The following is a 113977-nucleotide window of genomic DNA, read 5'->3' as shown; positions in this document are numbered from 1 at the left end:
GGGGACGCCTTCGCGGTGACAAGGCGCAGGCCCGGGCGAGCGGACATTCTGGCAGCAATCTACCTGCAGGCGGCCCTTCCGGCCTTGCATTTTCTGCATAGCAGGCATGCAGGAAGAGGCGAGCGGCAGCGGCCGGCCAAAGGCAACAATCGGCGCCGTGCCTTCCCCGAACCCTGATGCACGCCATGCCTGCCGATTCCTCCTTGCCTGATGCCCGAAAGACCGATACCGCCAGGACTGCCGCGCCAAAGCGCCGCACCGGCGGCCGCGCGCTGGTCGACGCCCTGCGCCTGCACGGCGCGGACCGCGTCTTCTGCGTGCCAGGCGAAAGCTTCCTCGACGTGCTGGACGCGCTGCACGACCAGCCCGCCATCGAGCTGGTGGTTTGCAAGCATGAGGGTGCCGCCGCCAACATGGCCGAGGCCGACGGCAAGCTGACCGGCCGCCCGGGCATCTGCTTCGTGACGCGCGGGCCGGGTGCCACCCATGCCAGCATCGGCGTGCATATCGCGGCGCAGGATTCGACGCCGATGATCCTGTTCATCGGCCAGATCGCGCGCGCGCACATGGGGCGCGAGGCATTCCAGGAAGTGGACTACACCGCGATGTTCGGCGGCATGGCCAAGTGGGTGGCGCAGATCGACGATCCCGAGCGTATCCCCGAACTGGTCGCGCGGGCGTTCCAGTGCGCGACCTCGGGCCGGCCCGGACCGGTGGTGCTGGCGTTGCCTGAAGACGTGCTCGACGGCCTGTGCGAATGCGCCGATGCCGCGCCGTACCGGCCGGTCGTGGCGGCGCCGTCCCGGGACGATGCCCAGGCGCTGCGCGCCGCGCTGGCCGCCGCCGAGCGCCCGCTGGTGATCGCTGGCGGCGCCAACTGGAGCGCCGCGGCCGCAGCCGACTTCGCCGCCTTCATCAAGGCCTGGGACCTGCCGGTGGCCTGCGCCTTCCGCCGCCAGGACGTCTTTGACAACCGCGACGCGCACTACGCCGGCCACCTGAGCCTGGGCATGAACCCGCGGCTGGCGCAGCGCGTGCGCGACGCCGACCTGGTCCTGGCGTTCGGCACCCGCCTGGGCGATATCGCCACTGACGGCTACCAGCTGTTGATACCGCCGCGGCCGCGTCAGCAGCTGGTGCACGTGCATGCCGACAGCGCCGAGCTGGGACGCGTCTACCAGGCGGAACTGGCGATCCAGGCAGGTATCGGGCAGGGGGCACGTATGCTGGCCGCGCTGGACGTGCCTTCGTCCCTGCGCTGGGCGGAATGGACCCGCGCCGCGCGTGCCGACCATATCGCCTTCTCGGCCCCGGTGGCGCCCAACGCGCAGGCGCGCGGCGTCGACCTGTGCCAGGTGATGCAGCACCTCGACCAGGCGCTGCCGGACGACGCCATCCTGAGCAACGGCGCCGGCAACTACACGATCTGGCTGCACCGCTTCTTTGCCTACCGTAAACCGCGCACAGAGCTGGCTCCCACCTGCGGCGCCATGGGCTACGGCCTGCCGGCGGCCATCGCGGCCAAGCTGCGTGCGCCGCAGCGGACCGTGGTCTGCTTTGCCGGCGACGGCTGCTTCCAGATGTATCCGCAGGAGCTGGCGACCGCGGCGGAGGCGGGCGCCAACGTGATCGTGGTGCTGGTCAACAACGGCATGTACGGGACCATCCGCATGCACCAGGCCAGGCGCTACCCGGGGCGCGTCAGCGGCACCGGCATCCGCAACCCTGACTTTGTCGCCATGGCGCGCGCCTGTGGCGCGTGGGCCGAGCGGATAGAGCACGCCGACGGGTTTGCCGATGCCTTCGAGCGCGCCCGCGCCGCCGGCACGCCGGCCGTGATCGAACTGATGACCGATCCGCGCCAGCTCACGCCGGCCATGTGGGTGGAGGAGTGAGGTGCTGGCGAAACAGATGCGGCGAGGTGTGGTGCCTTCAGCGGTGCCGTCAGCGGAAATAATCGGTGAAGCGCCCGCGGATTTCGTCGATATTGGCCAGCGTGCCCGAGAGGTGCGCGCGCAGTGCGCTCTCGGCACGCGCCGGATCCCCGGCCGCGATCGCATCGACGATGGCGTCATGGTCGCGCAGCACCGCCGTCGCCTTGCCGGGAATCGGCAGGTGCAGGCGGCGCAGCCGGTCGAGGTGGCCGCTTTGCCGGCGCACCAGGGTCCACAGGTCGGGCACCCGGGCCGCTTCGTAGAGTTCGCGGTGGAAGGCCTGGTCGTTGACGTTGAATTCGTCGAGGTCTTGCAGCTCGAGCATCATGCGCTGCCGCGCGACCGTGGCGCGCAGGCGCTCGACCAGTACCGGGTCGGCCTGCAGCGCCAGCGTGCGCACGATCTCCAGCTCGACCGAACGGCGCAGGAAATGCGCCTGCGTGGCCAATGCGACGTCGATCGGGCTGACCACGGTGGCATGCTGCGGAAAGATGTCGACCAGGCCTTCTTCGCCCAGCCGGATCAATGCGTCGCGCACCGGCGTCTGGCTGATGCCGTACTGGTCGGCCAGCTCGGGGCGCGACAGCACGGTGCCCGGGGGCAGGGCCATCGAGATGATCTGGTCGCGCATGTGCTCGAACACCTGCGGGGCCGCGTGGCGCGTGCGGTCGAACTGGAACTTGGCGGCGGTAGGAACGGTTGCGGATGGCATGAGAAAGCTCGGCGCATGCCTGGATCGCCACACCGGTGGCGCCGAGGCGTTGCTGATGCGCTGGATTCTAAGGGATTTGACCCGCATTCTCTTACATTGACGTACTAATATATTAGTGCTTTAATGTTTTCGAAGGGTGGCTGGCGGCGTGATCGCCAGGCATAAGACAACAAGGTGGAAGAGACACATGACGGCTCGCAAGAAAACGCCGGACGCACTGCGCAGCGCGCGCTGGTTCGCACCCGATGACCTGCGTTCGTCGGGGCATCGGTCCCGGATCATGCAGATGGGCTACTCGCCGGGTGAGTGGATGGGCAAGCCGGTCATCGCCATCATCAATACGTGGTCGGACATCAATCCCTGCCACGCCCACTTCAAGCAGCGCGTCGACGACGTCAAGCGCGGCATCCTCCAGGCCGGCGGCTTTCCGATCGAACTGCCAGCGATCTCGCTGTCGGAAAGCTCGGTCAAGCCGACCACCATGCTCTATCGCAATTTCCTCGCGATGGAGGCGGAAGAGCTGATCCGCTCGCACCCGATCGACGGCGCCGTGCTGATGGGCGGCTGCGACAAGACCACGCCGGGCCTGCTGATGGGCGCCACCAGCGCCGGCGTGCCGGCCATCTTTGTTCCCGCCGGGCCGATGCTGCGCGGCAACTACAAGGGCAACGTGCTGGGTTCCGGCTCGGACGCGTGGAAATACTGGGACGAGCGCCGCGCCGGCAATATCACCGACGCGCAGTGGACCGGCATCGAGGCTGGCATTGCCCGTAGCCATGGCACCTGCATGACCATGGGCACGGCCAGCACGATGACGGCCATTGCCGAAGCCATCGGCATGACGCTGCCCGGCGCTTCGTCGATCCCGGCGGCCGACGCCAACCATATCCGCATGTGCTCCGAGGCTGGCCGCCGCATCGTCGATATGGTGTGGGAAGACCTGACGCCGCAGCGCATCCAGACGCGCCAGGCGTATGAAAACGCGATTGCCGTGGCGATGGCGATGGGTTGCTCCACCAACGCGATCATCCACGTCATCGCCATGGGCCGGCGTGCCGGCCATGACATCGGCCTGGAAGACTTCGACGCGGCCAGCCGGCGCGTGCCGGTGATCGCCAATATCCGGCCCAGCGGCGACAAGTACCTGATGGAGGACTTCTTCTACGCGGGCGGGCTGCCTGCGCTGATGCAGCGCATCAGCGATCGCCTGCACCTGGACGCGCTCACCATTACCGGGCGCCCGCTGGGCGAAACCATTGCCCATGCCGAGGTCTACAACGACGACGTGATCCGCACGCCGGAGAATGCGCTGTACCAGGAAGGCGCGCTGGCGGTGCTGAAGGGCAACATCGCGCCGGACGGCTGCGTGATCAAGCCCAGCGCGTGCGAGAAACGGTTCTTCCGCCATACCGGCCCGGCGCTGGTGTTCGACGACTACCCGTCGATGAAGGAAGCAGTGGAGCGCGACGACCTCGACGTCACCGCCGACCACGTGCTGATCCTGCGCAACGCCGGTCCGCAGGGCGGCCCCGGCATGCCGGAGTGGGGCATGCTGCCGATCCCGAAGAAACTGGTGAAGCAGGGCGTGCGCGACATGCTGCGCATGTCCGACGCGCGCATGAGCGGCACCAGCTACGGCGCCTGCATCCTTCATGTCTCGCCCGAATCGTACGTGGGCGGACCGTTCGCCCTGGTGCGCACCGGCGACCTGATCTCGGTCGACATCGAACGGCGCAGCATCCACCTGGAAGTCTCCGACGAAGAACTGGCGCGCCGTCGTGCGCAATGGACGCCGCCGCCGCCGCGCTTCGGGCGCGGCTATGGCTGGATGTTCTCCCAGCATATCCGCCAGGCCAACGAAGGCTGCGATTTCGATTTCCTGCAAACCGACTTCGGCGCGCCCACCGGCGAACCGAGCATCTACTGACGCCACCAGACCGGCAAGGACCACCATGACCCGACTTAGCCCCGCGGTACGGGACCAGCTCAAGACCGTCAGCACCGCCACGCTGTGCACCGCGCTGTTCAAGCGCGGCCTGCGCTACCAGTTCATTCAGGACGTACGCCCGCTCAATCCGGAGGGCGGCGCCATGGTGGGCGAGGCCTTCACGCTGCGCTATATCCCGGCGCGCGAAGACCTCAACCCCATCACCGTGTTCCAGGATCCCGCGCACCCGCAGCGGCAGGCGATCGAGCAGTGCCCGCCGGGCGCCGTGCTGGTGATCGACAGCCGCAAGGATGCGCGCGCGGCCTCGGCGGGCTCGATCCTGGTCACGCGGCTGATGCAGCGCGGCGGCGCCGGCATCGTCACCGACGGCGGCTTTCGCGATTCGCCCGAGATCGCGCGGCTGGCCATGCCGGCGTACCACCAGCGGCCTTCGGCGCCGACCAACCTGACGCTGCACCAGGCGCTGGAATTCAACGTGCCGATCGGCTGCGGTGATGTTGCGGTGTTTCCCGGCGACGTGGTGGTCGGTGACGGCGAGGGCGTGATCGTGATCCCGGCGCACCTGGCCGAAGAGATCGCCGCCGAGGCCGTGGAGATGACGGCGTTCGAGGACTTTGTCACCGAGGAAGTGAGCAAGGGCCGCTCGATCATCGGACTCTACCCGCCGACCAGCGAGCAGGCGCGCGAGGATTTCGTGGCCTGGCGCAAGGCCAACGGGCGCTAGCCGCTTCGCCCCGCCTAACACGCCAACGACAACAACACAGGCCGGCGCGACCGGCCATGGCAGGAGACATCATGAAGCAAGGGATTGCAGCCGCAAGGCGCAGCGCCCGCACGCTGGCCGCGTGCGTGGCTTTCGGCCTCGGCGCGCTGGGCGCGCCGGCGCAGGCGCAGGACAAATGGCCGTCGCGGCCGATCACCTGGGTAGTGCCGTTTGCGGCGGGCGGCTCGACCGATATCGTCGCGCGTACCATCGGCCAGGAAGTCTCGCGCGCCCTCGGCCAGCCGGTGGTGGTGGAGAACCGGCCCGGCGCTGCAGGGGCGGTGGGGGCAGGCTACGTGGCGCGTGCCAAGGCGGACGGCTACACGCTGTTCGGCGGCACCATCAGCACCCACGCCATCAACGCGAGCCTGTACAAGAACCTGTCGTACGACCCGGTCAAGGACTTCGAGCCGGTCAGCCTGGTCGGCTATGTGCCGAACGTGCTGATGGTGAATGCGGAGCTGCCGGTCAGCAACGTGCAGGAACTGATCGCCTACGCGAAAAAGAAGAACGGCCTCAGCTTTGCGTCGTCCGGCGCGGGCACGTCGACCCATCTCGCCGGCGAGCTGTTCGCCGACCTGGTCCATGTGCCGATGACCCACGTGCCCTACAAGGGCAGCCCGCAAGCCGTGCAGGACGTGGCGGCCGGGCTGGTGCCGTTCCTGTTCGACCAGCTCACCGCGGGCGAGGCCATGATCAAGGCCGGCAAGCTGCGCGCGCTGGCCGTGACCTCGCCGAAGCGCTCGGCGCTGCTGCCCAAAGTGCCGACCATGGCCGAGGCCGGCGTCAGCGGCTTCGAGATGGTGTCGTGGCAGGCGCTGTATGCCCCGCATGGCACGCCAAAGGAAATCGTCCAGCGCCTGAACGCTGAAGTCGTCCGTGCACTGAAGCAACCCGCGGTGCAGCAGCGGTTGAGCCAGCAGCTTGGCATGGAAATCGTGGGCAGCACGCCCGCGGAGCTGGCTGGGCTGATGGACAAGGAGATTCCGCGTTGGGCTGCGTTGGTGAAGAAGTCGGGGGCGAAGGCGGAGTAAGCGGCCGTCGCCACGTCGGACACTGAATCCCGGCGCGAGCCGTCGCGCAAGCTCCCCTCTCCCCCGGCCCCTCTCCCGCGCGCGGGAGAGGGGAGCAAACCGCCGGCTCCGATTCATGAACAATCAGGCAGGAGACACCATGACAATCAACTTCCGATCCTCCCGGCTGGCCGCGGCGCTCGCCGCGGCAGCCCTCAGCATCGCCTTCACCCCCACCGCCGCCCACGCCCAGGGCTATCCCACCAAGCCCATCACCATCGTCGTGCCGGCTTCCCCCGGCGGCGCCATCGACCTCGTTGCACGCCTGGTCGGCCAGAAGCTGACCGAGGCCTGGGGACAGTCCGTCGTGGTCGACAACCGCAGCGGCGCCACCGGCATCGTCGGCACCGACCTGGTGGCAAAGGCGGCCCCGGACGGCTACACGCTGGCGCTGGTGGCAAGCAGCCACGCCATTAACCCCAACATGGTGCGCAAGCTGCCGTTCGACACCGTCAAGAGCTTCGAGCCGGTCGCGCTGACACATTTGGTGCCGCTGATGCTGGTGGTTTCGCCCTCGGTGCCGGCGAAGTCGGTCAAGGAACTGATCGCCTACGGCAAGGCGCATCCCGGCCAGCTGTCGTTCGCATCGAGCGGCTCGGGCGGTGCTCCACATTTCTCCGGCGAACTGTTCAAGAGCATGGCCGGCCTCGACATGGTCCACATTCCGTACAAGGGCAGCACGCTGGCGCATCCCGACCTGACCAGCGGGCGCGTCTCGCTGATGTTCGACACCGTGGCCGCGATCAACCCGCAGGTCAAGGCCGGCAAGGTGAGGGCGCTGGCAGTCACCACCACCAAGCACGCGGCCATCGCGCCGCAGTTGCCCACCATGGCCGAAGCCGGTCTGCCGGGCTACGACACCAGCACCTGGGGCGGCGTGCTCGCGCCCGCCGGCACGCCCAAGGCTGTGATCGACAAGCTCAATGCCGGCATCAACCAGGCGCTGGCCGCGCCGGACGTGCGCGAACGCCTGCTGGCGGCAGGCATCGAACCCGCCGGCGGCAGCCCCGCGCAGTTCTCGGGCTTTATCCAGACCGAGATGGTCAAGTGGGCCAAGGTGGCAAAAAACGCCGGCATCCAGCCGGAATGACCCGACGCACACGACGCTCATCCCGACAACGCCAATCGAACCTCTCCTCAAAGGAATCCTTGCGCATGAAACCCCGCCTGTTGCAGCACGGCCGCCTGCCCGAAGCCACCGAAGTGCGCCTCGCCCAGCACTACGACGTTCACCCGTTCTGGGCCGAAACCGATCCCGCCGGCTTCCTGGCCCGCCACGGCAGCGAGTTCGTCGCGCTGACGACGCGTGCCGCCATCGGCGCCGATGCCGCGCTGCTGGCCGCGTTACCGTTGCTGCGCGTGATCTCCAGCTTCGGCGTCGGCCTGGACAAGCTTGATCTCGACACCGCGCGTCAGCGCGGCATCGCCGTGGGCTATACGCCAGACGTGCTCAACGACTGCGTCGCCGATACCGCGTTCGCGCTGCTGCTGGATGTCTCGCGCAAGGTCAGCGCCGCCGACCGCTTCGTGCGCCGCGGTGAATGGCCGCAGGGGCAGCCGTTCCCGCTGGCGACGCGCGTCAGCGGCAAGCGGCTCGGCATCATCGGCATGGGCCGCATCGGCCGCGTCATCGCGCATCGCTCGGTGGGGTTCGACATGGAAGTGCGTTATCACAGCCGCAACCCGGCCGACGACGCGCCTTATCCCCATGAGCCGTCGCTGGAAGCGCTGGCGCGATGGGCTGACTACCTTGTTGTGGCCACCGCCGGCGGTCCCGCCACGCGTCACCTGGTGTCCGCCGCCGTCCTCGATGCGCTGGGCCCGCGCGGCTTCCTGATCAATATCGCCCGCGGCACGGTGGTAGACGAGGCGGCGCTCGTCGACGCGCTGTCGCAGCAGCGTATCGCCGGCGCCGGCCTGGACGTATTCGAGGACGAACCGAACGTGCCCGAGGCGCTGTTCGGACTGGACAACGTCGTGTTGCTGCCGCATATCGCCAGCGCCACGCATGAAACGCGGCAGGCGATGGCGGAATTGGTGTTCGAGAACCTTCAGCAGTTCTTTGCCACCGGCGCGGTGAAGAAGTCGGCGATCTGATACTGGTTTGAACGCGGCGGCAGGGGGATCAAACCGAGGTATTGCGGGCGCTTTCAGGAGTCCCCGGTGGTTCGGCTGGCAGCACCGGTTTGTCGACATGTGCAACCGGCGGCACAACGTCAGTGGACGGTATGGCACGGGAGCAATCGATACGCTGGATGATGTCGCCGGTCTTGTCGTGCACATAGAGCATCGCCTGTCGCTCCACGGCGAGCGACGTGGCGAGGGCGATGGCGCTGGTCATGTCGAGGCCGACCTGGAGGCGTCCTTCCCCCTCAGCCGCGATTGCCCAGTGCCCATCGAAAACAACATGCACATTGCAGTTCTGAACAGGCATTGGCTACTTCCTCCGTGGCGGGGCCAAAGGAACCCCTCAAACATTGTAGACACAAGCTGGCATGGGACTGCCCCGAACGGGTGCGCCTGGAACTCGCGAGTTACATACAGCCAGACTCAGCCGATTCTAGCGTCCCCGCGCCCGGATTATTTGCTCGCAAGTCCCGTACCTTGGGAAGTGCGGTCGACCGCATCACGCCATGAAGCTTGCCCAGCCCCGTCGCAACATTAGAAGCAGCAGATCCGTTTGAAAAAAATGCGTGATCTGTCCGGGCACGTGTAGAGATTTCGCTCCGGGCGACCCGTGTCCTGCGCGGGAGTATCCGCAGCGCGTGCTGCAGGCAGCATACGCAAGCCACCGTCGGCACCACTTCATCGCCACACCCAGCATGCACTTTGCCGTTCCGCCGTTGCCGTCCTACAACTGAAGGCACCGGGCCGCACTTGTCGAGGAGACATATCATGTGCCGCTGGCTGGCATACTCGGGCAGATCCGTTCCGCTGGAAGCGGTGCTGTTCCAGCCGGAACATTCATTGATCGACCAGAGCCTGAATTCCAGGCTCGGCCATACCACCACCAATGGCGACGGCTTTGGCGTCGGCTGGTATGGAAGGCATTCCGAGGTGCCGTTCCGCTATCGCTGCCTGCATCCGGCATGGAGCGACACTAACCTGCGCGAGACCGCGCGCGCGGTGCGGGCACCGCTGTTCCTGGCCCATGTCCGCGCGGCCACCGGCACGCCTACGCAGGAGACCAACTGCCATCCGTTCCGCTTCGGCCGCTGGCTGTTCGTGCATAACGGGCTGGTCCGCGAATATCCGCTGCTGCGGCGCGACCTGATGATGGCCGTGGCGCCGCACCTGTTCCGCTGGATCGAGGGATCGACCGACTCGGAGGTGATGTTTTTCCTCGCGCTGACCTTCGGCCTGGAGCGCGACCCCCGTGGCGCGCTGGAGCAGATGGCGGGGCTGATCGAGGAGGTTGGCCATCGCAACGACGTGCAGTTCCCGCTCAACATGACGGTGTGCGTGACCGATGGCCAGCAGGTCGTTGCGGCGCGCTATTCCAGCGAGACGGCATCGCGCTCGCTGTTCCACAGCACCTCGTTCCGGCAGCTTCGCGCGCTTTATCCGGACGACCCGCGCATCATCGCCGCTGGCGACGATGCGTTCCTGGTGTTGTCGGAGCCGCTGATCGACGTGCAGGGGGTTTGGGAGGAGATCCCGGAAGCGACCATCCTGGTTGCCCGGAATGGCCAGATCGAGCACCAGCGCTTCGTGCCGCGGCTGCCGGAGCCGTCGGCCTAGGCGCTTGCGTGCCTGCTGGCAATCAGGCGGGGTTTTCGGGCGTCGACGGCTCTGCGGATTGCGCCGGCAGTGCTTGCTGTGCCGGTTCTGCCGATTGCGTCGGTTGTGCCGATTGTGCGGATTGTGCCGGTTGCTTGGGTTGCGGCTTGCCAGTGGCGGGGCGGCTGCGCTGCAGGTGCCGCGCGCGCCGGGCATCGGCTTCGGTAACCTGTCCGGCGGCCTCGCCGGCAAGGTCCACGCGCGCCGCGCCTTCCACCATGCAGTTCCAGTAGCGTGCGCCGCGGCACCAGGTCCGGATCGCGTCGCGCAGTTCGGCCTCGGTCAGCTTGAGTTCCGGCGCGTGCTGGACCAGGTCCTGGAAGATGCCGACCTTGAGCGGCACCTTTGGTGCGGGGCTCTTGGGGAAGACGGTGGGGAAACGCTTTTGCAGCCTGGCGATAGCGAGGACCACCGGATCGACGGGTTTTTCCGGTGTGGCCGGCGCGGCATTGCGTGCGCGCGGCGGCTTGTTGCCCTTGTTGCCCTTGGCGTCCTTGGTGTCGTGAGTACCCTTGGTGCCGTTGGTGCTCTTGGTTCGCTTTGCAGACTCGGCCGCCTTTTCGGCCTTTGCCTGTTCCACGAGTTTTGCCTTCAGCGCCGCCAGTTGTTCGAAGCCCATTATGTCAACACATGTAAACGTCGCGGCATTGTATCAGGGTGCCGTCTTGCACACCGGATCAGCGCTCGCGCGACAGGTTTTCAAGCCACAGGCTCATCAACCCGGCCCGGCCCCTCACGCCGAATTTGCGGAAGATCGTGGTGATGTAGGAATGGGTGGTGGAGACGGCAAGGCCGAGGCGCTGGGCGATCTGCTTCTCCGAAGCATCGGTCAGCAGCAACTGCAGGACCTTCTGCTCATGGGGCGCCAGCGGCACCGGGGAAAACGAGAGACCCAGCTCGACCACGCTCTTCTTCCGCAATGCCGTGACATCGCGCGCAACCCCGACGCGCATCCGCTCCGATTGCAGCCATCCGGCCGACCACATGATATGGACCTCATTGCCGTCCTTGTGCCGGTAGCGGTTCTCGAAGCCGATCCGCTTCTTGCCGGCCATGACTTCCTTGGCCTCGATCAGGGTCCGGTCGCGGTCGTCCGGCGTCACCAGGTCGATGATGGACTGGCCGGTGATTTCCTTTGGCGTGTAGCCGAGGATGCCTTCGCAGGCCGCGCTGACGTACTGGATGCGGCCGCTGGTATCGACCAGGAACATGGCATCCAGCATATGATCCGCGAATTCCGTGCGGTCCTTCCCGATCTCGTTCCCCATGGCAGTCTGGAAAATTACCGAAGCTGCTGCGCTGCGCCGACCCGCGTGCCGCCGGGTTCCCATGCAGGTGAAGACTAGACGACGCTTTCGCACCTGTAAATAACGCCAACGGGGTGCGCCAGATCCCCTCACATCACTTCACAGCGCTTCAGCGCCCCTTGAACACCGGATGGCGCGCGCATACCGACAGCACGATGCGCTCGGATTGTGTCAGGTAGTCGTTCAGCGCCGCCGCGCATTCGGCCAGCTTGCCGGCCTCGAACAGCTGCAGGATGTGCTGGTTCATCTCGACGTAAGGGCCGTGCAGGAATTCCGGGTCGTGCAGCATGCCGAACGCCAGGCGCAGTTCCGCGAGCAGGTGGGAGAACATCACGTTCAGGCGCTCGCTGTCGGCCAACTCCACGATCGCCATGTGGAATTCCATATTGGCGGTGCCCGCGCCCTGCCAGTCGCCGCTGTCGCGGCAACGCAGCCCCGTCTCCACCGCTTCGCGCAGGTGCTTGCGGGCCGGATGGCTAGGATAGGCCTGGGCAATGGCCTGGCATTCGATCATCCGGCGCACCCGATAGATGTCGATGATCGACGCAATGCTGGGAATCGCCACCGACACGCCGCGGTTGGGCTCGTGCTTGAGCAGGCCCTCCTTGGTCAGCACGCGGAAGGTCTCGCGCAGGGTGTTGCGGGAAATCTGCAGGCTTTCGCTCAGCGCCGCTTCCGACAGGCGCTGCCCCGGCTCGAACTCGCCATGCACGATGCGCTGGCGGATCTGTTCCGTGACCCGCTCGGCCAAATTCTTGACGTCAGGACTGGAGGACATTGGTGGCTGGATCGGGCACCGGCTCATTCCGGTGGGACCGTGACCGGATGTTAGCGCACTAAGGCACATTGTTGAACAATGTGCACAGCAATGGTGCTGACGATGGCCCGTAACGGTGCCTTAGGTGTATACCATGATCGATCAACACCAAAGATTGTTCAACAATAACAGTGCGGTGGTTGAGTGATACGTGCCGATAGATCAACATGGCATGCGATTTGCTAAACAACGCCGATGAAAACGAACATCGTCGTGAGTCAATGCGACGAGCTTTTTCCCACGCTTTGTCCATCTCTCAGTGAGCGCAACCATGTGGCTTAAAGAAACTAACGGAGAAGAGCGCAAGACGCTCTTTGCCGCCTTCGTCGGCTATGGCGTCGATGCCTTCGACTACATGATCTACACCTTCATGATCCCCACGTTCATTCTCGTGTGGGGCATGACCAAGGCCGAAGCCGGCTATATCGCGACCGGCGCGCTGATCAGCTCGGCCGTCGGCGGCTGGCTGGCCGGCATCCTGGCCGACAAGTACGGCCGCGTGCGGATCCTGCAGCTGACCGTGCTCTGGTTCAGCTTCTTCACTTTCCTGAGCGGGTTCACCACTTCTCCCGAGCAGCTGTTCGTCACGCGCATGCTGCAGGGCCTGGGCTTCGGCGGCGAATGGTCGGTCGGCTCGCTGCTGATCGCCGAGATGATCCGCGCCCGCCACCGCGGCAAGGCCGTCGGCCTGGTGCAGAGCAGCTGGGCGGTTGGCTGGGGGCTCTCGGCGATTGCGTTCTGGGCGGTCTATGCCCTGGTCGAGCAGCAATACGCGTGGCGCGTGCTGTTCTGGATCGGCGTGCTGCCGGCGGGCTTCATCCTCTACATCCGCCGCAATATCAGCGAACCGAAGGTGTACCGCGAAACCCGGGCCAAGCTGGCCCGCACCGGCGAAAGCAGCAACTTCATGCTGATCTTCAAGCCCGGCGTGCTGCGCGTCACCGTGCTGGCCAGCCTGCTCGCGACCGGCATGCAGGGTGCCTACTATTCGGTGACCACCTGGCTGCCCACCTACCTGAAGATGGAGCGCAACCTGTCGGTGCTCAACACCAGCGGCTACCTGATGGTGCTGATCGCGGGCTCGTTCGCCGGCTACCTGACCAGCGCCTGGCTGTCCGACCACCTGGGTCGCCGCCGTTGCTTCATGCTGTTCGCGGTGAGCGCGGCCGTCCTGGTGATCTGCTACACGCAGCTGCCCATCACCGACTCGACGATGCTGCTGCTGGGCTTCCCGTTCGGATTCTTCCTGTCGGGCATTTTCTCGGGCATGGGGGCTTACCTGACCGAGCTGTACCCCAGCCATATCCGCGGTTCGGGGCAGGGCTTCTGCTACAACTTCGGCCGCGCGGTCGGTTCGATCTTCCCGGCCATGATCGGGCACATGAGCGCATCGATGTCGCTGGGCGTGGCGATCGGCTACCTGGCGGCCGGGGCCTATGCCCTGGTGGTCATTGCCTGCCTGATGCTGCCGGAAACCCAGGGGCGCGAACTGCTCGGCGAGGCCGAGGCGGCGCACTGAAACATTGAAGCACCGAAGCCCTGAAGCACCAAAACCACATCATGCATATCGATCTCAACAGCGACCTCGGCGAGAGCTTCGGCGCCTGGAGCATGGGCAACGATGCCGCCATGCTGGATATCGTCAGCAGCGCCAACGTGGCCTGCGGCTTTCATGCCGGCGATCCGGCGGGCATCCTGCAGACGCTGAAGGCCGCGGCGGAGCGCGGCGTCGCCGTGGGCGCGCACGTTTCGTATCCTGACCTGCAGGGCTTCGGCCGCCGCAACATGGACGTGGCCAGTGCCGACCTGGTCGCCGACGTGATCTACCAGATCAGCGCGCTGTCGGGTATGGCCGCCACCGTCGGCACCACCGTGCGCTATGTCAAGCCGCATGGCGCGCTCTACAACACCATCGCCAGCGACGAACGCCAGGCGCGCGACGTGATCGCCGCGATCCGCGCGGTGAACCCGGAACTGGCGCTGGTGGCGCTGGCGGGCTCGCCGCTGGTGGGCTGGGCGCGCGAGGCCGGCCTGCGCGTGATTGCCGAAGCGTTCGCCGACCGCGCCTACACGCCGCAGGGCACGCTGGTGTCCCGCCGCGAAAAGGGCGCGGTCCTGCACGATGCCGCCGACGTGGCGCAGCGCATGCTGCGCCTGGTGCGCGAAGGCACGGTTCAGGCCATCGACGGCAGCGCGGCGCGCGTGGAAGCGCAATCGATCTGCGTGCATGGCGACAGCGATGGCGCGCTCGAGATGGCGCGCGCCGTGCGCGCCGCGCTGGAGCGCGACGGCATCACGGTTCGCGCCTTTGCGTGAGTCGGCGGTTCTGAACACACTGGAGGAACACACATGCAAGCATCCGCACTGGAACGCGCCCACGCCGCGGTGAACGCCGCCCGCGAAGCGCGCGCGAGCTATCGCGCCGGCACCGTGCAGCCAACCGCCGGCATTGCGCCGGGCATGACGCAGGCCAACATGATCGCCTTGCCGCGCGACTGGGCCTGGGATTTCCTGCTGTACGCGCAGCGCAATCCCAAGGCCTGTCCCGTGCTCGACGTGATCGAGGCGGGCGCGCACCAGACCCTGCTGGCCGAAGGCGCGGACGTGCGCACCGACATCCCGCTGTACCGCGTCTGGCGCGACGGCAAGCTGGTGGAAGAGGTGGCCGATGCCACGCCGCTGTGGGCCGAGCATCCGGACCTGGTCACCTTCCTGATCGGCTGCAGCTTCACCTTCGAGACGCCGCTGCAGGAGGCCGGCATCGAGGTGCGCCATATCGTCGACGGCTCCAACGTGCCGATGTACCGCACCAGCCGCCAGTGCCGTCCCGCCGGCCGCCTGCATGGCGAGCTGGTGGTGTCGATGCGGCCCATCCCCGCGCATCGCGTTGCCGATGCCGTCTCCATCAGCGGGCGTTTCCCCTCGGTGCATGGCGCGCCGGTCCACGTGGGCGACCCGGCCGCGCTGGGCATCGCCGACATCGGCAAGCCTGACTTCGGCGACGCCGTGCGCATCGAGCCGGGCGAGATTCCCGTGTTCTGGGCCTGCGGCGTGACACCCCAGGCGGCAGTGATGGCGTCAGGCGTGCCGTTTGCCGTGACCCACGCGCCGGGCCATATGTTCATCACCGACGTGCCGGACAGCACGTACCACGTCTGAGACCGCCGGGTCTCTTGCGGAGCTAGTCTTGCGTTTCCTGCCCGTCACCTCGAATGCCCTGCTGGTAGAGCTGGCCGACCTCGGCCAGACGCTGGCCCTGCTGGCCTCGCTGCAGCGCGATCCGCTGCACGGCGTGGTCGAGCTGGTCCCCGCCGCGCGCACCATCCTCGTTCACTTCCGCCCGTCGGCCACCAGCGCCGCCGCGCTGGTGCGGGCCATCGCCGCGCGCGACCTGTCGCAGCGCGTCGGGCGCAGCGACACCCTGGTCGAGATCCCGGTGCGCTATGACGGCGAGGACCTGGCCGAAGTCGCGCAACTGCTGGGCATCACGCCCGGGGAAGTGGTGCGCCGCCACACCGGCAGCGAATACACCGTGGCCTTTACCGGGTTTGCCCCGGGCTTTGCCTACCTGAGCGGCGGCCATCCCAGCTTCGACGTGCCGCGCCGCAGTACGCCGCGCACGCGCATTCCCGCCGGCGCCGTCGGCCTGGCGGGCACCTTCAGCGGCGTGTATCCGCAGGCCAGCCCCGGCGGCTGGCAGATCATCGGCGTGACGCCGGTGGCGATGTGGGACCTGGATCGCGATCAGCCCGCGCTGCTGCAGCCCGGCTATCGCGTGCGCTTTGTCGATATCGCGAGGCTCAATTGCGTGGCGGATCCCACCGGCGCCATTGCCTCCGTCGCGCCGGTGTGCGCGGCATTGCCGGCCGACAAGGAGCCTGCTGCCGCGGCGCTGAAGGTGAAGGGCACCGGCCTGCAGACCGTGTTCCAGGACCTGGGCCGGCACGGCCAGGCGGGGCAGGGCGTGTCCGCCTCGGGCGCGATGGACCAGGCGGCGCTCAAGGCCGCCAACCGGCTGGTGGGCAACGGCAGCGATGCCGCGGCGCTCGAAACCATCGGCGGCGGCCTGCAGCTGCAGAGCGTCGGCGAGAGCGTGCTGGCAGTCACCGGCGCCGATGCGCCGCTGACGGTGCGCACCGCCGATGGCCGGCAGTGGGAGATCCCGAACCACCAGGCCGTGGCGCTCGCCGATGGCGACACGCTGGCCATTGGCCAGCCGCTGGCCGGCGCGCGCTGCTACGTCGCCGCGCGCGGCGGGTTTGCGGTCGCGCCGGTGCTGGGCAGCTGCGCCACCGACACGCTGGCCAGGGTCGGCCCCGCGCCGCTGGCCGTGGGCGATGTGATCGACCTGCGCCAGGCCCCGGCCGGTGCCATCGTGGGCGCACCCGAGATGCCCGCCGAGAACCTGCCCACGGTGGCGCAGGAGGTCGTGCTGGATGTGGTGCTCGGCCCCCGCACCGACTGGTTCACCCCTGAATCCGTAGCAGGGCTGGCCGCGCAGCGCTGGCAGGTCACGCCGCAATCCAACCGCGTGGGCCTGCGCCTGGCCGGCGAAGTGCCGCTGGAACGCGCCATTGCCGGCGAGCTGCCCAGCGAAGGCACCGCGCTCGGGGCGCTGCAGGTGCCGCCGAGCGGCCAGCCCGTATTGTTCCTGGCCGACCATCCGCTGACCGGCGGCTATCCCGTGATCGGCGCCGTGGCGCCATATCACCTCGACCGCGCCGGACAAATTCCGGTCGGTGCCTGGCTGCGCTTCAATCCCGTCGGCGCCTTCGAAGAACTGCAACCGTAATTGCCATGAAGAAAGTCCTGATTGCCAACCGTGGCGAGATCGCCGTTCGCATCATCCGCGCCTGCGCCGACTATGGCGTGGCCTCCGTCGCCGTCTATGCCAACGCCGATATCGACGCCATCCACGCACGCCTGGCCGACGAGGCCTATGGACTGGACGGCGACCGCCCGGCGGACACCTACCTGAATATCCCCAAGCTGCTCGAGATCGCGCGCCGCAGCGGTGCCGACGCCGTGCACCCGGGCTATGGCTTCCTGTCGGAAAGCGAAGCCTTTGCCCGCGCGGTGATCGATGCCGGCCTGACCTGGATCGGCCCGTCGCCGGAAACGATCGCCCGGCTGGGCGACAAGGTGGAGGCCCGCAAGATCGCGCTGCAGGTCGGCGCGCCGCTGGTGGCCGGCACGCCCGACCCGGTGACCGATGCCAACGAAGCGCTGGCCTTTGCCGAGCGCCATGGCCTGCCCATCATCATCAAGGCGGCGTTCGGCGGCGGGGGCCGCGGCATGAAGATCGCCTGGCGCATGGATGAAGTCGAGGAGCTGTACGCGTCGGCCGTGCGCGAGGCGGTCACCGCCTTTGGCCGTGGCGAATGCTTCGTCGAGCAGTTCCTGGACAAGCCGCGCCATATCGAAGCCCAGGTGCTGGCCGACCGGCATGGCAACGTGGTGGTGCTCGGCACGCGCGACTGCTCGCTGCAGCGGCGCAACCAGAAGCTGGTGGAAGAGGCCCCGGCGCCGTTCCTGAGCGACGAACAGCGCGCCCGCATCCACGCCGCCGCGCGCGACATCTGCGCCGCCGCGGGCTACACCAGCGCCGGCACCGTCGAATTCCTGCTCAGCACCGGCGGCGCGATCTCGTTCCTGGAGGTCAACACCCGCCTGCAGGTCGAGCACCCGGTGACCGAGCAGACCACCGGCGTCGACCTGGTGGTCGAGCAGCTGCGCGTGGCCGACGGCCTGCCGCTGTCGATCACCGAAACGCCGGCGCCGTTGGGCCATTCGATCGAATTCCGCATCAACGCCGAAGACGTCGGCCGCGGCTTCCTGCCCACGCCCGGCCCGGTGCAGTGCTTCGAGGCCCCGTCGGGCCCGGGTGTGCGCGTCGATTCGGGCGTGCAGACCGGTTCGGTGGTGCCCGGCACCTTCGACTCGCTGATGGCCAAGCTGATCGTGACCGGCGCCACGCGCGAGCAGGCGCTGGCGCGGGCGCGCCGCGCGCTGCGCGAGTTCCGGATCGAAGGCGTGGCCTCGGTGCTGCCGTTCCATCGCGCCGTGATCGATCATGCCGATTTCCTCGGCGCCGACGGCTTCAAGGTCCATACGCGCTGGATCGAGTCCGACTTCACCGAGCCGCTGGCCGCCGCCGTGCGCGCCGAGCCGCAGCCGGATGGCAGCCTGCTGCGCACCGCGATCGAGATCGACGGCCGCCGCATGGTGCTGGGCCTGCCGGCGCAGCTGCTGCGCGGCCTGGCCGACGCACCGGTGCAGGGCAGTGCTGTTGCTCCCGCGCCGGCTGCCACCACTAATGCCGCCGACCTCCCTTCGCCGATCGCCGGCACGGTACAGGCCTGGAAGGTCAACGTGGGCGACGAGGTCAAGGAAGGCGACCTGATCGCCGTGATGGAAGCGATGAAGATGGAGATGCAGGTTCACGCCCATCGCAGCGGCCGTGTCGCATGGCAGGCTGAAACGGGCGTGTTCCTGGCCGCTGGCACACGGCTGGCCAGCGTGGAGTGAGTGCAGCCGGGCGCCGGCTTATTCGTCGGCGCCGCCCATCTCGCGCAGGCCCTTGAATACAAAGGGTGCCAACAGCGCCGCGGCGGCCAGCGCCAGCAGCGCCGCCGAGCCGGGATGCGACACGAACACCAGCGGGTCGCCCAGGCTCATCTGCATTGCGCGGCGGAACTGGCTTTCGGCCATCGGCCCCAGGATCAGCCCGACGATCATCGGCGCGACCGGGTAGTCCAGGCGGCGCATGGCAAAGCCGACCAGCCCGAACACGACCAGCATGGCCAGCTCGACAATGGACGGGTTGGCCGCCAGCGTGCCCATCGCCGCGAACACCAGGATGCCGGCGTAGAGCCACGGTTGCGGCAGCTTGAGCAGGCGCACCCAGATGCCGATCAGCGGCAGGTTCAGCACCAGCAGCATCACGTTGCCGATAAACAGGCTGGCCACCAGCCCCCATACCAGGTCCGGCTTGTCGGCGAACAGCAGCGGTCCCGGCACCAGCCCGTATTGCTGGAAGCCGGCCAGCATCATCGCGGCGGTGGCGGAGGTGGGCAGGCCCAGCGTCAGCAGCGGCACCAGTGTGCCGCTGGCGGCGGCGTTGTTGGCTGCCTCCGGTCCCGCCACGCCTTCGATCGCGCCGCGCCCGAACTCGTTTTGATGGTCGGTCAGCTTGCGTTCGACGGTGTACGACAGCAGCGTCGGCACCTCGGCGCCGCCGGCCGGCAGCGCACCGATCGGGAAGCCGAGGGCGGTGCCGCGCAGCCAGGCCTTCCACGAACGCTTCCAGTCCATGGCGGTCATGCGCAGGCCGCCTTTGACGGCTTCGATGGTGTCGTGCACGCCCGTGAACTTCGCCGCGGAGAAGAACGTTTCCCCCATCGCGAACAGTCCCACTGCCAGCGTTGTGACCTGGATGCCGTCGAGCATCTCCGGCACGCCGAAGGTCAGCCGCGCTTGTCCGGTAAGCTTGTCGATGCCGATCAGCCCAAGGCCGATGCCCAGCGCCAGGCTGGTCAGCCCGCGCAGTGTCGAATCGCCGAAGGTGGCCGATACTGTGACAAAGGCCAGCACCATCAGCGCAAAGTAGTCCCACGGCCCGAACTGCACCGCCAGATCGACCAGCACGGGCGCCGTCAGCGCCAGGCCCACGGTGGCCAGCGTGCCGGCCACGAAGGAGCCGATCGCCGCGGTTGCCAGCGCCTGTCCGGCGCGGCCGGCGCGGGCCATGCGGTGGCCTTCGATCGCTGTGGCGATCGAGGCCGCTTCGCCCGGCGTATTGATCAGGATCGCCGTGGTCGAACTGCCGTACATGCCGCCGAAGTAGATGCCGGCGAACATGATCAAAGAGCCGGTCGGGTCGAGCTTGAACGTGACCGGCAGCAACAGCGCCACGGTCAGCGACGGGCTGATCCCCGGCAGGATCCCGACCAGCGTGCCGAGCAGCACGCCGATACCGGCAAAGAGCAGGTTGCCCGGCTGCGCCGCGACGGCGAGGCCCTGGGCCAGGTAGGTTAAAACATCCATGTGCAACTCCCTTCTTTGCCGGGCTTAACCGAATACCAGGCGTTCCAGCGGCCCGGCGGGCAGCGCCAGCGACAAGGCCTTGGCAAAGAACGCATAGACCAGCAGGTTCAGCACCACGCCGATCGCGGCTGACCGCATCACGCGGCGCTCGCCGAAGCCCAGCGCGGTGGCGATGGACAGCAGCGTGGCGCCGGCGATAAAGCCGCACTGCAGTTGCAGCACCGCCATCAGCGCCAGCAACCCCGCCAGCACGCAGCCGACCGCCTTCCAGTTCATCGGCTCGCGCGCCGGCGCCTCCGTCGTGCCCGTGCGCCGCGCCGCCGTAACCAGGTGCGCGGCGCCGAGCAGCCCGAGCAGCCCGGCCACGAACAGCATGCCGACGGCGGGGCCGATGCCTGCAGCCGGCGCCGGCGGCAACTGCCTGGCATCGGCGAACACCACCAGCGCCAGCAGCAACAGCCCGGCGCCGACAATGGCCTTGGGTTTATCGAAACGCGCGGCGGCACCGGCGCCACGTTGGGCTTGTGTGGTCATTGCTTTCATTTCGCCAGGCCGATCGATGCGAGGATGTCGCGCACGCGCGCCTGTTCAGACTTCAGGTAGGCACCGAATTTGTCGGCGGGCAGGTAGGCATCGTCCCAGCCGCGGGCCTTCAGGATCTTCTGCCATTCGGGCGACTTGACCGCCTTGTCGACCGCAGCGGCCAGCGCGGCGGCTTGTTGCGGCGACACGTTCGGCGGCGCAACGATGCCGCGCCAGTTCAGCAGCTCGACGTCCAGTCCTTGCTCCTTCAGCGTCGGCACGGCGATGCCGGGCATCCGCTGCGCCGACGAGATCGCCAGCGCGCGCAGCTTGCCGGTCTTGATCTGGCTCTCGAACTCGTTGTAGCCCGAGACGCCCGCGGTGACACGGCCGCCCAGCATTTCCGCCAGCGCCTCGCCGCCGCCGGAGAACGGCACGTAGTTCAGCCGCGCGGCATTGCCGCCCGCGGCCTTGACCACCAGCGCCGCCAGCATGTGGTCGGCGCCGCCGGCGGAACCGCCGGCCCATACCACCTTGCCGGCATCGGCCTTGATCGCGGCCGCCAGGTCCTGGATGCTCTTGTGCGGCGAGTTGGCCGGCACCACCACGACCAGCGCATCGGCGGTCAGGCGCGCGATCGGCGTGACCTTGTCGAGGCTGACCGGTGCCTTGTTGGTGACCACCGCGCCGAGCATGGTGATGCCCATGGTCATCAACTGGCTGCCATCACCCTTTGCGTTGTTGACGAACTGCGCCAGGCCCACGGTGCCGCCGGCGCCGGGGATGTTGTTGACCTGCACGCTTTTGGCCGCGCCGCTGGCGACCATGGCCTGCTGCAGCGAGCGCGACGCGCCGTCCCAGCCGCCGCCAGGCGCGGCGGGGGCGGTGATCTTCAGTTCAAGGGGCGCGGCCTGTGCGTGGGCGTGGTGCAGCGGCGCGGCGGCGCCGAGCAGGGCCAGCGTGGTGGTGGCGGCAAGCCGGTTCAGTTTGGCAAGCATGGTGTCTCCTGTTGTTAATGCTCTGGTGGCCTGCGATGCGGAGTGCAATGCGGGCGACGCAGGCGGGGGTATGCGTGGGATAAGCGTTGGGAACGCGTGGGGAATCGAAAGAAGTTCAGTCGGCAGCCTCGGCGGGCGCTACCGACGCCCCCGATATCTGGTGCCGTGCCAGCGCCTGCGCGACCAAGCCGCTCGCCTTCATCTCCTCAACAAAGGCATGCAAAGCCGCGGCGGCGGCGCTGCCGCGGCTTTGCGGCAGGCCCATGGCCTGGCGGATCACCATGAAGCGCTCGTCCAGCAGGCGCAGGCCGGGGTGCTTCGCCGCATCGGCTTCCAGTTGCTGGCGCACGCCGGCGGCCACTTCCAGCCCTTGCTCCAGGAAGGTCTGGACCACGGTCGGCGAAGTCGGCGCGTGCACGATCTGCGCCGCCTTCAGCTCGCGCGTCAGGAACAGGTCATAGGCGCTGCCCTTGCCGACCGCGACGCGGTTGCCGGCGACGTCGACCTCGGCGTTGGACCGGACCGGCGAGGCATCGCGTACCAGATGCCAGCCTTCGATCAGCACATACGGCGCGGTGAAGTGGATAGTCGCGGCACGCTTCGGATCGATGGCAAAGAAGCCGACGTCGGCCTCCTCGCTGGAAACCACTTCCACTGATTTGCCGGCGGCATCGACCACCACCAGTTGCAGCGGCAGGCCCAGGCGCTGTGCCAGCGCCTGGGCAAGGTCGACGGACACGCCGAAAGGCTGGCCATCCTCGCCGCGGTTGGCGAGGATCGGATTGCCGAGGTTGATCGAGGCACGCAGCACGCCGGTCGGGGCGAAGGCTGTAATCAGGTCGGGGTCAGGGCGCATGATGAAACCAGTGATTGGGGCAGGCCCGCCAAATGCAGGCCCGCGAGTTCGGGATAGCTCGCGACTGCGCATCGCGAGCGGTGAAACAGCACGCGTCAGCCGGCCGGCTGCGACAGCGTCTTGTGCAGGATCAGCGGGATGACGCCGCCACGCCGCAGCAGTTCGGCTTCGAGCTGCGTCTCGACCGCTGCCGTGGCGTCGATCACATCGACGCCACCGCCGGCGCGCACGATGCGGACGGGAATGCGGCAGCGCGGCGCGATGGCATGCGCAGGCGCCTCCACGTGGATCTTGTCGCCTGGCTTGATGCCGAGGGTATGCGGGCCGGTGCCACGCGGCAGCCGGATCGGGAGGATGCCCATGCCGATCAGATTGGAGCGGTGGATGCGCTCGAAGCTCGGCGCGATGACCGCGCGGATGCCCAGCAGCCGCTGGCCCTTGGCAGCCCAGTCGCGCGACGAGCCGGTGCCGTAGCGCTCGCCGGCGACCAGCACCACCGGATCGCCGGCGGCACGGTAGCGCTCGGCGACCTCGAAGATCGGCTGCACGTCGTTGCTGGGCACGTGCAGCGTGTGGCCCACCGGCGCGGCGGGATGCAGCAGGTTGGCCAGCGTCTTGTTGTAGAACGCGGCGCGCATCATCACTTCCCAGTTGCCGCGGCGCGAGGCGAACACGTTCAGGTCGTCGCGGTCTTCGCCGCGCGCGACGAGGAAGTCGGCAATGAAGCTGTCTTTCGGGATCGCGCTGGCCGGCGAGATATGGTCGGTGGTGATGTCGTCGCCCAGCACCAGCAGCGGCCAGGCCGTGTAGCTGCCTAGCTGGCTGCCTTCGTTGGCCGAGGCGAACGGCGGGCGGCGCAGCGCGGTCGAGGCCGGGTCCCACGGGTAGCGCGGCGTGTCTGGCGAAGGCAGGGCATGCCACAGCGGGTTGGCAGTGGCCATGCGGAAAGCCTCGCGGTAATCGGCGGGCGCGGTGCCGCGCGCCACCAGTGCGTCGATTTCCTCGCGCGTGGGCCACAAGTCTTTCAGGTAGACGGGGGTGCCATTGGCTGCGGTCTGCACCGGGTCGCGGCTCAGGTCGGCCTCGGCATTGCCGGCCAGCGCGAAGGCCACCACCAGCGGCGGCGACATGATGAAGCCCAGGCTCAGGTCCGGGTGGACGCGCCCCGGGAAATTCCGGTTGCCCGACAGGATCGCCACCGGCAGCGCGCTGCCATCGGCGATGGCGTCGGCGATCGGCTGCGTCAGCGGGCCCGAGTTGCCGATGCAGGTGGTGCAGCCGTAGCCGACGATATCGAAGCCGACCGCGGCGAGGTCATCGATCAGCCCCGCGCGCTCCAGGTAGCGCGCCGCCGCCGGCGATCCCGGTGCCATCGAAGTCTTGATCCACGCCGGCACCCGCAGGCCGAACGCACGCGCCTTGCGCGCGACCAGCGCGGCGGCTACCAGCAGCGCCGGATCGGTGGTATTGGTGCAGCTGGTGATCGCGGCCAGCGCCACCGGATGCCTGGGCATGACAGGATGCGCATGCGGCGGCGTGAAGCCGAACCCTTCCAGCGCGCGCGCCGTGTCCGCATAGCCGAGCAGGTCCTGCGGACGGCGCGGCCCGGCCACGTGCATGCCCACGGTATCGAGGTCCAGTTCCAGCACGGTGGTGTAGCGCGGCCGCGCGGCGCCGTCGAACCACAGGCCGACGCGGCGCGTGTACGCCTCGACCAGCGCGATCGCGGCCTCGTCGCGGCCGGTGCTGCGCAGGTATTGCAGCGTGTGGTCGTCGACCGGGAAGAAGCCGGTGGTGGCGCCATACTCGGGCGCCATGTTGGCGACCACGGCGCGGTCGCCGGCCGACAGCGCCGACACGCCCGGCCCGAAGAACTCCACGAATTCGCCGGAAACGCCCAGGTCGCGCAGCCGCCTGGTCACCGTCAGCGCCAGGTCGGTCGCCAGCACGCCGGGGCGCAGCGCGCCGGTCAGGCGCATGCCGATGACGTCGGGAATGCGCTGCATCACCGGCATGCCGAACATCACCGTCTGCGCCTCCAGCCCGCCCACGCCCCAGCCCAGCACGCCGATGCCGTTGACCATGGGCGTATGGCTGTCGGTGCCGATCATCATGTCCGGCACGGCCCACGCTTCGCCGCCGCGCTGTTCGCACGTGACCACGGTGGCGAGCTGCTCGAGGTTGATGGTGTGCATGATGCCGGTGCCCGGCGGATGGATGCGCACGCCATGCAGCGCCTTCGATGCCCAGCGCAGGAACCCGTAGCGCTCGGCATTGCGGCGCGTCTCGGTTGCCAGGTTGCGCGGCACGGCGTCGGGGCGGGCGTAGTACTCGACCGCCAGCGAGTGGTCCACCGACGAATCCACCGGCAGCACCGGATTGAGCAGGTCGGGGTCGCGGCCAGCCTCGGCCACGGCATCGCGCATCGCGGCCACGTCGACCAGCGCGGGCGTGCTGGTGGTGTCGTGCATCAGCACGCGGCCGGGCTGGTAGGCGATCTCGGCTTCGCTGGTGCCGTGCTCCAGCCAGGCCAGGATGCCGGCGACCGCGTCGTCGCGCTCGGCGCCTTCGGCATTGCGGATCACATTCTCCAGCAGCAGGCGGAGGACGACGGGCAGGCGCCAGAGCTTGTCGCCGGCGACGGCGGGCAGGTCGACGATGCGGTAAGTGGCGTTATCGACGTACAGCGCTGCCGTCGGGATGGGGTCAGTGTTTTCCATTCATGCATTTTTGCATGTATTCACGCAAAAATGCAATCAAGCGGAAACCCGAAGACCTGCCAGATGCAATCCCCGAACGTGGTCTGACCCTAACCAGCGCCGGCCCGCTGCACGCCCGGCCGCAGGTCCTCCACCACAAAGGCCGCCTGTGTGCCAATCGGGCTGTCCACGCGCGTCACGTCTTCCACGGCACGCAGCGTGGCGGCCCAGCGTGCAGGCGTGGCCTCAACCACGGTGTATCCGCGCTGGTCCGGCCGCGCATGCACGATATGCGGATTCCGGGCCACGATGTTTGCGGCACTCTGCACGCTGCTGCCCGAGGCCGAGGCGATGGAGGTCGTGCAGAACTCGCTGGCGATCACGCGAGATGACGGATTGCTGAAGTCCGCCAGCACATTGCAGGCGTAGTGCTGGTGGATATCGCCGCCGATGAACACGGTATTGCGCGGCGCCGCCGCGGCGATGCTGTCGAGCAGGCGCTGGCGCGCGGCGGGATAGCCGTCCCAGGTGTCGCTGTGGAAGGCTTCCGCCGGCGGCGCCTTGTAGTTGCGCCGCGAGAAGATGGTCTGCTGCGCAATTGCGCTCCAGCGCGTCTGGTCGCGCTGGTCCTGCGCCAGCCCCTGTGCCAGCCATTGTTCCTGCGCGCTGCCCAGCATGGTGCGGCGCGGGTCGTAGAGCGCGCTGCATTCGCCGGGGGACACAGCGCCCTTGCGTGGCTGCCCGGGTTCGCGGCAGGGCTGGGTATCGCGATACTGGCGGTCGTCCAGCACATGGAAATCAACAAGCCGGCCCCAGCGGTGGCGTGCCTGGATGTTCAGCGCATCCGGCATGCCAAGGCCCGCGGTGCCGTGCACCAGCGCACTCGCGCGGATCGGCATGTTCTCGTAGAACGCCTGGTAGCCGGCCGTGCGCCGGGCGAGAAACGCTGCCGCGGGCTCGCTCCCCGAGCGTCCCGCGTAGTCGTTCTGGACTTCGTGATCGTCCCAGGTGACCAGCCACGGGCATGCGGCATGCATGGCCTGCAGCAGCGGGTCGCTCTTGTACAGCGCGTAGCGGTCGCGGAAGTCCTGCAGGCTGGTCGCGGTGGGCAGGCTGTGCGCGCGTGGCAGGTTCGCGCGCGCGTTGGCCGGCACTGCGGCCTCGTAGATGTAGTCCCCCAGGAACACCATCAGATCCAGGTCTTCCTGCCGCATCTGCCGGTACGCGGCGTAGTGGCCTTGTTCCCAGCGCTGGCAGGAGGCAAAGGCAAAGCGCACGCGCGGGACCAGTGTGTCGGCCGCTGGCGCGGTGCGGGTGCGGGCAGGGGCGGTGGCCGCGTCGCCGTGCATGAACCGGTAGAAGTACCAGCGGTCGGGGCGCAGCCCATCGACTTCCACGTGGACGGAATGGCCCAGCTCGGGCAGGGCCTGCGCATGGCCGCGGCGGACGATGCGCCGGAATGCTTCATCTTCGGCGACTTCCCACTGTACGGTCAGCGGTTCTTGCAGCGGCGTGGTGCCATGGGCATCGGCCTGCGGCGTACCGGGGATGGCGCCGCCGAGCAGGCGCGTCCACAGTACGAATCCGTCCGGCGTCGGCGCGCCGCTGGCCACGCCCAGTGCGAACAGGTCGCGCTCGCGCAGCGTAGCGGAGATGGCCCAGCGGGGCAGTTGCGTGGCAAGGGCGGAGGCTGCTGCCAGCTTCAGGAAAGTTCTTCTGTGCATGCCGGTTCCCGGGATGTCGGAGGTTCGTTTCGCGCTGTCGATGCGCAGAACTATAGCGAAACGGGCTAACCGTTTCGGATACTCAGAAGTTCTCCTGGATGCACTCTGGCCGCGGGGGAGAGGGCGGCTGTTCAGTCAAGAGCTTCCCATGGGAAAGCCCCCGCCAACCAGCTGACCGTCCATCGCTTCCTGGATTCCTGTTTTCCGCTTTCCGTAAGGATCGGCCCGACCGCTTAATTGATGGCCGCGCCCCGTCGCCATATCGTTCAGCCAAACCAACAAGACGATACGGGCGCAGCTTCGGACCCGGTCGGTGCCGTTCCATGCGGCCACACAAACAAGGAGACAAGACATCATGGCCTATTCCTTCCATACGTTGCCGTAGCGGCAGATCCGAATCTCCGGCCGGCTCCCCGCGCTGCCGGATTCTCCTGACTTCCTTGCCAGGCGGTGTGCGCAGACGCGCGCAGCCGCGACGGAGCCGTTATGTCGTCACACATCATTTCCATCTCGGTGCTAGGGCTGATGTTCGTCATCGCCACGGTCCTGCCTATCAACATGGGCGCGCTTGCCTTTGTCGGTGCCTTCCTGGTCGGCACGCTGGTCGCGGCCATGCCGGCCAAAGCCATCCTTGCCGGCTTTCCTGCCGACCTGTTCCTGACCCTGGTCGGCATCACCTACCTGTTCGCGGTGGCGCAGAACAACGGCACCATCGACTGGCTGGTGCGGCTCGCGGTGCGCGCCGTGGGCGGCAGGATTGCCGCCATTCCGTGGATCATGTTCATGATCGCGGCGCTGCTGACATCGGTCGGCGCGGTCAGTCCGGCGGCGGTGGCCATCATCGCGCCGATTGCGCTGGGCTTTGCCGCGCGCTACGGCATCAACCCGCTGCTGATGGGCCTGATGGTCATCCACGGCGCGCAGGGTGGCGGCTTTTCGCCGATCAGCATCTATGGCGGCATCACCAACAAGATCGTGCAAAAGGCAGGGCTGCCGCTCAATGAGATGGCGACCGCATTTGCCAGCCTGGGCGTGAACCTGGCCGTGGCTGCTGGCCTCTTCGTTGCTCTGGGCGGGCTGCGCCTGATGCGGCAATCGGCGCCGGTGGCCGCGCCGCAACCGGTTGGCGGCTGCGTGTTGGCCATGGGTGCGCCGTTCGGCGCGCGCACCGTGCCGGCACAAGGGGCGCAGATCTACGGCGACGCGGAGGCCGAGGCCGGCATCGAAGAGCAAAAGACGATGGCGCGCGACCGCGCTTCGCTGCTCGGCGGCGAACCGGAAGGTGCCGCCGAGGCGCCGGCCGGCCTCTACCAGTACCTGACCGTGGCGGGCCTGGCCGCGCTGGCGGTGCTGACCCTCTATTTCAAGCTTGATATCGGCTTTGTCTCGCTGACCATCGCGCTGCTGCTCACGCTGATGGCGCCGGAACTGCAAAAGCGCGCGCTGGGCCAGGTGTCGTGGCCAGAGATCATGCTGATCGTCGGCGTCAGCACCTTCGTCGGGGTGATGGACAAGATGGGCACCATCGACTTTGTCGGCCACAGCGTGGCCAGCCTGACGTCGCCGCTGATGGCCGCGCTGCTGCTGTGCGTGGTCGGCGCGGTAGTGTCGGCGTTCGCCTCGTCGACCGCCGTGCTGGGTTCGCTGATCCCGCTGGCCGTGCCGTTCCTCCAGCAGGGATCGGATGTGAGCGCCATCGGCTTTATCGCCGCGATGGCGGTGTCCTCGACCATCGTCGACGTCAGCCCGTTCTCGACCAACGGCGCGCTGGTGCTCGCCAACGCGCAGGGCGTGGACCGGCAGGCCTTCTTCCGCACGCTGCTGATCTATGGCGCGCTGGTCACCGTGATTGCGCCAGTCGTGCTGTGGTTCGTCTTCGTCGTGCTGTGAGCTTCCTGTTGCCGCTTCCATGCCTCATGGGCCAATCCGGCTGGCGGTGCGCGCTGGCCGCCACGCGGCTAAGATAGGAGCTTGCCCCCAACCACAATCCCGACCCATGAGAATCCGCATCGGCGAAGAGATCACCTTCCGCAAACTCGAAGCACTGCTGGCATTCATGGAATCGGGCAACCTGGCCAAGGCGGCCGAGATCCTGGATACCAGCACGGTCAGCGTGCACCGCGCGCTGCATTCGCTGGAAGAGGGCACCAGTTGCGCGCTGTTCCGCCACGAGGGCCGCAACCTGATTCCGACCGACGCCGCCCATGTGCTGGCGGATACGGCAAGAGAAGTGCTCAAGGCCATGGCCGACGGTATCCGCGCCACGCGCGAGGCCGCCGGCTATTCGGCCGACCACCTCAAGATCGGGTCGCTCTATTCGCTGACGGTCCAGACGGTGCCCAAGATCGTGATCGGCCTGAAGCTGCGGCGCCCGGAACTGCAGACCGAGCTGGTGCTGGGATCGAATGCGGACCTGCTGCAGAAGCTCAAGCAGGGTTCGATCGACGCCGCGTTGATGGCCGTGCCCGAGCCGGATCCGGAGATCGAGTCCATACCGCTGTTCGAGGACGATATCTTCTTTGCGGCGCCGGCCGATTCGCCCTATGCGTCGATGCCCGCGGTGGACCTGCGTGCCTGCCGCGACGAGCCGTTCGTGAGCCTGAGCGAGGGTTTCGTCACCTACAGCGGATTTGTCGAGGCGTTCCGCATTGCCGAATTCACGCCCAATGTGGTGATGAAGGTCGGCGATATCTTTTCGCTGATGAACCTGGTGGGCGGCGGCATCGGCTACACGCTGCTGCCGGGCCGGGTGAAAGGCGTGTATTCGCGCAATGTGGCGTTCGTGCCGCTGGCCGGGGAATACGACATCAAGCAGACCATCGCCCTGAACTTCCTGCGCCGCCGCGAGCGCGATCCCAACTTGCTGGCGCTGGCCGCGGCGTGCCGCATGGCGATGCGCGACGGCTGACCAGTAAAGGGGATACGGGCGGCTCTTTGCCCACACCCTGATCACGCTTCCGGCCAGCGTAACGGTTCATTTTCCGGCGTGATTGTTTGCTGGACGCCGCCTGTTTAAGGTGGAGCCATCAGACAGACGCCAGCCGGAGACGCGATGACCAACACCAGCACGGGCCGCCAATGGAATACCCGCAGGGAAGCCAAGGCGCGCCGCAAGCAGAACGCCGCAGCCATTGCCGACGGCAAGGTGGTGCCGACCAGCGACATCGTCGCCTTCCTGGAGGCCGTGCTGGCGTCCGGCGACCGCGTGGTGCTGGAGGGCAACAACCAGAAGCAGGCTGACTTCCTGTCGCGTTCGCTGGCGCAGGTCGATCCGGCGCGCGTGAATGCGCTGCACATGATCATTCCCAGCGTCAGCCGGGTCGAGCACCTCGACCTGTTTGAACGCGGCATCGCGCACAAGCTGGATTTCTCGTACGCGGGGGCGCAGAGCATCCGCATCTCGCAGTTCCTGGAGGACGGGCAGCTCGAAGTGGGCGCGATCCATACCTATATCGAGCTGTATTCGCGGCTGTACGTGGACCTGGTGCCCAATGTGGTGCTGATCGCCGGCTACAAGGCCGATCGCCAGGGCAACCTCTATACCGGCCCGAGCACCGAGGATACGCCGGCGCTGGTCGAGGCCGCGGCATTCCGCGACGGGCTGGTGATCGCGCAGGTCAACGAGATCGTCGACGATCCCGCGGGCCTGCCGCGCGTCGACGTGCCGGGCTCCTGGATCGACTACGTGGTGCATGCGGACCAGCCATTCTTCTGCGAGCCGCTGTTCACGCGCGATCCGCGGCTGATCAAGCCGGTCCACGTGCTGATGGCGATGATGGCGATCCGCGGCATTTACGAGCGCCACCAGGTGCAGTCGCTCAACCATGGCATCGGCTTCAACACCGCGGCGATCGAGCTGATCCTGCCGACCTATGGCGAGTTGCTCGGGCTGAAAGGCAAGATCTGCAAGTACTGGACGCTCAACCCGCACCCGACGCTGATTCCGGCGATCGAGACCGGCTGGGTCGAAAGCGTGCACAGCTTCGGCAGCGAACTGGGCATGGAAGCCTACGTGGCCGCGCGGCCGGACGTCTTCTTCACCGGCGCGGACGGCTCGATGCGCTCGAACCGGGCCTTCTGCCAGCTTGCCGGCCAATACGCGGTGGACCTGTTCATCGGCTCGACGCTGCAGATCGACGGCGACGGCCATTCGTCCACGGTGACGCGCGGGCGTTTGTCGGGATTTGGCGGGGCGCCCAACATGGGCCACCAGCCGGGCGGGCGCCGCCACCCGACGCCGGCCTGGCTGGACCTGATCGAGACCGACGATCCGCTCGCACGCGGCCGCAAGCTGGTGGTGCAGATGGTCGAGACCTTCCAGGCGGGCGGCAAGCCGACCTTCGTCGAATCGATGGATGCGGTCGACGTGGCGCGCGAAAGCGGCATGCCGCTGGCGCCGGTGATGATCTACGGGGACGACGTCACGCACGTGCTGACCGAAGAAGGCATCGCCTACCTGTACAAGGCGCAATCGCTGGAGGAGCGGCGCCGGATGATTGCCGCCGTGGCCGGCGTCACGCCAATCGGCCTGAAGCACGATCCCGCCACCACGCGCCGGATGCGCAGCGATGGCCTGATCGCGTTGCCGGAGGACCTGGGCGTGCAACGCAGCCAGGCCACGCGCGGCCTGCTGGCGGCCAAGAGCATGGCCGACCTGGTCGACTGGTCAGGCGGGCTGTACGAGCCGCCGGCACGCTTCCGGAGCTGGTGATGGCAGCCGCCACTGCAAGGATCCTGCAAGCGCAGACCCCGTACGTTACGTACGCCCCGCACGTGCCTGCGCAGCGCCCGGCGGCCTCCGCCCATGCCGAGGCGCTGGCGGGACTCGCCGTCGGCGCCATTGCCGAAGAAGCGCGCCTCTCGCCCAAGCCTGGCCTGGTCGACAGCCGCGGCAGCGGTGCGCATGCCGACCTGACGCTGCCGCTGATGCTGCGCTCGGCGCACGCGCTGGGGCCATCGTTCGCGGCCATGGCAGAGGCCGGCCTGCAGGCGCCGCGCCTCGGCTATGGCCTGCGCGAACAACTGGGCGCGCTGGGCCGCGAGGCCGAGGCCGTGATGCTGGCGGCTACCGGCGGCGTCAACACACACCGGGGCGCGATCTGGTGCATCGGCCTGCTGGTCGGGGCCGCGGCGCACGCCAGCGCGGCAGGGCTGGCCGCCAGTGCCAGGACGATCAGCGCCACGGCTGGCGCCATCGCCTCGCTGGCGGACCGGCACCGGCCGGCGCTCACCGGCAACAAGGGCGAACTCGCCTGCCTGGCCTACGGTGTCGGCGGCGCGCGGGCACAAGCGCGGGCGGGCTTCCCGCACGTGACGCGGCTGGCGCTGCCGGCACTGCAGCGCAGCCGCGCGCGCGGCGATACCGAATCGACGGCACGACTGAACGCGCTGCTCGCGCTGATGAGCGAGCTGGACGATACCTGCGTGCTGGCCAGGTCGGGGCGGCCCGGGCTGGACTACATGCAGGCCGGCGCCAGGGCGGTGCTGTCGGCAGGCGGCGCGGGCACGGTGGCCGGGCGGCGCCACCTGCGCAGTCTCGACGCCGGCATGCTGGCCAGGCGGGCCTCGCCGGGCGGCGCGGCGGACCTGCTGGCCGCGACGATCTTCCTCGACCGGCTGGCACGGGACGGGACTGCCGATGTGACGGCCGCGGGCAATGACTTCAGGGGACTTTGATGGAACAACTGCGATTTGAATTCCCGGCGGGACAGCCGGCCACCGGACGCGTACTGGTCGGCGTGGTGGGGTCGGGCGACCTGGAGGTATTGGTCGAACCGGGCCAGGGCGGCAAGACCACGGTGGAAGTCACCACCTCGGTCAATGGCTACGGCCGCGTCTGGGATGCGCAGCTCGCGCGCGTCTTCGCCGCCGAGCCGCGCGCATCGATGCAAATCCGCATCCACGATTTCGGCGCGACGCCGGGCGTGGTGGGCATGCGTCTGGCGGAGGCGTTCGAGGCGCTGGGCGGGCCTCGGCAAGGAGAGGGCGCATGAACACGGCGGAACTGCTGGCGCGCAACAGCTTTATCGAACTCGGCGCACGCGAGCGCGCGCGTGCATTGCTCGATCCGGGCACTTTCCGCGAACTGGCGGGCCCGTTCGATGGCCTGCAGTCGCCGTGGCTGCCGCCGCAAGGCGTGGTGCCGCAGAGCGATGACGGCGTGGTGGTGGCCAAGGGGCGCATCGACCAGATGCCGGTCGTGGTGCTGGCCATCGAAGGCGCCTTCCAGGGCGGCAGCATGGGCGAGGTCGGCGGCGCCAAGATCGCTGGAGCGCTGGAGCTGGCGGCCGAAGACAACCGTCGCGGCGAGCCGACGCGTGCGGTGCTGCTGCTGGAAACCGGCGGGGTGCGCCTGCAGGAGGCCAATCTTGGCCTGGCCGCGATTGCCGAAATCCATGCCGCGATCGTCGACCTGCGGCGTTACCAGCCGGTAGTCGGCGTGATCGCGGGACAGGTGGGCTGCTTTGGTGGCATGTCGATCGCAGCCGGCCTGTGCAGCGCGCTGGTGATGACGCAGGAGGGCCGGCTCGGGCTGAACGGCCCGGCCGTGATCGAGCAGGAGGCGGGCATCGCCGAGTACGACTCGCGCGACCGGCCCTTTATCTGGAGCTTCACCGGCGGCACGCAGCGCGTCGGCACCGGTTTCGCGGATGCGTATGTCGACGACGACTGCGACGCGATGCGCGCGCAGGTTGCCGCGCTGTTGCGCGAGCCGGTCGCCATCAGCCATCGCAGCGAGCAAGTCGCGCAATACCTGGCCGCGCTGCAGGCGTACGACGCCAGCGCCCAACCGACGCCCGCGCAAGTGCAGGCGTTGTTTCAACTGGGGACCGACGCATGAACACACCACTTCATCCCGCTGCCGCGCGCACAGCCAGCCGCGGCGAACGCTGGTTGCAGGCGCTGGCGCCAACGGCGCCGCGCCAGCCGGGCTACCCGGACTCGGTACAGGTGGCCGACAGCGAGCTGGCCGGCACCGCGGTGCGCTGGATTGCGCTGGTACCCGATGCAGGCAGCCGCTTCCCGCGCGCGCGCAACGGCGAAGCCGGGCTGCTCGAAGGCTGGTCGCTGGCGCGCGCGGTGCGCGACGCGATCGAGGCGGATCGTACCGCGCCGGTCAAGCGCGCCATCGTGGCGATCGTCGATACGCCCAGCCAGGCGTACGGCCGTCGCGAGGAGGCACTAGGCATCCACCAGTCGCTGGCCGGTGCGGTGGCCGCGTATGCCGAGGCACGTCTCGCCGGGCATCCGGTGGTGGCGCTGATCGTCGGGCGCGCCATGTCGGGCGCCTTCCTTGCGCACGGCTACCAGGCCAATCGCATCATCGCGCTCAATGACCGGGGCGTGCTGGTGCATGCGATGGGCAAGGAGGCCGCCGCCCGCATCACCATGCGCTCGGTCGAGGACCTTGAAGCGCTGGCGTCGACGGTGCCGCCGATGGCCTATGACATCGAGAATTTCGCCACGCTGGGCATCCTGTGGCGGCTGCTCGAGGTCGAGTCGGCCAGTGCGCCGGTGGCGGCCGATGCGCACCTCGCGCGCGACACCATCCTCTCAGCGCTGGCCGACATCCGCCGCGACCCGACGCAGGGCCTGCAAGGCCGCCTCGGCGGCACCAACCGGCAAGCGTCGGCCGCGGTACGCGCGTGCCTGTCGCGGCAATGGCAAGCCTGAACACCGCCCCTCCCGCGCCGCACGACCTGGTCTGGCTGGACGACCCGGCCAGCGCCCTGGAGCGCGATGCGCTGCCAGCGTGGGTCTCGTTGCCGGCGCTGCACGACACGCCGGTGGTCGTGCGGCGCGACGGCCGCCGGCCGGGGGAGATCCCGGTCGGCTTGCGCGGCGGCACGCGCGCAGAGCGCTTCGGCACGTGGATCGCGCCGTCGGCGATCCGCAAGCTCGTCACGCCGATGGAGCTGGCCGCCCGGCGCGCCTGGCGCCTGCGCCCGGACCTGACGGCATTGCCTGTCATCCGCGCCCTCGAGGCCATCGCCGACCGGCTCGATGCCGCCGGCATCCAGTGGGGCGTGACCGGCAGCGCGGGTTTCTCGCTCGCCTGCGCACGCAACGTGCTGCATGCCGACAGCGACCTCGATCTGGTCGTGAAGGCCGACCGGCCACTGGCGGCCAGCCATCTACAGCTGCTTGGCGAACTGCAGCGCACCGCGCCGGCCCGTGCCGACATCCAGATCGCGACACCGTACGGCGGCTTTTCGCTGCTGGAACGCCTGCGCAGCGGGGGCAGGGTGCTGCTGAAGACGGACCACGGCCCGTACCCTTGCGACGACCCGTGGCAATCATCGCCATGCAAGTCCTGATCACGTTTCCCGGGCAGGGAACACAGCGCCCCGGCATGCTGAAGGACCTGCCAGCCGACCCGGCAGTGGCGGCGGTGCTGGCCGAAGCCGAGGAGGTCTTGCAAGTACCGGTGGCAGGGATGGATACAGCCGAACGCCTGCAATCCACGGTCTGGACGCAACTGTGCCTGCTGACGTCAGGCGTGGCGATGGCACGCTGCCTGGCCGCGCACGACGCCCGTGCCGACGCCGTGGCCGGGCTCTCCATCGGCGCGTATGCCGCTGCGGTGACCGCCGGCGTGCTCGCCTTTGCCGATGCCTTGCGCCTGGTGCGCCTGCGCGGGGAACTGATGGCGCAGGCCTATCCCGGCGGCTACGGCATGACCGCCATCCTGGGGCTCGACCGGAACCGGCTCGCACCGCTGGTGGCGCAGGTTTGCTCGGCGCAACGACCGGTATATCTGGCGAACTTCAACGCCCCAACGCAGATCGTGATCGCCGGCAGCGAGGCTGCGATGGCCGAGGTGTCGGCGCTGGCGCTGGCCGCCGGCGCGCAGGCCGCAAAGCCGGTTGCCATCCATGTGCCATCGCATTGCCCGCTGCTCGATGCCGCGGCGCATGCGCTCCAGGAAGCGATGCGCGGCGTGGCGCTGTCCGCGCCCTCGCTGCGCTATTTCAGCGCCAGCAAGGCGCGTGAGTTGCGAGACCCACGCAAGATCGCCGAGGACCTGGCGCTGAACATGGCCACGCCGGTGCGGTGGCATGAAACCATGCTGCTGGCTTATGCCAATGGCGCAAGGCTGGTGGTGGAAGCGCCACCGGGTGATGTGCTGACGCGCCTGGCACAGCCAATGTTCGCCGATGGCATGCCGTTGGCGTGCGACAGGACGCGGCTGGACTCGATCCTGGCGATGATGCGGCGCCGGCAGGCGTGCCGCTGAAGCAAGCCAGAACCTGGCAGCTTCGAAACATCCGCCTGCTGCAAGCGATGCGATTTTGCCCAAGGCACCGTTGAACCGGCTCCGCGCGTCTGCGTCCCGATGACGCCTGAAAAGATCGCGAAGCATGGCCATGTGTGCAGTGCCGGCCCCTCATGCGGCACCGAATTCCTCTTCGGAGCGCAAGATACGACACCTCATTCGCTGAACATAATTTATGTCGACAATAAAAAATGCCACTGCTATGATCGGCCGAACGATAGCCCGAGCCGGTACCAGAGAAGCCTGCGCCGAAGTGGATGGGTACGGCAGGCAGCACATCCCGCGCTTGGTGAATGACTACAAAACAGGGGACAACGATGTCATTACTCAGGAAGCGCCTTGCCTTCACGCTGTGCGCCGAGGCAATCATCGGCTTGTGCGCGGCGGGTCCGGTTCACGCGCAGGAGAACTGGCCTGCGCGACCGATTCAGATGATCGTGCCGTCGTCCCCCGGCTCGGGAACCGACGCGCTGGCGCGGGTCATGGCGCAGCGTCTTTCGGAGTCGCTGAAGCAGCCGGTGATCGTGGAGAACCGGCCAGGCGGCAGCGGGGTGATCGGTACCAATGTCGCGCTCAAGGCGGCACCTGACGGCTATACGATTCTCTACACCACGGCGTCTAACATGGTGGTTGCGCCGGCGGTCATCAAGTCCATTTCCCCCGAATCCAGAAAGGGCCTCGTGCCGATCGCGCAGACCGCCGTGGGCGGCGTATTGCTGCTGGTGAGCCCGGATGTGCCGGTGCACGACCTGCCTGGACTGATCGAATTCGTGAAGGCGCATCCGGACAAGTACAGCTACGGCAGCTGGGGGACCGGCTCGTCCGCGCACCTGACCATGGAGTGGCTGAAGAAGCGGACCGGCATGAAGACCGAACACGTTGCCTATCGGACGACCAGCCAACTGCTGACCGAGCTTTCATCGGGAGTGCTGAAGATCGGCTGGACCGATCCCAGCGTGGCGGTTCCGTTCCTGCGCTCCGGCAAGGTGCGGGGCATTGCGGTCGTGGGCAACGTGCGCTCGCCCCAGCTTGCCGACGTCAAGACGATGAGCGAGCAAGGCTACAAGTTCGGCACGGTGGGGTGGTTCGGCATGTTTGCGCCGGCAGGAACCAGTCCGGCGATCGTGAAGCGGCTGTCCGATGAGGTCAACAAGGTGCAGGGATCGCCGGAGATCGCGGCGCTGATGAAGAAGCTCAATTTCGAGCCGGCTCCGGTCAAGTCGTCTGCACAGTTGGGCGAAATCGTCCAGAGCGACCTGCGAGTCTGGACGAAGATCGCCAGCGACGCGGGCATCAGGCTCGAAGAGTAGGACGTCCCGCGTTCGCTCACTCTCGCTGTTTCCTGCCGGCGCCATCTGCTTGCCCAACGGGGCAATATGCGCGCCGGCTGCCTTTCCGTCATTTCCCTTCAGTTCCGGGTTAGCGCCAGCGCCGGGTTCCCCCTGCGTTGTGCGCTCACGTGCCCGTCGCTCAGGTCCAAGTCAGGACCACCGCCCGCGTTCGTCTTTGAATCCGTTGCCGCGCCAATGGGGCCATGGCGCATGGCCAATGGAGGGCTGCAACCGTCGAAGATCGGGTGCGCCAGCGCCTGCCGGCATCTGTCACAAACGGGCAAGTTCGAGGCATGCAGGGTAAAGCGGGAAGTGGCGCCACCGCAGAAGATGCAAGCGTCGCGAGGACACCCTGACATCAACCGGATAAAGGAGACACAAATGCATTTCCTGGACGACTCTCTTCTGCCTGAAAACCAGCAGCCCCTGGTCATTCAAGCCGCGCCGTACGGACCGCAATGGCTGCCCGGCGACTCGGACGATGTGCCGGTGACGATGGCCGCGCAAGTGCAAAAGGCCGTGGATTGCTACAACGCCGGTGCCACTGTCCTGCATGTGCATGTGCGCGAGGCCGACGGCAAAGGCTCCAAGCGCCTGTCCATGTTCAACGAGATGCTGGACCGCCTGCGTTCCGCCGTGCCTGACATGGTGCTGCAAGTCGGTGGTTCGATCTCGTTTGCGCCGGAGAACGAGGGCGACACCGCCCGCTGGTTGAATGACGACACCCGCCATGGACTGGCCGAGCTGAATCCCCGCCCGGACCAGGTGACGATCGCGATCAATACCAGCCAGATGAACACGGCGGAACTGAAGGTGCATACGGACGTGATAGGCACCTCGTGGGAAGACCTGGAGAACAGCGCGTACCGCGAGATGACCATTCCCGCCGGCCCCGCCTTCGTGGACGAGCATATCCGTCGCCTGGTTGCCAACGGCATCCAGCCCCACTTCCAGATCGGCCACCTGGCACAACTCGAGACACTGGGCCGCATGATCCGCCGAGGCAAGTACATGGGGCCGCTGGTGCTGAACTGGGTAGCGATCGGCGGGGGCATGGACGGCCCCAATCCCCGCGCCATGATGGAGTTCATCAACCACACGCCCGATGGCGCCGTGCTGACCATTGAAGGTACCAACCGCCCGACCTGGCCCTTGACCACCATGGGCATTTGCCTGGGCATGCACGTGCGCTGCGGGATCGAGGACACGCTGCAGGACGACCTTGGCCAGCGCATCTCCTCGGTCAGGCAGATCGAGAAGCTGGTGCGCATTTCCCGCGAACTGAATCGCGAGATTGCCACCGGCAAGGAGGCCAAACGCATTTACCAGATCGGCGTGCAGTACGACAGCATCGAGGAAACGCTGGCCAAGAACGGCTACCCGCCGCTGCGCAAGCCCGGGCAGCGCGGCTTCCTGCAGTATGACGGCGCCTATTACCCCGGCGAAAGCCAGCTTGCCGCGGAAGAACAACACAAGGCCGATACCCAGCGGCGCTTGAATGCCCTCGCCAGGCGCGACTGGAGCGGGGCGGCGATCTGAGCCAATCCCTGCCCAGCAGCGGCCACAGGCGGCATGCTCAAGCCACCTGTGGCAAACCACTCTGCAACCTGATCCACATCCCAAACCAGAACAGGAGACAACATGGCGAAAGTCGTCAGATTCTACGAAACAGGCGGGCCCGAAGTCCTTCGCTTCGAGGACACCAGCGTTGGGGAACCGGGACCGGGAGAAGTCCGCGTGCGCCACGTCGCCGTGGGGCTGAACTTTGCCGACACCTATTTCCGCGGCGGCACTTACGAGGTGCCGCTGCCCAGCGGGGTCGGCAATGAGGCAGCGGGCGTCGTCGAGGCGGTTGGTGCTGGCGTGACCCATCTGGCGGTCGGCGATCGTGTTACCTACACGGGCTTTATCAACACGCTGGGCGCCTACAGCACCGAGCGGCTGATTTCCGCCGCGCTGTTGATCAAGCTGCCGGAATCAATCAGCTGCGAAGCCGCGGCGGCCATGACCATGCGGGGCCTTTCCGCCGCCTATCTGGTGCGCCGGATCTATCCCTTCAAGGCGGGCGACACAGTGCTGTTGCATGCCGCGGCAGGTGGCGTCGGCCTGATCGTTTCCCAATGGGCGAAGTTGCTGGGGCTGAACGTGATCGGCACGGTTTCGACCGATGCCAAGGCCGAAGTGGCGCGCGCCCATGGCTGCGACCACACGATCAACTACAGCCACGAGGATGTCGCCAGACGCGTGCGGGAACTGACGGACGGCGTCGGGGTGTCGGTGGTCTTCGACAGCGTAGGCAAGGCCACGTTCATGTCCTCGCTGGACTCCCTCAAGCGCCGTGGCCTGCTGGTCTGCGTCGGTACCGCTTCCGGCAAGATTCCGCCGTTCGATCCGCAGATCCTGGCCCGCAAGGGTTCGCTGTACCTGACTCGCCCGGGCCTCGCGGACTACATCGCCGATCCAGCCGAAAAGGCGGAACTGGTGGACGAATTGTTCGGGCACGTTGCGGCGGGCCGCATCCGCATCGAGATCAACCAGCGGTATGCCCTGGAGGACGCGGTGCAGGCACATCGGGACCTGGAGGCGCGCAAGACCACCGGCTCATCCATTTTCGTGATCTGAGTATTGGCATAGACATGAAGAAGCAAAGACATCATTTCTTGCGGTGCAGTGGCACGTTCGCGATCGGGGTCGGTCTTGCCGTCGCCATGCCCGCGGCTCAGGCGCAAGAGGCCTGGCCCATCAAGCCGATCCGCCTGGTGGTGGCGGGGCCGGCGGGCGGCACCGCCGACGCCTTGGCGCGGCTGCTGGCCGAGGGCCTGCAACCAAGGCTGGGCAAGCCCGCCATCGTGGAAAACAAGCCCGGCGCCGCGGGGGCGCTGGCAATCAGCGATTTGCGGTCCACCGGCAAGGATGGTCATACCCTGCTGGTCATCCAGGGCGGCGTTGTCAGCGAAGCGCCGTTGGCGTACAAGGTCCACTACGAGCCTTTCAAAGACCTGAAGCCTTTGGCCCAGATCAGCCGTACCGGGTTGGTGCTGGTTGCCAACAAGGATTTGCCGGTTTCCAACCTGAAGCAGTTGGTCGACTATGGAAAGTCGCAGAAGGATGGAATGGTCTTCGCGTCTTACGCCGCGGGCTTGAGGGGTCATACCTCGGGCATACAACTCGGGCAGCTCACGCACATGCCAATGCGGCACGTGGGCTACAAAGGCTCGCCTCCGGCATTGAACGACCTGATGGGCGGCCACGTGCCCTTGATGTTCGATGGGGTGACGACCTCCTTGCCGCTGATCAAGGCCGGCAAAATCAAGGCGATTGCCTTGGGCTATCCGACCCGGATTGCCGGACTTCCCGATGTGCCGACTTTCAAGGAACTGGGCTACCCGCAGTTGGCGCAGGCAGGGTGGTTCGCTGTGTGGTCCCGCCCGGACGTCGATCCTGCCGTGCAGCAAAAGATCCGCGAGGTGACGCTGGCGTATTTCAGGCAGCCCGCGGTGCAGAATCGCGTCAAGGACATGGGCATGGAGCAGGGGAGTGCCGCCACCACGGAAGAACTGATGGCGGACTTGAAGCAGGCCTATCAGCAACAGTCCGCGCTACTGAAGTCCATCAATTACCAGCCGGACTGATCAATCGCCAGCCGGACTGATTCCAGGCAATCTTCCGGCTATCCGCGGGCCGTCGTCGTGACCTTCGCTTGCGAGAGCTCGCGGATGAACGCTTCGGCCTGCGGCCATTCGCCATAGCCAGAGGCCGGGTTCAGATGCCCGACCTCGCCAAGCTCGACAAAGCGGCTTCCCCATGACTGTGCCAGCTCGCGGGCGCGCTCGAGGCGCGTCAGGGGATCGTTGCTGCTTGCCGCAACAATGCTGGGAAACGGCAACTCGCGGCGGGGAATCGGCAGCCAGCCCTGGGCGCCCAGGGTCTCCGTCATCGGGTAGCCTGCCGGCATGGGCGTCTCGAGGTCCGCGGGCGCTGCCAGCAAGGCCCCGAGAATCTCGCGTGTGGTGCCTCGGGCCGCCCAATGGGCGACCATCATCGCGCCTGCGCTGTGCGCGACGATGATCACTGGCCCGTCGATGGAGGCCAGGGCGCGGTCGATTGCCTCGACCCGGGCAGTGCAACTCAGCTTGTCATGCTCCAGCGGGGCGACGCTGACGACGCGCGGCAGCTTTGCGGCCAGCAGCGTCTGCCAGTGTTCCGGCACGTGGTCACGCAGGCCGGGGACGATGAGGACGGTTGGTTTGGTATCGGTCATGTCGGTCTTTCAGTAAGGTTGGTCACCAACGATGGCGGCGCGCTCCATCCTTCGGTGGCACGGTGGGTAATCCATCACTGCGTAGTGCTGGGTGGAACGGTTGTCCCAGAACGCCACGCTGTTTTTCTTCCAGCGAAATCGAACCTGGTATTCCGGGATGTTGGCCTGGCTGACCAGATAGTTGAGCAGGTGGCTTGCGCCCGGCGCCTTGTCCAGCCCAAAGCGCACGTTGGCCGGGACATTGAAGTTGGTGAAGTGCGTCGTAAAGCTTCCGTTGACGAACAGCACTTTTTCACCGGTTTCCGGATGGGTGCGGACAACGGGGTGCTCGGCGTCCGGGTACCGGGCCTTCAGCGCGAGACGCTTGTCGATCGGCATGGCTGCACCGAAGCTCGACTCGATGCTGTGCCGGGCGCGCAATGGGGCGATCCTTGCCTTGATATCCTCGGGCAGCTGGCTATAGGCTTCGACCATGTTGACCCACATTGTGTCGCCGCCCACGGGCGGGCAATCGACACAACGCAGCACGCAGCCCAGCGGCGGCTTTTCGCGCCAGGTGGCATCGGTATGCCATGAATTCTCATTGCGCTCGGGCGGGCTGTCTGGGGTCTTGTAGATCTGGACCAGTCCCGGGTAATCGGGATGGCTGCCCACCACGGGATGGTCCTCCAGCTCGCCAAAGCGGCGTGCAAACGCCACATGCTCCGCGCGCGTGATGTCCTGGTCGCGGAAAAACACGACGCGATGCTTGAGCAACAGTGCCCGGATCTCCGCCATCTGCTGGTCATCCTCGGCAGCCGCACCGAGATGGACGTTGCTGAGTTCGGCGCCGATCGTGCAAGTGATTGGCTCGACCCGGATGGAATTCCCGAGCGAGGTGGCGCGGACCACTGCGGGTGCCGCTTCGAGGCGGTGGCTCATGAGCGTTGTCTCCTATGGTCGATCTGGCCTGATGTGGCCAATCGCCTCCGGAGTTTGGGCGCCACGGGTTTCTCCCGCTTGACAGTACATGACAGGCTTTTATCATTCCGTGTCATTGTTTCACTGGGCTCTGCAATGCCGTCTCTTGTCCGCGCTGCGGCCCTCACCAACTACAGCGAGGTCGCCCTGGCTGCCGGACTGGATCCGGTGCGGATGCTCCTTGACGCGGGCCTGAGTCCCAGCGTCCTGCGCGAGCCGGACGTCATGATTCCAGGCGAGCGCGTCGGACGACTGCTGCACGCGTCCGCAACGCTGTCGGGCAACGAAAGTTTCGGTCTGTGCATGGCCGAGTCGCGCCTCTTGTCCAACCTCGGGCCGGTAGGATTGCTGATCCGCGACCAGGCAACCCTGCGCGATTCGCTGCGCATCCTGATGCGCTACCAAGCCCTGCTCAACAGTGCGCTCTCGCTGGCGGTCGAGGAATGCGACGGGCTGGTGATCATTCGCGAGGCGGTCATCGCCGGCAACGCCCATCAGCCCACGCGTCAACGGGCGGAACTCGCACTCGGCGTCATCGTGCGATTGATTCGCCAGTTGCTGAGACCCGACTGGGAGCCGCGGCGCGTCTGCTTCGAACATCCCGCGCCAAGCGACCTCAGTACGCACCAACGGTTCTTCGGGCATTGCATTGAGTTCAACCATGAATTCAACTGCATCATCTGCACGAAGGCCGACCTCGATGCCCGCAATCCTTCCGCCGATCCCGCCATGGCGCGCTATGCGCAACAGTTGGTCGACGCTTCCGCCATTTCCCGGCAAGTGACGATGCTGGAGGACGTGCGGCGCATCATCCTGTTGCTGCTGCCCAGCGGGCGCTGCACCATCGAGCAGGTGGCGGACCACCTGGGCGTTGTGTGCCGCACGGTCCAACGCCGGCTGGCGGAAGAGGGGCAGAGTTTCTCCTCGATCGTCAATGACATCCGCACGGAACTCGCTGCGCGCCATGTCATCGAGAGCGATCGTCCAATGACCGAGGTGGCGACCCTGCTCGGTTTCTCCGCGCCAAGCGGATTCTCGCGCTGGTATCACGTGCAGTTTGGCTGCAGTCCCAAGGAGAGCCGGGCGGCGCGGGGCGCAATGCGCAGGCCGGCCGGCCCTTTGCAGGCAAACACATAAGCCCTCGAGATGCGATGCCAGATGTGACGTTCCGGTTGCCGCTGGTGGTCGGATCGATTTAATATTGTCGACAAAAACCCAACCACATATCGCGGAACGAAGGATTCACCACGCATGGGTCGACTCAAGACCACCAACACGCCGGACCTGCAATCGCTGCTGGCGCCGCAAACACCGCAAAGCCCGGTCATGCTGGCCGTCGAGCACGCGCTTATGCATGGCCGCGACTGGTCGGCGTCGGTCGCGGACCAGATCGCGGTGCGGCTGGCGGGCCTGATCACCGTCGACGTCATCCACGCAGGCCAACGCCTGCTTGAGAATGACATCTGCGAGGTGCTGGAGGTCAGCCGGGCTCCGGTGCGCGAGGCCTTGCGCATTCTGGAGCGGGAGCGCCTGGTCGAGTTTCGCGCGCGGCGCGGCGCCATTGTCACCGAGCCCAATGCCCAGGATCTGCGGGATATCTACGTCGTTCGGGATGCGCTGTTTGCGATCCTGCTCAGGCAACTGGTGGAGGAGCGCGCGGACGCGCTCGATGCCTGGTTCGAGAAGTTCATGCCGCAGTTTGGCAAAGCCGTCGAGGAATCGGTGGACGCTTATATCAGCGTCACCTTTATCGCGAACATGGCCATGGCGGACCTGTCGAGCAACCGGCTGGTCGGGGAGTTGCTGAATTCCATCTCGCTGCGGGTGCTGCGCTATGTGCGGCTCGGGCTCGCATGCCATCCCGGCTCGCTGGAGAATTCCTTGAAGACCTGGCGCGCCTTGCATCGCGCCGTTTCAAAGCGAGACATCGATGCGGTCTTGCAGACGGCGCATAAGCGCATCGTGAATTCCCGTGAAGCGGCCATTCGCGCCCTGGGAAGCCAGCAACGCTGACCGCGTCATCACCCGGCCCGAACTAGCTTCGCCGACTTTTGTGGCCAGGAAAAAGGAGAACAGCGAGCAATAGACCTCCGACGGTCAGGATGAGTATGTCTAGCATGCGTTCTGCCTCCCATGAAGATGCGAAATCGAGCGGGTCAATTTAGTCGCCCCCTTGTCGCCTTGCTATCCGACGTTGTCCGACAGCAAATCTTCGCAGGACGGGTCGATGACGCTGTCCACATGAAACAGATGTAATCGATTGTTAGCACTGCGCCGCGTATACGCGATTGGCAACGGACGGGCTGCGTTGCTTTGGTAGGATTCCGCTCTTTCCGCCAAACCCCGCCCCGTCACCGTGAATCGCCGCCCTGTATCGTTGTTTCGGGAGTATTGTGCACGGTGGCTCACCCGCATCCACCCCCTGGTTGCTGCCAGCGTAACGGTAGCCAAGCGCGCCTTGAACGGCGCCCTGCGCCGCCTTCGCCGCCCGACGCGGCGCGGCATCATGCTGACCGTTGCTGCACTGCCGGCGTTGTTCCTGCTGTACGTGCTGGCGCTCGTGCCGTTTACGCCGGGTATCGGCGACATACGGAAAGCTGGCATCGACCGCCCGGCGATCATCGTGTCGGCCGACGGCCGCGTGCTCGACGAATTCAAACCGGTCAATCGCGTGTGGGTATCGCTCACGCAGATCTCGCCGCATATGTTGGACGCGTTGATCGCAACCGAAGATCACCGCTTCTACGCGCATCACGGCATCGATTGGCTGCGCATGGCGGCGGCTGCGCTGCAGACATTCTCCGGCGAACGCCAGGGTGGTTCGACGATCACGCAGCAGCTCGCGCGCAACCTGTATCCCGAAGAAGTCGGCCGCGCCCCGACCGTCGCGCGCAAAGTCAGGGAAGCGATCACGGCACTCAAGATCGAAGCCGTGTACAGCAAGGACCAGATCCTCGAGACGTACCTGAACAATGTGCCGTTCCTGTACAACGCCTATGGCGTGGAAATGGCGGCGCGCACCTACTTCGGCAAATCGGCCCATCAGCTCGATATTCTCGAGAGCGCGACACTTGTCGGCATGCTGAAGGCCAACAGCACTTACAACCCCGTGATAAATCCGTCGCGCGCGGTGCAGCGGCGAAACACTGTGCTAGGGCAGATGCGCAAGCACGGGAAGCTCGGGGCCAATGCTCACATCTGGCTGAGCCGGCAACCGCTCAGGGTCAATTTCGCGGTGCAGGCCGCGCCGCGAAGCGCGGCGCCGCACTTTTCCGTGCAACTGCGCAAATGGCTGATCGCGTGGGCCGAGCGCAGCGGCTACAACATCTACGCCGACGGGCTGGTCGTGCGCACGACCATCGATTTCCGCCTGCAGGCAATGGCCGTGCAGGCGGTGGAGTGGCAGGCGAGCCAGCTGCAATGGATTGCAAACGGGGCATGGAACGAACGCAGTGGCTGTTGGCCGGGCAGCGACCTGTTCCGTACGTTCATGCGCCAGACGCGCGAGTATCGTGCCGCGCGCGATGCTGGCCAATCGGATCAGACGGCGCTCAGGAAGCTCGGCAGGAACCGGGCATTCGTCCGTGACCTCTGCCGAAGCAAGACCCAGCTCCAGGCGGGCTTTATCGCGATCGATCCGCGCAACGGCGATATCAAGGCGTGGGTCGGTAGCCGCGATTTCACCGACGCACCGTTCGATCACGTGCAGCAGGCCCGGCGTCAGCCGGGTTCTACCTTCAAGCCCTTCGTCTACGGGGCGGCGTTCGCGGACGGCGCCCGGCCGGACGATACGCTCGTAGACCGCAGTGTTGCCATTGCACTGCCCGGGCAGGCGATGTGGCGGCCTTCCGATGCGGAGCCGCCTACGGGCCGGCCGATCACGCTGCGCGACGCGCTGGTGTATTCACGCAATCGCGTCACGGCCCAACTCATGCAGGAGACTCGCCCCGAGAAGGTCGCTCGCCTTGCGCACGCGATGGGCGTGCGAGAGAGTGCGCTCGAACGGGTGCCGTCGCTCGCGCTCGGCTCGAGCCCGGTCACGCTCAAGGAAATGGTCGCGGCCTACGGCACGATTGCAAACCGCGGCGCCTATGTCGAGCCGCGAATGGTCACCCGCATCGAGGATCAAGAGGGCAAGACGCTCGCCGAATTCGGGAGCGCATCGCCGGAACAGGCGCTGTCCGCTGGTGCGGCGCAAACGCTCGTCGATGTGATGCGCGACGTCGTGATCCGAGGCACCGGAACGGACATCCGTACGCGCTTCGGCATTCGCGCCGACGTGGCGGGAAAGACGGGGACGACGCAAGACAATGCCGATGGCTGGTTCATCCTGATGCATCCCCAACTGGTCGCGGGCGCGTGGGTGGGCTTTGACGATGGACGGGTGACGCTCGGCGACTACTGGGGGCAGGGTGCGCGTAGCGCCCTGCCCATGGTAGGCGCGTTCTACGATATGGCGCTGCGAGCACGGGTTGTCGACCCGGAGGCGCGGTTCAGCCCTGAGACCCGGTCGACTCGTAAAGTCCAAACCCAGCAGCGTCGGCACTTTTTGTCCTGGGGGAACTGAAGTGGCCGCCGGGGCCCTGGCCAATCGCCTTTCCGGCAGGGCTAACTGCCAACGCCGGCAGTTTCTTCAGCGCGTCGCCTGCCCTGCAACGAAAACACCTTGTGCGCCGAGGCAACCAGCCGGTCCCAATGGTGCCGCCAGGATGGCCGCACCGCGACACCTGTCGACCGGGCCGGCTCCATGTCTGCCTGCGCTTCGGACTGCGTTTCCGACTGCGTTTCCGACTGCGTTTCCGCCTGTGATACAGGCTCTACCAAGATAGCGTACCGGCTGTACTCGGCCAGCAGCTCGTCCCGGCTAACCTCCTGTGCCCCGCCGCCCCAACCCGGCAGCGCAACCAGGAGGCGTCCGTGCTCGCGGCGCTCCAGCAGTACGCACGGTCTGCGCTTGCCCAGCAGCAGGATCGCCGGCAGTACTTTGTCCGGGATTTGGTCCAAATCCCTCTCCACGAGCCGGGTCGACAAGCCGGCGTGCGCCGCAGCGGCGCCCAGGAGCGGCAATGTCAGGCGGTGTGGCAGCCCTTTCAGCAGGACGGCCGACGGGATTGGCCGCTGCCATACCCGGTTTAGCAACAGGAGGCAGCCCAGCAGCGGATCATCCGCGCCCGTCATTCGGTACATGTCGGCAGGCCGCTCTTGGTGGTCTGCCAGCGCCTCCAGCTCGGCGCTGCCGCGCTGCATGGGTGTTATCTTGGGTGGCGCGACCCGTGGCGCTTTGAGACGCTCTTCCGTCGGCCTTGGCGCCAGTGTTCCAGCGATGTCCGGCTCAGGCACCTCGCACAATGACAGCTCGGCTGGCTCGTACGGCCAGCACGGGTTCCACTCACCCATGATTCCCCCCGGTTTCAGTGGTGTGGTTGTTTCAGGCAAGCATAGTCCACCAGGGCACCGGCTCTCATCCTTCAAACAGGCGATTAAAGGCTGATTCGATTTTGAATCATCGGCCCGGATTGTGTGCTTGGGGCAGCGTCACCCAAATAAGTGCGGCGCTTCGATGGCCCCGATGTTTCATTTTCCAAACATCCTTTCGGCGGGCCCTGCAGGCCTCGTGCCCCATACCCGGCGCTCGTCCATAGAGGCGATTTTTCTTTCCAATTCCGCCAGCTAGATTGAACGCATCGTTGGCGCTAGCGCAGGCCATCGGTTTTCAAAGTGGCCAAAAACACCGGGGAAAAAGGGGGAATCCATGAAACGCATCCACATGAGGCTGGCAGCCGTGCCGCTTGCTTGTCTGATCGTAGCGGTCGCCGGTTGCGGAGGAGGCGGGGGCGACTCGGCGCCTGTCAGCGCCACCTCCGCACCGACGTCGCCAGGCAACGCGGGATCGTCCACGTCGACGACCGGCACCGCGCCAGCCGAGGCTGGCAGCGCCATGTTGTCTGGTACCAGTGACCCGGGGCCCGATATCGGCAAGGACGGGGATTTCTACCTCAATACGGCGACGTGGATGCTCTTCGGGCCCAAGGCAAATGGCGCGTGGCCAGCAGGGGTGTCGATAGCAGGGCCGGCGGGCGGGACCGGCGCCCAAGGCGGCACAGGGGCCGGCGGCAATACGGGCCTGGCCGGCAGCACCATCCTGTCCGGCTCGACCGATCCGACCGACGGCGTCGGCAACAATGGCGACTACTACATCAACACCACCACCTCGACCCTGTTCGGGCCCAAGGCGGACGGCACCTGGCCGCCGGGCGTTCCAATGGGGGGCGGCACCGGATCGTCGGGCCCCGGCGGCGGCACCGTCCTGACGGGCGTGGGCGCACCGGACAACAGCCTCGGCAACAATGGCGATTACTACCTCGATACCAACACCTGGACGCTGTATGGGCCCAAGGCCAACGACCAGTGGCCGGCGGGCGTCTCGCTGGTCGGCCAGTCGGGCAGCGGCGGCACGGGCGGCACGGGCGGTACCGGTGGGGGCACGGCCGGCAATGGCGGCAACATCCTGTCCGGAAGCGGTGCGCCGACCGACAGCATCGGCGTCGATGGCGATTTCTATTTCGATACCTCGACTTCGACGCTGTACGGGCCGAAGCAGGACGGCAAATGGCCAACCACCGGCGTGACGATGACGACCGGGACCGTCTACAACGGCAACTTCAACGTACCGGACTCGCTTAGCCGCGGCCACTACGCCATGACCGGCGCGGGCGGTGCGGTGCCCCTGCCATCGGACTTCGGTGTCGTGATTCCCTACGACTGCAGCAGCGTCAAGCTCACTGCCAGCACGCTCGGCAAGGTGCACGGATCGCTGGACATCTCGGTGTACAAGGTGACCGGGGCGGGCGTTGCAGCGAGCTTTTCGGAGGTTGGCGGCTTGAGCTGCAAAGTGACCAACGGCCTGCAGAACTGCAGCCGGGAAGTGCCCTCCGGAACCATTCTCCACAACGACAAGCTGCAGGTCCAGGTGGACAACAACCAGGCGACGGACTGGGGCGGACTTACCGTCAACCTCGCGTGCGTCAAGTAAGCTGGCTGGATGAGGCGCGCGTCCCGTGGCCGGGCAATGGATTTGCCCGGCTACGTGGACGTGACTTGGCGCTTGATGTTGTCGAGCAGGCACTCCGTGCCGCTACCAAATTGTTCAACTACCGATCTGCGATTCTGAAAGCGCAGACCGGGAAGCAGGGCGAACGGCAAGACGAAAACCAGGGCTCTCCATGCCTACTCTGGCCGTCCCGGAATTGAAACGGCAGGCCAGGGTGGCGCTTCGCGCGCGCGCATTCCATACTAGAAATGGTGCCCCATTTAGGACCACGAGGACCACGGGGGCTCGGGCTGGTGCAAAAATGCGCCCGTTCTGAGCAAGCATCAGGGGCGCCATACCGGTAGGGGGCCAAGCTAGATATGAAAGCGCTAGGCGTGCTTCTCGGCATATCGATGGCGGCTGGATTTGCACCTTACGCCGTAGCCGTTGGATGCCAATATGATATGCAGTGCAAAGCGGAGCGCATCTGCGAGAACAGTCAGTGCGTCAATCCGGGCGCACACGACCGGAATGTCGAGCAAGCCACCAAGGCTCCCACGGCTCCAAAGAGCGTCTCCAAATCTGAGCAGCCCACCCGGGTTTCCCCAGCAACGAGGATTGCTCCCGCGCCTGCGCCAGCCCCCAGGGCTGCGCAAGTGACAAGAAGCGTTCCCGCCGCTGAGCAAACGGCGCCGGCCGAGCGATCCGCCATGGCTTTGCCGCCTGTGGCGAATTCTCCAGCGCCCTCGACGGAATTTCGTTTCTGCTGCACCAAGGTCGGAAAATTTCCCCTTGACCCGGAAGCGAGCGCGGAGGGCCCCCTCAAGCCAGGCGATACCTGTTATGGGATAACCACTTATGGGACGCCGCTCCCAGGTACGCCCTGTCATTGAGAGGTCCCGCGCCCGGCCCAGGCTCACTGCTGCGCGCCAGCACGCGATGAGATGACTGGCTGTGCCTCCAGCCGGGAAAGGAGCGTGTCGTGTCCGTAACACTTCGATCCTTGCTTTGCCAATCCTTAATCGCCTGCTGCGTCGGTATCGCAGCCTGCGGAGGGGGCGGGGAAGACGGGGGCAATGACGGCGCCAGCGGCACCGGCACGCTGACCATCTCCATCTTCGGCCTGCCATCCGGGACGTCGGCGGCCATCACGGTATTGGGGCCCGGCGAGTTCCGCCAGACCGTGACGCAGCCGTCCACGCTGTCCAACCTGCCCGCTGGCAGCTATACCGTCAGTGCCGCCAGCGTGCTGGCGGGCGGCGCGCTCCTCAAGCCGCAGCCGCCCTCGCAGACGGTGGGGGTGGACGCGGGGGCACGTGCCGTGGCCACGGTGGTCTACGGTTCACCGGAGACGTAGCGGTTGTCGCCGCCTCCGCTTGCCGGCGGGTTCTCCGCATCAGGCCGCACCAGGCTGTTCCGGCCGCTCCAGCCCTATGCCGCCTTCACGGCTGCCGCATCCCGCGTGCCGTCCGCCGCCTCGCGCTGCAACGCGGAGGCGCGCTGCACCAGTTTGCTGAGGCTGGGGTTCATCGGCTTGAGCTCCATGCGCTCGGCCGCCAGCGCGCAGGCGAGGTTGGCGCGTTCGCCGCGCAGCGCCGCCTCGATCAGGGTCAGGTTGATCAGGTCGCGCTGGGCATGGCTGCCGCCGAAGCGGTGCGCGATCTGGCGTACCGGCATCAGCAGCCCGATGGTGCGATCGTAGTCGCGCCGCAAGAAAGCGACCAAAGCCTCGGTCACCGGCAAACCGACATCGCGCGTCATCATCGCGTTGCAGCCGTCTCCGGCCGCTGCGGCGCACATGCCGGCGAGCAGGGCGGCGAGCGCGTCATCGCGCCCGGCGCACAGGAAGGCCATCGCCGCATGGGTGTCGTTGAAGGCGTAGTAGCCTTGCGCGCCGCGCGCCTGCCAGGTGTCGGCCAGTTCGTTCCAGCGCGAGCCCACGTCGATGCCGCGCAGGTGCAGGCGCCAAAGCATGGCGCAGGCATCGATCAGTTCCAGCGCCACCGAAGACTGGTTCTCGCGGATGTGCGCGTCGTAGATGTCCAGCACCTGCCTGGCATGGCCGAGCTCCAGATGGAACAGCGCCAGGTGCCACCAGTTGTGCACGGCCATCATGTTGTCCTGCGACCAGTCGCCGGCACGCCCGCTCAGCCAGTCGATGCCGTCGTCCTGGCGGCCTTGCATTTCCATCACGTGGGCCACGGCATGGATCGCCCAGGGATCGCGCGGGTTCAGTTCCAGCGCGAAGCGGCCGCGTTCCTCGGCCTGTTCGTACCGGTGCGTTTCCTCCAGGCCGAAAGCATGCATGCCGAGCACATAGCCGAAGCCCGGCACACGGGTGTTCCAGTGGGGCAGCACCTGGGCGATGCGGTCGCGCAGCAGGGTGGATTGCCCGAGCAGGAAGTCCCCGATATGGGCGACCTGCAGCGCCAGGCTGTCGCGCGGGTAGTCGATCACGATGTCGCCGTAGAGCTGGACCGAGCGTGTGAAGTGACCCTCCAGCCAGGCGCGTGCCGCGGCGATATGCCGGCGCTCGCGCTCGTTCGCACTGGCGGACAGCGCTTCGCCTGCTTCGACGCTTTCCCGCAGCAGCGGCGCTACGGTGCCGTCGCCCGCGGTAATCAGCATCCCGGCCCGCAGCGCATGCCCCATCACGAAGCCGGGGTCTTCCGCCAGGGCATGATCGATCACCGTGAGCGGGTCGCCGTAGTAGCCATGCAGCAGTTCCAGGGCCGCCTCGAAGCGCTCGATCGAGCTGGCGTTGGTGGTTGAGACCGAAACACTCCGCGAATCAGTATGTGCCATGACGCAATCCTTCCAGTGTGATAGAGACAGCCCTTGTCTCGATTGGCAGCCCGTTAGTGCGCGCTGCGGCGGTGCCTCGCGAGCTCGGGGTTGTGCTGATACTAGGCAGGGGCCGTGAAGGGGGCCGCCAGTCCGGCGTGAAAGAATCGTGAAAGTTGCCGCGGGCTGGAAAGTAACGGTTACCTGCCTTTGCGGCTGGGGCGCAGCGTAGTCACTTGCCGTCGCCTATAACGGATGGGCTTGCCAGTTTCCCTCCCATGACCCGCGCCCGACTCGACCTGTTCGGCGGTTTCCAGCTCAGCGCCGCCGACGGCACGCCGATTCCGCTGACGGCGCGCAAGGCGCGCGCCGTGCTGGCCTACCTCGCACTGGCCCAGGGGCGTGCCCAGCCGCGCGACAAGCTTGCCGCGCTGTGCTGGGCGGAAAGCAATGCCGAGCAGGCACGCAGCAGCCTGCGACAGGCGCTGAGCGCGGCCCGCCGCGCACTCGACGATGCGGGCACGCCGGGCCAGCAAGTGGTCCTTGCGGAAGGCGACTGCGTGATGCTGGGCGAGATCTCGGTCGACGTGTGCGAGTTCGAGCAGTGTGCCCGCGACGCCACGCCGGCATCCCTGGCCCGCGCGGCGGACGTGTACCGTGGCGACTTGCTGGAGGGCTTCCATGCCGCTGCGCCGGCATTCGACCACTGGCTGGCGATCGAGCGCGAGCGCCTGCGCGGCGTGGCGCTGGGCGCCCTGGCGAAGCTGCTGGCGCACCACGAACAGGCCGGCGCGACAGACCTTGCCATCGCCAGCGCCACGCACCTGCTTGCGCTCGACCCGCTGCAGGAAGGCGTGCACCGGGCACTGATCCGGCTGTATGAGCGGCAGGGCAGGCAGGCCCTGGCACTCAAGCAATACCGTCTGTGCCGGGCTGCGCTGCAACGTGAGCTCGGGGTGTCGCCGGAGCCCGAGACCGATGCGCTGTACCAGGCCATCCTGCGCGCGCGGCGCGAGCCGGTGGCAGGCAGCGTGGGCAGCCTGGGCGGCCTGGGCGACGACGACGGCGCCGGCGCCGGCGCCGGGCAAGCAGCGGCCGGATCGGACGCGGTCGCCGCTGCCACGCCGGCGGCCGCCCTGACAGCGGAGCCGCAACTGCGCCACGCAGTGGTACTGGTGGCCAGCCTGGAGGAAGGCGACGCCGGCGCGCTGGAGCCTGAGCAACTGCACCAGGCCCTGATCAACTGGCGCCAGCAGGCCCGCGCCCTGGCGGGGGCCTGTGGCGGCCACATTACCGATGAGATCGGCACCCGGCTGACCATCGTGTTCGGGGTTCCGTTGGCGCACGGCAACGACGCCGAGCGCGCGCTGCACACCGCCGGGGCGCTGCATGCAGGGTTGGCGCGGTTGGCCGGTGCCGCCGAGCCGCGGCTGCAGGCACGCGTCGGCCTGGCAAGCGGACAGGTGCTGGCGGCCTATGGCGACGGCGACATGACGCTGACCGGCGGCCCGGTCGGCGTGGCCTTGCAAGCGATGGAAGCCGCCGAGGCCGGCGGCACAGTGGTGTCCAACCGGGTCTTCCAGGCGCTGCCCGGACGCCTGGAAGCCGATTGCGTCGCCCGCGCCGTGCTGCCCGGCGTAGCCGAGCCGATCCCGCTGTGGCGCGTGCGGCGTTTCCTTGGGGTGGAGCAGGCGCCGGCCGAGCATGCTTTCGTCGGCAGGCACGCGGAACTGGCCCAGTTGGCCGGCGTGGCTGACAGCTGCCTGCGCTCGGGCCATGGCCGTGTCGTATTGATCCGCGGCGAGGCCGGCATCGGCAAGAGCCGGCTGGCCGGACGCTTTGTCGCGCTAGCCCGCGAACGCGGCCTGGAGGCACACCGGGCCCTGGTGCTTGACTTCGGCGCCGGCAGTGGCGGCGATCCCATGCGCATGCTCGCGCGCAGCCTGATGGGCGCCGCGCGGGGATCGGACGCGAAAGGCAGCAGCGCGGCTGCCATTGAAGGCACGCTCACCGCCTGGCAACTTGCCGAGCAAGACCTGATGTTCGTGCGCGACATGCTGGAGCTGCCCCAGTCCCCCGAGCATGCCGCCGCGCTGGCCGCAATGGACCCCGCCAGCAGGCAGCGCGGCGCGCAGCGGCTGATGGTGACGCTGGCCACCCGCCGCAGCAACGCGCGAGCGTTGCTGATCGTGGTCGAAGACGTGCACTGGGCCGAGCGTACGGCGCTCGATTACCTGGCGCAGTTAGCGGCGGCAACGCGCAGCCATGCGCTGGTCCTGGTGCTGACCGTGCGCCCCGAGCACGATCCGGTCGATGCGGCCTGGCGCGCGACCAGCCAGGGCGCGCCGCTGACCACCATCGACCTCGGTCCGCTCGACGATGCCGAAGCGCACGAACTGGCCGCCTGCTACCGGCAGGTCGATCCGGCAGTCGCCACTTCCTGCATCCGCCGGGCCGAAGGGAATCCGCTGTTCCTCGACCAGTTGCTGCGGGGCGCCGAGGCGGGCGCCGAAGCTGGCACGGAAGCTGGCGTGGCCGAGCTGCCCGGGACGCTGCAGAGCATCGTGCTAGCCCGGCTGGACCGCTTTTCCACCGCCGACCGTCAGGCGCTCCAGGCTGCTGCGGTGCTTGGCCAGCGCTTCAGCCCCGCCGCGCTGCGGCACATGATCCAGGACCCCGCCTATGCGTGCGAGTGCCTGGTCATGGCCGCCATGACGCGGCCGGAAGGCGAGGACTACCTGTTCATGCACGCACTGATCCATGAGGCGGTGTACGCCTCGCTGCTCAAGTCGCGCCGGCAGAACCTGCACCGGCGCGCGGCCGCCTGGTACGAGGGCAGGGACCCGGCCCTGATGGCCGAGCACCTGGATGCCGCGGACGATCCCGGCGCGCCCGAGGCCTACGCCGCCGCGGCACGGCATGAGGCCGCGCACTTCCGCGGCGAGCGCGCGCTGCGCCTGGTAGAGCGTGCGCAGCGGCTGGACAGCGATGTCGCCTGCAGGCATGCGCTTGCCTGCCTGCATGGAGAACTGGCGCTGGACCTGGGCCTGGCCGCGCAATCCCTGCAAGCATTCCGGCAGGCCCAGCCGCTTGCGCGCGGGGCGGCGCAGCAGGCCCGGGTATGGCAGGGCATGGCGGCTGCCTTGCGCCTGCTCGACCGCCATGATGAGGCCCTGTCCGCACTGCGCGAGGCCGAGCAGGCCGCCGCCGAGCTGGGCCAGTCCGAGTGGCTGGCAGAGATCGAATCGCTGCGCGGCAACCTGTATTTCCCGATGGGCGACATGGACCGCTGCCTTGCCGCCCACCAGCGCGCCCTCGGCCACGCGCGCGCGGCCGGATCTGTGCTGGGCGAGGCGCGTGCGCTTGGCGGTCTCGGCGACGCCTACTATCAGCAAGGCCGCATGATGACCGCCCATGCGCACTTTGTCCGCTGCGTTGAACTGGCGCGGGCACACGGTTTTGTCCGCATCGAATGCGCCAACCTGCCGATGGTGGGCGCGGTGGAACTGTTCCGCAACCAGCTCGATGCCGCGCGGGCCAGTTGCGAGGAAGGGCTGCGGCTGGCGCAGCGCATCGGCGATGCGCGCAGCGAGATGCTGGCCTACGACGTGATGACCTCGACTGCACAGCTGGCCGGCGACTGGCCGCACGCTGAAGCGCACGCGCGGCTGGCCCTGGCGCTGACGCGCCGGCTGGGCGCGCGGCGCTTCGAGGCCGAGGTGCTGGCGCGGCTTGGCCTCGCCCTCGGCGCGCTCGGCCAGGTGCCGGAAGCCGAGGCGCTGCTCGACGAGGCGCTGCAACTGAGCCACGCCAGCGGGCTACGCTACTCCGGACCCACCGTGCTGGGCTTCCTGGCACGCACCACCCGCGATCCTGACCGGCAGCTCGACGCCTTGCGGCAGGCCGAGGCGATCCTGGCGCAGGGCTGCGTGAGCCATTGCCACGTCGACCTGCTGGAAGCCGCGATCGACGTTTCCGTGTCGTTGCGGCGCTGGCAGGAAGCGGATCGCTACCTCGCGGCGCTACAGGATTACATGCGGCCAGAGCCGTTTCCATGGGGCGACTTCCTGATCCGCAGGGGCCGCGCCCTGGTCAGCGCCGGACAGGAAGTTGAGGGTAGCGGCACACCCGGGCTTCACGAGAACCTGCGCCGGCTCAGGGACGAAGCGCATGCAGCCGGCCTGCACGCGTCCCTGGGGGCCATCGATGACGCGCTGAAGCGGCTGGCGGCAAGGCGCGATCAGGCCGTCCCTGGCAGCTGAGTTGCTGGCGCGAAACGCCGACCCATCGACGCGCGGTCCGACCAGACAGAAACCAAGTTTGGCGTGCGTCTGCCGCGTCGCGTGTAGCCGGCCACTTGAGGCTGCAAGATGTGCTGCGGGCAACTGGTCCGCGGTACCACCAACCACGTTGAGCGAGCCCAAAATGTACTCCTCACGAATTTGGCTTACGCTAGTTGTCGGCGGTTCGCGGCGCGTCGAAAACGGTCTGGAGTGACCGCTTCGGTACAAGCCTGGATGGCCGAGCATGGCTGGGTACCGCCGTTGTGAGCGTCTGGCAAGCAGCGCTTAACGAGCGCTTAACGGCAGCGCTCTGAGCGTGCTACCCCATATGAAAGGAGACAGAAATGAAAAAGCTAGCCTTCCTCGCCGTCCTTTCGCTTACGGCTGTTGCGGCCTGGGCCCAGGGTGGTCGTTACGGTTCTCCGCCAACGCCAGGAACTGACACTGGCAGGCGCCCCGAGTCGTCTGTTCAGGACGCCAGCGGCGCCGCCAGCGCGAGTGCCAAAAAGGACGAGAGGGAAGCGCACGGCAAGGTTGACCGCGGTATGGGGCCTGCCAGCGGCGCGGGCGCTTCGGACGCTGCAAAACACAGCCATCCTGCGTCGGCGCCAAAGAGCCGGCCCTGAATCCTGCTCGTCCCCGGGCTCGTTGGCCTTTGACGGGGCCTGGCCTTTTACAGCGCGTGTGTCCGGCGACCGTCCAGCCAGCTTCCCGAGAGCATGACGCTCGGGCAATTGCACGAGGTCATCCAGATGGTCATGGGCGGGACGGATGATCATCTGCACCAGTTCATGATTCGTGGCGAGCGATACGGCGAAGCCGCGAGAGCGCCTTGCAATGTTCCACGGCGGCAACCTCGCTGACGGTGCGCGCGGTTGGCATTGACGGCGGCTACCTTCGGTTGGCCGGCCACAGGCGCCGCCAGGACCGCTGATTTGAGGTGATCGTCGGGAAGTCAATGCGGGATCAGGATGCCGGCCATAGCTTTGCCAACGTGCACAAGCTGGAGCACCGGCCGGCCGATCGCATGTTAAATTTTCATCGCCGCTTTGCCTCATAGGCAGCCCCCGTTTTGGCGCCTCATTGTCATTGCCGTGCAGTATAAAAAATCCTAGTATCGAGACTTAGAACGAGTCCGGTCGCGGAATCCGGGGCTGTTGGCCGTGCCGCGCCGATGCGGTCGGCTGCGAGCCGTCAATGCCGTGCTGTCGCGATTTGCCAGACACCCCTTGCGTGTCTGCTGGCGATGCATGTCCATGATTGCCTCGGGGTCGGGATTGCCCAGTCCCGGATGAGGATGCATGGCGGGCGCGGGATGCCTCTGGGCGGCATTGGCACACGCGCGCACGAATGCATTCCAGAACCGTGGAGCGTATCCCCATGTCGCTCGCCGTTGTCGTTCGCAGATTGCTCGCGGGCCTTGCCATGGCTGGAGCAGCGCTTGGCGGCTGCTCGCGCGAAGCCCCGCAGTCGCAGCGTCCCCCTCCTGAAGTCACCGTCGTTACCGTCCAGCCGCTGAACATTCCCTACACCCCAAGCTTCGTTGCGCAGACAGAAAGTTCGCGCCAGGTCAATATCGTCGCGCGCGTGTCGAGCTTCCTTGACCGCATCGCGTATCGGGAAGGCGAGCTGGTGAAGGAGGGGCAGGTGCTGTTCCAGCTTGATCCTCGGCCGTTCCAGGCACAGCTGGACGAAGCGCGCGGCGAGCTGCAGTCGCAGCAGGCGCGCTACAAGACTGCCGCGGCAAAGCTTGGCCGGGTCAAACCGCTGGCGCAGGAGAATGCCCTGTCGCAGTCTGACCTCGACAATGCGCAAGGGGAATACGACGCAGCGAAGGCCGCCGTCTATGCCGCGCAGGCCAAGGTAAAAAGCGCTGAACTGAACCTGAGCTATACCACCATCCGTTCTCCGGTGACGGGGTTGGCCAGCCGTTCCCTGCAGCGCGAAGGGTCGTACATCAACTCGGTTTCATCCAGCGCGAACCTGACCTACGTCGCAGCGATCGATCCGACCTGGGTCAATTTCAGTGTGTCGCAGAATTTCATCTCGAAGTTTAACGGCGAGATCGCCAAGAAGGCTCTGATCGCTCCCGATACCCGCAACTACGAGGTCGAGCTCGTGCTCTCCGACGGCAAGACCTACCCGCACAAGGGCAGGATCAATTTTTCCGATCCCTCCTTTAGCCAGGATACCGGCTCCTATCTGGTGCGTGCCGAGGTGCCTAACCCTGACCAGGACCTGAGTCCGGGCATGTTCGTCACGGCCTATGTCAAAGGCGCCATGCGGCCCAATGCGATTGTCGTGCCGCAATTGTCGGTGCAGCAGGGCTCCGACGGCCATTTTGTCTACGTGCTCAACCAGGCCGGCAAGGTGGAAGTGCGCCCGGTCGTAGTGGGAGACTACTACGGGCAAAAGGACATCGTGATCCTGAGCGGCCTTCGCGGCGGCGACCGGGTCGTGGAGGATGGCGTGCTGCGCGCGGTTCCGGGCCAGCCCGCCAAGGTTGTCGACCGGCGCGCTGCCGCCAAATAGCAGCAGGGCACGCTGAGCCATGTTCACCCATTTCTTCATCGCGCGCCCGGTCCTGTCTTCCGTCATCTCCATCCTGATCGTGCTGGGTGGCACGGTAGCGATGTGGTTCCTGCCGATCGCGCAATATCCGGAGCTGGCGCCGCCCGAAGTCACCGTCGAGGCGCGGTATCCGGGCGCAACCGCCGAGGTGATTGCCAATACGGTGGCGGCGCCGCTAGAGACGCAGATCAACGGCATCGACAACCTGCTCTATTTCAGCTCAGTGAGTTCATCGAGCGGCAACGTGGCCATCAGTGTGCTGTTCAAGCCAGGCAGCGATCCCGATATCAACCAGGTCAACGTCCAGAACCGGGTCAGCCAGGCCTTGCCGTTGGTCCCGCAGGTTGTCTCCCAGCAAGGGGTCACGGTGGAGAAGCGCTCGTCCAGCATCCTGATGGTGTTGTCGATTTTTTCCACCGATGACCGGTACGACGCCACCTATATCGACAACTACAGCAATCTGTACGTGCTGGAGGAACTCAAGCGCATTCCCGGCGCCAACCGTGCAACGGTGTTCGGGCTGCCGGACATCGCCATGCGGGTGTGGCTGCAGCCTGACCGCATGGCGCAGCTCGGTATCTCGGTCGAGGAGGTCTCCACCGCCATCCAGGGACAGAACCAGACTTTCGGCATCGGCCAGCTTGGCGCGCAGCCCATGCAACCGGGCGTGCCGCAGAGTTTCGTGGTCACGGCGCAGGGACTGCTGACCAGGCCGGAGGAGTTCGAGAAGATCATCGTGCGCACGGCACGAGAGGGTGCCGCCATCGTGCGCCTGAGCGATATCGGACGGGTCGAACTGGCCAAGCGGGATTACTCGATTACCAGCCAGATGAATGGCAAGACCGCCACCACCATCGGCATCTACCAGCAGCCCGGGGCGAATGCAGTCGAGACCGCACGGCTGGTGCGGCAGCAGCTTGAGATCATGAAGGCCAAGTTCCCGAGCGGACTTGACTATCGCATCGCCTACGATACCAGCCTGTTCACGCAGAATTCGATCGAAAAGGTCATGCATACCTTCTTCGAGGCCGTGGTGCTGGTGATCGTGGTGGTGTTCCTGTTCCTGCAGAGCCTGCGGGCGACCATCATTCCGATCCTGGCCGTGCCCGTGTCGATCCTCGGCACCTTCATCGGCATGTATGCGCTGGGGTTCTCGATCAACATGCTGACCTTGTTCGGCCTGATCCTGGCTATCGGGCTGGTGGTGGACGACGCCATCGTAGTGGTGGAGAACGTCGAAGCCAATATGACCAAGCACAAGCTGTCCGCGCGCGAGGCGACCAAGCTTGCGATGACGGAGATCTCCGGGGCGCTGATTTCGATCGTGCTGGTGCTGGTGGCCGTGTTCGTACCGATTGCCTTTCTTGGCGGCGTCACTGGCACGCTGTACAAGCAGTTTGCCATCACCATTGCGATCGCGGTGGTGCTGTCAGGGATCACGGCGCTGACGCTGTCGCCGGCGCTGGCCGCGATCCTGATCAAGACGCATCATGGCGAGAAGCGCGGCTTCTTCGGCTGGTTCGAGAAGCGCGTGACCTGGGTCACCGAACGTTATGTCGGGGGCGTCTCGCGCGTGCTCGGCCGATGGCCGGTATCGCTGCTGGTTTACGCAGCGATGATCGTCGCGGTGGTCTTGCTGTTCCGCGCGCTGCCCGGCAGCTTTGTGCCGGACGAGGACCAGGGCGCGATGATCGTGGTGCTGGAGGCACCGGATACGGCCAGCCAGCAGTACGTCGGCGGCGCGATGGAGCAGGCGCAGAGGATCCTGGCCGGGGAGCCTACCGTCCAGGATATCGCCGCGGTCAACGGCTTCAGCATCCTGGACGGAACCTACCGCAACAATGCGGGCCTGTTGTTCGTATCGATGAAGCCGTTCGAGGAACGGACCGAGGCAGCGCAGCTGACCTTCAGCGTGCTGCCCCAGTTGAACCAGAAATTCGCGCAGATCAAGGAGGCCGTCATCTTCGCCATCAATCCGCCGTCCATTCCCGGGCTTGGCGGCGTCGGCGGCTTCGAATTCTATATCCAGAATCGTGGCACCGGCGACACCCGTGCCACCAGCCAGGCGATCGAGGCGTTCATCAAGGCGGCGCACAGCCGCCCCGAATTGGCCAGCATCAACACCACGTTCCGCGGCACGACCCAGCAACTGTTCGTCGACCTGGACCGCGCCAAGGCCGAGGTGCTGGGCGTGCCGGTGCAGACCGCATTCCAGACCATGCAGAGCTTCTTTGGCTCGGCGGTGGTGGGGCAGTTCTCGCAGTTCAGCCGCGTCTGGTGGGTGGTGCTGCAGGCCGACCAGGCCTATCGCGTCAATCCCGAGGATTTCAGCAAGATCTACGTGCGCTCGAATACCGGCGTAATGGTGCCGCTGTCGACCCTGATCACGGTGCGCTATGTTGCGGCGCCGAAGCTGCTCGAGCGGTTCAATGGCTTTCCCGCCGCCAAGATCACCGGCAGCCCGGCGCCCGGCTACAGTTCCGGCCAGGCGATCGCGGCCATGGAGGCGATTGCGCGCGATACCCTGCCCGCGGACTTTTCCTACGCGTGGGCAGGCCAGGCGCTGCAGGAAAAGCAGTCCGGCGGAACCTCGGCGATCGCGTTCATCGCCGGCCTGATCGTGGTGTTCCTGCTGCTTGCCGGGCAGTTCGAGAAGTGGACGTTGCCGGTGGCAGTGGTGCTCACCGTGCCGATCTCCATCCTCGGCGCGCTGGTGCTGACGTGGCTGGTCGGGCTGGAGAACGACGTGTATTTCCAGGTCGGGCTGGTCACGCTGGTCGGGCTGTCGGCCAAGAACGCCATCCTGATCTGCGAGTTCGCGATCGAGCGGGTGCGCGGCGGGATGGCCGTCAGGCAGGCCGCGATCGAGGCCGCCGGCCTGCGCCTGCGCGCGATCGTGATGACCTCGCTGGCGTTCGGCCTTGCCTGCGTGCCGCTTGCCATCGCGACCGGACCGGGAGCGAACAGCCTGCGCTCGATCGGCACGGGCGTGCTGGGCGGCGTGGTGGCATCGACCGTGGTCGGGATCCTGTTCACGCCGTTGTTCTTCTGGATGCTGGAGGGCATGAGCCAGCGCGTGGCCGCGCGCAAGGGGCGCGACACCACCGGGCACGGTGCCGGCGGCGGGGCGCCCGGGATCGAACCGCAAGCGAAGCGCGGGGACGACTGAGATGCGCGCGCCCGCCGCGGTCGTCATCCTCGTCGCCGTTGCCATCTGGGCGATGCTGGCATCCGGCTGTGCCCTCGGGCCCGACTACACCCGCCCCGAAACCCCGGTGCCGCCGGCCTGGCGCATCGAGTACCCACAGGCAGCCGACGTCGCCAATACGCGATGGTGGGAGCAGTTCGACGATCCCGTGCTGAACACGCTGATCGATACCTCGCTGCGCGAGAACCGCGACCTGGAGATCGCGGCCGCACGTGTCGACCAGTTTGCCGGCCAGCTCAGCGTCGTGCGTTCGCAGTTCTTCCCGCAAGTCGGCTATGGCGTCGAGGCAAGCCGCAACCGCGCCAGCCGCGTGGGCCAGCCGTCGCTCTCAGGCGGCAGCCCTTATTACTCGCTGTATGAAGCGACGCTCAACGCCCAATGGCAGCTGGACCTGTTCGGGCGCGTGCGGCGCGAGAGCGAATCGGCGCGGGCGCAGCTTTTCGCCAGCGAGTACGGGCGGCGCGGCGTGATCCTCACCATCGTCACCAGTGTCGCCACCAGCTATGTCGGGCTGCGCAGCCTCGACCGGCAACTGGAGATCGCGCGCGCCACCGCGGATAACTATGCCGGTACGCTGCGCATCTTCGACCTGCGCTTCAAGGGCGGCGTGGTATCCGAGGTCGAGGTGTCGCAGGTACGTTCGCAGTACCAGCAGGCGCTGGCCGCGATTCCCACGCTGGAGCAGCAGATCGCGGCGCAGGAGAACCTCATCTCCATCCTGTTGGGCCGCAATCCAGGAACGATCCCGCGCGGCAAGTCCATCGGCGAGCTGGTCATGCCCGCGGTCCCCGGCGACCTGCCGTCGGCGCTGCTCGAACGCCGACCGGACATCCTGCAGGCCGAGCAGACACTGGTGGCGGCGAACGCGGACGTGGGCGCCGCGCGCGCGCTCTACTTTCCGACGCTGTCATTGACCGGGTTGCTGGGTTCGGTCAGCACGGCGTTTGGCGATTTCCTGACGGGGCCCTCGGCGGCCTGGACGGTTGCCGCCGGGCTCAGCGGGCCGCTGCTCACCTTTGGCCAGATTGAAGGACAGGTGCAGAGCGCGGAAGCCGCAAAGCGCGGCGCAGTGGCCAATTACCAGCAAGTGGTGCTTGGTGCGTTTCGCGAAACCAACGATGCACTCACCGGCGCGGTCAAGAAACGGGAAGAGAACGCGGCGCAGACGATGCGCGTCGCCGCGCTGCGTGACTATGCCAGGCTGTCGCGCCGGAAGTTCGACAATGGCTACGCCAGCTATCTCGAAGTCCTCTATGCCGACAACGAACTGTTTGCGGCCGAGCTCAATGCGGTGCGCACGCAGGCGGACGCGCACCAGCAGTTGATCGGCGTCTACAAGGCGGTGGGCGGGGGCTGGGTGGACGAAGCCGCCACGCTCGCGCCGGCGCCGGCCTTGATGGCCCCGCCGGCGGACGCGGCCCGCGTCAGTTTCTAGCGAAGCTCGTTCTGTCTTATCGCATGTGGCCGAAGCACCCGAACAATTCCTTTACCTTGGCTTTGTGGCTTCGGCCAACGCGACGCGCCCTTGCTCGGTGATTTCAAACAGGCGGCGGTCACGGCCGCCCGTGCGCTCGTGACGCGAGGTCAGATAGGGGCAATCGAATGGAAGGGCCTTCCCCGTCCCAAGGTCGCGGGTGGAAGCCACCGGTTGGCACCGAAGTGCCATGACGGCGAGTCGAAACTGCATCACAACCGACGAAGGGGAAATCCATGGCTAGTCGATTTCCATGATGAACCTCCACGTGCCAGGTTGAGGCCGACAGTGTCCCCCGAAGGGAGGCGTCGGGTCCATCTCAGTAAAATCTGGAGGTTTGCTTTGATTTTGCTTTTGAAATCAACGTGAGTTGGTGCACCACCTGCGGCACGTTGTCTGCCAGCGCGTTGAGGGGATCATGGAATCTCGCCTCCCGCGCTGCTTGCTTCCAGCTATCCGGCACGCTAGGCTGAAATCGCTGCCGTGGGGTTGCACCCGTCCGTTGTCTCACCCGGCGCTCAGGCTGAGTTCCAGGCAGGCGGCGCATCTCACCGCTGACGCAGACTGGTTAGCGTCGACCTCACGCCGGCATTCTCGGGTGACTGCCGGCACCGGTGGCTGGGTTGACCGGGGAAACGCTAACGCAAAGGAGTAGAGAATGCGCAACTTAAGAATAATTGAAGCCTCGACGGCATGCGCGCTGGGTGCGCTCATAATGGCCCCCGCTCTGGCAGCGGAGCCCGCTATGGAAGGCCACATTTCGATCGTCCCGTCAGAAGTCAAGTGGACCGAGGCCCCATCTATCGGACCTGGTGCCAAGTTGGCGGTATTGGAAGGCGATCTCAATCAAGCCGCGCCGTTCACCATGCGGATCAAGCTTCCTCCCAATTTCAAGATCCCAGCCCACACTCATCCCGTGTTTGAGCGAGTCACCGTGTTGTCCGGGACGCTCCATTTGGGCATCGGCGAGACCTTCGATCGCGCCAAGGCCAGGGCTTATCCGGCTGGCGGCGTCACGATGATGCCCGCGGGAATGCCCATGTTCGCCTACACCACCGGCAAAGAAACCGTCATTCAGATTCATGGCACCGGTCCCTGGGGCATCAGCTACCTGAATCCCGCGGAGGATCCAAGAAAGAAATAGCTTGTCGGCCAACGCGGAACGAGTGCGCCATGCTTCCAGGCCCCTGCCAGCTTCGGTCCCAGCCGGAGTCAATCGCATGCTGACCGCGTGGCTGCGGTGAACGTCATGTGAAGGCCCTTGCCGGAGACATTGGCGAACGCAACGTGTTCCGGCCGCCCGCGTTGCACGCGGCGGCCGACTATATCGTGCAGGAGTGGGCAAGGCGCGGCAGTGCAGTGAGGCGCCAGGACTATCAGACATGAGGCATTCCCTGCGCCAATATCGAGGTCACGCTCGCCGGCTGCGTGCAGCCTGACGAAATCATTGTGATCGGCGCGCACTACGACACAGTACGGAACAGCCCCGGGGCTGATGACAACGCCAGTGGCGTCGCCGCGCAAGCGGGCGCCAGTCGGGATGGGTGCGGGCGAGCTTCTTGCTGCCCGCGAGCACCCAGCGCGCGGCCGGATGCGGGTCGACGAGGAAGCGGTGATCGTGGAGTACCGCGCCGGGGCCAGCGGGCAGGTCGGCACGCAACAGGTCCAGAATGCGTCGTCCCGACGGGAGCACCATCCTGTTCGCGGTCGACCACTCGCTCATCGTCATGCCGGTGACCGTTCCCGATGTTCGTTATGACGTGACGAGCGACTTCGTGCCGAGAGATCGTCAAGCGAACGGGTCGCTTCGCTAAATTCCGAGCAGGAAGCGGTTGGCGAGTTCTTCGACGATCGATGCCTGCAGTCTGTCGCGAGAGATTTTGAGCGGATCGCGATCTGCGGTCGATGCCATCCAGCGCTTGAAGTCGACGAACGCGGTCGGACTGATAGTCGTCATCCGAGCCATCCTCCCGGTCACGGAAACGATGGGCGCCGAGAATGAAGGCGATCCCAGCAGGACATTTTCGCGTCTCGCCTGGACTGCCCAGAGGTCGTCTTCATCATCGGTCAGTTGGAGCGGGTGAGGGTCAAGACCGGCGGCCTCGCGACGCAGGATGTCCACCTCGAAGCCTCTTGCGTTCACTGCCGTAAAGAGTTGATCATCCCGAATCTCGAAGGTGCTATCCACCTTGCGTAGAACATCCAGCATCGAGAGGTCGAGGTTCTTTATTCGTGTAGCAAACTGGAGACGTTTGCGCGTATCCCAAAAAAGATCCACGTCGCGAGTTGCGGGGGCACGTTCTTGCAGGCGAACTCCGGCTGCGGCTTCATATGCATACAGTGCATGTGTCCCGACGACAATGAAATGCTCGGCGATATTGAGCCGAGTCATTACGTGAAGGATGGCCACGAGGATGTCTGGAGCACGGCCGACGCGGATCGCGCGGTTCAGCCGCCGGTGCCGGTCGAGCTCGTCTGCGAGCGTCTTCAGCCTGGCCTCGGTGGCTTCCTTGCGCGCGTTGAACCGCGAGTACATGTCCTCGGTCGTTTCCGAACGCACCCCGAGGCTCTTCTGTTTGTTGTCCACGCCGGTCCGAATGAGGTACTCGCGGCCCTTCGTGGTTCGCCAGAGCATGCCGCCGCGGACCTCTGCGGCCTTGGCCCGCGCAGATTCCCAGGCTTCGAACACCGCTTTGGCGTCGATGTACTGGCGCAGTGCATCTTCATCCAATTCGATCCAAGGATCCATGGAGTTTCAGTATAAAACAGCAATCTATCTATTTTATACTGAAACCTCGCGGATGTGCTCTATGCGTCGGCGCGAACCAGCGACTGTGATGTGCGTTGAATCATGCGCCTGCCTTCTTGTGAGTGCCCCAACCGATGCGATGCCGCTCCTGCGTGGCCTCGTGCCGCGCATCCTCCTCGCTGTGCAAGTAGGCGCTGGTGGTCGAGATCGACGAATGCCCAAAATTATCCCTGACATACCGCAGATCCACCTGCCGGTCGGTCATGTGCGACCCGGCGGTGTGGCGCAGCCAGTGGGCCGAGGCGCTGGCCAGGACATCTGCCTGCGCCGCCCAGTCGGGCCCGCGCGCGCGCAGGCGCGCGGCTGCCAGGCCGAACACTTCCTTGAGGATCAGGTGCAGCGCGCCGCGTGACAGGCCTTCTTCTTCGTGCTGACGGTCGTGTTGCCGGTCCTTGCGGCCAATCACCGGCAGCAGCAGCGGGCGCGTCTCGCCGGGTTGCGGCGTCGGTGCCAGCCCGTGGGCGCGGCGATAGCGCGCCAGCTCGGCAATCAGCTCGTCGGTGGCCGGCACCAGCCGGGTCTTGTTGCCCTTGCCGGTCACCTCGAGCCACCAGCGCTCGACGCCCTGGGCATCGCGCCGGCAGAAGAAGGCCCCCATGGCCGTGCCAGTGACCTCCGCCGCGCGCAGTCCGCCCAGATAGAGCACGGTCAACAGCCAGCGGCAGCGCGCCGCATGCAGCCGTTCGCGCGCGGTGGCGGTGTCGGTCGTTCCCGGCATCGCCGCGACGGCGTCTTTGACAGCGTCCCAGAGGTCGTGGCTCAGGTAACGCGTGATGCGTGGCTGCGTCGGTGCGCGCCGGCGGCGTGCCAGCGCCAGCGGATTGCCGGCCAGGTAGCCAGCCTCGGTCAGCCAGGCAAAGCAGGCGTTCAGGATCACCAGCGCGTGGCGCACGCTCGCCGGCGACAGCGGCCCGGCAAACGGGCGCCAGTCGGGGTGGTGGCGCCCGAGCTTCTTGCTGCCCGCGAGCACCCAGCGCGCCGCGGGCTGCGGGTCGGCCAGGAAGCGTTCGTAGACCAGCAGGTCCTCATGCGTCAGCGACGACAGCGGCTTGCCGAGTTGCAGCACCGCCCACAGCAGCAGCCGCTCGACCTCGCGGCGGTAGGCGCTCACGGTCGCCGGGGTGTCGGCATAGCGCGCGAGCCAGGCGGTGACGGCAGCCAGATCGTCGGTTGCGGCGATGCGGGTGGCGGTGGCGGGGGCGCGGTTGCTGCCGTCGCGTCCGGAGAGGGCCGACGGCAGGCGCAGTTGCTCGAGCGGCGTGGGCAGCGCGGCGAGGAGGCCGGAGGTCGTTGGGGCGGGCGGCGGGTCGGGGAAATCCAAGGTCGAGGCAGTGGCTGAGGCGGGTCGAGTTCGAATTATAGAAAAAGCACTTATGTCTAATGTATCGTCAACAAGATTGACGCCGCGCTGCAGGCCGCCATGGCCAACGACATTGCCGAACTGCGCAGCCGCTTCCCCTAAACCCGAGCGCTGTACCGCGAGGTCTGCGGCCTGCTGTTCTTCCGCTACGGCGTCACGCCCACCGCCAACAAGCTTTACAGCCTGGTGCGCAAGGGCAGCATGGGCACGCGCGCCGAGGTGCTGCAGGGGTTCTGGCAGAAACTGCGCAGGCGCACGCGCGTGACCATCGAGCATCCGGACCTGCCGGATGCCCTGAAGCAGCGACGAGTTCCCATGGTCTACCTCATTTCATGCGGGCTTCGATTACCTGTTGCAGGACGGGCATAGACGTCATATTGGTCGGGCGCACGACGTCTCGTACTTAACCTGTAGGGCATCCGATATTGATGCGTGACTTTTTTTTCGCATGTAAAGTAAATTTTTTCGAGACAAGTGATCAATATTATTGATGCCCATCACGCTGGCATTGGCAACGCGCATTGCTGGTAGTATGCAGACACAAGAGCACCTGTCGCCTCCTGTCCTGACATGCCATGACGATCGCAAACCGGCTGGCCCTTGCCGTACCCGTCCTTTTTGCCTGCGCCGGTGCCGACGCCACCGAAGGCGCCCTGGGCCGGCCGGTAACCGGGACCAGCGTCCTGCCCAATGCGGGCATCGTGTCGCCGGAACCGATACTCGCGGTCAACATTGGTGAAATCTACCTGGATGGTGCGATCGGTGGCAGCCGCACCGTGCCGATCGCTGGCAAGGCTTCGGCCGGCATCGAAGGTAAGGTTGCCTTCACGCTGGCCACGGTGATGAAGGTCTGGGACACCGGCCCCGGTGCCTGGAACTTTGCCTCCAGCTTCACGCTGCCCTATGTGTGGACCAAGGTCACGGCCAATGTCGGGGTGGGCAACCGCGGCAGCAGTTCGCAGGACACCGCGTCCAATTTGTTCGACATTACCTTCGCGCCCATTATCGCCGGCTACCATTTCTCGAAGACCGAGCACGTGGCGCTGAGCGTGAATGTGTGGGCGCCGACCGGCAAGTACGACCCCAACGCGCTGGCCAACCCAAGCCTGAACAACTGGACGTTCATTCCACAGGTGGCCTACACCAAGCTGTTCCCGGAACACGGGCTGGAATTCGATGCCGTGGCCGGCATCCAGTTCTACACCCGCAACAACGCCACCGACTACCAGAACGCGCCATTGTTCACGCTGGACACCATGCTGCTCAAGCGCTTCTCCAATGGCGCAGGCCTCGGTCTGATCGCAGGCACAACGCAGCAGCTCGGCGACGACAGCGGCCCGCTCGCCGACCGCCTGAACGGATTCCGCGGCCATGACTGGGCGGTGGGCCCGATCATCACCTACGACACCAAGATCGGCGCCAAGAGCCTGTTGTCGCTGGGCCTACGCTGGGTCCCTACCGTGGCCAGCAAGAACCGCCTAAAGAGCACGAATACCTTCATGGGTACGGCCACCATCGTGTTCTAACGATCCAGCGTCAATGCGATTGAAGTGCTGAAAGGCGTCGGCGGATCCCATCCGCGGCCAATGCCGTTAGATGAAGTAGACCAAAATCGCACCGCGCGAAGACCCACCCGTATCAGGTTGCAGGCCGTGAGCGCAGTGTTGAGCATTCGCCAGGCGGTGACTTCGTCCATGACCGCATCGGTCACCGAACTGACGAACCCGGACGAGACCTCGGTGCGGTACTGCTCGGCCAGGAACGCCTGGATCTCGCGCTCCGTCATGCCGCGGGAGTACATGGCGATGATCTTATCGTCGAACCCGGTGAAGCGCCGCTCGTGCTTGGGGATCAGAATTGGGGCGACATGTTATGCCCTAAACAAAAAATTTCTGACAGGCCCCGATTAAAGCTTGCGAATATTCGACGCTTGCAGGCCTTTCTGACCTTGAGTCACTTCGAATTCTACCTTTTCGCCTTCTGCCAGTGACTTGAACCCAGTGCCTTGGATTTCGCTATGATGGGCGAACAGGTCCTTGCCGCCGTCGTCGGGTGTGATGAAACCATACCCCTTTTCATCGTTGAACCACTTCACAACACCAGTCGCCATGTTTTCCTCTAGTTTGTGGTTGTACATTGCTGGCTTCCTTTGCCAGCATCTCGCACGAGGCTGGCGCTCGAAAGATGAGCATAGCTTAAGTGGCGTGACGAAGCCAACAGCAAAGCATTAGGGTTTAACCGCGCATTCTCGCTGAGAAGACGGACGACCAGGCTTCATTATTAGGGCTCTTACACCAATGACGCGACCGCATATGAACCAGGCAACCAGACAAAGATTAGAAAAACCTGCCGTTGGATGTGCGGTTTTAGGTACATACAGACTGCTTACCGACCCGCCAGCCGAACCACCGAAACATGCGGCCTGAGTGAGGACCCCTTGGCTGCCACCGGGAGCGTTAAAGACCTTGGAGTTCGAAGGCACGGCACATCGCATTCCGGCAGATCACATCCGCGGGAGACACGATGAAAATCAGCATTCGCGTTGAGGTCATCACGGGTTATGGCGAGAATTCCATATTTGACATCTGCGATATTGACCGCCCTTGTCGCGAACTAGAACCGGCGAAGGTCGGCCTGTCATTGGCTGAAGGGAAAGACGTACTGCATGAGCTGAAGGATAGTGGTGGCGATGCAGGCTGAAGAAGTCTGCATGCTGCGACGATTTTGCACGCGCTGTCACCGTTTCCTCGACCTCAAAGATCGCCGGATTCGCAAGGTAGACACAGTTTTTGGTACCGTGCCATTTCGCAGTGCTCGGATTATTTGCTGTCCATGCGGGACACCCCTCCGAATGGAGTTCCCATATAGCCCGATGACGGAGTACGTCCCGGAGCGGGCGACCAGCGAGTTGCTCGCGCTTGAAGCCAAGCTGTCGGCACAGATGCCTTACCGGCAGGTTGCCTCAATGATGCGCGAGTTCCTGTCTGTACGGGAGACGCCGAATCATGTGACTGTCCGGAATGGGTCGCTATGCAGAGATTTGCATAGCGACCCATTGCTGCCGTTCGGGATATGAGCCATCGCCTCAAGCAGATCCGCGTGCCGCACATTGTCAGAAGGGCATGGCTAGACAAGAGGCGATTCGTCCGCCAGCGCCTCCTGAAGGCGCCAGCGCTTGCGGTCACCGCGCAGGCCGAAGCGGTCCCGGTACTCTGAGGGGCTGCGGCCATTGAGACGGCGGAATGCCTTGCGGAAGGCTCGGATATCCGTGTAGCCGCAGTCCTGGGCAATCTCGCCGATTTCCTTGAGCGTGATCTGCAACAGCAGCTCGGCTCGCCGGATGCGGAGACCGGCCAGGTAGTCGCCCGGGCTCTGCCCGAGCTGCCGGTCGAAATGACGCAACAGCGTGCGGGTACTGGTGCTGGTAGCCCGCGCCACATCGTCGAGCGTGATGGGTTGGTCCAGATTGCGGCGCATCCACTGGATCGCCTTGTACAGCACGCTGTCCGATGCATAGGAGATCACGCCCTGTTCGGCGATGTCGGTCATGACCTGTTCGCGTTCGGCGTCAAACAGCTGGATGCTGGCGACCAGGCCAGCCAGGTCCGCGGCCCCGAGGTTTGCCAGCAGGCGGATCGCCAGGCTGACCTGCTGCGCGGCAGTGGTGGCGCACAGGATGGGGCCGTCGCAGACCAGCGCCTGTCCCTGCGCGAGCCGGATCGAAGGGAATTCACGCGTGAACCAGGCCTGGTGGGTCCAGGGGACGGCAACCGTCCTGCCTTCGAGCACGCCGGCTGCCGCCAGCCACCAGATACCGGTGCCGCAGGTGGCGATCAGCGCGCCTTGCGCATGCCGCTTTGCCACCAGAGAAACGGCATCGGGCTGCTCGGCCACCAGTCTGCGCAGGTGCGGCAGGTTGCGCATCTGCACCGGCGCCACCACCAGTGCGCGGCGCTCGGCGGCCTCGCTGTCGTCGGCGTTCGTCTGATAGCTGTCCAGCAGGGGATGACCGATCGACACCGGCTTGCCATGGATGTCGACTAGCCGCCAGCGGATCAGTGGGCCGGACTTCTGTGCCTTGGAATCCGCTGCGCGTGCCGCTTCCAGGCGATTGGCGAGGACCAGGGTGTCGATGATGGAGAAGAGCGTTCCCGCCATGCCTTCGGACGGCAGCATCAGCTCGACGAGTAATGTCATGGATTTCCCGAGTGTGGCGTTTTTGGCCCCCTGATTGTCGTCATTGCGCCTCCAGCCCGGCAGGCTTTCATCGCTAGCATTCCCCCACTACAACGGCGACTGCGGAGCGGCTATGGATCGAAGGAGATTTAACCAGTGGCTGGGTCTTGGCGCAATTGGCGCGATCGTGCCCAGGGCGGCGTTCGCCGCTTCGGGCTACCCGGAACGGCCCGTCACGATGATCGTCCCCTATCCGGCGGGCGGTCCGTCCGACACGGCGGCGCGGCGGCTGACACCTGAGCTCGGCAAGCGGCTGGGCCAGCCGGTAGTGATCGACAATGCGGCCGGGGCTGGCGGCGCGCTGGGTGCGCAGAAATTCCTGCGAAGCGCGGCGGACGGGATCACGCTGTTCTACGGCTCTCCCAACGAAACCATCCTGGCGCCTCTGGCCAATCCTGCGGTGCGCTACAAGTCGGTCGAGTTCCGGCTCGCGTCGCTCGGCGCCTCGGCTGCGCTGGTGCTGTGCGGGCACGCCGGCCTGCCGGCCGACAGCATCGACGGACTGGTGGCACTGGGGCGCAAGACAGACAAGCCGCTGTCCTTCGGCTCGGTGGGGGTCGGCTCGCTGCAGCACCTGGCCTGCGAAAGCATTCGGGCTGGCACCGGCATGAAGATGCTTCACGTTCCCTACAAGGGCGCGGCACCGGCGCTCAACGACCTGCTTGGTGGGCAGGTCGACCTCATGGCGCTGACCATGGGTGCCAGTACCGTCGCGATGATTGCCTCCGGCAAGCTGAAGTGCTTCGGCGTGATGGCGGCCAGACGGGATGCTGGTGCGCCGTCGCTGCCCACTATCAACGAGGGGCAGTACTTGAAGGACGTGGTGTTCGAAGCCTGGGGCGGCGTGTTCGTACCGGCGAAGACGCCGGATGCGATCGTGGAGAAGCTGAACGCCAGCCTCGCTGAGGTTTACGGCCTGCCTTCCGTGCGCGCCCTGATCGAGGCCGGCGGCGTCCATGTGCCACCCCGGCTGGGTACGGCGGAGGCGGCGCGATTCTTCTCCGGCGAGGCGGCCAAGTTCCAGCAGATCGCCAAGAACATTGACCTCTCTGCCTGAGGAATGCCGATGACCCGGCAACCTTTCCTAAAGTCGACTACGTTGCCAACATTGCTTTCCACCATCGACACGGCGAAATTCGTCGACATCCGCCGGCAACTGCACGCCTATCCCGAATTGGGCTTTGAAGTCGGCGCCACCAGCAAGCTGGTCGCCTCGCTGCTCGCGGAATGGGGCTACGAGGTGCATACCGGCATCGGGAGGAGCGGCGTCGTGGCCCAGATGAAGCTGGGCAGCAGCACGCGGCGCCTTGGCATTCGTGCCGACATGGATGCGCTGCCGATCCATGAAGCGACCGGCCTGCCATATGCCAGCAAGTGGGACGGGCGCATGCACGCGTGCGGGCACGATGGCCATACTGCCATACTGCCATACTGCCATACTGCCATCCTGCTGGCCGCGGCAAAGGCGCTGGCGGATTCGCGCGGTTTCGACGGCACGCTCAATCTGATCTTCCAGCCCGACGAGGAAAACCTGTGCGGAGCACGTAACCCCGCCGATGATCAACGCCGAAGCCGAAACGCGGTTCGCGCAGGAGATCTGCGCCGGCCTGGTCGGCGCCGGCAATGTGATCACGCAAGTGTCGGGATCACTCAGTGGAAGCGAGGACTTTGCCTGGATGCTCAGCGAAGTACCTGGCTGCCACCTGCTCCTGGGCAATGGTGAAGGCGAGTCGGGAGGGTGCATGGTCCACAATCCGGGCTATGACTTCAACGACGAGTATTGCCCCTGGGCGCGGCGTGCTGGGTTGCCATTGCTCAGAATTATCTCGCGACGTCATAGGTGTTACGCGTACCAATCGAGCACAAGGAACCGAACCAAAATTGGTCGAGGCCATGCCTGAACTTCAGCTTTCAAACTGATTTGTGCAACAACGCCATTCCGCGGGCCGAATTTCCTTCTTTGGCCATCTCTAAATCTGAACCTGCGTGCCAATCTCAATCACCCGATTGGGCGGAATATTGAAATACTCTGCAGGGCTGCCTGCGTTCTTGCTCATCGTCGCAAACAGGTGTTCGCGCCATAACGCCATCCCGCTGCGGGTATCGGCCACAGGAATGATGGTCTCCCGACTCAGGAAGAATGACGTCTCCATCAAATTAAAGCCGCCATACAAAGCCAATCCGGCGAGTGCCTTCGGAACATCCGGACGATCCATGAAGCCGAAGCGCAGCACGATCCGATAGCAGTCCTGTCCAACTGGCTCGAAGGCGGCACTTTCAATGGCAGGCACCCATGGCACTTCCTTCATCTTCGCTGTGAGAAAAAAGGACTCGCTGATGCTGCACCTGGTTGTGATTGAGGTTGTGCATCAAGGCGTGCGGCACTACTTCCGGCGTTGCTGTGAGGAATACTGCCGTGCCATGCACCCGGGACGGCGGATCCTGGAATAACGATTGCAGGAACGGTTCAAGCGGCAAATCGGAACTGCGAAGCCGCTCAAAGAGCAAGGCACGGCCGCGTACCCAAGTCATCATCACAATGAACACCCCCGCGCCGAGGGCCAGGGGGAACCAGCCGCCTCCGGCGACTTTCAACAGGCTGGAGGAGAGGAACGCCACGTCCACCGCAAGGAAACAGCCTGTCGCGAACACGCTGCGGCTGCGCAAGCAGTGATCGGATGAGCGCCGGCGACATGGTACAGCCCGTTCGTTTCGGGACGTTGTACAGCATCAGGGGGCGGGCAGTGGCGCGCGCCACTTCGCTGAAATGCCACCCGATGCCCTCATCGGAGGGCCGCAGGTAGTAGGGCGGCGGCACCAGGTAGCCAGCCAGTTCAAACGCATCCAGTTCCGCAACTTGCGCACACACCGCGCTTGTATCGATCGCGCCTACGCCAGCAATCACGGGTAGCTCGCCGTGGACGGATTCAAGGACTGCCGCCGTGAAAACTTGCTGTTCGCGAGTGGAAAGCAGGCCTCCCTCGCGCGTCGTACCCAGGATGATCAAGCCGTTCACCCCTGCCTCCACGTAGCTCTCGGCCAGCCTGGCCGCACTTGACAGGTCCAGTGACCCGGCCCGCATCGGCGTGACCATGGGCACCCAAATGCCACACGGTCACTGGCGGGATATCGGTTCGATGGCGGTGCAGGTAAGGGCGGCGGGGCCGAAACAGCTCTCCTCCTCAGTGCGCCACATCGTCACCTCCCAAGGCAGTCGTCACGCCGAACTCCGCGGCCGGTAAAACCGTCATGATGGCATCCATGGGGTCACTTCAGAATTCGGACAATATTGCACGCCAAGCGACTGCCAGGGGCGGTCGTGCTCGTTGACCGTCCTGGCGGAGAAAGTACCTCAGCCAACCGGAAATCCGTGCGGAAGCCTTATCTGGTAAAGGTCCGACGGCATTCTCAGCAAGTCCTTCATGGTCGACGCAATTCCCGCATCATCGGTTTGGCCCGACAAATTGCGCCATTGGGAAACGACTGGTTATCGTAATAGTCTGCGTCCCCAGCCAGCTCACCGCTCGGCTGGAAAACCTTGCCAGGCGCCAATCTCCCGGCGTCGGCGTGCAATATTCTCCGAATTCTGAAGTCACCCCAAATCAACTTTGTAGAGGATGGAACGTCGAAAGGTTGCGCTGGCAATCGAGAGTGATGGCAATACAGGTCGGACCGGGACTCGCCAAACCTGAATGCGGGAGAGCGCTTCGAGCTCGCCCCCGGAAACGAGGCGTGAGTCAGCGGATTCCATAGGGGCCGCAGCGTATCAAGCTGCCCAAGGCTGATATAAGTCAGCAGCCAGTCCTGTCGTGTCAGAACACTCGAAATCCTTCGCAAACGGGGACAAGGGTATTCCCCACCCCTGGTCCCAACGATTGGGCGGATCTGGTTCTATGAAACCGCCATTGCTGTCGCCACTATTTCTGCCAGCCCAAAAGCGCTATGACCCTTTTTAAGCGCGCCTGCGCGCCCGCCAATCCACCGTCAAGAGACAAAAATGAGCATAGAAAACCAACCCGTTGACGTGCAGATGCTGGCGGATTTCGCCTCTGCATGGAACCGCCACGACCTGGAAGCCCTGATGAGCTTCATGACCGATGACGCCGAATTCCATGCCGTCGGTGGCCCGGACCTGCTGGGCCGCACCTTCGAGGGCACCCAGCCCCAGGGAGAAGGCTCTCAGTTGGCCTGGCAGCACTTCCGGACGCCGCCTGGCTGGATGGCGACCACTTCGTGTGCGGCGAGCGTGGCGTTTCCTAATCCACCTTCCGCGGCACCAAGGCGGACGGCGCGCGCATCGTGGCCCGCATGGAGAACGCCTACCGCAAGGACAGGCCGGAGCTGGTCGCCCGCTGAGCCGGCCCAGCCCGCAAGGCAGTTCTTTTCAGTACAGCGACGTAAAGTTCGCTGATCCGTGACCGATTCATCTTGATGGAAACCAGCCCATGCCCAAGCGCGCCATTTCTTCCGACCGTGTCTTCAAGCCCTCGCTGCCGTTCGCCCAGGCGACGCTGGCTGGTGGGTTCCTGTTTGCCTGCTCGACGGGGCGCAATCTGCAGGGCCAGTTCGTCGTTGGCGATGTGCGGGCGCAGACCCAGCAGGCCATCGACAACATCCGCGCCCTGGTCGAGCAGGCCGGCGGCAGCCTGCGCGATGTCGTTAAGTGCACCGTCTACGTCACAGACCGCGCCAACTGGGCGCCCATGAACGAGGTCTATTTCGCCAACTTCAGCGAAGACCCGCCGCATCGCGTGTCATGCATCGTCAGCGGCCTGGGCTCGCCAGATTGCCTGGTCGAGATCGACGCCACGGTTTTTCTCGGCGACTCCTGAGGCGCATCGATCGCGGCCGCTGCCGACGCTGTCGCGGCGAGCCGAAGCGGTGCGCCAGCCCAACCCATACCACCCCCCAAGGAGCAGACCCAATGCTCAGCCGTCGCTCATTCCTGTCACTCTCGCTCGCTTTGCCCTTTGCGGTGCAAGGCCAGATGCTTCCCGGTGGCCGCCCCATGCGCTGGGTTGTACCGTTCCCGGCCGGCGGCTCCGCCGACGCCATCGCGCGCAACTGGGCCAGTTCGTACACGGCGGCCACCGGGCAGGCCATCGTGATCGACAACCGCGGCGGTGCCAACGGTCTGCTCGGCATCCAGGCCGTGAAGGAGGCACCGGCCGATGGCAGCGTGCTGGGCGTCCTCAACGTTTCGTTTTTCACGGCCCTGCCGCTGATGATGGCCAAAGCGCCCTACGACCCGGCACGCGACCTGACGCCCATCGCCCGCCTGGTGACGTCGACCGTGGTGTGCTGCGTGACGCCGGAGCGCGCCAAGCAGAACGGCTGGACCAACTTCCGCAGCCTGATCGAATGGGGCAGAAAGCCGGGGCGACAGCTGACCAAGGGATCGGCCGGCAACGGATCGCCCGCGCACCTGCTGATCGCCAGCGTGGCCAAGCGCACCGGCGCCAGCATCCTGCATGTGCCCTACCGCGGTGGCGCGCCGGCCTTAGCCGACCTGCTGGGCGGGCAGATCGACATGGCGTTCGATTTCATGCCGGCGCTGATGCCGCACATCGCAACCGGGCGTCTGATCCCGCTGGCCGTGGGCAGCCGCGATCGAAGCCCGCTGATGCCCGAGGTGCCCGGCATGGGCGAGTTCGCCGACCTGGGCCTAGGCGACCTGGACCTGCAATCGTGGAACGCACTGACCGGCCCCGCCAGCATGGATCCGGCGACCGTTCGCGCCATCACGCAAGGCGTGAAGCGCAGCGCAACGCCGGAACTCGCGGCGCGCCTGAAAAACGCGGGCCTGGTACTGGCCACCACCGACAGCGCCGAGGCCACGCGCGCGCTGATCACGGCCGAAGCGCCGCGCTGGAAGGAAATGGTGCAGGTGTCGGGGGCCAAGATCGAATGAGGCGCAAGAGCCCGAGCGCGGTCCATGCCTGAGCGTCGCACGCGTGGTTTCGCCACGGCTTGGCGGTGTCGATCCGGAATATCTGCGAAAAGCGCGTGTTCCGGCTCTGTCGGAACAAGAGGGCTTCCCCAACAGTCAAAACCAGACCCAAACGACGCGAGCATCGACATTTCAGCAAAATCGCTTGAGCGCTCATCCTTGAACAGCGGCGTATCCGCGCACCAGGCGTAGAGCGCGTCGTACATCACCATGCCTGCCCTCAGCATCTCGTGGTCGTCGGCTAAGTTGAGCGACAGCCCTTTCGAGATGGCGAGCAGGCCGGCCGCCTCCTTCGCGAGCTGGGGCTGGCCGCAGTCGGCGGCGCGCACGATCAGCGCCAGCTTGTTCAGGGCCGGGTCAATCAGCTGATACTTCTCGATGAAGGCGTCGAAGCTGCAGCGGTCGCCGTGGTGGCCGAGCTCGACATTCGGCACGTCAAGCGGAGCGCAATGCGGCGCGCGCCGAGACTGCGGCCGCGCGCGAGGACATCGCGGCACGCTCAGCCCAGCTGGAAGAAGCGCGTCAATCGATCGCGGAAAGCCAGGCGGACCTTGCCGCCGAGCGGCAGGCACACGCCGCCACCCAGGCACGGCTGGAAGCGGGCAGGGCAGAACTGGAGGGGGCGGGCCGCCAGCTGACGGAGCTGCGGTCCCAATTCTCGACCGAGCTGGAGCGTGCGCGCGAGCAGGTGACCATGGCCCAGGAACGGGCCGAGGCCAGCGAGCGGCGGGCACTGCGCGAACTGGATCAGGAGCGTACCGCGCGGCAGAAGAGCGAGCGCGCTGCCGAGGCGTTGCGCACGGAACTGGCGGCCGCGCGCCATGAAGCCCGCGACGCGGCGGTGGCGCAGGCCGAAGCCCGGGCCCGGCTCGAAGCCCAGGTCGCGGCGCTCACGGAGCGGCTCACCGAGCGGCTCGCCGCCGCCGAGGCGGCGCAGCGCCAGGCCGCCGTCGACCGGGACGCGGTGCAGACGGAGCTGGCGGCGGCACAGCGCCGGGCCGAGCGCGCCGAGGCGGAAGCCGTGCTGGCGCGCCAGCTGCTGGCAGAATTGCGCCTGCCGCGCGAGCGAGAGGGCGCCGGTAGTGGGCGTCGGCGCAAGCCCGGCGGCCCTGCGCCGACCGATAACGAAGCACCAAATGAAAAGCCGGCTGACGAGCACGGGGCGCCCACCGGCTCGAACCCGGAAGACGGCAGCGACAGCAGCGACAACCACGACGACAGTAAACATTGAGCGGGCGGCCGCGATCTGCTGGATCCAGGACCAGATAGCCGATTACGACCTGGCCACCCTTTTTTCCGCGCGGAGCGTGCCGCTTCAGGAATGCCGGCCAACTCTCATGATCGTGCTGGCGGTGTCGACCAAGGCCGCCAGGACAAGCATGGCGATGATCACCGTGCAAGCCTGGGGCATATGGAACAGGGAGAGCTCGAAATACAGCATCTGCCCGAGCCCGCCGGCGCCGACAAAGCCAAGGATTGCCGCTACGCGGATATTCATTTCCCAGCGATACAGGATGTAGGCCAGGAACTGGGGCCATACGCAGGGCAGCGTCCCATACATGAAGACCAGCGCGGCGGGGGTACCCTTTTCGATCAGCGCGCGGCCGGGTGCGCGCGGCGCATTCTCCAGCGCCTCGGCGAACAGGCGACCGAGCACGCCCGCGGTATGCAGCGCCAGGGCGAGGGTGCCGGCAAACGGTCCCAGCCCGACTGCGAGGACGGTCAGGGCAGCCCATACCAGTTCCGGAATCGAGCGCAACAGGTTCAGCAGCAAGCGCGAGAACGCGCGCAGCGCATCGCCGTAAAGCCCGGAAGCCGGTAGTGCCAGGCCAAAACCCAGCACCGCCGCACACAGCGTGCCCACGGCGGACACCGCGAGCGTTTCGAGCATGGCGCCGCCGGTTCTGGCCAGGAACGTGGCGGACAGTTCTGGCGGGAAGAAGGTCTGCAGGAAGCGCAGGATCTCGGCTGCAGCCTGCGCGGAAAAAAGCCGGCTCAGATCGAGCGAGAGATAGGCAAAACTGGCCGCAATCGCGATTGCCACGGCGAGCAGCGTAAGCAGGCACTTGAGGCAGAGTTGACCGGCCGTGGGCGTGTTAGTCGCCATGGTTCAATCCAGCATCTTGCGCAGCCGGGCGCTGAGCGCGTCGGCCAGCAGGACCAGCAGCAGGAACACAAGCAGGATGGTCGCGGCTTCGCCGCCGTTGAGCAGCTTCATGGCCTGGTCCATCAACTGGCCAAGCCCACCGGCGCCAACGAAGCCCATCACCACCGACGCCCGGACGGCGCATTCCCAGCGATACACGGTGTACGAGACCAGTTCCTGCGCGGCATTTGGCAGCAGACCGTAGGACAGCGCCGCCAGGCGCCCGCTGCCACCGGAGAGCAGGGCGTCCGCCGCGCGCTGGTCGCTGGATTCGAGGATTTCCGCATAGACCTTTGCCAGCATGCCGCCATAGGTGACGGCCAGCGCCAGCACGCCCGCCGCCGCGCCAAGGCCCAGGGCGCGCACAAAGACCAGTGCCCAGACCAGCTCGGGCACCCCGCGCAGCAGGAGTACCAGCGCCCGCACGGCGCTGCGCAGTGCTGCCCGCACCCGGAGTCCCGGGCCCGGACCGATGCGGGAGATGGAGAGGCTGCTGGTCATCGCTACGGCCAGCGGCGCCGCAATGACAAAGGCGAGGGCGATGCCCGCGGTCGCGATCGCCAGCGTTTCCAGCGTTGCCTTGGCCACGTAGCCGAGAAACTCGGCTGAAACCTCGGGAGGCAGGAAGTTTCCCAGGAAGTCGCCTATCACCTTCAGGTTTGCCCTGTCGAACAGTGCCGACGGGCTGAACTGGGACAGCCTCAGCAGGGGCCACAGCACCAGCAGCGCCAGGACCAGTCCGCCGGCCCGCCGCAGCGCCTGCGGGTCGCGTGGATGAGCGCTCATCGACATGCCGCCCTGCGCGGGTCACCGCCGCCGGAAGTGGCGGCGGTGACCGCGGCCCGGTTGCCCTGCACCGGTGGCGATTCGCTCTCGGAGGCGTAGAGTTCCCGCAGCAGGGCGTCTGTGACGTGCTCGGCCGGCAGGTCGAAGGCGACCTCGCCAGACTTCAGGCCGATGATGCGGGGAAACCAGCGCAGGGCAAGGTCCACCGCGTGCAGGCTGGCGATCAGCGTCACCGCCCGCGTATCGGCTTCCTTGCGCAGCTCGCTCAGGGTCAGATTGGCCAGCACGGGATCCATTGCCGAGACCGGCTCGTCGGCCAGGATCAGTTCCGGGCGCTGGTAGAGCACGCGGGCCACCCCGACGCGCTGCAGCTGCCCGCCCGACAACTGGTCGCAGCGATCGAACAGGCGGTCGGCCAGCTCCAGTCGCGCCAGCTGTTCGCTGGCGCCGGCGATATCCGCCGGATAGACCAGCGAGAGCATGGATTTCCAGCCCGGCCAGATACCGAGGCGGCCGGCAAGGATGGCGGTGATCACGCGCTGGCGTGGAGGCATCGGCGGCGCTTGGTGCACCATGCCGATGCGGCAGCGCAGGTGCCGCAGGCGCGCGGCGCTCAGTGCCCAGGGGCTCTGCCCCAGGATCTCGACGCGGCCTTCGCCGGGCCGCAGCGACGTTGCCAGCAGGCGCAGCAGCGAGGTCTTGCCGGCGCCCGAGGGACCGATGACGGCGATGCGCTCGCCGCTGCCCGCCGACAAGGCGATCTGGCTCAGCGCGCGCTGCCCGTTGGGGTAGCTGACGCTGGCGGCATCGAGATTGAAACTCACTTGATCAGGCCCGCGGTGCGGGCCGCGGCCTCGATGCCGGCGTAGTTCTCCGGCTTGGTAGGGATGTACTTTACGGTCCGTTGCAGTGCCATGATCTCCCTGTGCTCGGGATTGGCCGGGTCAAGGCGCAGGAACGCTTCGGTCAGCTTCTTGCGCAATGCCGGGTCGAGCCCGCCGCGTACGGTCCAGTTGTAGTCGAAGTAGGGCGGCGTGACGGCAAACACCCGGACCTTGCCGGGGTCCACCTTGTGCTGCTCCACCAGCTTGTCCCAGACCGAGGCGTTGAGCACGCCGGCTTCGGCCTTGCGGGCCTGGACGAAGGCGGCCGTTGCGTCATGGGCGCCCGAGTAGGCAACAGTCTTGAAGTCCCGGTCCGGATCGATGCCGGCCTGGTGCAGGAAATAGCGCGGCATCAGGTGTCCGGAAGTCGAGGACGGCGCGCCGAAGGCGAAAGTCTTGCCCTTGAGGTCGGCCAGGTTCTTGATACTGCTGTCGGCAGTGATGAACTTGCTGGTAAACGCCGCATCTTCCTGCCGCTGGACGATGGGGATGGTGGCGCCTTTCGTCCGGATCTTGCTTTGCACGTAGGTGAAACCGCCCAGCCATGCCATGTCGATCTTGCCCGTTGCCAGGGACTCGACCACGGCGGCGTAATCCGTCACTGGCATGAACTCCACCTTCATGCCGGTTTCCTTCTCGAGATATTTGCCAAGCGGCGCGAACTTGCGCTGCAGTTCGGTCGGTGCCTCGTCGGGGATGGCCGAGACTTTCAGGACGCTCTGTGCAGCCTGGGCACCCGACAGGACGACAAGGCCGGCAAGGCCGGCAAGGCCAGACAGGGCAAGCGCGGCAAGGCGTTTGGCGATACGCGGGAATATGGTTGTGGTCATGATCGAGCGTGGTCGAAGAACGGCAGTGATGGGGCGGGGACAACCACAAAAAGGCGCCTATGCTACCGCGATCGGGCGGGTCCTTCCGTCATTTCGCCATCAGCGTTGCCTGATGGAAGTCTTCCCCGCCCGGCACATCGGCCGGCCGGGCGTATTGAGCCGGGTGGTGCTGGCTATCAGTTCCATGGCGGCGCTCCTGGCCAATCTGGTTTCAAGGCTTCGGCGACAAGTCTAATGACTTCGGCACGTTCCAGCTCCGGCGCGAACAGCGGCGCGCGCTGCGCGCATTGCCGCCGCAGGCGCTCGAGAAAAGCGTCATCGCCGCTGGCGTGCTCCAGCATCGTCGCCAGGTGCGCGGCATCGCCCGGCGGGAAGTAGCCCTCGTAGTCGCGGCCGAGCATGCCGACGTTGCCCGGGATGCGGCTGGCCAGCACCGGCACCCCGCTGGTAACGGCCTCGATGATCACGTTGGCGCCGCCTTCCATCACGCTCGATATGACCATTGCCCGCGCCTGGCCGATGCGCCGTCGCGTCTCGGCGTGAGACAGGTTTGCCAGCCAGACATAGCGCCGGACCCCTGGCCAGCGATGTGCTTGCAGCGCCTCTGCTGCCTGCCGCCAGGTATCGTCCAGCGCCGCGCCGATGTGGATCATGCGCACGCGCGAATCGTCGGGAAGCAGCCTCAGGGCCTGCATGGGCGTCCCCGGGTCCTTCTCCGCCCGCATATGGCCCACCAGCACGACCTCGAACGCGTCCTGGCTGGCTGCTGCCGGCAAGATTGCCGGGGCGGACTGGTAGATGACCCGGCATTTGGCCCGATGCCCGGGGGCCAGTTCAGCGGGTCCTTCGTCCTGCAGCACCACCAGGTGGGTGGCCAGGTCCAGGGAGCGCTGGGCGGATGCGTCGCTGCGGATGTCGCGGTACAGATCCGTCCCGGTCAGCACCACCATCAGGGGCCGGCCGGGACAGGCTTTGGCAAACCTGGCGATGGAATCGGCCGAGCGCCGGGCGTGCAGCGCGATCAGGCACGCCGGGACGGCGCCGGCCGGGTGGTCTGCCGCCCACTCCGCGGCCAGGGTCACACCGTAATCTGGCTGCAGGAAGCGCGACCAGCGATGTGCGGTTTGCCAGTTGCCGTTATTGGCTTTCCGGAGTGCCGGGCTGATAATCGCGACAGTGGCCTTGGGAGGACGCATGACGATCGGCTCTGAAGGGGACGCAGCCAGAAGGATAAACAAATTCGGGCTCGAAGCGGCATTTGCCGAAGCGCATGTCCGCACCTGGGCCATCTTGCAGGACTTGTCGCCGACTCAGTGGCAGGTTCGCTACGATCCGGGGATCAACCCGCCCTTGTGGGAATACGCGCATGTCGCGTGGTTCACCGAGCACTGGGTGTTGCGGGACCCGCGTCCCGGCCCGGGCGGCCGCCTGGTCGCAAGCCTGCCGTCGATGCTTGATAACGCCGACCGCCTCTTCGATTCCTCGCGCGTGCCTCACACGGATCGCTGGAAGCTTGCGTTGCCCTCACTGGGGCAGGTGCGGGGCTACGTGGCCGCGGTACTGGAGCGGGTCCGGGCCAGCCTCGCCGCGGCGGACGACGCCGACCAGGCGCTCTATTTTTTCCGGCTCGCCTTGTTCCACGAAGACATGCACGCGGAGGCGCTGACCTATATGCGCCAGACGCTCGATTATCCGCGGCACGCCCAGTTCGGCATGCCTTCGATTGCGCCGGGTGCCGGGCCGGTGGCCGCAGGCGACGACACGTTCCTGATGGGGTCGCCTGCCGGAGGTGACGGATTCGTCTTCGACAATGAGAAGTGGACCCACCCGGTCCGCATCGCCGCTTTCCGCATCGATCGCGCTTGCGTCAGCAATGCCGCATTTGCAGAATTCGTGGCCGCCGGCGGCTACCGCGACCCTCAATGGTGGTCCGCCGACGGACGCGCATGGCTGCAACAGAGCAAGCTGGCGCATCCGGTGCGCTGGCGCCTGACAGCCGGCGGCTCCCCGGGGCAGTGGGCGTTGCGCTGGTTCGGGCAGTGGGTGCCGCTGCCGCCCGACCAGCCGGTGTGTCATATCAATGCCTACGAGGCGGAAGCCTATTGCCGCTGGGCCGGCAAGCGCTTGCCCACGGAAGCCGAATGGGAGTACGCGGCAACGCATGACCTGATCCGCTGGGGTAGCGCCGTGTGGGAATGGACGGCTGATCCTTTCGAGCCCTATGCAGGGTTCTCGCCCGATCCGTACCAGGAATACTCCGCCCCCTGGTTTCACACGCATCGCTCGGTTCGCGGCGGCTCGTTCGCCACGCATGCCCGCATGCAGCATCCTCGCTACCGGAACTTTTACCTGCCGCACCGCAGCGACCTCTTCGTCGGATTCCGCTGCTGCGGCTGAGTTGCGGCTGAGTTGCGGCTGAGTTGCGGCTGAGTTGCGGCTGAGTTGCGGTTGAGGGCGGCGTCTTCACGGTGACATCGATGCTTGCGGTAGCCGACTGCCGTATCTGGCCGGGGATGCCGCCGGTCCGGCCGCCCAGGGCGTTGCCAGCCGCCGGCCGCCTGTAGAATCGGCTACCACGCAACCCTGGAACGTCCCGCATGGACTCTCAAGCCCCGGATCGCCGCGCGCTGCTGCCGCTGGCCTATCACGCAACGGTGGTCGATTATCTGCGTCGCCACGAGCCTGAAGTCTGGCGCTGGGCCAACGCCCGCGCAACTGGTGCCGACCACCGCGACGCATTGCGCGCGATGCTGCTGCGGGACACTTACCGGATCGAGGTGGACGCCCACGCCGACGTACACGCAGCGCTTGCGCAGGCGATGTCGCGGCTCGGCATCGAAGCGCGCGCGACGCTCTACCAGTCGCCGGGCCAGGATATGAACGCCTCGCTGGTCTATGTGCCCGGGGAGGTCCACATCGTCCTGCAGGGTCCGCTGCTGGAGCGGCTCGCGCCGCCGGAACTGCTGGCGGTGTTCGGCCACGAGCTGGCCCACTATCTGCTGTGGTCGCGCGACGACGGCCAGTTCCTGGTGGCGGACCGCATCCTGAATGACGCACTGGCCGCGCCAGGCGCAAGTGCCAGCCATCGCGAGACCTGGCGCCGCTATGCACTGCATACCGAGCTGTTTGCCGACCGTGGCGGCGCCGTGGCGGCCGGTGCGGTGGCGCCGGCAGTGTCGACGCTGGTCAAGGTGCAGACCGGCATGGGCAGCGTGGACGCGGCCGCCTACCTGCGCCAGGCGGCCGAGATCGAATCCAGCGAGCCGGGCGCGAGCGCCGCCCACAGCCATCCCGAGACCTTTATCCGGGCCCGCGCGCTGGCGCTGTGGTGGGAGGGCGCGGCCGATCTTGATCCGTGGATCGAAACCCGCCTGCACGGCCCGTTGGCGCTGGAAAAGCTGGACCTTCCCGGACAGGTCCGGCTGCAGGCGCTCACGCGCGGCTTCCTGGCTCAATTTCTCGCCGGCACGCCGCTGACGAGCGAGGCGGTGCTTGCGCAGGTGCGCATGATGTTTCCCGACTGGCGTGACGATGAACCGGCGATCGGTCCCGAAGAGTTGGGGCAGGGCGTGATCGACGACAGCGTCCGCGGCTACCTGAACGCATTGATGATGGACCTTGCGCTCGCGGACCCCGACCAGCAGGACGCGGCGCTGCTGCACGCCGGCAAGATGGCACAAAGCCTCGGCAGCCTCGAAGCGCTGCAAGGCAACCTGCGCCGCGACGCCGGTTTCGGCAAGCGCGAACTGGACCGCTACCAGCGCCAACTCGATCGCCAACTCGATCACCAACGGGCCAGGGAGGGCCGGGCATGAATGACAGCACGACCCACGGCATAAACACTATCGCCGATATGAACGGTAGCGGCGAGCCGCGCACGCTGCGGGCGCTGATCGATGCGCAGGCGGGCGCGGCGCTGCCTGTCGACGACGTCCTGGTGCTGGTGTTGCCCCTGTTCGCGCAGGTCGCCGCGTTGCATGCGCAGGGCAGGGTGGCTGCGCTCGATCCCGACAGCATACTGGTGAGCAAGGACGGCGCGCTGCGCCTGCGGCGGCCAGATGGCGAAATCCCCGTCATGGACATCGACGCGGTGCATCGCGTGCAGCCGCATCCGGCCTCGGGCCTGAATATCGTCGGCGCTCTACAGCTCGGCCATGCCGATGACGGGCAGCGCGACCAGACCGACCTGGCCTTGCAGCTTGACGCAACCGCGCCGATCGAGCGCCCGGTCTACCTGCGCGGGCCGGCGAGCTGGGAAGGACTTCTGGGCCACCATGACGAGATCGGCGACGTCTTCCTGCTCGGCATGGTGCTGGCGAGCCTCGCCTGCGGCCTGGACTTCGCGGATGAGCACGATCTGCGCAGCTTCGTGGCGCACCGCCGCAACCTGTTCCTGCTGCACGAGCGCTTGCACCCGATCGTCGCCGCGGTGATCGTCGAGATGACCGAGATCAACCGCCACGATCGCGCCACCGATGTCGCAGCGCTCGCAACGCGGCTGCGCACGTGGCGCGAGCAGCCGGCAGCCCTGGACGTGGAACGGGCGCTGGCTGGCACGACTGGCGCCACACCGCGCCGTGCCGCCGTGCTCACGCACCTGCGTGACCGCCTGTTCGACCTGTCGCGGCGCAACCGCTTGCTGCACTTCCGTCCGACCGCGGCCAGTGTCAACCTGACGGTGGCCAGCGTGCCGCTGATGCTGCAAATCGAAAGCGTGCGGCCCGAACACATCTGCACCTGGGGCGGCCCGTTCGCCGCCGACCTGGTGGCGGGCAAACCGGTGTCGCTGCAGCGCTGGCTGCGCTTCGACGACCAGCCGTACCTGCCGGCATCGCTCGACCGCCTGATCGCCGAGACACGGCGCGACCGCGCCGAATACGGCTTCAGCAACTTGCGCCTCGTGGTGGCGTTCCTGCGCTGGCACAACCTGAAGGAGGCGCCGGACGAGCGCATCGTCACGCCGCTTCTGTGGCTGCCGGTGGAACTGGTCAGGCGCAAGGGCGTGCGCGACCAGTACGTGATCCAGTGCACGGGCGGCGAAGCCGAGTTCAACCCGGTGCTGCGCCACTACCTGAGCCAGCTCTATGACATCCGGCTCGACGAGACCGTGGATCTCGGCAAGACCTCGCTTGAAGAGATCCACGCCGGCATCCTCGCGCAGATTCGCCGTTCCGAGCCTTCGGTGGAGCTGCGCCTCGTCGACAAGGCCGCGGTGCGGCTCGTGCGGCAGAAAGCGCTGCAGCGCATGCAGCAGTTCCAGCGCCGCAGGCCGGGTACGTCCGCTGCGCGCACGGGCGGCTGGCTGCCGCCGTACAGCTATGCGCAGGACGACTACCGCCCGCTGGGCCGCGCGCTGTTCGAGCATTGGGTGCGGCCGAGCGAGCTGCCGCAACGTTTCGAGGCCGGCGCAGCCCCGGGTGCCGGCCCGCGCCAGCCGCAGATGAGCGGCGCAGCCGCGGCGCAAAGCGAAGAGCGCCAGGGCTTCGTGCTCGAGGAGTCCGAGGGCCACCGTTATGCTTGGGATCTGGACCTGACGCAGGTGACGCTCGCGAACTTCAACTATCGCAAGATGTCGCTGGTGCGCGACTACGCGCAGCTGCTCGACGAGCCCGGCGCGAATCCGGCGTTCGACCGCGTGTTCTCGATCGAGCCGCGCGATGTGGAGACGGAACCACCCGCGCCGCTCGCGCCGGCCGAGCAGTGGAACGTGGTGGCGGCCGATGCGACGCAGAACGCTGCGGTCGGCCTTGCACGCAGCCAGCGCAGCTTCATCATCCAGGGCCCGCCGGGCACGGGCAAGTCGCAAACCATCACGAACCTGATCGCCGACTACGCGGGGCGCGGCAAGCGCGTGCTGTTTGTCTGCGAGAAGCGGGCCGCGCTCGACGTGGTGTTCCATCGGCTCAAGCAAAGCGGGCTGGATTCGCTGTGCTGCCTGATTCACGACTCGCAGACCGACAAGAAGGCCTTCATTGCCGACCTGCGCGCCTGCTACGAGCAGTGGATCGCGCAGCCGCACGGCGGCGATGCACTGGCGGCACGCCGCAAACAGGTGGCGGAGGCCCTGGCCGCTTACCAGCTACGTATCGACGCATTCGAATCGGCAATGGCCGCAGCGCCTGCGCCACTCGGCGACAGCGTGCGTGCACTGTTGCGCCGCGTGGTAACGCTCCCCGCGGTGCCGGAAGCGGGGCCCGCGATGCGCGAGCGCCTGCCGGCGCTCGCCGCATGGGACCGCCAGCGCGATCTCGCGCAGCGCGTGCACCGCGCGATGCGCGAGCGCTTCGGTCGCGACAGCCTGGCGGCGCATCCGTTCGCGCGCCTGTCTGCGCAACTGGTGGCCGACGAGCGCGCTTATGGCCGCGCCGAGCAACTGTGCCAGGACGCCGAGGCACTGTTCGATGCGCTTGACCCGCTGCTGGACAGCACGGCGAGCCTTACCGGCCACGGCACCAGCCTGGAACAGGCACGCGCGATTGCCGTCGACAGCCAATGGCTGCTCGACACGGGCCTTGCCGCACACCTGGACCTGCTCGATCCGGCCTCGCCGGCACAAGCGGCACTGCGCGATGTCCGCGCGGACCTGGACACGCGCGCGCAGGCACTTGCGGACGCGCGCGCCGTCACGTCGCACTGGCACGACAAGCTGAGCCCTGCCGATACCGAATCGGCGCTGGTGCTCGCGCGGCGGCTGGAGCCATCGATCGCGCGCTGGCTGCAGCCCGCATGGTGGCGGCTGCGCGGAGAACTGAAGCGCCGCTATGACTTTGGCAAGCACGCCATCCATCCCGGCTACGGCAAGGTGCTGGAAGCGTTGTCCGCAGAGCACGCCGCGAGCGCGGCGCTGGCGGCGGCGGATGCCGACAGCCGCCGCCGCTACGGCGTGAGCGAGATGCAGGCCTTCCTGCGCGCGCTCAACGAACTCGAGCAGCGCCTGCAGTCGGGCGCGGGCCCGCGCGAACTGGTCGCGCATCTGCGCCAGGCCGTCGATGCGGTCGCGGCGGCGCGCGCCGAGGCCGGCGCGCACGAGGCGCTGGAAAAGCTCGCGCAGCGTGTGCGCGACGGGCTGGCGCTGGCCGGCGATGCGCGCCTCGGCGACATCGCCGAGCTGCTGCGCGACCTGCGCGAAGCGCTCGACGAGCTGCCGGACCTGTTGCCGCTGTTGCGCGCCGTGCATGCAGGCGATCCCGCCTGCGCCGCCACGCTGCAATGGCTCGATCATGAGCCCGCGCAACTGGAAGCGCTGGTGGCCGACGAGGCGCTGCGTCGCCTTGCGCGCGAGAACCCGCTGCTGGCGAGGATGGGCGGTGCCGCGCTCGCGCAGGCCGCGCGCGCCGTGGCGCAGGGCCAGCGCGAACTGCTCGCGCTGAACGCGGAGGTCGTGCGCGCCACGCGGCATCAGCAGTTTGCCGAGCATGTGCGCGCGTCTTCGTTGTCGGCCACGATGCTGGACGCCGACGGCAAGGCGTTCAAGAAGCAATACGCCACGGGGCGCCGCGAACTGGAGCATGAGTTCGGCAAGAGCATGCGCCATCGCTCGATCCGCGATCTCTCCGACGACGAGACCGGCATCGTCATCAACGACCTGAAGCCGATCTGGCTGATGAGCCCGCTGTCGGTATCCGACACGCTGCCGCTGTCGCCGGACCTGTTCGACGTGGTGATCTTCGATGAGGCCAGCCAGATTCCGACCGAGGAGGCGGTGCCGGCGCTAAGCCGCGCGCGCCAGGTGGTGGTGGTCGGCGACGAGATGCAGCTGCCGCCGACGAGCTTCTTTACGGCCGGCGGCGCAGAGGGCGACGACGAGGTCATCGTGGAAGAGGAGGGGGAGCGGATCGCCATCAACCTCGATTCGGACAGCCTGCTGAACCAGGCCGCACGCAATTTGCCCGCCACGCTGCTGGCGTGGCACTACCGCAGCCGCCACGAGTCACTCATCAGCTTTTCCAACGCCGCGTTCTACGACGGGCGCCTCGTCACCATTCCCGACCGTGCGCGGGAACAGGCCGAGGATGAGACGCCGCCGCTGCGGTCGGACCAGGAGGATGCCGGCATCGCAGGCGCCGAGGCGTTGCTGGCGCGGCCAGTCAGCTTCCACCGGCTGGCCGACGGCGTCTATGCGGAACGCCGCAATGCGCCTGAGGCCGTCTACATTGCCCGCACTGTGCGCGAGATGCTGCGCCGAGAGACCGGGCTGAGCCTGGGAATCGTGGCATTTTCCGAGGCACAGCAAGGTGCCATCGAGGCTGCGCTGGAGGCGTTGGCCGCCGAAGACGCGGATTTCGCGATGCGCCTCGAGCGCGAGTACGTGCGCGAGGACGACGACCAGTTCAACGGGCTGTTCGTCAAAAACCTGGAGAACGTGCAGGGTGACGAGCGCGACGTGATCATCCTGAGCATCTGCTACGCGCCGGGGCCGGATGGCAAGATGCTGATGAACTTCGGGCCGATCAACCAGCGTGGGGGCGAGAAGCGCCTGAACGTGATCTTCAGCCGCGCGCGCCATCGGATGGCGGTGGTGTCGACGATCCAGGCCGAGGCGATCACCAACGTGCACAACGATGGCGCGGCCGCGCTGCGCGCGTTCCTGCAGTTCGCGCAAGCCAGCGCACGCGGCCAGTTCGAGCGTGCCCAGGCGGTGCTTGGCGCGCTGAACCCGGGCGCGCGCGACGTCTTCACGCGCGAGGCCACGCCGGACAGCATCCGCGACGCTCTGGCCGAGGCGCTGCGCGCACGCGGCCACCAGGTGCACGCCAACGTTGGCCGCTCGCAGTTCCGCTGCGACCTGGCCATTGCCGATCCGTCGGGACAAGGCTACGCGTTGGCAATCCTGCTCGATTCGCCGTCAGAGGTGGTAACGGATACCGCTGAACGCTATGTGTTCCGACCCGGCATCCTGCGCAGTTTCGGCTGGCGGGTGCTGGACATCCCGGGCAAGGACTGGCTCGACGATCGGGACGCCGTGCTGGCCCGCATCGAAGCCATGCTGGCCGAAGGCGAAGATCGCGCACTGGACGCGGAGGTGGAAATGGCGGCGCCGTTGGCCAAGCCTGCCGCCGTGCAGGCCGCAGCCGCAACGGACGAACTTCAGCCGGCGGCAACCGCGTCGGGTGCGCAAGAAGCGTTCACGCAGACGCTGCGCTTCGAGCAGGGTACGTCGCGCAAGTTCTGGCGGGCCAGCGTGCGCGGGGCGGAGCTTTCCGTCACCTATGGCCGCATCGGCAGCGCGGGGCAGACCAGCGTGAAGGCGTTCGACAGCGCCGAGCGGGCCCGGCGCGAGATGGACAAGCTGGTGGCGGAGAAACTGCGCAAGGGTTACGTGGAGGCGTAGGTCGCGCGGGCGGGGGGGCGCATGACCGGCGGCCATAACCCCACCCTCGCACACTTGGTGGGCCGGCCAGCAAATCACGAATCCCCGGTGCGCCAGATAGCGTTTCATGAACTGGACGAAGACACCACCTTGCTCATCATTGCGGCGGTATGCAAGCAAACGTCAGGCAAGCCATGACAAGGCATCGGCGAGCGAAAGCACCGTTGTTCGCGAATCGAACGCCGTTGAAAAAAGATGATCATGCACGACCTCATCCGGGTCGTAGCAGCAATCCTTGACCGTAAACAAACGGAAGTCCGCATCGCTCGCGTGCGCGACCGAGGACAGCACCACGCCGGTCGATGCAATGCCCACCATGACCAGGGTATCGATACCCTGCGCGGAAAGCCGTACCTGCAGGTCGGTACCAAAGAACACGCTGGCACGATGCGCGATGATGAGCGGTTCAGTGGCCTGCTGGCCGAGTTCCGGCGATATCTGATCGTCGACGAAAAGGCCAAGTTGCTTGATTCCCTGCCCGTTCCTGTTCAACGGACTGACTTCCGGATAGCCCGCACTAAAGTGAATCTTGGCGAAATAGACGCTGACGCCCCTGGCCCGCGCAGCGTCACAAAGCTTGCGCGTATTGGAGAGCAGGGTGGGCGCAACCGACGGAAACAATTCCAGGATGTCGGTCTGATAGTGCATGACCACAAGCGCGGTTTGCGCCGGCACAATTGCCGGAATCTGCATGGTCACAGTGCGCGCATCATCGGCATGTTCCAAGTCTGCCGAATCGACGGGGCCACGTTCAACGGCTGGTGACATAGGGCTACGCGATAAGGAATGATGAACCACTCTACCACGACCTCCGTGAAGGGAAATTTCAAGAACGGAAGCATGGGGGCCTTTGGCCGTTTCAGCCGTGGTCGGCGAATTGCGCGCCCGGACGGTTCGACATGCTCACTCTGGCTGGATCCCGGCCTGCTTCACCAGGTTCGCCCAGCGATCCACTTCACCCCTAAGCCTGTCTCCCAGTTGCGCAGGCGAGGAGCCTTTCAGATCGATCCCCTGGCTGTTGAGCCGTGCTTTGGTCTGCGGATTCGCCAACGCCAGGCGAACTTCCTCGGCAAGTCTGGTCACGACTGGGGAGGGGGCGCGCGCGGGTGCCACCAGAGCCCACCACTGACTGATCTGCATTCCCGGCAACTTTGCTTCGTCCGCGGTCGGGACGCCGGGAAGCGACGGCAAACGCGCCGGTCCAGTCACCATCAGTGCCGAAATCTTGCCTGCGGCGAGCAAGCTGCTGCCGCTTGCCAGGGTCGCGAAATGGCCTTTGACCAGTTGGGCGGACACATCGGTCAGCGCCGGAGCCGAGCCCCGATAGGGCACGGCGTCGACCGGAATGCCAGCCTGGGCTTCCAGCATCTTGGCTGCCAGATGGCTGATCGTGCCATTGCCACTGCTGGCCAGTTGCAACGGCGCTCCCGCTTTGCGTGATTCCGCCAGGAAACGCTGGATGTCGCCGGCGCGATAACGTGCGCTATCGCTAAAAAGAACTAGCGGCGATTCACCGAGCAGCGATACCGGCGTGAAGTCGTGCAGCACATCGTATGGCATCTGGCGGAACACTGACGGTGCAACGGTATGTGCCAGTTCGATGACGCCAATCGTGTAGCCGTCGGGTGCCGACTTCGCCAACGCCTCGGCGCCGATTCGGCCCGAAGCGCCCGCGCGATTTTCGACGACCACGGGCTGGCCCATCGATTCGCTCATACGCTGCGCGACAGCACGCGCCAGCGCATCGGTGCTGCCACCCGCAGCCCAAGGCACGATCAGTCGGATCGGCTTTTCGGGATAGACCGCCAGAGCGAACTGCGAGTAACCGGTGAGAAAAAATGCCAAGGCAGCGATAAGACAGCGAAAGTTCATGAGTGGCTCCACCATGTGTTTGAAATCATGCTTGTCCGGGATCCCGGTCACCGCGCGCAGTCAGCATCAGCAACACGGTTTCGGTTGCGTCGATCCGTCCCTCTGCGCGTAGCGCCTGCGCCGCAGCTAGCCCCGCGCCCGCGCACAGTTCGACCCAGAATCCAGCCGCGGCGAGATGCCGGGTACCGTCGCGTGCTGCCGCGTCATCGATGACAACAGCACCGCCCCCTGAATACGTCACAGCGTGTACCTGCTGGGCAGTCACGGTTGAGCCGGCCGTTGAGAACTGCTGTGTGGCGCCAGGGAAGTCGGCGTGTTGCGGCGCCCCCGTCAACACGCGCGATAGCCGCGGAAATGGCTCGACGGCCCAGAGTCGCGGTACTTGCGGGAGATGACCCAGTGTCACCAGGTCACGCAGTGCGCTGTAGATGCCCCACAACAGGTCACCCCGCGCGGTTGGCACCATGACGTGGTCGGGCCGGCATCCTTGGGCAGCCCATTCAAGCGCGACGGCACGATAGCCTTCGACGCCAAAGGTCGGACTGCCGACCGCTGGCAAGCTGAAATTGGTCAGTGCAAAGGCGCCATCGTCCTTGACGCGGCGGCGCACGTGCTCCCATCGCGCATGACCGTTATCGCAGATGACACGCCGGGCACCGTAATAGCGCAGAGCCGCGTCAAAGACGGCGGGCAGTTCCCGGTAGGTTGCAACTTCGCAGGCCAATCCCGCCGCAGCACAATAGGCGGCTGCCGAGACCGCAGCATTGCCGCTTGAGGCAAGCACGACCTCGCTCGCGCCAATATCCAGGGCCCGGCTTAGCGCCTGCGCCGACATGCGGTCCTTGTGCGAGCCCGTCGGATTTGCGCCTTCGTTCTTGATCCAGATTGACTCCACCCCAGCCAGGGACGCCAATGCCGGCACCGGCAAGCATGGTGTGTCGCCTTCCCCCAGGGACACGCCGTTCAGATAGGGAAGCCAATGTCCCCAGGTATAACCCTCGCTTTTCTGTGCGAAATTGAGTAGCCGCGTGTCGTAGACCGCTTCGAGACTGCTCGGCCGGCCACTGCTGGCGCACGCGGGGCACCCTTCAGGCAGGTCGGTGATCGGATATCGTGTGTTGCAGGTAATGCATTGCAGGGCATACAGTGCGGGGTTGGCGAGACTACCGGCATTTGACAGGTGGTGGGTGCGCATGGCGAGTGACAACGTGGCAATTCGCTTCAGTCTATGTGAAGCCATGCGTGGATGGTTGGGGCCATCCATCCTTTGAGTTAAGTAAAACTTATACTATCGAGCTATGAACGCAGGGACCGAAAACGCCATCAGCGCTCGGCAAATCGAAGTGTTTCGCATGGTCATGCGCCTTGGCTCCGCGCGGCGCGCTGCTGAGGCTCTCCATATCAGCCAGCCGGCTGTGACGCAGATCGTGCTGCAGTTCGAGAAGGCGGCCCGCCTGAGATTGTTCGACCGTTCCAAGGGCCGCATGGTGCCGACGCCCGAGGCGGCATCGCTGATGGACGAAGTCGAGCGCGTCTATGTCGGCCTCGACGCCGTGCAACGCAAAGTCGACCAGTTGCGTTCGCACGAGGATACGGTTCTGCGCGTCGGCGCAATGCACGCCATGGCGGCCAGCGTGATGCCTTCGGCCGTCGCAAATTTCATTCACAGCTATCCCCGGATCCGTTGCCAGCTGGATGTAGACAGCTCGCAAGACCTGCGGGAACGCTTGCTGCAGCGTGAACTCGATCTTGCGTTTATGGGCGACGAGGCAGACACCGGCGGCCTGACTGCGTCCGAGTTCTACTCGGTGCCGGCCGTGTGCGTCGTTCCTGCGATGCATCCCTTCGCCGCGCGCGCCAAAGTGGGAATAGAAGATCTGATCGATGTGCCGCTTATCGGCCTGGATACTGCGGATCCGGCTCAGCATCGGCTCGAGGCCAGCTTCTCCGAGCACGGCATCGAGCCGCGCTTCGTCGCAACCACACCATACAGTCACACGCAATGTGCGCTTGCCATGGCCGGAGCGGGGCTCGCAATCACGAATCCGCTGGTGGCCCGCATGTATGTGGCGCTTGGACTAAGAAGCGTGCCGCTCATTGCACCGGTACGATTCCGGGCAGTCCTGGCATTCCATCCGGCTCAAGTGCAGTCCACCGCGGCGCAGCAGTTCGTCAGCCTGTGCCGACAGCGCTTGGCCGACCTGCAGGGAAGCTGACCGGAAAGCGGTCAGCCAGTGTTGGTGCCCACCATAGCGGGAGCACAACCGGGAGGGGTGGTGGCCTGCCGGCACTTCACCAATCAGAACGAATCCCAGGCCGTATCGCCGGTATGAGACAGACCTGTTTTCGCCGCGATTGAAGCGCGCGCCGGCTTGGAAGTGATCCGAGGTGGGATAGCCGTCTGCGCCGACGTGGAGCGCATAGCTCGAGCGGGCATTGCATCAGCCGATTCAGACGCGCGCGTCACGCTGTCTCGCATGGCCATTAGCTTGAACACTGAAACGGATTGAACCAGTTCCCGCGCCTGCACCTTCAGGTTCTCTGCCGCAGCCGCGCTTTCCTCGACCAGCGCCGCGTTCTGCTGCGTGGCCTGGTCCATCTGGCTCACGGCCTCGCCGACTTGAGTCACGCCTGCGCTCTGCTCGACGCTAGCCGCGCTGATCTCGCCCATGATCCCAGTCACGCGATTAATCGCACTCACGATTTCCTGCATCGTCGCGCCCGCCTGGTCGACCAGGGCCGTTCCCTGGTCGACGCGCTCGACACTGGTGGTGATCAGTCTCTTGATGTCCTTGGCAGCGTCGGCACTGCGCTGAGCGAGATTGCGCACTTCGCCGGCCACGACCGCAAAGCCGCGGCCTTGTTCGCCGGCGCGCGCTGCCTCAACCGCGGCGTTGAGCGCCAGAATGTTCGTCTGAAATGCGATGCTGTCGATCACGCTGATGATGTCTGCGATCTGCCCAGAGCTTTCATTGATGCTCTTCATCATGTCCACCACCTGCCCGACCACTTCACCGCCCTTGACGGCGACGGTCGCAGCACCGAGTGCCAGCTGATTGGCCTGGCTGGCGTTGTCAGCGTTCTGCTTGACCGTTGTGCCAAGCTCTTCCATGGAAGCGGAGGTTTCTTCCAGGGCGCTGGCCTGCTCTTCGGTGCGCTGGCTCAGATCCTCATTGCCCTGTGCGATCTGGGCGCTCGCGGCGGCAACCCCTTCGGCGTTCTGGCGAACACCAGTCACCACATTGACCAGGCTCTCCTGCATGACCTTGAGCTGGGCCATCAGGCTGGCGGTGTCCCCCGGCTTCAGCGCAATGGGAACACTCAGGTCGCCGGCCGCCACCCGCTGCGCCAGCCCGGCAGCCTCGCCTGGCTCGGCACCGAGCTGGCGACCGATGGACCGCACCAGCCAGAAGCCGAACGCCATGGCAAATGCCAGACCTGCGGAGATGCAGACAATGAACACCGTGAACAGGGAAGCATAGCGCTCTTGCGCCACGTCAAACTCCCGTTTTGCCTCGTCTGCCTGAAGCTTCTGCAACGCACGGTTGCCCTCCCGAACCGGGGCGAACAATGGACGCAACTTCTCTGCCACCATGAGCCTGGCTTCATCCACGTTATTGGCCTGCAGGGCAGCCACGGTGGGCAGCAGGCCCTCTTTCACGAATTGCTCGCGCGCCTTGGAGAAGGCCCTGGCTAGCTGCTGCTCCTCTTGCGTCATGTCGGTCGCCTGGTAGGCGTCCCAAAGCTTGCCAATCTCGACGATATTGGACTCGACCGTCTCCACGCTGGAGGCGATCGTGGCGGCATCCGGCGTGATCACGGCCACCGCAAGGGCCAGCCGGTTTCGCATCAGGCGGTCGCCGATCTCGGCCAACGGCAAGACCGCCAGCATGCGGTCCTTGTACACAGTTTCCAGACCTTGCTGGGTTCTGTTTATTCCCCACAGGCCCAGGCTTCCAATTACCACAAGCAGGGTTGCCAGCACCCCAGTCAGCATCATCAAGCGAGTAGAGACTTTCAAGTTGTTCATGTGCGGCTCACGTTTCGGATTGATTTCAAACGAGACCGGCTCTGCTCGGCTGCTCATATGATGCGCCGCGTCTGGCTTGCTTATCCATGATTTACGTCCAACGGGACCAGTATTTCACCCCCCAAAATAGGGGAGGGGACGCAGGCAACCAGTACCAACCCTTGCCGTTGCCAGCGGGTTACGCCTGCTTACCGCCCGGCAGTTTTGGCGATCAAATTCGTTGCAACGGTAACCAGCCGTGCCATCTCTTCCTTGATGACCTCGCTCGGCACATCGGCGGTCCGCAGCAAACGCTCGAGGAAGTCGTGGTCCAGCTCACCGTCATCGAGTACCTGCTCACGTGCCGCCTTCAGCGTCAGGATCAATTGCCGCTGTACGAGTGAAAGCCTGATGTCGTGGCGTCCCGCCATCTCTGCGGCTTTCAGGAGCTTGACGACCAGGCGCCAGTCGATTGCCGTGGCGACCCGTGCCAGCGCGTCGAGGGTGAGCGCCTCCAGGGCTGGAGCCGCCAAGGGGACCGAGCCATGCGTGCCGCTCACTCTCTCTCGGACGTAGCCGACGTAGCCGGAGAGCTTCTCGCTGATCGCGTGGATGGAGATGCCGCGAGATGCTGGCGCATGCGGCTTGAGCCGCAGCCCGCTTTCGGGGCTGGCATCACTTTCCCACGAAAGCCAGACGCTGGAGGAGACGAGCCGGTTCGCCAGGCTGAACGGCTCTCCATGCGTTGGTGCCGGGCGTTGCGGAGCCTTGCGCCAGGCCTCCATCAGGAAATGCCAGCTCCGTTGCAGCATGGGAGGGGCTCGCAATCCCGCCACTACCTGGTTTGCGTCGTCGATGGAAGCGCCGTCCGGTCGAGCGGACTTCAGGCGGTAGGAGAGGGCAAGGAGGTCCGGGAAGCCCGCACCAATCAGCGAGCCGGTGTTCTCCACGACCGTCTGCACCAGTGGCAGGTTCGGCTGTGGCTCCAGCAGCATCAGGTGGGCCGCCATGATACCCATCATGGGATTGGCGAACTTCTCCTCAAGCAGTTGTGACATGGCCGCTGGCTGCAGGACGTTGTGTCCCCGGGCAAGTGCATGCCGCGCAACCTCCAGCACCTTGAGGTCGGTCCGGTTCGGCTCGAAACCGACATGCAGCCGGTCCAGTACGATTGCCGCCTCGTCAAGGTTTGCGCGCCTGCCTAGACCGGTTGGGGGGATCTCATCCATCGTGATGTACACATGGAGCGACCAGCCAGCGGGAACAACCAGCGGCAGAAACTGGCGGTTATTGTCGCGGTACGGCAGCGAAAGCGCGTAGGCACCGGGATTGGCCTGGACGGACGCCACCAGGTAGCCGCGTTGCGGCTCGAACACACCGATCTCTTTCAGCGCATGCCGATCATTGCCATCCCATTTGCTCAGTACAAAGCCATCGAAATTCTCCGCGTAGCGCGCAAGTTCATGCGGCTCCAGGCTGAAGCACAGATCGGAGGGGTCACGGAGGAAGATGACGATCTGCGAGCCGGCGCCAAGCCGTGCGGCATCGGTCGCGTTATGGACCGCTGCGGAGAGCGCGTTCTGGTGGTAATCACGCGAGGTCGCGGTCTGCGCCAGTGGAATCGGCGATGAAAACTCGACCGCTGGAATCTGTACGGTCTTGCGGCTGTCGGTAGCCTCAACCGAGAAGAGCATCTCGTTATGTTGACTGCCCACTAGCGCTCGCGCACGGTAGATTCCCGGCGGCACCCGTAATTCAACGCACTGCAGGCCGCGTGCCAGCACCTGAAAGTCCCCGTCGACCACCATCACTTCCGACGATAAATCGGTGGCCGTCACCACAAGGGGCACATCAGAGCGGGACATGATGTCCTCCGCCGGTTTCTACTGCGAAAAAATCCTTGCTGGTCGTACCGCCCAGGTCGATGGTGTATTGATAAAAGCCCGGATGCATCGACAGCGAGAACGACAGGCCGTCAAAAGGCATGGCTTCCGGGGCGCCGTCGTGCCATGCGACTGTGGATGGCTCCGGGACTGGACGAAGGTGACAAACGGCAACCAGCTGCTGAGTGTTATCGAACACATGCATGGTGGCCGCCGCTTCGAGAGCGCTTCCCAACCGAAACGCTTTGCGGATACCCCGGTTTCGCGACTGGAACTGCAGGTCGAAGCCGGTTGGCGTGACAACTTCGGGGAATGGGGCTGGGGAGTCTCCGCATATCGCGGGCCATGTCTCGAGCAGATGCCGTTTCAGTGAGGCACTGGTGATGAAGCGGCCGGCATCCGGCCGTGCCTCGTCAAGCGCCTTCAGGAAAGCGTGGGTGAGGAGTCCGTGAACGTGGTTGGCCCGTTCCGGAATGGCACGCTCGACTGCCTTGCCTCCCTTTGGGGCGGCGTACAGGCAGAACAGCTTGGTTTGTTCCGCCTCCGCGCCGCTCGCCTCGTTAATGGCAGGCACATCGGGCGGCCGGTTTACCTCCGCGTCGCGACAGCAATCCATGATCAGCACGATCTCGCTGAAGAGCGCTTTGTCCCTGACCGTATGCGCGTAAAACGTTCCGAAGATGTTCTCGGGAAAATCTCGCGTGGCATTGGCAGCGTACAGCGTCGCTTGTGGTGTCAGGCTCTTCCTTTCGCAGAAGCCGTGACCTGAAAAATAGAGATACAGGCGACCCTGCCTGGCGACCATGCGCCCATCCTGATTGCGAACGAGCTTCTTGAACGCCTTCTTGAAATCCTCTGCCAGTGGCGGCACGCTGTCGAGGTCTAGCCCTTCGGGCATGGTTGGCGGGCTGATCAGGGTGGTGATGTGGTCGGCTGGCACGTTCCCCCCGTCGGGTGCCGTCAGCCATTGGCTGAACAACGCGACGTCATTCAGGGGGCTGTCAAGCCTTGGAAAGGTTGATGCGTCGGCATAGGTCGAAACGCCCACCAGAATCGCGTAATGGTCCAGTGTCGAGTCCGGCATGGCCGCCTCAGTAGCCGTGCTTGATCATCCAGGCCACGCTCGCCACCGTATCGGGGTCATCATCGAAATCACCGTGCTTGCGTGATCTTGAGTTCCTGCCATCGCCAATTCCGGATTCCGACCAGATCGCTGTGTCGGGGCGGTTTGCCAGGTATCGCCCAACGCTGGCGACATACGGAAAGTCTTTCTCATTGAAGACCTCGCCATTGCCGAGATAGCGCTGCATGCCAACGACAGGTGCATCGACTTCTCCCTCCCAGCCGTTGTCATCGTTCGTACGCCCCTCAAGGAGTCCTGAAACGAAGTACAGCAGCGAGCGAGGGTAGAGGATGGGAACCATGTTGTCATTGGACTCGAGATCGTCGCTCATGCCAAACAGCCGGAAATTCGCAATTCGAGCCTGATGCGCCTGCAGCGCGGCGGCCAGCCTGTCATGGCGCACGGCGGGGGCGAGGAAAATAATGTTGAACCCAAGATCTGGCTCCACCGTGCTGATCTTGTCCAGGAAATCGCAGATATATAGGGCACCCGTGCTGTGAGCGACCAGGGTGATCTTCGAGAATGTTTTCCCTTCCGCCTTGAGTTCGGAAAGCACGTTCACGACGGCCGAGCCGCAACAGTCGGCATCCGTTCCGAAACTGTCGAGGGTGTCCTTTTTCATCTGGTTCCACATGACCGCCCCGACCTTGTCCATATAGGCGGAGCGCAGCACCTCTTCGACAACGGTGCAATACATGCCATGAGCACGTCCGGTGGCGTGCCGCTTGATCACGCGCATGACGAGCTTCGCCACGAATTTGGCGACGCTCAGCCAGACCAGGGCACCTTTGGTGGCGGCTGTCCTGCCAGGAAACAACTCCTGGAGCGCGTCACTGTCAATCAGTACCCTTTCCGGAACCTCGGCATTGCCGGCGCCCTTGGTCTTGACGCGATCTCCCGGGCCGGCGTTATGGAGCCTCTGGATGGTGTCCTGGAATTCCGGGTCGCTATCCAGTTCCACTTCGATCTCGGCTGCGAGATCGTCCTCATTGACTCCGCCTGCGGCTTTGAACCCGCCAGCGGGTGTGGCCGCCTCCCCGAGCGGCACCGGAGGCGACGGCTGCAGGCCGTCGAACCAGGCATCGAATTCCTTGCGGAACTCGCGCTCGTTGATCGCTTGCCCCGGTCCGCCCTTGAGCCCGAGCCTGCCACCCAGCTTCTTGACTGACCATTCGGCGACCTTCTTGACCAGTTCACGGAACGCCGGGTCGGAAAGAACATCGCTCAGATTGTTGCGGATACTCTCCCAGGCCCCCGACTCCCAGACAAAGAACAGAGGATAGCCGCCTGCCTCGAGATATCTCGGGGTCAGCTTTTCCGCGATTGCCCTGCCAACCGCCTCGCTGTTCAGCCCGCCGTGAAAATGCATGACCAGACCGCTCGCGGCGCCCCGCGCATGCGCTTCCCTGAGGATTCTCGATACATCCCCGAGACGGGAACTCGTGTCGGCCGAGAACCTGCCATTGCTGCTGTGCAGGACATGATTCTCCTGGATATCGGAAGCTGACATGGTTTCTTCCCCTCATGCCCAAGTGCAAGCCAATCGCTGCCGTCGTCGGCTCACTGCAACTCAGGAAAATGTATGGAACAAGGCGATGCGCCTCCGAAGGATAGGCGATGGCATGGCAGTTGCAACCTCGACCGGGGAGGGCGCATACCTGAGTGCATGTGTCGGAAAAAGAATGCGTGACGCTGGTTTGCGCTGCACCCGCTGGTTGCGTCCGTCCCCAACTACGGCAAGCGGAGTCCGGCTGCAGGCGACCGCGCAAGTTGCAAGGCAGGTCGGGAGCGACGATCAGCCACCATGCAACGTCGACCCCGGAAACACAGGCGCTGGCGACGGGATCGGGGAACCTGTTGGCAGCAGGATGTCTTCTATCATCTTCACGAATGCAGGCGCGATGAGATCGTATCCCTTCGCCGTCGGGTGAATCTCATTCAGCCAGTTGGGATCCTTTACCCCTGGATTCGGCGACGCGGGCGGGATCAGGGCCCGCGTATCGAGGATATGGAGATTGGCGAGGCTGGATCTTGTAATGACTTCGTCGTGCAGGAGATCGATAAAGTGCCTGGTCAGCGCCAGCCAGTCCTCAGGCGGAACATCATAGGCGAGCAGCGCCGGGTGCAGCCATGGCCCCAACGGGCCGGCGCCTACATTCCGGGGCTGCGCATAGGCATAGCAATGCGTAAAAATGGGAATGCCCTGGTTCCTGGCACTCGTAGCGCGCAATGTCTCCAATGCGCGGTATTGCTCGAGCATGTGTGCACGGAAAACCGCCCATCCATCCTGTGAGACATATCTTTCGATCGACCCTGTCGCGGCGCGTTCTGACGGGGTCAGCAGAAGGCGCTCTGCTTGCATGCGGGGCACGCCATGCGCGTCCTGCGGCAGCACGCCCAGCGCATCGATGAGATCGTTGCCCCCGCCGGATATCAGCAGTCCGTCCCACTTCTCCTCGAAATTGCTTCCCGCGGCGAGGTACCTGAAGAAGAACGGGTCGTTGCGCCAGTCCACCATGTGCTTCAACAAGTCGGCGGGATCTGCGCAGTTCACGACGATGGTGTCGGCTGTGAACCTTGACCGCATCAGGATTGACGACGCGGTAAAGAGGCTCAGCCCATTGATGGAGAACCACGAGTCCCCTTGGGCAAGCAACTTCAACGTGAACAGATTGAAATCCGGTGCGGCATCGGTCTGCAGGTGGGAGGCTGGCGTGATGCGCGGATTCGGCATGATCGCTCCTTGCTGGCAAACGGATACCACCGGCGCGACTGCGCGACGGACAAAAGGAAGGATAGGCGCCGCCGCATCCGCTGGTTATCAGCCAGAAGTCTGGAAGGGCCCCAAGTACATCCAATCATCGTGAGGCCGGTAATCATGCGCTTCGCCCATCACACGACCCACGCGTAGTAGCCGTGACCCAGCATGCAGCCCTTGGGCTGGCCGGTGGTGCCCGACGTATCATGCCGCGCTGGAGTGCGACCACCAGCACTTCACGCGTCCGTGTTCCGCTGCAGTCGCGGCAACCCGGCTGGCCACACCCCGTGGACCCGGAACGATGGGATGTCGAGCTTGCTAGCGTACCGCCACCGCGCGCCCGATGTAGAGCACCGGCCCGGTGGGACGTCCGACCGGCGATCCGGCCGGCGGCTCGAGCGTGATTTCAAATAGCTGATTGGCCTGCAGTGCTGGCAGGCGGTCCAGCGCGACATCGAGCGACCGGTCGGCCTGCACCAGCCCAAGCGACACCGGGCCGCTCCAGCTATCAGCCTTAGTCCAGAACTGGAGCGCGCGATTGGGCGGGGCTGCCTGCGCGCCGAGCGGGATCAGCCTGAGCTTGCGGGTGTTCGATGCCTGGATCAGCCACCCCGGGGTCTTGTCCTGCGGGGCGGCCAGCACCACCACATAGCGCGGCGGCTGGGGCGGCGCAAACGCGCGCAGCCCCAGCAGCGCCGCAAGCAGCAGCGAGCACGCGGTAGCGCCGAAAGCAATGCCGCGCCAGAGCACGAGCGAATGCCACCATCCGAGCGGACCGGGAACGTTGGAGCGGCCTGGCTGCTTGCCATGGCCAATGCTCTGCACAATACGCCCCCACAGGTGCGGCGATGGCATTACCGGCTCAGCCAGCGCCGTCATCGGATGCAGCCGTGACTCCCAGTAGTCGATGCGGTCGCGCAGCGCCGGTTCCGCAGGCTTGCGGCGCTCAACATCTTCGCGCTGCGCGATGGAGAGCGTGCCAAGCACGTAGCCGGAGGCCAGCTCGTCCAGCGCGTCCCAGTCGTCGCGGTGCGGATCACCGGGTCTATCGGACTTGCCGCTCATTGCATGCACTCCTTCAGTGCCTGCAGACCACGCCGGACCCAGGCCTTCACGCTGCCCAGCGGGGCACCGAGCCGCGCCGCGATCTCGCCGTGCGAACAGCCATCGACGTACGCGTACAGGATACTGTCGCGCTTGGGCGCATCCAGTTCATCGAGGCAGATGGCCAGCCGGCTCATCATCACGCGCGTTTCGCCGGCGGGCGCCATGCCTGCCGCGGCGGCCAGTGCGGTGTCGTTCTCGATCGCTTGCGCCATTTCCTCATCGGGCAGGACCTGCCGCAGGCGGTCGCGCACCACGTTGAGCGCCTGATGCCGGACCAGGCTGAACAGCCAGCCGCGTGCCGCACCGCGCGCGGGGTCGAACGTGTGGGCATGGTTCCAGACCTTGATGAAGGCATCGTGCAACACATCCTCCGCCGTGGCCCGGTCCCGGACGATACGCATGGCAACACCCAACAGGTAAGGCGCGGCATGCTCGTACAGGCGGCGCAATGCCGCCACGTCGCGGGTGGCACAGCCCGCGAGCGCGGATTCGTAGTCGAAACGGTCGGTGACGGGAGGCAGGGCGGCAATCAAGAGAGCGGGCTCACGGTTGGCGGCTGCGGGCAAGGGCGCCTTCGCGCACATCTTACCCGTGGCCGCGGACGGCAGCCCGCTGGGATTACCCTGAGCGGCGCGGCCGTTATGCCGACGCCTTCCAGAACAGGTAGTCGGCCTGGTACCGGACCGTCTGCGCGGCGCCACGGTTGGCGGCGCTGCACGCGGCGGCTGGCGCAACGCCGCCCTTGGTGGCCACGCGCTGGATATAGGTCACCCCGCTCATCATGCCGCTGCCCACTGCCGGGTTGGCCTTGACGAGCTGGTGCGGGATGTTGCCGTCGCCGCCCGGCGCCACGGCGACCTGCGTGGCGGTGACCTTAGAACCATCCATCGATTCCCACGTGGCTGGCGGCCCGTAGTATTTGCCGACGGCCTTGCCGCTCCGGTCGTTGAGCGTGGCCGTGGGACCGACGAAGGCCCACTCGAACTGGTCGGTGGTATTGGCTTTTGCGCGGCATTCATAACGCAGTTCGCCCACGCCCACGGTCTGCATGGCAAGCTTGTGGCCATCGGGCACCTTGATGGCGTCCGCCACCGGCATGGGGGCGGACATCATGTCCGAGCGGTGCATGGTGCCGGCGCAGGCCGCCAGCAAGAGGCAGGCCGATACCGGAATGAGAAGGGAAGTGCGGATCATGGTGTGGCTCCTGAAGTGTCGGGGTTCAACGCCAGCCGTTGGGGCTGTACAGCCTCTACACGCCAGACGCGCGTTTGGATGCAGCCGGATCAAAAAATTCGGTCAAACGAGTGCTGAGCGGTCCGGCTTCGGACCGGCTGACCGGTGACCTGTGCTCTGCCACTTCCGTGCACTATGCCTACGATTCCTATGCGCTCGCGCACCGTGGCCAGGCAGGGCGGCAAGCGCTGGTACTTCATCACCGCCGACTACGCCGGCGGCCACGACATCGTGAACGCGGCGCGCGCGGCGCTGGAGAAGGAGGGCGGCAGCGTGGCCGGCGAAGTACGCCATCCGTTGGGCGCATCCGATTCTTCCTCCACGGTGGTGCGGGCGCAGGGCAGCGATGCCGGCGTGATCGGCCTGGCCAGCTTTGGCGGCGACCTGGTCAACGTTATCACGTCAGCACGCGAGTTCGGTATCCGCGCCGGGGGGGCAAGGAGCGGCTGGCCAGTTTGCGCAGCGAGCGCGAACAGTGGGGGAAGGCGGTGAAAGCGTCCGGCGCGACGGCGGAATGACGTCTGCGGGCCCGTTTTGGGCGCAAAGGAATTTGCCAAGCGTTGCCTCAAGACCTTGACAGCCCTGCGAAGCTGGCGCGACGGTGACTCAGCATCGGTTGGCCGCAGCACGATTGACAGCCTGCGCTGGCGCGGAGGCAGAGAAGGCAGACGCCCATCCCGGCCTGGAAGCCAAAGTGCCAGCGCGTGGCTCGGTTCGTGCAAGAATCGGCGTTGAGTGACCAGACCCCGATTTCAGCCTCAGTGAGTCTCACGCATGTTCCATGTGATTGCCCCGACAACAGCCTTGGCTCCCTATGTCAACGGATACTGGTTCGTGCAGGATCTCGAGGGCGTCTATGAAGGAACGCCAATCGTAACTTGCCCGTACCCCGGTGCCGTCCTTTCGGTCAATTTCGGCCGCCCGAATGAGATGGAGGGCGGCATCACCGTTCCCGGCGTTTCCCTGCTGGGCTTGCAAACGACGAGCCGACGCTGGCGCTCGTGGTCGGATACGTATTTCGTCATGGCGATGCTGAGCTGCATCGGGCTCGCGCGGCTGTTCCCCGGCGTCGGCCCCGACTGCAGTGATCAGTTGCTGGACTTGTCGGCCTACATGGGGGACAGGAAAACCCGCGCCCTCAGCGTCGACCTCAGCGCGGCCTGGACACCGCACCGGATTGCCACTCAGCTGGACGCCTGGCTGCTTCGTCGCATGAGTGCCATCAGACCGGTGGCCGAAATACCAACGCTCGCCGCGGCCCATGCGAGCTTGCGCCAGGGCAGGCAGGTCCAGGAAGTCGCGAGCCTGGCTGCCGTAAGCCGCCGCCAACTGAACCGGTTGTTCGAGCGGCACCTCGGTGTCAGCCCCAAGCGGCTAATGGACCTGGAACGCCTGCAGTCCAGCATCCAGGCCGTGCAGAGCGGCGAGGGCGATGCGCTGTCGGGTTACAGCGACCAGGCACACCAGATCCGTCATTGGCGCCGGCGCCTTGCCTGCACGCCCGGGAGCTATGCTCGCAGCGGACCATCTCCGCTGGCCGCGCATTTCGGCCGGCTGCCGGCCGACGGGCCCGCCTTTTACCTCTGACGAGGATTCCGACCAGCGTCCCAAACGTTCAATACGCCGCGCCGCCGCTCCTGCATCCTTGCCGCACGAAAAGGAGATGCATATGGATGCCGAAGTTCTTCCCTTGGAACGAAAGTTCGTCGAGTACACGGACGGCAGGACCGTGTTCGAGGGCTACCTGGCCACGCAGACAAGCCTGGCACCGTTCGCGCCCTGTGTTGTACTCGCCCATGAGTGGAGCGGTCTCAACGAAGCGATGCTGCGGTGTGCCGACCGGATCGCGTCCTTGGGATACGTTTGTTTTGCGACGGATGTGTACGGCAAAGGCATCCGCGGTGACCAGCTCGGCGATAACTCATGCCTCATGAACCCGCTACTGAGCGATCGCGCCTTGTTGCGGCAGCGGCTGCTGGCGGGACTTGACGCTGCCAGGGCCTTGCCCGGGGTCGACGCAAGCCGCATGGCCGTTGTCGGGTATTGCTTTGGCGGTCTGTGCGCGCTGGACCTGGCGCGCGCGGCGCCGCCGCATCTCCTGGCCGCCGTCAGCGTCCACGGGGTCCTGCAACCGCCTCGCATCGGCGAGCAGGCGGCGATTACCGCCAGCATCCTGCTGCTGCATGGCTGGGAAGACCCGGTTGCTCCGCCGGGAGACGTCCTTGGCATCGCAAAGGAACTGACCGAGGCTGGTGCGGACTGGCAACTGCATGCCTATGGCCATGCCCGCCATGCCTTCACGTTCGAAGGGGCGAGCTTTCCAGAGCGTGGCATCGTCTATGACGCGGCCGCGGACCGCCGCTCCTGGGCCGCCATGCAGGCATTCCTGGCTGAGCGGCTGAGTTTGTAGCGTGGCCATGGTTACCGGCGACGCGCAAGACACCGCCGGGATGCCGCGCCTCAGCCTGCCAGGCCGAAGAAGCGCGCGGCATTGGCCGCCATGATCTGTGCCCGGGTACCGTCGTCGAGCCAGGGGTTGTCGGCGACGAGCTTGCCGATCTGTTGCTCGCCCAGTGGGAACGGGTAGTCCGAGCCCAGCATCACCCTGTCGGCGCCCATGACCTCGACCAGCAGCCGCAGCGCGCGGTCGTCGAACACGGCGCTGTCGACGCAAAAGCGCTTCAGGTAGTGGGAAGGCGGATGCGGGCAGTCCTGGCGGACGATGTCCCGGCAATGCCAGGCGTTTTCCGCCCGGCCCAGCAGGAAGGCGAAGGCGCCGCCGCCATGGGCAAAGCACAGCCCGAGCGTCTCGGGAATGCGCTCGAAGGCGCCGGACAGGATCAGCGAGAGGTTCCCGAGCTGCGTTTCCGCGGGCATCGAGACCAGCCATGGCAGCATCCACTTCTTCATGCGCCCGTCGGTCATCATGTCCCACGGGTGGACCAGCACAGGGATACCGTCATTCGCGCAGTGCACCAGGAAATCGACCAGGTGGCGGTCATCCAGGTCGTGCGGACCCAGGTGGTTGCCGATCTGAACTCCGACATGGCCGGCGGCCTTGGCACGCGTCGCCTCGCGGCAGGCCAGATCCAGGTCCTGCAGCGGCACCTGCGCCAGCGCCTTCAGGCGATCCGGGCGGTAGGCGCAATGCTCGAGGGCGAGGTCATTCATCCGCTGCGCCCATGCGGCCGTGGCGCCGGCTTCGTGGCGGTAGCCAAACATGATGGGCGTGGCGCAGATGATCTGGATGTCCAGTTCGTTGCGGTCCATTTCCTCGATGCGCAGGGCGGGATCCCACAGCGCGCGATAGACCGGCCGGAAGCGCTTGTCGCCCACCATGATGTGGCCGGTTTCGCCATCGGCGTCGATGGCAAGCCAGGGCGCATTATCCGCGTCCAGCGCGGCGGCTTCTTCCCGCGCAATGCGCGGAAAGAAGGGGGCATGCATATCAATCTTCTTCATGATGGTTGAAGCCGTGTGGTTGCGCATCAGGCACCCTTGCCCGGGTGGATCCTGCCGCAGTTGGGGCATCGGCGGTGCTGCTCGCTGTGATAGAAGGCCTCGAAGAGCGGGGGCAGGTCAGTGACGATGTTCTGCAATTGCACCTCCACGCGATGGACGAGGTGGCCGCAGCCATCCTCGCCGTCGCAATACCATTCGAATCCGTCCACGGTGCCCGCCGGGCGCTGGCGCTCGATGACCAGGCAGGCGCTGCCGGCCTCGGGTCGTTGCGGCGAATGCCGGACATGGGGCGGCAGCAGGAAGATGTCGCCTTCCTTCAGGTCCACGCGCTCCCGCTTGCCGTCGATCCACAGGTTCAGATAGGCGTTGCCGCGCATCTGGTAGAAGAACTCCTCGAGCGGGTCGTCGTGGTAGTCGGTGCGATGATTGGGGCCGCCCACCACCGTGACCATGAGGTCGGCGTCTTTCCAGACCTGCTGGTTGCCCACGGGGGGCTTGAGCATGCTGACTCCTAGCGGGCGAGCGGATGGTAGGCGATCGCCTTGATCTCGATGCGCAGATGGGGTGTGATCCGGCGCGACAACGACGGCAGCAGCACGCCCCGCAGCGACCTCTTGTATGTGGGGGCGCCTATGACATCACGCCCGCACTCACCCTGGCGGCCCAGATTTATACGCTGCGCTACCGGCACAGCGACAACAAGGCGATGCTGTATGCGGTGCGCGGCAGCTTCAGCACTTGCCGAGCGTTTCGCCAGCTGAAGTCGAGCAGAATGGTGCGCAGTGCTTCAGATTGCAATCGCTACGGTGTATCGCCGGCAAGGTGATCTCCCAAGTGCGGTTGCCTTTCCAGGATTGCGCGGCGCACGTTCTGCACGTGCGCCGCGCCGGCAGCCTCTGCTCTTTCGGGGCCGCCTGTCAGCACGGCTGTGGCAATGTGCCGGTAATCGTCCAGACGCATTTGTCGCAGTGAGGCCAACCGATGCTGCGCGTGCACGATCGGCATATGGATGCTCGGAAACAGCCGGCGCAGTTCGCGGTTGTCACCCATCTCCAGCATCGTGCGATAGAAATTCCGCCTGGCGCTGGAGAAGGCTTCGTCGTCATGCGCCTTCTCTGCCGCGACGAGCGCCTGTACCGAAGCGCGCAGCGCCTGGGCCAGCGGCCGGTTGCCGCTGCCTCGGGTGGCCGCGCGCGCAAGCAGGCCAGTCATGCGCTCGGCGACATCCAGGACATCGAGGGTTTCCTGCAAGGTCAGCCGGCGGATGATGGCGCCGCGATGGCGGGGGAGGTCGACGATGCCCTCGGCGGCCAGACGCTGCAGCGCCTCACGCACAGAATTGCGGCCCACGCCGAAATGCGTGACAAGGTCTGTTTCCACGAGCCGCTGGCCGGGCACGAAGCTGCCCAGGTCCAGGCCATTCATGATCCCGAAGAACACCGTGTCAGACGCGCTGCGGCCCGCCGGGTCGGGCACAACGGAGGTATCGATGGACATTGCGGAGGAAGGAGAGGTCGATCGTGGCACGGGCGCGATTCTAATGGATTGGCCGGGCAGTCAGGGTCGAAGGCGTTGACATAGGATGAAATCATCCTACAATCTGGTCCTGTGATGCAAACGGACGGAGATATCCATGGGGGAAACGTTGCTCAGCCTCGCGGGCAAGCGGGCGCTGGTTACCGGGGCATCGAGCGGGCTGGGCGCGCACTTCGCGCAACGGCTGGCCGCCCACGGCGCCGAAGTGGTGCTGGCGGCACGCCGGGTAGATGCACTGCAGTCGGTGGCGAAACAGGTGGGACAATTCGGGCGTGCGCGCTGCGTGGCGCTCGATGTGACCAGCGCCGCGTCGCGCGCCGCCCTGGTCGAAGCGGCCGGGCCCATCGATATCCTGGTCAACAACGCCGGGCTGGTACGCGAAGGACCAGCGCTCGCGCATGCAGAGGAAGACTGGGATCAGGTGATGGACACCAATCTCAAGGGCCTGTTCTACGTGGCGCAGGCACTGGCCCCCGGCATGCGCGAACGCGGCGGCGGCAGCATCATCAACGTGGCGTCGATCCTGGGACTGCGACAGGCGGGTGGCGTGGTGTCCTATGCTGTTTCCAAGGCGGGCGTCGTGCAGCTGACGAAGACGCTCGCACTCGAATGGGCGCGCCATGGCATTCGCGTGAACGCCCTGGCGCCCGGCTACATCGATACCGAACTGAACCGAGACTTCTGGCAGACCGATGCCGGCAAGGCGCTCATTCATCGCATACCGCAGCGCCGTCTGGGTCAACTCGAGGATCTGGAGGGGCCGCTGCTACTGCTGGCGTCCGATGCTTCGCGCTACATGACGGGCACTGTGCTGGCCGTCGACGGCGGCCATCTGGTCAACACACTTTAAGGGAATGGTACCCATGTTCACCCCTTGTCCCACCGAAAGAAGCCAGGAGATCGCGGACCGCGTGGAGCGTTTTGTGCGCGATGTCGTTGCACCGTACGAACAGGATCCGCGCTGCACCGCGCATGGCCCCTCGGCCGAACTGGTCGAGGAACTGCGCGCCAGGGCGCGCGAGGCGGGCGTGATGACGCCGCATATCCTTGCCGATGGCAGCCACTTGAGCCAGCGTGAAACCGCCGCCGTGCTCAAGCGCTCGGGCCTGTCGCCGCTCGGGCCCGTCGCCGTCAATACCATGGCGCCCGACGAAGGCAACATGTTCCTGCTGGGCAAAGTGGCATCCGCGGCGCAGAAAGCCCGGTTTCTTGACCCGCTGATCCGTGGCGACGCCCGCTCGGCGTTTTTCATGACCGAGCCTGCGGAAGAGGGTGGCGCCGGGTCGGATCCGTCGATGCTGCGCACCACGGCGGTTCGCGATGGCGATGACTGGGTGCTAAACGGCAGCAAGAAATTCATCACCGGCGCCGAAGGTGCCAGCGTGGGCATCGTGATGGCACGAACAGGCGAGGGCGAGCGCGCGCAGGCCACGATGTTCCTCGTCGACCTGCCGCACCCGGCCATGCGCACCGAGCGCGTGCTCGACACGATCGACAGCTCCATGCCGGGCGGGCATGCGCTGGTCCTCATCGACAGTTTGCGCGTGCCTGCCGACCAGGTGCTGGGCGAGGTGAACGAAGGCTTTCGCTATGCGCAGGTACGGCTGTCGCCGGCGCGGCTTTCCCATTGCATGCGCTGGTTCGGCACGGTCACGCGGGCGGACGAGATCGCTCGAACCTACGCCACGACCCGCAAGGCATTCGGCAAGTTGCTGATCGACCATGAAGGCGTCGGCTTCATGCTGGCAGAGAACCTCATCGATCTGCAGCAGGCTGCGCTGATGATCGACTGGTGCGCCGGCGTGCTCGACACGGGTTCGGCGGGCACAACCGAAAGCTCGATGGCCAAGGTTGCCGTCTCCGAAGCGTTGTTCCGCGTCGCGGACCGTTGCGTGCAAATTCTGGGCGGCAACGGCGTGTCGCGCGACACGATCGTCGACCAGGCGTTCCGTGAGCTGCGTGCGTTCCGGATCTACGACGGCCCGACCGAAGTCCACAAGTGGTCGCTCGCGAAGAAGATCAAGCGCGACACGCTGGAGTCGTCGCGCGATCGGTGACGTGCGGTCGCTGGCCGCTGGCGATGACAAGCGGCGGCATGCCAGCCTGGGCAAGGGGGTACGACATTTCAACTTTGCCAAAACCGGACATTACAACTTTGCCGCTACACCCGCATTTCGCACAGTTGGTATGTCGGGGTTTTTGTTGCGAGGGGCGTTTTCACTGCCCCATATTGATGTATAGCGGGTTTCCAGCGAAGTTATCCAC

Annotated in this window: 91 protein-coding genes and 9 pseudogenes; 57 read left to right on the top strand and 43 right to left on the bottom strand. The window is 65.9% G+C overall.

Annotated elements, in window-relative coordinates; translation table 11 throughout:
- The first annotated feature begins 185 nt into the window (after window positions 1-185).
- The gene (locus ACIP1U_RS24375; protein WP_400320455.1) at window positions 186-1895 is read left to right on the top strand and encodes a thiamine pyrophosphate-binding protein; all 1710 of its coding nucleotides are present in this window, start codon (window positions 186-188) and stop codon (window positions 1893-1895) included.
- A gap of 49 nt (window positions 1896-1944) precedes the next feature.
- Here the strand turns inward: ACIP1U_RS24375 and ACIP1U_RS24370 are convergent, their stop codons facing one another.
- Window positions 1945-2646 (bottom strand): GntR family transcriptional regulator, encoded by a 702-nt coding sequence (locus tag ACIP1U_RS24370; RefSeq protein WP_400320453.1) that lies wholly within the window; start codon window positions 2644-2646, stop codon window positions 1945-1947.
- Window positions 2647-2833: 187 nt separating this feature from the next.
- Between ACIP1U_RS24370 and araD the strand changes: the two genes are divergently transcribed.
- The 5 genes from araD to ACIP1U_RS24345 all read left to right on the top strand — a co-directional run bounded on the left by araD (window position 2834) and on the right by ACIP1U_RS24345 (window position 8527).
- Window positions 2834-4573 (top strand): L-arabinonate dehydratase, encoded by a 1740-nt coding sequence (gene araD / locus ACIP1U_RS24365; RefSeq protein ID WP_400320451.1) that lies wholly within the window; start codon window positions 2834-2836, stop codon window positions 4571-4573.
- Between the two features lie 25 nt (window positions 4574-4598).
- Window positions 4599-5318 (top strand): ribonuclease activity regulator RraA, encoded by a 720-nt coding sequence (locus ACIP1U_RS24360; RefSeq protein ID WP_400320450.1) that lies wholly within the window; start codon window positions 4599-4601, stop codon window positions 5316-5318.
- A gap of 71 nt (window positions 5319-5389) precedes the next feature.
- Entirely contained in the window at window positions 5390-6391 is a 1002-nt protein-coding gene (locus ACIP1U_RS24355) for a Bug family tripartite tricarboxylate transporter substrate binding protein (protein ID WP_400320448.1), read from the top strand.
- A gap of 139 nt (window positions 6392-6530) precedes the next feature.
- The gene (locus tag ACIP1U_RS24350; RefSeq protein ID WP_400320447.1) at window positions 6531-7520 is read left to right on the top strand and encodes a tripartite tricarboxylate transporter substrate binding protein; all 990 of its coding nucleotides are present in this window, start codon (window positions 6531-6533) and stop codon (window positions 7518-7520) included.
- Between the two features lie 65 nt (window positions 7521-7585).
- Window positions 7586-8527, top strand: coding sequence for a 2-hydroxyacid dehydrogenase (locus ACIP1U_RS24345; protein ID WP_400320445.1), 942 nt, complete (start codon window positions 7586-7588; stop codon window positions 8525-8527).
- A 28-nt stretch (window positions 8528-8555) separates the two neighbouring features.
- On the opposite strand, the gene ACIP1U_RS24340 is transcribed toward ACIP1U_RS24345, so the two are convergent.
- The gene (locus ACIP1U_RS24340) at window positions 8556-8864 is read right to left on the bottom strand and encodes a DUF2188 domain-containing protein (RefSeq protein ID WP_400320444.1); all 309 of its coding nucleotides are present in this window, start codon (window positions 8862-8864) and stop codon (window positions 8556-8558) included.
- A 461-nt stretch (window positions 8865-9325) separates the two neighbouring features.
- Here ACIP1U_RS24340 and ACIP1U_RS24335 point away from each other — a divergent pair, with 461 nt between their 5' ends.
- Window positions 9326-10171 (top strand): class II glutamine amidotransferase, encoded by an 846-nt coding sequence (locus tag ACIP1U_RS24335; protein WP_400320442.1) that lies wholly within the window; start codon window positions 9326-9328, stop codon window positions 10169-10171.
- A gap of 22 nt (window positions 10172-10193) precedes the next feature.
- On the opposite strand, the gene ACIP1U_RS24330 is transcribed toward ACIP1U_RS24335, so the two are convergent.
- The 3 genes from ACIP1U_RS24330 to ACIP1U_RS24320 form a co-directional block, all read right to left on the bottom strand.
- Complete coding sequence (locus tag ACIP1U_RS24330; RefSeq protein ID WP_400320440.1) at window positions 10194-10829, bottom strand: ProQ/FinO family protein; 636 nt, start codon at window positions 10827-10829, stop codon at window positions 10194-10196.
- 58 nt (window positions 10830-10887) lie between these two features.
- The gene (locus tag ACIP1U_RS24325; RefSeq protein ID WP_400320438.1) at window positions 10888-11478 is read right to left on the bottom strand and encodes a helix-turn-helix transcriptional regulator; all 591 of its coding nucleotides are present in this window, start codon (window positions 11476-11478) and stop codon (window positions 10888-10890) included.
- 148 nt (window positions 11479-11626) lie between these two features.
- Window positions 11627-12295 carry a GntR family transcriptional regulator gene (locus ACIP1U_RS24320; RefSeq protein WP_400320436.1) on the bottom strand — a complete coding sequence of 223 codons (669 nt, stop codon included), beginning with the start codon at window positions 12293-12295 and terminating at the stop codon, window positions 11627-11629.
- Between the two features lie 310 nt (window positions 12296-12605).
- Between ACIP1U_RS24320 and ACIP1U_RS24315 the strand changes: the two genes are divergently transcribed.
- From ACIP1U_RS24315 to ACIP1U_RS24295, 5 genes are read left to right on the top strand one after another with little or no spacing between them, the layout of a single operon-like run.
- Window positions 12606-13853, top strand: a complete 1248-nt coding sequence (locus ACIP1U_RS24315) for an MFS transporter (RefSeq protein WP_400320434.1) — start codon at window positions 12606-12608, stop codon at window positions 13851-13853.
- Window positions 13854-13894: 41 nt separating this feature from the next.
- On the top strand, window positions 13895-14650 hold the full coding sequence (locus ACIP1U_RS24310) for a LamB/YcsF family protein (protein WP_400320432.1): 756 nt from the start codon (window positions 13895-13897) through the stop codon (window positions 14648-14650).
- A 33-nt stretch (window positions 14651-14683) separates the two neighbouring features.
- Window positions 14684-15493, top strand: coding sequence for a putative hydro-lyase (locus ACIP1U_RS24305; protein WP_400320430.1), 810 nt, complete (start codon window positions 14684-14686; stop codon window positions 15491-15493).
- Between the two features lie 28 nt (window positions 15494-15521).
- Window positions 15522-17126: a 5-oxoprolinase subunit PxpB gene (gene pxpB, locus ACIP1U_RS24300; RefSeq protein WP_400320428.1), complete on the top strand. Its 1605-nt coding sequence runs from the start codon at window positions 15522-15524 to the stop codon at window positions 17124-17126.
- A 5-nt stretch (window positions 17127-17131) separates the two neighbouring features.
- Window positions 17132-18862, top strand: coding sequence for an acetyl/propionyl/methylcrotonyl-CoA carboxylase subunit alpha (locus ACIP1U_RS24295; protein ID WP_400320426.1), 1731 nt, complete (start codon window positions 17132-17134; stop codon window positions 18860-18862).
- A gap of 18 nt (window positions 18863-18880) precedes the next feature.
- Here the strand turns inward: ACIP1U_RS24295 and ACIP1U_RS24290 are convergent, their stop codons facing one another.
- The 6 genes from ACIP1U_RS24290 to ACIP1U_RS24265 all read right to left on the bottom strand — a co-directional run bounded on the left by ACIP1U_RS24290 (window position 18881) and on the right by ACIP1U_RS24265 (window position 27179).
- The gene (locus tag ACIP1U_RS24290; RefSeq protein ID WP_400320424.1) at window positions 18881-20380 is read right to left on the bottom strand and encodes a tripartite tricarboxylate transporter permease; all 1500 of its coding nucleotides are present in this window, start codon (window positions 20378-20380) and stop codon (window positions 18881-18883) included.
- 24 nt (window positions 20381-20404) lie between these two features.
- Window positions 20405-20914 (bottom strand): tripartite tricarboxylate transporter TctB family protein, encoded by a 510-nt coding sequence (locus ACIP1U_RS24285; protein WP_400320422.1) that lies wholly within the window; start codon window positions 20912-20914, stop codon window positions 20405-20407.
- A gap of 5 nt (window positions 20915-20919) precedes the next feature.
- On the bottom strand, window positions 20920-21900 hold the full coding sequence (locus ACIP1U_RS24280; protein WP_400320421.1) for a Bug family tripartite tricarboxylate transporter substrate binding protein: 981 nt from the start codon (window positions 21898-21900) through the stop codon (window positions 20920-20922).
- A 115-nt stretch (window positions 21901-22015) separates the two neighbouring features.
- The gene (locus tag ACIP1U_RS24275) at window positions 22016-22756 is read right to left on the bottom strand and encodes an ABC transporter substrate-binding protein (RefSeq protein ID WP_400320419.1); all 741 of its coding nucleotides are present in this window, start codon (window positions 22754-22756) and stop codon (window positions 22016-22018) included.
- 95 nt (window positions 22757-22851) lie between these two features.
- Window positions 22852-25476 (bottom strand): aconitate hydratase AcnA, encoded by a 2625-nt coding sequence (gene acnA, locus ACIP1U_RS24270; protein ID WP_400320417.1) that lies wholly within the window; start codon window positions 25474-25476, stop codon window positions 22852-22854.
- Between the two features lie 89 nt (window positions 25477-25565).
- The gene (locus tag ACIP1U_RS24265; RefSeq protein ID WP_400320414.1) at window positions 25566-27179 is read right to left on the bottom strand and encodes an alkaline phosphatase D family protein; all 1614 of its coding nucleotides are present in this window, start codon (window positions 27177-27179) and stop codon (window positions 25566-25568) included.
- A gap of 486 nt (window positions 27180-27665) precedes the next feature.
- On the opposite strand from ACIP1U_RS24265, the gene ACIP1U_RS24260 reads away from it, so the two are divergent.
- The 13 genes from ACIP1U_RS24260 (at window position 27666) to ACIP1U_RS24200 (ending at window position 41419) form a co-directional block, all read left to right on the top strand.
- Window positions 27666-29069 (top strand): SLC13 family permease, encoded by a 1404-nt coding sequence (locus tag ACIP1U_RS24260; RefSeq protein WP_400320412.1) that lies wholly within the window; start codon window positions 27666-27668, stop codon window positions 29067-29069.
- Window positions 29070-29175: 106 nt separating this feature from the next.
- Window positions 29176-30087, top strand: a complete 912-nt coding sequence (locus tag ACIP1U_RS24255; protein ID WP_400320408.1) for a LysR substrate-binding domain-containing protein — start codon at window positions 29176-29178, stop codon at window positions 30085-30087.
- A 144-nt stretch (window positions 30088-30231) separates the two neighbouring features.
- Window positions 30232-31890: a malonate decarboxylase subunit alpha gene (gene mdcA / locus ACIP1U_RS24250; protein ID WP_400320405.1), complete on the top strand. Its 1659-nt coding sequence runs from the start codon at window positions 30232-30234 to the stop codon at window positions 31888-31890.
- Complete coding sequence (locus ACIP1U_RS24245; protein ID WP_400320403.1) at window positions 31890-32855, top strand: triphosphoribosyl-dephospho-CoA synthase; 966 nt, start codon at window positions 31890-31892, stop codon at window positions 32853-32855. The genes mdcA and ACIP1U_RS24245 overlap by 1 nt, the downstream gene beginning before the upstream one ends.
- Window positions 32855-33172, top strand: a complete 318-nt coding sequence (locus tag ACIP1U_RS24240) for a malonate decarboxylase subunit delta (RefSeq protein WP_400320401.1) — start codon at window positions 32855-32857, stop codon at window positions 33170-33172. Before ACIP1U_RS24245 ends, ACIP1U_RS24240 begins: the two co-directional genes overlap by 1 nt.
- On the top strand, window positions 33169-34020 hold the full coding sequence (locus ACIP1U_RS24235; protein WP_400320398.1) for a biotin-independent malonate decarboxylase subunit beta: 852 nt from the start codon (window positions 33169-33171) through the stop codon (window positions 34018-34020). Before ACIP1U_RS24240 ends, ACIP1U_RS24235 begins: the two co-directional genes overlap by 4 nt.
- Window positions 34017-34853: a biotin-independent malonate decarboxylase subunit gamma gene (mdcE, locus tag ACIP1U_RS24230; protein WP_400320396.1), complete on the top strand. Its 837-nt coding sequence runs from the start codon at window positions 34017-34019 to the stop codon at window positions 34851-34853. Before ACIP1U_RS24235 ends, mdcE begins: the two co-directional genes overlap by 4 nt.
- Entirely contained in the window at window positions 34841-35497 is a 657-nt protein-coding gene (locus tag ACIP1U_RS24225) for a malonate decarboxylase holo-ACP synthase (RefSeq protein ID WP_400320393.1), read from the top strand. Before mdcE ends, ACIP1U_RS24225 begins: the two co-directional genes overlap by 13 nt.
- Complete coding sequence (gene mdcH, locus ACIP1U_RS24220) at window positions 35485-36417, top strand: malonate decarboxylase subunit epsilon (RefSeq protein ID WP_400320390.1); 933 nt, start codon at window positions 35485-35487, stop codon at window positions 36415-36417. The genes ACIP1U_RS24225 and mdcH overlap by 13 nt, the downstream gene beginning before the upstream one ends.
- 356 nt (window positions 36418-36773) lie before the next feature.
- Window positions 36774-37766, top strand: coding sequence for a Bug family tripartite tricarboxylate transporter substrate binding protein (locus tag ACIP1U_RS24215; protein ID WP_400320388.1), 993 nt, complete (start codon window positions 36774-36776; stop codon window positions 37764-37766).
- A gap of 402 nt (window positions 37767-38168) precedes the next feature.
- Window positions 38169-39326, top strand: coding sequence for a 3-keto-5-aminohexanoate cleavage protein (locus ACIP1U_RS24210; protein ID WP_400320386.1), 1158 nt, complete (start codon window positions 38169-38171; stop codon window positions 39324-39326).
- A 102-nt stretch (window positions 39327-39428) separates the two neighbouring features.
- Window positions 39429-40409, top strand: coding sequence for a quinone oxidoreductase family protein (locus ACIP1U_RS24205; RefSeq protein WP_400320383.1), 981 nt, complete (start codon window positions 39429-39431; stop codon window positions 40407-40409).
- A 14-nt stretch (window positions 40410-40423) separates the two neighbouring features.
- Window positions 40424-41419: a Bug family tripartite tricarboxylate transporter substrate binding protein gene (locus ACIP1U_RS24200; RefSeq protein WP_400320380.1), complete on the top strand. Its 996-nt coding sequence runs from the start codon at window positions 40424-40426 to the stop codon at window positions 41417-41419.
- A 38-nt stretch (window positions 41420-41457) separates the two neighbouring features.
- Here ACIP1U_RS24200 and ACIP1U_RS24195 read toward each other — a convergent pair whose 3' ends face one another.
- Entirely contained in the window at window positions 41458-42048 is a 591-nt protein-coding gene (locus ACIP1U_RS24195; protein ID WP_400320377.1) for an RBBP9/YdeN family alpha/beta hydrolase, read from the bottom strand.
- A 9-nt stretch (window positions 42049-42057) separates the two neighbouring features.
- The gene (locus ACIP1U_RS24190) at window positions 42058-42909 is read right to left on the bottom strand and encodes a TauD/TfdA dioxygenase family protein (protein WP_400320494.1); all 852 of its coding nucleotides are present in this window, start codon (window positions 42907-42909) and stop codon (window positions 42058-42060) included.
- A 195-nt stretch (window positions 42910-43104) separates the two neighbouring features.
- On the opposite strand from ACIP1U_RS24190, the gene ACIP1U_RS24185 reads away from it, so the two are divergent.
- The 3 genes from ACIP1U_RS24185 (at window position 43105) to ACIP1U_RS24175 (ending at window position 47575) form a co-directional block, all read left to right on the top strand.
- Complete coding sequence (locus ACIP1U_RS24185) at window positions 43105-44145, top strand: AraC family transcriptional regulator (RefSeq protein ID WP_400320375.1); 1041 nt, start codon at window positions 43105-43107, stop codon at window positions 44143-44145.
- A 114-nt stretch (window positions 44146-44259) separates the two neighbouring features.
- On the top strand, window positions 44260-45021 hold the full coding sequence (locus tag ACIP1U_RS24180; RefSeq protein ID WP_400320372.1) for a GntR family transcriptional regulator: 762 nt from the start codon (window positions 44260-44262) through the stop codon (window positions 45019-45021).
- Between the two features lie 343 nt (window positions 45022-45364).
- Window positions 45365-47575, top strand: coding sequence for a penicillin-binding protein 1A (locus tag ACIP1U_RS24175; RefSeq protein ID WP_400320369.1), 2211 nt, complete (start codon window positions 45365-45367; stop codon window positions 47573-47575).
- A gap of 41 nt (window positions 47576-47616) precedes the next feature.
- Here the strand turns inward: ACIP1U_RS24175 and ACIP1U_RS24170 are convergent, their stop codons facing one another.
- Entirely contained in the window at window positions 47617-48255 is a 639-nt protein-coding gene (locus tag ACIP1U_RS24170; protein WP_400320366.1) for a peptidase, read from the bottom strand.
- A gap of 505 nt (window positions 48256-48760) precedes the next feature.
- On the opposite strand from ACIP1U_RS24170, the gene ACIP1U_RS24165 reads away from it, so the two are divergent.
- Both ACIP1U_RS24165 and ACIP1U_RS24160 read left to right on the top strand, forming a co-directional pair.
- Window positions 48761-50041, top strand: a complete 1281-nt coding sequence (locus ACIP1U_RS24165; RefSeq protein WP_400320363.1) for a hypothetical protein — start codon at window positions 48761-48763, stop codon at window positions 50039-50041.
- Window positions 50042-51020: 979 nt separating this feature from the next.
- On the top strand, window positions 51021-51395 hold the full coding sequence (locus ACIP1U_RS24160; RefSeq protein ID WP_400320360.1) for a hypothetical protein: 375 nt from the start codon (window positions 51021-51023) through the stop codon (window positions 51393-51395).
- A gap of 74 nt (window positions 51396-51469) precedes the next feature.
- Here the strand turns inward: ACIP1U_RS24160 and ACIP1U_RS24155 are convergent, their stop codons facing one another.
- The gene (locus ACIP1U_RS24155) at window positions 51470-52843 is read right to left on the bottom strand and encodes a tetratricopeptide repeat protein (protein ID WP_400320358.1); all 1374 of its coding nucleotides are present in this window, start codon (window positions 52841-52843) and stop codon (window positions 51470-51472) included.
- 257 nt (window positions 52844-53100) lie between these two features.
- Here ACIP1U_RS24155 and ACIP1U_RS24150 point away from each other — a divergent pair, with 257 nt between their 5' ends.
- The 8 genes and pseudogenes from ACIP1U_RS24150 (at window position 53101) to ACIP1U_RS24115 (ending at window position 66095) form a co-directional block, all read left to right on the top strand.
- Window positions 53101-57084, top strand: a complete 3984-nt coding sequence (locus ACIP1U_RS24150) for a BTAD domain-containing putative transcriptional regulator (RefSeq protein ID WP_400320355.1) — start codon at window positions 53101-53103, stop codon at window positions 57082-57084.
- A gap of 686 nt (window positions 57085-57770) precedes the next feature.
- Window positions 57771-57968, top strand: a complete 198-nt coding sequence (locus ACIP1U_RS24145; RefSeq protein WP_400320491.1) for a hypothetical protein — start codon at window positions 57771-57773, stop codon at window positions 57966-57968.
- Window positions 57968-58144: pseudogene (locus ACIP1U_RS24140) on the top strand (ISKra4 family transposase); the annotation flags it as partial. The gene ACIP1U_RS24145 and the pseudogene ACIP1U_RS24140, both read left to right, overlap by 1 nt.
- Window positions 58145-58485: 341 nt before the next feature.
- Window positions 58486-59637, top strand: a complete 1152-nt coding sequence (locus ACIP1U_RS24135) for an efflux RND transporter periplasmic adaptor subunit (protein WP_400320352.1) — start codon at window positions 58486-58488, stop codon at window positions 59635-59637.
- A gap of 19 nt (window positions 59638-59656) precedes the next feature.
- Window positions 59657-62845, top strand: coding sequence for an efflux RND transporter permease subunit (locus ACIP1U_RS24130; protein WP_400320349.1), 3189 nt, complete (start codon window positions 59657-59659; stop codon window positions 62843-62845).
- Window position 62846: 1 nt separating this feature from the next.
- Entirely contained in the window at window positions 62847-64319 is a 1473-nt protein-coding gene (locus ACIP1U_RS24125) for an efflux transporter outer membrane subunit (RefSeq protein ID WP_400320347.1), read from the top strand.
- A gap of 784 nt (window positions 64320-65103) precedes the next feature.
- Window positions 65104-65502, top strand: a complete 399-nt coding sequence (locus ACIP1U_RS24120; protein ID WP_400320345.1) for a cupin domain-containing protein — start codon at window positions 65104-65106, stop codon at window positions 65500-65502.
- A 284-nt stretch (window positions 65503-65786) separates the two neighbouring features.
- On the top strand, window positions 65787-66095 hold the full coding sequence (locus ACIP1U_RS24115; protein ID WP_400320343.1) for a M28 family peptidase: 309 nt from the start codon (window positions 65787-65789) through the stop codon (window positions 66093-66095).
- Between the two features lie 73 nt (window positions 66096-66168).
- On the opposite strand, the gene ACIP1U_RS24110 is transcribed toward ACIP1U_RS24115, so the two are convergent.
- Together ACIP1U_RS24110 and ACIP1U_RS24105 are read right to left on the bottom strand one after the other, a co-directional pair.
- Complete coding sequence (locus ACIP1U_RS24110; RefSeq protein WP_400320341.1) at window positions 66169-67107, bottom strand: GSU2403 family nucleotidyltransferase fold protein; 939 nt, start codon at window positions 67105-67107, stop codon at window positions 66169-66171.
- Between the two features lie 100 nt (window positions 67108-67207).
- Window positions 67208-68488, bottom strand: a complete 1281-nt coding sequence (locus tag ACIP1U_RS24105) for a tyrosine-type recombinase/integrase (RefSeq protein WP_400320338.1) — start codon at window positions 68486-68488, stop codon at window positions 67208-67210.
- Window positions 68489-68587: 99 nt separating this feature from the next.
- On the opposite strand from ACIP1U_RS24105, the pseudogene ACIP1U_RS24100 reads away from it, so the two are divergent.
- Both ACIP1U_RS24100 and ACIP1U_RS24095 read left to right on the top strand, forming a co-directional pair.
- Window positions 68588-68830 (top strand): annotated as a pseudogene (locus ACIP1U_RS24100) (DNA-binding protein); the annotation flags it as partial.
- A gap of 272 nt (window positions 68831-69102) precedes the next feature.
- A complete protein-coding gene (locus ACIP1U_RS24095) occupies window positions 69103-70053 on the top strand; it encodes a transporter (protein WP_400320337.1) in 951 nt (316 codons plus the stop codon).
- Between the two features lie 146 nt (window positions 70054-70199).
- Here the strand turns inward: ACIP1U_RS24095 and ACIP1U_RS24090 are convergent.
- Both ACIP1U_RS24090 and ACIP1U_RS24085 read right to left on the bottom strand, forming a co-directional pair.
- Window positions 70200-70388 (bottom strand): annotated as a pseudogene (locus ACIP1U_RS24090) (transposase); the annotation flags it as partial.
- A gap of 45 nt (window positions 70389-70433) precedes the next feature.
- Entirely contained in the window at window positions 70434-70637 is a 204-nt protein-coding gene (locus ACIP1U_RS24085; RefSeq protein ID WP_400320488.1) for a cold-shock protein, read from the bottom strand.
- Between the two features lie 413 nt (window positions 70638-71050).
- On the opposite strand from ACIP1U_RS24085, the pseudogene ACIP1U_RS24080 reads away from it, so the two are divergent.
- Window positions 71051-71558: pseudogene (locus ACIP1U_RS24080) on the top strand (ISKra4 family transposase); the annotation flags it as partial.
- A 95-nt stretch (window positions 71559-71653) separates the two neighbouring features.
- On the opposite strand, the gene ACIP1U_RS24075 reads toward ACIP1U_RS24080, so the two are convergent.
- Window positions 71654-72724 (bottom strand): GlxA family transcriptional regulator, encoded by a 1071-nt coding sequence (locus ACIP1U_RS24075; RefSeq protein WP_400320335.1) that lies wholly within the window; start codon window positions 72722-72724, stop codon window positions 71654-71656.
- A gap of 112 nt (window positions 72725-72836) precedes the next feature.
- Between ACIP1U_RS24075 and ACIP1U_RS24070 the strand changes: the two genes are divergently transcribed.
- Window positions 72837-73820 carry a Bug family tripartite tricarboxylate transporter substrate binding protein gene (locus ACIP1U_RS24070; protein ID WP_400320332.1) on the top strand — a complete coding sequence of 328 codons (984 nt, stop codon included), beginning with the start codon at window positions 72837-72839 and terminating at the stop codon, window positions 73818-73820.
- Window positions 73821-73829: 9 nt separating this feature from the next.
- Window positions 73830-74603, top strand: a pseudogene (locus ACIP1U_RS24065) (M20/M25/M40 family metallo-hydrolase).
- A 130-nt stretch (window positions 74604-74733) separates the two neighbouring features.
- Here ACIP1U_RS24065 and ACIP1U_RS24060 read toward each other — a convergent pair.
- The 3 genes and pseudogenes from ACIP1U_RS24060 to ACIP1U_RS24050 form a co-directional block, all read right to left on the bottom strand.
- Complete coding sequence (locus tag ACIP1U_RS24060) at window positions 74734-75054, bottom strand: hypothetical protein (protein ID WP_400320330.1); 321 nt, start codon at window positions 75052-75054, stop codon at window positions 74734-74736.
- A complete protein-coding gene (locus ACIP1U_RS24055; protein WP_400320328.1) occupies window positions 75041-75430 on the bottom strand; it encodes a KUP/HAK/KT family potassium transporter in 390 nt (129 codons plus the stop codon). Before ACIP1U_RS24055 ends, ACIP1U_RS24060 begins: the two co-directional genes overlap by 14 nt.
- A 46-nt stretch (window positions 75431-75476) precedes the next feature.
- Window positions 75477-75845: pseudogene (locus ACIP1U_RS24050) on the bottom strand (dihydrodipicolinate synthase family protein); the annotation flags it as partial.
- 915 nt (window positions 75846-76760) lie between these two features.
- On the opposite strand from ACIP1U_RS24050, the pseudogene ACIP1U_RS24045 reads away from it, so the two are divergent.
- From ACIP1U_RS24045 to ACIP1U_RS24035, 3 genes and pseudogenes are all read left to right on the top strand, one after another.
- Window positions 76761-77119 (top strand): annotated as a pseudogene (locus ACIP1U_RS24045) (nuclear transport factor 2 family protein).
- 89 nt (window positions 77120-77208) lie between these two features.
- Entirely contained in the window at window positions 77209-77595 is a 387-nt protein-coding gene (locus ACIP1U_RS24040) for a RidA family protein (protein WP_400320325.1), read from the top strand.
- A gap of 176 nt (window positions 77596-77771) precedes the next feature.
- Complete coding sequence (locus ACIP1U_RS24035; RefSeq protein WP_400320322.1) at window positions 77772-78674, top strand: Bug family tripartite tricarboxylate transporter substrate binding protein; 903 nt, start codon at window positions 77772-77774, stop codon at window positions 78672-78674.
- A 218-nt stretch (window positions 78675-78892) separates the two neighbouring features.
- Here ACIP1U_RS24035 and ACIP1U_RS24030 read toward each other — a convergent pair.
- Window positions 78893-79156, bottom strand: a pseudogene (locus ACIP1U_RS24030) (chromate resistance protein ChrB domain-containing protein); the annotation flags it as partial.
- Here ACIP1U_RS24030 and ACIP1U_RS24025 point away from each other — a divergent pair.
- Window positions 79132-79944, top strand: a pseudogene (locus ACIP1U_RS24025) (KfrA protein); the annotation flags it as partial. The pseudogenes ACIP1U_RS24030 and ACIP1U_RS24025 overlap by 25 nt on opposite strands.
- An 84-nt stretch (window positions 79945-80028) precedes the next feature.
- Here ACIP1U_RS24025 and phnE read toward each other — a convergent pair.
- The 5 genes from phnE to senB form a co-directional block, all read right to left on the bottom strand.
- Window positions 80029-80820 (bottom strand): phosphonate ABC transporter, permease protein PhnE, encoded by a 792-nt coding sequence (phnE, locus tag ACIP1U_RS24020; protein WP_400320320.1) that lies wholly within the window; start codon window positions 80818-80820, stop codon window positions 80029-80031.
- 3 nt (window positions 80821-80823) lie between these two features.
- Window positions 80824-81645 (bottom strand): PhnE/PtxC family ABC transporter permease, encoded by an 822-nt coding sequence (locus tag ACIP1U_RS24015; RefSeq protein WP_400320317.1) that lies wholly within the window; start codon window positions 81643-81645, stop codon window positions 80824-80826.
- On the bottom strand, window positions 81642-82469 hold the full coding sequence (locus tag ACIP1U_RS24010) for a phosphonate ABC transporter ATP-binding protein (protein WP_400320314.1): 828 nt from the start codon (window positions 82467-82469) through the stop codon (window positions 81642-81644). The genes ACIP1U_RS24015 and ACIP1U_RS24010 overlap by 4 nt, the downstream gene beginning before the upstream one ends.
- Complete coding sequence (locus tag ACIP1U_RS24005) at window positions 82466-83359, bottom strand: putative selenate ABC transporter substrate-binding protein (RefSeq protein WP_400320312.1); 894 nt, start codon at window positions 83357-83359, stop codon at window positions 82466-82468. The genes ACIP1U_RS24010 and ACIP1U_RS24005 overlap by 4 nt, the downstream gene beginning before the upstream one ends.
- 176 nt (window positions 83360-83535) lie before the next feature.
- The gene (senB, locus tag ACIP1U_RS24000; RefSeq protein ID WP_400320309.1) at window positions 83536-84555 is read right to left on the bottom strand and encodes a selenoneine biosynthesis selenosugar synthase SenB; all 1020 of its coding nucleotides are present in this window, start codon (window positions 84553-84555) and stop codon (window positions 83536-83538) included.
- Between senB and senA the strand changes: the two genes are divergently transcribed.
- From senA to ACIP1U_RS23985, 3 genes are all read left to right on the top strand, one after another.
- The gene (gene senA, locus ACIP1U_RS23995; RefSeq protein WP_400320307.1) at window positions 84542-85756 is read left to right on the top strand and encodes a selenoneine synthase SenA; all 1215 of its coding nucleotides are present in this window, start codon (window positions 84542-84544) and stop codon (window positions 85754-85756) included. The genes senB and senA overlap by 14 nt on opposite strands.
- A gap of 200 nt (window positions 85757-85956) precedes the next feature.
- Window positions 85957-87174 carry a M48 family metalloprotease gene (locus tag ACIP1U_RS23990; protein WP_400320304.1) on the top strand — a complete coding sequence of 406 codons (1218 nt, stop codon included), beginning with the start codon at window positions 85957-85959 and terminating at the stop codon, window positions 87172-87174.
- On the top strand, window positions 87171-92690 hold the full coding sequence (locus ACIP1U_RS23985; protein ID WP_400320301.1) for an AAA domain-containing protein: 5520 nt from the start codon (window positions 87171-87173) through the stop codon (window positions 92688-92690). The genes ACIP1U_RS23990 and ACIP1U_RS23985 overlap by 4 nt, the downstream gene beginning before the upstream one ends.
- A 162-nt stretch (window positions 92691-92852) precedes the next feature.
- Here ACIP1U_RS23985 and ACIP1U_RS23980 read toward each other — a convergent pair whose 3' ends face one another.
- From ACIP1U_RS23980 to ACIP1U_RS23970, 3 genes are all read right to left on the bottom strand, one after another.
- Complete coding sequence (locus ACIP1U_RS23980; protein ID WP_400320299.1) at window positions 92853-93497, bottom strand: isochorismatase family cysteine hydrolase; 645 nt, start codon at window positions 93495-93497, stop codon at window positions 92853-92855.
- A 135-nt stretch (window positions 93498-93632) separates the two neighbouring features.
- The gene (locus ACIP1U_RS23975; RefSeq protein WP_400320296.1) at window positions 93633-94601 is read right to left on the bottom strand and encodes a tripartite tricarboxylate transporter substrate binding protein; all 969 of its coding nucleotides are present in this window, start codon (window positions 94599-94601) and stop codon (window positions 93633-93635) included.
- A 25-nt stretch (window positions 94602-94626) separates the two neighbouring features.
- Window positions 94627-95796, bottom strand: coding sequence for a pyridoxal-phosphate dependent enzyme (locus ACIP1U_RS23970; RefSeq protein WP_400320294.1), 1170 nt, complete (start codon window positions 95794-95796; stop codon window positions 94627-94629).
- A gap of 103 nt (window positions 95797-95899) precedes the next feature.
- Between ACIP1U_RS23970 and ACIP1U_RS23965 the strand changes: the two genes are divergently transcribed.
- The gene (locus ACIP1U_RS23965; RefSeq protein ID WP_400320291.1) at window positions 95900-96817 is read left to right on the top strand and encodes a LysR family transcriptional regulator; all 918 of its coding nucleotides are present in this window, start codon (window positions 95900-95902) and stop codon (window positions 96815-96817) included.
- 83 nt (window positions 96818-96900) lie between these two features.
- On the opposite strand, the gene ACIP1U_RS23960 is transcribed toward ACIP1U_RS23965, so the two are convergent.
- The 8 genes from ACIP1U_RS23960 to ACIP1U_RS23925 all read right to left on the bottom strand — a co-directional run bounded on the left by ACIP1U_RS23960 (window position 96901) and on the right by ACIP1U_RS23925 (window position 106675).
- Window positions 96901-98631: a methyl-accepting chemotaxis protein gene (locus ACIP1U_RS23960; RefSeq protein WP_400320486.1), complete on the bottom strand. Its 1731-nt coding sequence runs from the start codon at window positions 98629-98631 to the stop codon at window positions 96901-96903.
- A gap of 188 nt (window positions 98632-98819) precedes the next feature.
- Window positions 98820-100475 carry a hypothetical protein gene (locus tag ACIP1U_RS23955; protein WP_400320288.1) on the bottom strand — a complete coding sequence of 552 codons (1656 nt, stop codon included), beginning with the start codon at window positions 100473-100475 and terminating at the stop codon, window positions 98820-98822.
- Window positions 100462-101577, bottom strand: a complete 1116-nt coding sequence (locus ACIP1U_RS23950) for a caspase family protein (protein ID WP_400320286.1) — start codon at window positions 101575-101577, stop codon at window positions 100462-100464. Before ACIP1U_RS23950 ends, ACIP1U_RS23955 begins: the two co-directional genes overlap by 14 nt.
- A 7-nt stretch (window positions 101578-101584) precedes the next feature.
- Window positions 101585-103126: a hypothetical protein gene (locus tag ACIP1U_RS23945; RefSeq protein ID WP_400320285.1), complete on the bottom strand. Its 1542-nt coding sequence runs from the start codon at window positions 103124-103126 to the stop codon at window positions 101585-101587.
- Between the two features lie 285 nt (window positions 103127-103411).
- Window positions 103412-104350, bottom strand: coding sequence for a hypothetical protein (locus ACIP1U_RS23940; RefSeq protein ID WP_400320283.1), 939 nt, complete (start codon window positions 104348-104350; stop codon window positions 103412-103414).
- 342 nt (window positions 104351-104692) lie between these two features.
- On the bottom strand, window positions 104693-105439 hold the full coding sequence (locus ACIP1U_RS23935; protein WP_400320281.1) for an anti-sigma factor domain-containing protein: 747 nt from the start codon (window positions 105437-105439) through the stop codon (window positions 104693-104695).
- On the bottom strand, window positions 105436-106047 hold the full coding sequence (locus ACIP1U_RS23930) for a sigma-70 family RNA polymerase sigma factor (RefSeq protein ID WP_400320280.1): 612 nt from the start codon (window positions 106045-106047) through the stop codon (window positions 105436-105438). The genes ACIP1U_RS23935 and ACIP1U_RS23930 overlap by 4 nt, the downstream gene beginning before the upstream one ends.
- 73 nt (window positions 106048-106120) lie before the next feature.
- Window positions 106121-106675, bottom strand: coding sequence for a DUF3455 domain-containing protein (locus tag ACIP1U_RS23925; RefSeq protein WP_400320277.1), 555 nt, complete (start codon window positions 106673-106675; stop codon window positions 106121-106123).
- Between the two features lie 174 nt (window positions 106676-106849).
- Here ACIP1U_RS23925 and ACIP1U_RS23920 point away from each other — a divergent pair, with 174 nt between their 5' ends.
- The 3 genes from ACIP1U_RS23920 to ACIP1U_RS23910 all read left to right on the top strand — a co-directional run bounded on the left by ACIP1U_RS23920 (window position 106850) and on the right by ACIP1U_RS23910 (window position 109124).
- Window positions 106850-107206, top strand: a complete 357-nt coding sequence (locus ACIP1U_RS23920) for an ABC transporter substrate-binding protein (protein ID WP_400320275.1) — start codon at window positions 106850-106852, stop codon at window positions 107204-107206.
- A 282-nt stretch (window positions 107207-107488) separates the two neighbouring features.
- Window positions 107489-108301 (top strand): helix-turn-helix domain-containing protein, encoded by an 813-nt coding sequence (locus tag ACIP1U_RS23915; protein WP_400320272.1) that lies wholly within the window; start codon window positions 107489-107491, stop codon window positions 108299-108301.
- Window positions 108302-108383: 82 nt separating this feature from the next.
- Window positions 108384-109124, top strand: coding sequence for a dienelactone hydrolase family protein (locus ACIP1U_RS23910; protein ID WP_400320269.1), 741 nt, complete (start codon window positions 108384-108386; stop codon window positions 109122-109124).
- 50 nt (window positions 109125-109174) lie between these two features.
- Here ACIP1U_RS23910 and ACIP1U_RS23905 read toward each other — a convergent pair whose 3' ends face one another.
- Together ACIP1U_RS23905 and ACIP1U_RS23900 are read right to left on the bottom strand one after the other, a co-directional pair.
- Window positions 109175-110176 carry an amidohydrolase family protein gene (locus tag ACIP1U_RS23905; RefSeq protein WP_400320266.1) on the bottom strand — a complete coding sequence of 334 codons (1002 nt, stop codon included), beginning with the start codon at window positions 110174-110176 and terminating at the stop codon, window positions 109175-109177.
- Between the two features lie 26 nt (window positions 110177-110202).
- The gene (locus tag ACIP1U_RS23900) at window positions 110203-110679 is read right to left on the bottom strand and encodes a 3-hydroxyanthranilate 3,4-dioxygenase (RefSeq protein ID WP_400320264.1); all 477 of its coding nucleotides are present in this window, start codon (window positions 110677-110679) and stop codon (window positions 110203-110205) included.
- A gap of 23 nt (window positions 110680-110702) precedes the next feature.
- Between ACIP1U_RS23900 and ACIP1U_RS23895 the strand changes: the two genes are divergently transcribed.
- On the top strand, window positions 110703-111002 hold the full coding sequence (locus tag ACIP1U_RS23895) for a hypothetical protein (RefSeq protein ID WP_400320261.1): 300 nt from the start codon (window positions 110703-110705) through the stop codon (window positions 111000-111002).
- Here the strand turns inward: ACIP1U_RS23895 and ACIP1U_RS23890 are convergent.
- Window positions 110978-111673, bottom strand: a complete 696-nt coding sequence (locus ACIP1U_RS23890; RefSeq protein ID WP_400320258.1) for a GntR family transcriptional regulator — start codon at window positions 111671-111673, stop codon at window positions 110978-110980. The two genes, ACIP1U_RS23895 and ACIP1U_RS23890, sit on opposite strands and share 25 nt — an antisense overlap.
- Window positions 111674-111809: 136 nt before the next feature.
- Between ACIP1U_RS23890 and ACIP1U_RS23885 the strand changes: the two genes are divergently transcribed.
- Both ACIP1U_RS23885 and ACIP1U_RS23880 read left to right on the top strand, forming a co-directional pair.
- Window positions 111810-112562 (top strand): SDR family NAD(P)-dependent oxidoreductase, encoded by a 753-nt coding sequence (locus ACIP1U_RS23885; protein ID WP_400320255.1) that lies wholly within the window; start codon window positions 111810-111812, stop codon window positions 112560-112562.
- 13 nt (window positions 112563-112575) lie between these two features.
- The gene (locus ACIP1U_RS23880; RefSeq protein WP_400320252.1) at window positions 112576-113769 is read left to right on the top strand and encodes an acyl-CoA dehydrogenase family protein; all 1194 of its coding nucleotides are present in this window, start codon (window positions 112576-112578) and stop codon (window positions 113767-113769) included.
- The last annotated feature ends 208 nt before the right edge of the window (window positions 113770-113977 follow it).

Origin of the sequence: Cupriavidus sp. NPDC089707 (assembly GCF_044748965.1) — a bacterium.
Classification (GTDB): domain Bacteria; phylum Pseudomonadota; class Gammaproteobacteria; order Burkholderiales; family Burkholderiaceae; genus Cupriavidus.
This window is presented reverse-complemented; position numbering and strand designations above follow the sequence as displayed.

What these genes read in the sequence shown, in the direction of transcription:
- ACIP1U_RS24285 (WP_400320422.1), bottom strand. Translation starts at nt 20,914, where the DNA reads ATGACCACACAAGCCCAACGTGGCGCCGGTGCCGCCGCGCGTTTCGAT.
- ACIP1U_RS24360 (WP_400320450.1), top strand. Translation starts at nt 4,599, where the DNA reads ATGACCCGACTTAGCCCCGCGGTACGGGACCAGCTCAAGACCGTCAGC.
- ACIP1U_RS23895 (WP_400320261.1), top strand. Translation starts at nt 110,703, where the DNA reads ATGGTAGGCGATCGCCTTGATCTCGATGCGCAGATGGGGTGTGATCCG.
- ACIP1U_RS24260 (WP_400320412.1), top strand. Translation starts at nt 27,666, where the DNA reads ATGTCGTCACACATCATTTCCATCTCGGTGCTAGGGCTGATGTTCGTC.
- ACIP1U_RS24225 (WP_400320393.1), top strand. Translation starts at nt 34,841, where the DNA reads ATGGCAAGCCTGAACACCGCCCCTCCCGCGCCGCACGACCTGGTCTGG.
- ACIP1U_RS24125 (WP_400320347.1), top strand. Translation starts at nt 62,847, where the DNA reads ATGCGCGCGCCCGCCGCGGTCGTCATCCTCGTCGCCGTTGCCATCTGG.
- ACIP1U_RS24235 (WP_400320398.1), top strand. Translation starts at nt 33,169, where the DNA reads ATGAACACGGCGGAACTGCTGGCGCGCAACAGCTTTATCGAACTCGGC.
- mdcH (WP_400320390.1), top strand. Translation starts at nt 35,485, where the DNA reads ATGCAAGTCCTGATCACGTTTCCCGGGCAGGGAACACAGCGCCCCGGC.
- ACIP1U_RS23965 (WP_400320291.1), top strand. Translation starts at nt 95,900, where the DNA reads ATGAACGCAGGGACCGAAAACGCCATCAGCGCTCGGCAAATCGAAGTG.
- ACIP1U_RS23880 (WP_400320252.1), top strand. Translation starts at nt 112,576, where the DNA reads ATGTTCACCCCTTGTCCCACCGAAAGAAGCCAGGAGATCGCGGACCGC.
- ACIP1U_RS24085 (WP_400320488.1), bottom strand. Translation starts at nt 70,637, where the DNA reads ATGGCGACTGGTGTTGTGAAGTGGTTCAACGATGAAAAGGGGTATGGT.
- ACIP1U_RS24335 (WP_400320442.1), top strand. Translation starts at nt 9,326, where the DNA reads ATGTGCCGCTGGCTGGCATACTCGGGCAGATCCGTTCCGCTGGAAGCG.
- ACIP1U_RS24165 (WP_400320363.1), top strand. Translation starts at nt 48,761, where the DNA reads ATGAAACGCATCCACATGAGGCTGGCAGCCGTGCCGCTTGCTTGTCTG.
- ACIP1U_RS24095 (WP_400320337.1), top strand. Translation starts at nt 69,103, where the DNA reads ATGACGATCGCAAACCGGCTGGCCCTTGCCGTACCCGTCCTTTTTGCC.
- ACIP1U_RS23940 (WP_400320283.1), bottom strand. Translation starts at nt 104,350, where the DNA reads ATGCCGAATCCGCGCATCACGCCAGCCTCCCACCTGCAGACCGATGCC.
- ACIP1U_RS24315 (WP_400320434.1), top strand. Translation starts at nt 12,606, where the DNA reads ATGTGGCTTAAAGAAACTAACGGAGAAGAGCGCAAGACGCTCTTTGCC.
- ACIP1U_RS24215 (WP_400320388.1), top strand. Translation starts at nt 36,774, where the DNA reads ATGTCATTACTCAGGAAGCGCCTTGCCTTCACGCTGTGCGCCGAGGCA.
- ACIP1U_RS24295 (WP_400320426.1), top strand. Translation starts at nt 17,132, where the DNA reads ATGAAGAAAGTCCTGATTGCCAACCGTGGCGAGATCGCCGTTCGCATC.
- ACIP1U_RS23885 (WP_400320255.1), top strand. Translation starts at nt 111,810, where the DNA reads ATGGGGGAAACGTTGCTCAGCCTCGCGGGCAAGCGGGCGCTGGTTACC.
- ACIP1U_RS24035 (WP_400320322.1), top strand. Translation starts at nt 77,772, where the DNA reads ATGCGCTGGGTTGTACCGTTCCCGGCCGGCGGCTCCGCCGACGCCATC.
- ACIP1U_RS23915 (WP_400320272.1), top strand. Translation starts at nt 107,489, where the DNA reads ATGTTCCATGTGATTGCCCCGACAACAGCCTTGGCTCCCTATGTCAAC.
- ACIP1U_RS23935 (WP_400320281.1), bottom strand. Translation starts at nt 105,439, where the DNA reads ATGAGCGGCAAGTCCGATAGACCCGGTGATCCGCACCGCGACGACTGG.
- ACIP1U_RS24310 (WP_400320432.1), top strand. Translation starts at nt 13,895, where the DNA reads ATGCATATCGATCTCAACAGCGACCTCGGCGAGAGCTTCGGCGCCTGG.
- ACIP1U_RS24330 (WP_400320440.1), bottom strand. Translation starts at nt 10,829, where the DNA reads ATGGGCTTCGAACAACTGGCGGCGCTGAAGGCAAAACTCGTGGAACAG.
- acnA (WP_400320417.1), bottom strand. Translation starts at nt 25,476, where the DNA reads ATGGAAAACACTGACCCCATCCCGACGGCAGCGCTGTACGTCGATAAC.
- ACIP1U_RS24195 (WP_400320377.1), bottom strand. Translation starts at nt 42,048, where the DNA reads ATGACCGATACCAAACCAACCGTCCTCATCGTCCCCGGCCTGCGTGAC.
- araD (WP_400320451.1), top strand. Translation starts at nt 2,834, where the DNA reads ATGACGGCTCGCAAGAAAACGCCGGACGCACTGCGCAGCGCGCGCTGG.
- phnE (WP_400320320.1), bottom strand. Translation starts at nt 80,820, where the DNA reads ATGGCGACTAACACGCCCACGGCCGGTCAACTCTGCCTCAAGTGCCTG.
- ACIP1U_RS24155 (WP_400320358.1), bottom strand. Translation starts at nt 52,843, where the DNA reads ATGGCACATACTGATTCGCGGAGTGTTTCGGTCTCAACCACCAACGCC.
- ACIP1U_RS23970 (WP_400320294.1), bottom strand. Translation starts at nt 95,796, where the DNA reads ATGCGCACCCACCACCTGTCAAATGCCGGTAGTCTCGCCAACCCCGCA.
- ACIP1U_RS24320 (WP_400320436.1), bottom strand. Translation starts at nt 12,295, where the DNA reads ATGTCCTCCAGTCCTGACGTCAAGAATTTGGCCGAGCGGGTCACGGAA.
- ACIP1U_RS24340 (WP_400320444.1), bottom strand. Translation starts at nt 8,864, where the DNA reads ATGCCTGTTCAGAACTGCAATGTGCATGTTGTTTTCGATGGGCACTGG.
- ACIP1U_RS23905 (WP_400320266.1), bottom strand. Translation starts at nt 110,176, where the DNA reads ATGAAGAAGATTGATATGCATGCCCCCTTCTTTCCGCGCATTGCGCGG.
- ACIP1U_RS24180 (WP_400320372.1), top strand. Translation starts at nt 44,260, where the DNA reads ATGGGTCGACTCAAGACCACCAACACGCCGGACCTGCAATCGCTGCTG.
- ACIP1U_RS23920 (WP_400320275.1), top strand. Translation starts at nt 106,850, where the DNA reads ATGCCTACGATTCCTATGCGCTCGCGCACCGTGGCCAGGCAGGGCGGC.
- ACIP1U_RS24070 (WP_400320332.1), top strand. Translation starts at nt 72,837, where the DNA reads ATGGATCGAAGGAGATTTAACCAGTGGCTGGGTCTTGGCGCAATTGGC.
- ACIP1U_RS24305 (WP_400320430.1), top strand. Translation starts at nt 14,684, where the DNA reads ATGCAAGCATCCGCACTGGAACGCGCCCACGCCGCGGTGAACGCCGCC.
- ACIP1U_RS23910 (WP_400320269.1), top strand. Translation starts at nt 108,384, where the DNA reads ATGGATGCCGAAGTTCTTCCCTTGGAACGAAAGTTCGTCGAGTACACG.
- ACIP1U_RS23980 (WP_400320299.1), bottom strand. Translation starts at nt 93,497, where the DNA reads ATGTCACCAGCCGTTGAACGTGGCCCCGTCGATTCGGCAGACTTGGAA.
- ACIP1U_RS23925 (WP_400320277.1), bottom strand. Translation starts at nt 106,675, where the DNA reads ATGATCCGCACTTCCCTTCTCATTCCGGTATCGGCCTGCCTCTTGCTG.
- ACIP1U_RS24040 (WP_400320325.1), top strand. Translation starts at nt 77,209, where the DNA reads ATGCCCAAGCGCGCCATTTCTTCCGACCGTGTCTTCAAGCCCTCGCTG.
- ACIP1U_RS24130 (WP_400320349.1), top strand. Translation starts at nt 59,657, where the DNA reads ATGTTCACCCATTTCTTCATCGCGCGCCCGGTCCTGTCTTCCGTCATC.
- senB (WP_400320309.1), bottom strand. Translation starts at nt 84,555, where the DNA reads ATGCGTCCTCCCAAGGCCACTGTCGCGATTATCAGCCCGGCACTCCGG.
- ACIP1U_RS24075 (WP_400320335.1), bottom strand. Translation starts at nt 72,724, where the DNA reads ATGACATTACTCGTCGAGCTGATGCTGCCGTCCGAAGGCATGGCGGGA.
- ACIP1U_RS24275 (WP_400320419.1), bottom strand. Translation starts at nt 22,756, where the DNA reads ATGCGCCCTGACCCCGACCTGATTACAGCCTTCGCCCCGACCGGCGTG.
- ACIP1U_RS24135 (WP_400320352.1), top strand. Translation starts at nt 58,486, where the DNA reads ATGTCGCTCGCCGTTGTCGTTCGCAGATTGCTCGCGGGCCTTGCCATG.
- ACIP1U_RS24325 (WP_400320438.1), bottom strand. Translation starts at nt 11,478, where the DNA reads ATGGGGAACGAGATCGGGAAGGACCGCACGGAATTCGCGGATCATATG.
- ACIP1U_RS24210 (WP_400320386.1), top strand. Translation starts at nt 38,169, where the DNA reads ATGCATTTCCTGGACGACTCTCTTCTGCCTGAAAACCAGCAGCCCCTG.
- ACIP1U_RS24345 (WP_400320445.1), top strand. Translation starts at nt 7,586, where the DNA reads ATGAAACCCCGCCTGTTGCAGCACGGCCGCCTGCCCGAAGCCACCGAA.
- ACIP1U_RS24245 (WP_400320403.1), top strand. Translation starts at nt 31,890, where the DNA reads ATGGCAGCCGCCACTGCAAGGATCCTGCAAGCGCAGACCCCGTACGTT.
- ACIP1U_RS23990 (WP_400320304.1), top strand. Translation starts at nt 85,957, where the DNA reads ATGGACTCTCAAGCCCCGGATCGCCGCGCGCTGCTGCCGCTGGCCTAT.
- ACIP1U_RS24265 (WP_400320414.1), bottom strand. Translation starts at nt 27,179, where the DNA reads ATGCACAGAAGAACTTTCCTGAAGCTGGCAGCAGCCTCCGCCCTTGCC.
- ACIP1U_RS24170 (WP_400320366.1), bottom strand. Translation starts at nt 48,255, where the DNA reads ATGCAGCGCGGCAGCGCCGAGCTGGAGGCGCTGGCAGACCACCAAGAG.
- mdcA (WP_400320405.1), top strand. Translation starts at nt 30,232, where the DNA reads ATGACCAACACCAGCACGGGCCGCCAATGGAATACCCGCAGGGAAGCC.
- ACIP1U_RS24120 (WP_400320345.1), top strand. Translation starts at nt 65,104, where the DNA reads ATGGAAGGCCACATTTCGATCGTCCCGTCAGAAGTCAAGTGGACCGAG.
- ACIP1U_RS24015 (WP_400320317.1), bottom strand. Translation starts at nt 81,645, where the DNA reads ATGAGCGCTCATCCACGCGACCCGCAGGCGCTGCGGCGGGCCGGCGGA.
- ACIP1U_RS24290 (WP_400320424.1), bottom strand. Translation starts at nt 20,380, where the DNA reads ATGGATGTTTTAACCTACCTGGCCCAGGGCCTCGCCGTCGCGGCGCAG.
- ACIP1U_RS24370 (WP_400320453.1), bottom strand. Translation starts at nt 2,646, where the DNA reads ATGCCATCCGCAACCGTTCCTACCGCCGCCAAGTTCCAGTTCGACCGC.
- ACIP1U_RS24150 (WP_400320355.1), top strand. Translation starts at nt 53,101, where the DNA reads ATGACCCGCGCCCGACTCGACCTGTTCGGCGGTTTCCAGCTCAGCGCC.
- ACIP1U_RS23975 (WP_400320296.1), bottom strand. Translation starts at nt 94,601, where the DNA reads ATGAACTTTCGCTGTCTTATCGCTGCCTTGGCATTTTTTCTCACCGGT.
- ACIP1U_RS23985 (WP_400320301.1), top strand. Translation starts at nt 87,171, where the DNA reads ATGAATGACAGCACGACCCACGGCATAAACACTATCGCCGATATGAAC.
- ACIP1U_RS23950 (WP_400320286.1), bottom strand. Translation starts at nt 101,577, where the DNA reads ATGCCGGACTCGACACTGGACCATTACGCGATTCTGGTGGGCGTTTCG.
- ACIP1U_RS24280 (WP_400320421.1), bottom strand. Translation starts at nt 21,900, where the DNA reads ATGCTTGCCAAACTGAACCGGCTTGCCGCCACCACCACGCTGGCCCTG.
- ACIP1U_RS24350 (WP_400320447.1), top strand. Translation starts at nt 6,531, where the DNA reads ATGACAATCAACTTCCGATCCTCCCGGCTGGCCGCGGCGCTCGCCGCG.
- ACIP1U_RS23900 (WP_400320264.1), bottom strand. Translation starts at nt 110,679, where the DNA reads ATGCTCAAGCCCCCCGTGGGCAACCAGCAGGTCTGGAAAGACGCCGAC.
- ACIP1U_RS24200 (WP_400320380.1), top strand. Translation starts at nt 40,424, where the DNA reads ATGAAGAAGCAAAGACATCATTTCTTGCGGTGCAGTGGCACGTTCGCG.
- ACIP1U_RS24375 (WP_400320455.1), top strand. Translation starts at nt 186, where the DNA reads ATGCCTGCCGATTCCTCCTTGCCTGATGCCCGAAAGACCGATACCGCC.
- ACIP1U_RS23960 (WP_400320486.1), bottom strand. Translation starts at nt 98,631, where the DNA reads ATGAACAACTTGAAAGTCTCTACTCGCTTGATGATGCTGACTGGGGTG.
- ACIP1U_RS24205 (WP_400320383.1), top strand. Translation starts at nt 39,429, where the DNA reads ATGGCGAAAGTCGTCAGATTCTACGAAACAGGCGGGCCCGAAGTCCTT.
- ACIP1U_RS23945 (WP_400320285.1), bottom strand. Translation starts at nt 103,126, where the DNA reads ATGTCAGCTTCCGATATCCAGGAGAATCATGTCCTGCACAGCAGCAAT.
- ACIP1U_RS24240 (WP_400320401.1), top strand. Translation starts at nt 32,855, where the DNA reads ATGGAACAACTGCGATTTGAATTCCCGGCGGGACAGCCGGCCACCGGA.
- ACIP1U_RS24185 (WP_400320375.1), top strand. Translation starts at nt 43,105, where the DNA reads ATGCCGTCTCTTGTCCGCGCTGCGGCCCTCACCAACTACAGCGAGGTC.
- mdcE (WP_400320396.1), top strand. Translation starts at nt 34,017, where the DNA reads ATGAACACACCACTTCATCCCGCTGCCGCGCGCACAGCCAGCCGCGGC.
- ACIP1U_RS24110 (WP_400320341.1), bottom strand. Translation starts at nt 67,107, where the DNA reads ATGGATCCTTGGATCGAATTGGATGAAGATGCACTGCGCCAGTACATC.
- ACIP1U_RS24255 (WP_400320408.1), top strand. Translation starts at nt 29,176, where the DNA reads ATGAGAATCCGCATCGGCGAAGAGATCACCTTCCGCAAACTCGAAGCA.
- ACIP1U_RS24355 (WP_400320448.1), top strand. Translation starts at nt 5,390, where the DNA reads ATGAAGCAAGGGATTGCAGCCGCAAGGCGCAGCGCCCGCACGCTGGCC.
- ACIP1U_RS24005 (WP_400320312.1), bottom strand. Translation starts at nt 83,359, where the DNA reads ATGACCACAACCATATTCCCGCGTATCGCCAAACGCCTTGCCGCGCTT.
- ACIP1U_RS23890 (WP_400320258.1), bottom strand. Translation starts at nt 111,673, where the DNA reads ATGTCCATCGATACCTCCGTTGTGCCCGACCCGGCGGGCCGCAGCGCG.
- ACIP1U_RS23955 (WP_400320288.1), bottom strand. Translation starts at nt 100,475, where the DNA reads ATGTCCCGCTCTGATGTGCCCCTTGTGGTGACGGCCACCGATTTATCG.